The 113,977-nt window shown below is 59.4% G+C and carries 112 protein-coding genes and 6 tRNA genes (2 of these 118 only partly in view); 34 read left to right on the top strand and 84 right to left on the bottom strand.

The features are described from left to right. From FP026_RS27105 to pcsA, 14 genes are all read right to left on the bottom strand, one after another. Positions 1–206 carry the 5' end (the start) of a DUF502 domain-containing protein gene (locus tag FP026_RS27105; RefSeq protein WP_149637665.1) on the bottom strand. 496 nt of this gene lie to the left of the window's left edge, so the window shows 206 of its 702 coding nt (coding positions 1–206); it begins with the start codon at positions 204–206; its stop codon lies beyond the left edge, outside the window. A gap of 176 nt (positions 207–382) precedes the next feature. Continuing rightward, positions 383–2,209: a glutamine--fructose-6-phosphate transaminase (isomerizing) gene (glmS, locus tag FP026_RS27100; protein ID WP_149637664.1), complete on the bottom strand. Its 1,827-nt coding sequence runs from the start codon at positions 2,207–2,209 to the stop codon at positions 383–385. 114 nt (positions 2,210–2,323) lie between these two features. After that, positions 2,324–3,685, bottom strand: a complete 1,362-nt coding sequence (gene glmU, locus FP026_RS27095; RefSeq protein ID WP_149637663.1) for a bifunctional UDP-N-acetylglucosamine diphosphorylase/glucosamine-1-phosphate N-acetyltransferase GlmU — start codon at positions 3,683–3,685, stop codon at positions 2,324–2,326. Positions 3,686–3,788: 103 nt separating this feature from the next. Then, a complete protein-coding gene (locus FP026_RS27090; RefSeq protein ID WP_432444157.1) occupies positions 3,789–4,523 on the bottom strand; it encodes a FadR/GntR family transcriptional regulator in 735 nt (244 codons plus the stop codon). Positions 4,524–4,551: 28 nt separating this feature from the next. Further along, the gene (yjfF, locus tag FP026_RS27085) at positions 4,552–5,520 is read right to left on the bottom strand and encodes a galactofuranose ABC transporter, permease protein YjfF (RefSeq protein ID WP_149637661.1); all 969 of its coding nucleotides are present in this window, start codon (positions 5,518–5,520) and stop codon (positions 4,552–4,554) included. Further along, entirely contained in the window at positions 5,517–6,545 is a 1,029-nt protein-coding gene (locus tag FP026_RS27080) for an ABC transporter permease (RefSeq protein ID WP_149637660.1), read from the bottom strand. Before FP026_RS27080 ends, yjfF begins: the two co-directional genes overlap by 4 nt. Continuing rightward, a complete protein-coding gene (ytfR, locus tag FP026_RS27075; protein WP_149637659.1) occupies positions 6,542–8,065 on the bottom strand; it encodes a galactofuranose ABC transporter, ATP-binding protein YtfR in 1,524 nt (507 codons plus the stop codon). Before ytfR ends, FP026_RS27080 begins: the two co-directional genes overlap by 4 nt. A 131-nt stretch (positions 8,066–8,196) precedes the next feature. Then, entirely contained in the window at positions 8,197–9,159 is a 963-nt protein-coding gene (gene ytfQ, locus FP026_RS27070; protein ID WP_149637658.1) for a galactofuranose ABC transporter, galactofuranose-binding protein YtfQ, read from the bottom strand. Between the two features lie 142 nt (positions 9,160–9,301). Beyond that, positions 9,302–10,378 carry a BMP family ABC transporter substrate-binding protein gene (locus FP026_RS27065; RefSeq protein WP_149637657.1) on the bottom strand — a complete coding sequence of 359 codons (1,077 nt, stop codon included), beginning with the start codon at positions 10,376–10,378 and terminating at the stop codon, positions 9,302–9,304. A 48-nt stretch (positions 10,379–10,426) separates the two neighbouring features. Then, positions 10,427–11,347 carry an ABC transporter permease gene (locus FP026_RS27060; protein ID WP_149637656.1) on the bottom strand — a complete coding sequence of 307 codons (921 nt, stop codon included), beginning with the start codon at positions 11,345–11,347 and terminating at the stop codon, positions 10,427–10,429. Then, positions 11,344–12,429: an ABC transporter permease gene (locus tag FP026_RS27055; protein WP_149637655.1), complete on the bottom strand. Its 1,086-nt coding sequence runs from the start codon at positions 12,427–12,429 to the stop codon at positions 11,344–11,346. Before FP026_RS27055 ends, FP026_RS27060 begins: the two co-directional genes overlap by 4 nt. Further along, on the bottom strand, positions 12,419–13,993 hold the full coding sequence (locus tag FP026_RS27050; RefSeq protein ID WP_149637654.1) for an ABC transporter ATP-binding protein: 1,575 nt from the start codon (positions 13,991–13,993) through the stop codon (positions 12,419–12,421). The genes FP026_RS27055 and FP026_RS27050 overlap by 11 nt, the downstream gene beginning before the upstream one ends. Positions 13,994–14,034: 41 nt before the next feature. Continuing rightward, complete coding sequence (locus FP026_RS27045) at positions 14,035–15,018, bottom strand: quinone oxidoreductase family protein (RefSeq protein WP_149637653.1); 984 nt, start codon at positions 15,016–15,018, stop codon at positions 14,035–14,037. 12 nt (positions 15,019–15,030) lie between these two features. Then, the gene (gene pcsA / locus FP026_RS27040) at positions 15,031–15,756 is read right to left on the bottom strand and encodes a phosphatidylcholine synthase (protein ID WP_149637652.1); all 726 of its coding nucleotides are present in this window, start codon (positions 15,754–15,756) and stop codon (positions 15,031–15,033) included. Positions 15,757–15,968: 212 nt separating this feature from the next. On the opposite strand from pcsA, the gene FP026_RS27035 reads away from it, so the two are divergent. After that, positions 15,969–17,171 (top strand): UbiH/UbiF family hydroxylase, encoded by a 1,203-nt coding sequence (locus FP026_RS27035; protein ID WP_149637651.1) that lies wholly within the window; start codon positions 15,969–15,971, stop codon positions 17,169–17,171. Here the strand turns inward: FP026_RS27035 and FP026_RS27030 are convergent. Together FP026_RS27030 and FP026_RS27025 are read right to left on the bottom strand one after the other, a co-directional pair. After that, the gene (locus FP026_RS27030; RefSeq protein ID WP_149637650.1) at positions 17,148–18,110 is read right to left on the bottom strand and encodes an AEC family transporter; all 963 of its coding nucleotides are present in this window, start codon (positions 18,108–18,110) and stop codon (positions 17,148–17,150) included. The genes FP026_RS27035 and FP026_RS27030 overlap by 24 nt on opposite strands. Before the next feature lie 64 nt (positions 18,111–18,174). Next, positions 18,175–18,927, bottom strand: coding sequence for a cytochrome c biogenesis CcdA family protein (locus FP026_RS27025; protein ID WP_149637649.1), 753 nt, complete (start codon positions 18,925–18,927; stop codon positions 18,175–18,177). Between the two features lie 284 nt (positions 18,928–19,211). Between FP026_RS27025 and FP026_RS27020 the strand changes: the two genes are divergently transcribed. Then, complete coding sequence (locus FP026_RS27020; protein WP_149637648.1) at positions 19,212–19,493, top strand: PsiF family protein; 282 nt, start codon at positions 19,212–19,214, stop codon at positions 19,491–19,493. Positions 19,494–20,048: 555 nt separating this feature from the next. Here the strand turns inward: FP026_RS27020 and FP026_RS27015 are convergent. From FP026_RS27015 to FP026_RS27005, 3 genes are all read right to left on the bottom strand, one after another. Continuing rightward, on the bottom strand, positions 20,049–20,246 hold the full coding sequence (locus FP026_RS27015; protein ID WP_149637647.1) for a hypothetical protein: 198 nt from the start codon (positions 20,244–20,246) through the stop codon (positions 20,049–20,051). A 187-nt stretch (positions 20,247–20,433) separates the two neighbouring features. After that, complete coding sequence (locus FP026_RS27010) at positions 20,434–20,613, bottom strand: hypothetical protein (RefSeq protein WP_149637646.1); 180 nt, start codon at positions 20,611–20,613, stop codon at positions 20,434–20,436. Between the two features lie 51 nt (positions 20,614–20,664). Beyond that, entirely contained in the window at positions 20,665–21,141 is a 477-nt protein-coding gene (locus FP026_RS27005) for a hypothetical protein (protein WP_246665465.1), read from the bottom strand. 281 nt (positions 21,142–21,422) lie between these two features. Between FP026_RS27005 and FP026_RS27000 the strand changes: the two genes are divergently transcribed. The 4 genes from FP026_RS27000 (at position 21,423) to FP026_RS26985 (ending at position 23,340) form a co-directional block, all read left to right on the top strand. Continuing rightward, positions 21,423–21,498, top strand: a tRNA-Lys gene (locus FP026_RS27000). A gap of 332 nt (positions 21,499–21,830) precedes the next feature. Beyond that, positions 21,831–22,088, top strand: a complete 258-nt coding sequence (locus FP026_RS26995; RefSeq protein ID WP_149637645.1) for a GlsB/YeaQ/YmgE family stress response membrane protein — start codon at positions 21,831–21,833, stop codon at positions 22,086–22,088. Positions 22,089–22,326: 238 nt separating this feature from the next. Next, a complete protein-coding gene (locus FP026_RS26990; RefSeq protein WP_149637644.1) occupies positions 22,327–22,533 on the top strand; it encodes a hypothetical protein in 207 nt (68 codons plus the stop codon). A gap of 192 nt (positions 22,534–22,725) precedes the next feature. Then, a complete protein-coding gene (locus FP026_RS26985) occupies positions 22,726–23,340 on the top strand; it encodes a GntR family transcriptional regulator (RefSeq protein WP_149637643.1) in 615 nt (204 codons plus the stop codon). A 54-nt stretch (positions 23,341–23,394) separates the two neighbouring features. On the opposite strand, the gene FP026_RS26980 is transcribed toward FP026_RS26985, so the two are convergent. From FP026_RS26980 to cysG, 5 genes are all read right to left on the bottom strand, one after another. Next, entirely contained in the window at positions 23,395–24,207 is an 813-nt protein-coding gene (locus tag FP026_RS26980; protein WP_149637642.1) for a ferredoxin--NADP reductase, read from the bottom strand. A 231-nt stretch (positions 24,208–24,438) separates the two neighbouring features. Then, complete coding sequence (locus FP026_RS26975; protein ID WP_149637641.1) at positions 24,439–24,951, bottom strand: DUF934 domain-containing protein; 513 nt, start codon at positions 24,949–24,951, stop codon at positions 24,439–24,441. Between the two features lie 11 nt (positions 24,952–24,962). Then, a complete protein-coding gene (locus tag FP026_RS26970; RefSeq protein WP_149637640.1) occupies positions 24,963–26,639 on the bottom strand; it encodes a nitrite/sulfite reductase in 1,677 nt (558 codons plus the stop codon). A gap of 17 nt (positions 26,640–26,656) precedes the next feature. After that, complete coding sequence (locus tag FP026_RS26965) at positions 26,657–26,971, bottom strand: DUF2849 domain-containing protein (RefSeq protein WP_149637639.1); 315 nt, start codon at positions 26,969–26,971, stop codon at positions 26,657–26,659. Between the two features lie 3 nt (positions 26,972–26,974). After that, entirely contained in the window at positions 26,975–28,411 is a 1,437-nt protein-coding gene (cysG, locus tag FP026_RS26960; protein ID WP_149637638.1) for a siroheme synthase CysG, read from the bottom strand. 292 nt (positions 28,412–28,703) lie between these two features. Here cysG and FP026_RS26955 point away from each other — a divergent pair, with 292 nt between their 5' ends. After that, positions 28,704–29,291: a deaminase gene (locus tag FP026_RS26955; RefSeq protein WP_149637637.1), complete on the top strand. Its 588-nt coding sequence runs from the start codon at positions 28,704–28,706 to the stop codon at positions 29,289–29,291. A gap of 20 nt (positions 29,292–29,311) precedes the next feature. Beyond that, entirely contained in the window at positions 29,312–30,160 is an 849-nt protein-coding gene (mazG, locus tag FP026_RS26950; RefSeq protein ID WP_149637636.1) for a nucleoside triphosphate pyrophosphohydrolase, read from the top strand. Positions 30,161–30,167: 7 nt separating this feature from the next. On the opposite strand, the gene hflX is transcribed toward mazG, so the two are convergent. The 8 genes from hflX to dusB all read right to left on the bottom strand — a co-directional run bounded on the left by hflX (position 30,168) and on the right by dusB (position 40,384). Beyond that, positions 30,168–31,502 (bottom strand): GTPase HflX, encoded by a 1,335-nt coding sequence (hflX, locus tag FP026_RS26945; RefSeq protein ID WP_149637635.1) that lies wholly within the window; start codon positions 31,500–31,502, stop codon positions 30,168–30,170. A gap of 78 nt (positions 31,503–31,580) precedes the next feature. After that, entirely contained in the window at positions 31,581–31,823 is a 243-nt protein-coding gene (gene hfq, locus FP026_RS26940; protein ID WP_003539403.1) for an RNA chaperone Hfq, read from the bottom strand. A 107-nt stretch (positions 31,824–31,930) separates the two neighbouring features. Then, the gene (locus FP026_RS26935; protein ID WP_149637634.1) at positions 31,931–32,794 is read right to left on the bottom strand and encodes a D-amino-acid transaminase; all 864 of its coding nucleotides are present in this window, start codon (positions 32,792–32,794) and stop codon (positions 31,931–31,933) included. A gap of 48 nt (positions 32,795–32,842) precedes the next feature. Continuing rightward, positions 32,843–34,207, bottom strand: a complete 1,365-nt coding sequence (locus FP026_RS26930) for a sigma-54-dependent transcriptional regulator (RefSeq protein ID WP_149637633.1) — start codon at positions 34,205–34,207, stop codon at positions 32,843–32,845. After that, positions 34,197–36,470, bottom strand: coding sequence for a sensor histidine kinase NtrY-like (locus FP026_RS26925; RefSeq protein ID WP_149637632.1), 2,274 nt, complete (start codon positions 36,468–36,470; stop codon positions 34,197–34,199). Before FP026_RS26925 ends, FP026_RS26930 begins: the two co-directional genes overlap by 11 nt. A 286-nt stretch (positions 36,471–36,756) precedes the next feature. Further along, positions 36,757–38,208: a nitrogen regulation protein NR(I) gene (gene ntrC / locus FP026_RS26920; RefSeq protein WP_149637631.1), complete on the bottom strand. Its 1,452-nt coding sequence runs from the start codon at positions 38,206–38,208 to the stop codon at positions 36,757–36,759. Further along, positions 38,205–39,362 (bottom strand): two-component system sensor histidine kinase NtrB, encoded by a 1,158-nt coding sequence (locus FP026_RS26915; protein ID WP_149637630.1) that lies wholly within the window; start codon positions 39,360–39,362, stop codon positions 38,205–38,207. The genes ntrC and FP026_RS26915 overlap by 4 nt, the downstream gene beginning before the upstream one ends. Continuing rightward, positions 39,359–40,384, bottom strand: coding sequence for a tRNA dihydrouridine synthase DusB (gene dusB, locus FP026_RS26910; protein WP_188112698.1), 1,026 nt, complete (start codon positions 40,382–40,384; stop codon positions 39,359–39,361). The genes FP026_RS26915 and dusB overlap by 4 nt, the downstream gene beginning before the upstream one ends. Positions 40,385–40,605: 221 nt before the next feature. Here dusB and FP026_RS26905 point away from each other — a divergent pair, with 221 nt between their 5' ends. Both FP026_RS26905 and FP026_RS26900 read left to right on the top strand, forming a co-directional pair. Continuing rightward, entirely contained in the window at positions 40,606–41,826 is a 1,221-nt protein-coding gene (locus FP026_RS26905) for a bifunctional 2-C-methyl-D-erythritol 4-phosphate cytidylyltransferase/2-C-methyl-D-erythritol 2,4-cyclodiphosphate synthase (RefSeq protein WP_149637628.1), read from the top strand. After that, positions 41,823–42,320 carry a CinA family protein gene (locus FP026_RS26900; RefSeq protein ID WP_149637627.1) on the top strand — a complete coding sequence of 166 codons (498 nt, stop codon included), beginning with the start codon at positions 41,823–41,825 and terminating at the stop codon, positions 42,318–42,320. The genes FP026_RS26905 and FP026_RS26900 overlap by 4 nt, the downstream gene beginning before the upstream one ends. A gap of 115 nt (positions 42,321–42,435) precedes the next feature. Here the strand turns inward: FP026_RS26900 and FP026_RS26895 are convergent, their stop codons facing one another. Genes FP026_RS26895 through FP026_RS26885 form a run of 3 tightly spaced genes read right to left on the bottom strand, consistent with a single transcriptional unit; the run spans position 42,436 to position 44,088 of the window. Beyond that, positions 42,436–42,882 carry a type II toxin-antitoxin system RatA family toxin gene (locus tag FP026_RS26895; RefSeq protein ID WP_149637626.1) on the bottom strand — a complete coding sequence of 149 codons (447 nt, stop codon included), beginning with the start codon at positions 42,880–42,882 and terminating at the stop codon, positions 42,436–42,438. A 9-nt stretch (positions 42,883–42,891) separates the two neighbouring features. Further along, a complete protein-coding gene (locus tag FP026_RS26890) occupies positions 42,892–43,485 on the bottom strand; it encodes an AAA family ATPase (protein WP_149637625.1) in 594 nt (197 codons plus the stop codon). A gap of 9 nt (positions 43,486–43,494) precedes the next feature. After that, a complete protein-coding gene (locus FP026_RS26885) occupies positions 43,495–44,088 on the bottom strand; it encodes an AAA family ATPase (protein WP_149637624.1) in 594 nt (197 codons plus the stop codon). Between the two features lie 146 nt (positions 44,089–44,234). Between FP026_RS26885 and FP026_RS26880 the strand changes: the two genes are divergently transcribed. Beyond that, positions 44,235–44,609 carry a VOC family protein gene (locus FP026_RS26880; protein WP_149637623.1) on the top strand — a complete coding sequence of 125 codons (375 nt, stop codon included), beginning with the start codon at positions 44,235–44,237 and terminating at the stop codon, positions 44,607–44,609. Between the two features lie 44 nt (positions 44,610–44,653). On the opposite strand, the gene lipA is transcribed toward FP026_RS26880, so the two are convergent. From lipA to FP026_RS26820, 12 genes are all read right to left on the bottom strand, one after another. After that, the gene (lipA, locus tag FP026_RS26875) at positions 44,654–45,625 is read right to left on the bottom strand and encodes a lipoyl synthase (protein ID WP_149637622.1); all 972 of its coding nucleotides are present in this window, start codon (positions 45,623–45,625) and stop codon (positions 44,654–44,656) included. Positions 45,626–45,661: 36 nt separating this feature from the next. Next, a complete protein-coding gene (locus FP026_RS26870) occupies positions 45,662–45,910 on the bottom strand; it encodes a GlsB/YeaQ/YmgE family stress response membrane protein (RefSeq protein ID WP_092715509.1) in 249 nt (82 codons plus the stop codon). Between the two features lie 34 nt (positions 45,911–45,944). After that, on the bottom strand, positions 45,945–46,199 hold the full coding sequence (locus FP026_RS26865) for a GlsB/YeaQ/YmgE family stress response membrane protein (protein ID WP_015339818.1): 255 nt from the start codon (positions 46,197–46,199) through the stop codon (positions 45,945–45,947). Positions 46,200–46,254: 55 nt separating this feature from the next. Next, positions 46,255–47,718: a dihydrolipoyl dehydrogenase gene (gene lpdA / locus FP026_RS26860; RefSeq protein ID WP_149637621.1), complete on the bottom strand. Its 1,464-nt coding sequence runs from the start codon at positions 47,716–47,718 to the stop codon at positions 46,255–46,257. Positions 47,719–47,770: 52 nt separating this feature from the next. After that, positions 47,771–48,412, bottom strand: a complete 642-nt coding sequence (locus FP026_RS26855; RefSeq protein ID WP_149637620.1) for an SGNH/GDSL hydrolase family protein — start codon at positions 48,410–48,412, stop codon at positions 47,771–47,773. Positions 48,413–48,550: 138 nt separating this feature from the next. Then, positions 48,551–49,915, bottom strand: a complete 1,365-nt coding sequence (locus FP026_RS26850) for a pyruvate dehydrogenase complex dihydrolipoamide acetyltransferase (protein ID WP_149637619.1) — start codon at positions 49,913–49,915, stop codon at positions 48,551–48,553. Positions 49,916–49,930: 15 nt separating this feature from the next. After that, on the bottom strand, positions 49,931–51,313 hold the full coding sequence (locus tag FP026_RS26845; protein ID WP_149637618.1) for a pyruvate dehydrogenase complex E1 component subunit beta: 1,383 nt from the start codon (positions 51,311–51,313) through the stop codon (positions 49,931–49,933). A gap of 18 nt (positions 51,314–51,331) precedes the next feature. Continuing rightward, complete coding sequence (pdhA, locus tag FP026_RS26840; protein WP_149637617.1) at positions 51,332–52,375, bottom strand: pyruvate dehydrogenase (acetyl-transferring) E1 component subunit alpha; 1,044 nt, start codon at positions 52,373–52,375, stop codon at positions 51,332–51,334. A 158-nt stretch (positions 52,376–52,533) separates the two neighbouring features. Further along, on the bottom strand, positions 52,534–52,845 hold the full coding sequence (locus FP026_RS26835; protein WP_149637616.1) for an FtsB family cell division protein: 312 nt from the start codon (positions 52,843–52,845) through the stop codon (positions 52,534–52,536). A 213-nt stretch (positions 52,846–53,058) separates the two neighbouring features. Continuing rightward, positions 53,059–54,333: a phosphopyruvate hydratase gene (eno, locus tag FP026_RS26830; RefSeq protein WP_149637615.1), complete on the bottom strand. Its 1,275-nt coding sequence runs from the start codon at positions 54,331–54,333 to the stop codon at positions 53,059–53,061. Between the two features lie 149 nt (positions 54,334–54,482). Continuing rightward, positions 54,483–55,322 (bottom strand): 3-deoxy-8-phosphooctulonate synthase, encoded by an 840-nt coding sequence (gene kdsA, locus FP026_RS26825; protein ID WP_149637614.1) that lies wholly within the window; start codon positions 55,320–55,322, stop codon positions 54,483–54,485. Further along, positions 55,319–56,206, bottom strand: coding sequence for a VOC family protein (locus FP026_RS26820; protein WP_149637613.1), 888 nt, complete (start codon positions 56,204–56,206; stop codon positions 55,319–55,321). Before FP026_RS26820 ends, kdsA begins: the two co-directional genes overlap by 4 nt. Before the next feature lie 423 nt (positions 56,207–56,629). Between FP026_RS26820 and lexA the strand changes: the two genes are divergently transcribed. After that, entirely contained in the window at positions 56,630–57,352 is a 723-nt protein-coding gene (lexA, locus tag FP026_RS26815) for a transcriptional repressor LexA (RefSeq protein ID WP_149637612.1), read from the top strand. On the opposite strand, the gene FP026_RS26810 is transcribed toward lexA, so the two are convergent. Continuing rightward, the gene (locus FP026_RS26810; RefSeq protein ID WP_149637611.1) at positions 57,333–59,741 is read right to left on the bottom strand and encodes a ComEC/Rec2 family competence protein; all 2,409 of its coding nucleotides are present in this window, start codon (positions 59,739–59,741) and stop codon (positions 57,333–57,335) included. The genes lexA and FP026_RS26810 overlap by 20 nt on opposite strands. A gap of 367 nt (positions 59,742–60,108) precedes the next feature. Between FP026_RS26810 and gltA the strand changes: the two genes are divergently transcribed. Next, entirely contained in the window at positions 60,109–61,398 is a 1,290-nt protein-coding gene (gene gltA / locus FP026_RS26805) for a citrate synthase (RefSeq protein WP_112340833.1), read from the top strand. Positions 61,399–61,425: 27 nt separating this feature from the next. Here the strand turns inward: gltA and lpxB are convergent, their stop codons facing one another. The 18 genes from lpxB to FP026_RS26715 form a co-directional block, all read right to left on the bottom strand. Beyond that, complete coding sequence (lpxB, locus tag FP026_RS26800) at positions 61,426–62,607, bottom strand: lipid-A-disaccharide synthase (RefSeq protein WP_149637610.1); 1,182 nt, start codon at positions 62,605–62,607, stop codon at positions 61,426–61,428. Beyond that, positions 62,604–63,485: an LpxI family protein gene (locus FP026_RS26795; protein ID WP_149637609.1), complete on the bottom strand. Its 882-nt coding sequence runs from the start codon at positions 63,483–63,485 to the stop codon at positions 62,604–62,606. The genes lpxB and FP026_RS26795 overlap by 4 nt, the downstream gene beginning before the upstream one ends. Before the next feature lies 1 nt (position 63,486). Then, entirely contained in the window at positions 63,487–64,302 is an 816-nt protein-coding gene (gene lpxA, locus FP026_RS26790; RefSeq protein ID WP_149637608.1) for an acyl-ACP--UDP-N-acetylglucosamine O-acyltransferase, read from the bottom strand. Beyond that, positions 64,299–64,772 (bottom strand): 3-hydroxyacyl-ACP dehydratase FabZ, encoded by a 474-nt coding sequence (gene fabZ / locus FP026_RS26785; RefSeq protein WP_149637607.1) that lies wholly within the window; start codon positions 64,770–64,772, stop codon positions 64,299–64,301. The genes lpxA and fabZ overlap by 4 nt, the downstream gene beginning before the upstream one ends. Then, a complete protein-coding gene (gene lpxD / locus FP026_RS26780; protein WP_149637606.1) occupies positions 64,765–65,832 on the bottom strand; it encodes a UDP-3-O-(3-hydroxymyristoyl)glucosamine N-acyltransferase in 1,068 nt (355 codons plus the stop codon). Before lpxD ends, fabZ begins: the two co-directional genes overlap by 8 nt. Before the next feature lie 51 nt (positions 65,833–65,883). Next, positions 65,884–68,217: an outer membrane protein assembly factor BamA gene (bamA, locus tag FP026_RS26775; protein ID WP_149637605.1), complete on the bottom strand. Its 2,334-nt coding sequence runs from the start codon at positions 68,215–68,217 to the stop codon at positions 65,884–65,886. A 200-nt stretch (positions 68,218–68,417) separates the two neighbouring features. Beyond that, positions 68,418–70,091, bottom strand: a complete 1,674-nt coding sequence (rseP, locus tag FP026_RS26770; RefSeq protein ID WP_149637604.1) for an RIP metalloprotease RseP — start codon at positions 70,089–70,091, stop codon at positions 68,418–68,420. A gap of 123 nt (positions 70,092–70,214) precedes the next feature. Then, positions 70,215–71,048, bottom strand: a complete 834-nt coding sequence (locus FP026_RS26765) for a phosphatidate cytidylyltransferase (RefSeq protein ID WP_149637603.1) — start codon at positions 71,046–71,048, stop codon at positions 70,215–70,217. Beyond that, positions 71,048–71,821, bottom strand: coding sequence for an isoprenyl transferase (locus FP026_RS26760; RefSeq protein ID WP_281408623.1), 774 nt, complete (start codon positions 71,819–71,821; stop codon positions 71,048–71,050). The genes FP026_RS26765 and FP026_RS26760 overlap by 1 nt, the downstream gene beginning before the upstream one ends. A gap of 82 nt (positions 71,822–71,903) precedes the next feature. Further along, positions 71,904–72,464, bottom strand: a complete 561-nt coding sequence (gene frr / locus FP026_RS26755) for a ribosome recycling factor (protein ID WP_149637601.1) — start codon at positions 72,462–72,464, stop codon at positions 71,904–71,906. Between the two features lie 55 nt (positions 72,465–72,519). Then, a complete protein-coding gene (gene pyrH, locus FP026_RS26750) occupies positions 72,520–73,239 on the bottom strand; it encodes a UMP kinase (RefSeq protein WP_149637600.1) in 720 nt (239 codons plus the stop codon). A 135-nt stretch (positions 73,240–73,374) separates the two neighbouring features. After that, positions 73,375–74,301: a translation elongation factor Ts gene (gene tsf / locus FP026_RS26745; protein WP_149637599.1), complete on the bottom strand. Its 927-nt coding sequence runs from the start codon at positions 74,299–74,301 to the stop codon at positions 73,375–73,377. Between the two features lie 375 nt (positions 74,302–74,676). Continuing rightward, positions 74,677–75,444 carry a 30S ribosomal protein S2 gene (gene rpsB / locus FP026_RS26740; protein ID WP_004118763.1) on the bottom strand — a complete coding sequence of 256 codons (768 nt, stop codon included), beginning with the start codon at positions 75,442–75,444 and terminating at the stop codon, positions 74,677–74,679. Between the two features lie 186 nt (positions 75,445–75,630). Then, complete coding sequence (locus FP026_RS26735; protein WP_149637598.1) at positions 75,631–76,737, bottom strand: substrate-binding domain-containing protein; 1,107 nt, start codon at positions 76,735–76,737, stop codon at positions 75,631–75,633. Next, positions 76,737–77,354, bottom strand: coding sequence for a 5-bromo-4-chloroindolyl phosphate hydrolysis family protein (locus FP026_RS26730; RefSeq protein ID WP_149637708.1), 618 nt, complete (start codon positions 77,352–77,354; stop codon positions 76,737–76,739). The genes FP026_RS26735 and FP026_RS26730 overlap by 1 nt, the downstream gene beginning before the upstream one ends. 109 nt (positions 77,355–77,463) lie before the next feature. Continuing rightward, positions 77,464–79,038: a VWA domain-containing protein gene (locus FP026_RS26725; protein WP_149637597.1), complete on the bottom strand. Its 1,575-nt coding sequence runs from the start codon at positions 79,036–79,038 to the stop codon at positions 77,464–77,466. A gap of 5 nt (positions 79,039–79,043) precedes the next feature. Next, complete coding sequence (locus FP026_RS26720; RefSeq protein WP_149637596.1) at positions 79,044–80,123, bottom strand: toxic anion resistance protein; 1,080 nt, start codon at positions 80,121–80,123, stop codon at positions 79,044–79,046. 220 nt (positions 80,124–80,343) lie between these two features. Beyond that, complete coding sequence (locus FP026_RS26715) at positions 80,344–81,171, bottom strand: cell envelope integrity EipB family protein (protein ID WP_149637595.1); 828 nt, start codon at positions 81,169–81,171, stop codon at positions 80,344–80,346. A 135-nt stretch (positions 81,172–81,306) separates the two neighbouring features. Here FP026_RS26715 and FP026_RS26710 point away from each other — a divergent pair, with 135 nt between their 5' ends. The 4 genes from FP026_RS26710 (at position 81,307) to FP026_RS26695 (ending at position 84,327) form a co-directional block, all read left to right on the top strand. After that, a complete protein-coding gene (locus tag FP026_RS26710; RefSeq protein WP_149637594.1) occupies positions 81,307–81,774 on the top strand; it encodes a RidA family protein in 468 nt (155 codons plus the stop codon). Next, the gene (locus FP026_RS26705) at positions 81,774–82,493 is read left to right on the top strand and encodes a glycerophosphodiester phosphodiesterase (RefSeq protein ID WP_149637593.1); all 720 of its coding nucleotides are present in this window, start codon (positions 81,774–81,776) and stop codon (positions 82,491–82,493) included. Before FP026_RS26710 ends, FP026_RS26705 begins: the two co-directional genes overlap by 1 nt. A gap of 121 nt (positions 82,494–82,614) precedes the next feature. Continuing rightward, positions 82,615–83,802 carry a GNAT family N-acetyltransferase gene (locus FP026_RS26700; protein ID WP_149637592.1) on the top strand — a complete coding sequence of 396 codons (1,188 nt, stop codon included), beginning with the start codon at positions 82,615–82,617 and terminating at the stop codon, positions 83,800–83,802. A gap of 96 nt (positions 83,803–83,898) precedes the next feature. Next, positions 83,899–84,327 carry an HIT family protein gene (locus FP026_RS26695; protein ID WP_149637591.1) on the top strand — a complete coding sequence of 143 codons (429 nt, stop codon included), beginning with the start codon at positions 83,899–83,901 and terminating at the stop codon, positions 84,325–84,327. A gap of 101 nt (positions 84,328–84,428) precedes the next feature. On the opposite strand, the gene clpA is transcribed toward FP026_RS26695, so the two are convergent. From clpA to cysE, 5 genes are all read right to left on the bottom strand, one after another. Further along, positions 84,429–86,960, bottom strand: a complete 2,532-nt coding sequence (gene clpA / locus FP026_RS26690; RefSeq protein ID WP_149637590.1) for an ATP-dependent Clp protease ATP-binding subunit ClpA — start codon at positions 86,958–86,960, stop codon at positions 84,429–84,431. Between the two features lie 10 nt (positions 86,961–86,970). Then, complete coding sequence (gene clpS, locus FP026_RS26685) at positions 86,971–87,324, bottom strand: ATP-dependent Clp protease adapter ClpS (RefSeq protein WP_095434796.1); 354 nt, start codon at positions 87,322–87,324, stop codon at positions 86,971–86,973. A 288-nt stretch (positions 87,325–87,612) separates the two neighbouring features. Continuing rightward, the gene (locus FP026_RS26680) at positions 87,613–87,978 is read right to left on the bottom strand and encodes a phasin family protein (RefSeq protein ID WP_149637589.1); all 366 of its coding nucleotides are present in this window, start codon (positions 87,976–87,978) and stop codon (positions 87,613–87,615) included. 350 nt (positions 87,979–88,328) lie between these two features. Then, positions 88,329–88,532 carry a DUF3126 family protein gene (locus tag FP026_RS26675; protein WP_112340852.1) on the bottom strand — a complete coding sequence of 68 codons (204 nt, stop codon included), beginning with the start codon at positions 88,530–88,532 and terminating at the stop codon, positions 88,329–88,331. Positions 88,533–88,657: 125 nt separating this feature from the next. Next, positions 88,658–89,521 carry a serine O-acetyltransferase gene (gene cysE / locus FP026_RS26670; protein WP_149637588.1) on the bottom strand — a complete coding sequence of 288 codons (864 nt, stop codon included), beginning with the start codon at positions 89,519–89,521 and terminating at the stop codon, positions 88,658–88,660. 76 nt (positions 89,522–89,597) lie between these two features. Here cysE and FP026_RS26665 point away from each other — a divergent pair, with 76 nt between their 5' ends. Then, the gene (locus FP026_RS26665; RefSeq protein ID WP_149637587.1) at positions 89,598–90,398 is read left to right on the top strand and encodes an enoyl-CoA hydratase-related protein; all 801 of its coding nucleotides are present in this window, start codon (positions 89,598–89,600) and stop codon (positions 90,396–90,398) included. Positions 90,399–90,457: 59 nt separating this feature from the next. Here FP026_RS26665 and FP026_RS26660 read toward each other — a convergent pair whose 3' ends face one another. Then, positions 90,458–91,243, bottom strand: a complete 786-nt coding sequence (locus FP026_RS26660) for an alpha/beta fold hydrolase (RefSeq protein WP_149637586.1) — start codon at positions 91,241–91,243, stop codon at positions 90,458–90,460. A gap of 201 nt (positions 91,244–91,444) precedes the next feature. Between FP026_RS26660 and FP026_RS26655 the strand changes: the two genes are divergently transcribed. Then, the gene (locus FP026_RS26655; protein ID WP_149637585.1) at positions 91,445–91,690 is read left to right on the top strand and encodes a zinc-finger domain-containing protein; all 246 of its coding nucleotides are present in this window, start codon (positions 91,445–91,447) and stop codon (positions 91,688–91,690) included. Between the two features lie 28 nt (positions 91,691–91,718). Beyond that, positions 91,719–92,882: an FAD-dependent monooxygenase gene (locus tag FP026_RS26650; protein WP_149637584.1), complete on the top strand. Its 1,164-nt coding sequence runs from the start codon at positions 91,719–91,721 to the stop codon at positions 92,880–92,882. A gap of 103 nt (positions 92,883–92,985) precedes the next feature. On the opposite strand, the gene FP026_RS26645 is transcribed toward FP026_RS26650, so the two are convergent. After that, a complete protein-coding gene (locus FP026_RS26645) occupies positions 92,986–94,173 on the bottom strand; it encodes a cystathionine beta-lyase (RefSeq protein WP_149637583.1) in 1,188 nt (395 codons plus the stop codon). A gap of 38 nt (positions 94,174–94,211) precedes the next feature. On the opposite strand from FP026_RS26645, the gene FP026_RS26640 reads away from it, so the two are divergent. From FP026_RS26640 to FP026_RS26620, 5 genes are all read left to right on the top strand, one after another. Then, positions 94,212–94,484: a hypothetical protein gene (locus FP026_RS26640; RefSeq protein ID WP_149637582.1), complete on the top strand. Its 273-nt coding sequence runs from the start codon at positions 94,212–94,214 to the stop codon at positions 94,482–94,484. A 59-nt stretch (positions 94,485–94,543) separates the two neighbouring features. Beyond that, positions 94,544–95,569 (top strand): amino acid ABC transporter substrate-binding protein, encoded by a 1,026-nt coding sequence (locus FP026_RS26635; RefSeq protein ID WP_149637581.1) that lies wholly within the window; start codon positions 94,544–94,546, stop codon positions 95,567–95,569. 94 nt (positions 95,570–95,663) lie between these two features. Then, on the top strand, positions 95,664–96,857 hold the full coding sequence (locus FP026_RS26630; protein ID WP_149637580.1) for an amino acid ABC transporter permease: 1,194 nt from the start codon (positions 95,664–95,666) through the stop codon (positions 96,855–96,857). Between the two features lies 1 nt (position 96,858). Continuing rightward, a complete protein-coding gene (locus tag FP026_RS26625) occupies positions 96,859–98,013 on the top strand; it encodes an amino acid ABC transporter permease (protein WP_149637579.1) in 1,155 nt (384 codons plus the stop codon). An 18-nt stretch (positions 98,014–98,031) separates the two neighbouring features. Further along, the gene (locus FP026_RS26620) at positions 98,032–98,805 is read left to right on the top strand and encodes an amino acid ABC transporter ATP-binding protein (RefSeq protein WP_149637578.1); all 774 of its coding nucleotides are present in this window, start codon (positions 98,032–98,034) and stop codon (positions 98,803–98,805) included. A 97-nt stretch (positions 98,806–98,902) separates the two neighbouring features. On the opposite strand, the gene FP026_RS26615 is transcribed toward FP026_RS26620, so the two are convergent. Then, positions 98,903–99,364 carry an Lrp/AsnC family transcriptional regulator gene (locus FP026_RS26615; RefSeq protein WP_149637577.1) on the bottom strand — a complete coding sequence of 154 codons (462 nt, stop codon included), beginning with the start codon at positions 99,362–99,364 and terminating at the stop codon, positions 98,903–98,905. Positions 99,365–99,474: 110 nt separating this feature from the next. Here FP026_RS26615 and FP026_RS26610 point away from each other — a divergent pair, with 110 nt between their 5' ends. Further along, a complete protein-coding gene (locus FP026_RS26610) occupies positions 99,475–100,086 on the top strand; it encodes a LysE family translocator (protein WP_149637576.1) in 612 nt (203 codons plus the stop codon). 91 nt (positions 100,087–100,177) lie between these two features. Continuing rightward, positions 100,178–100,339 carry a hypothetical protein gene (locus FP026_RS30375; protein ID WP_188112697.1) on the top strand — a complete coding sequence of 54 codons (162 nt, stop codon included), beginning with the start codon at positions 100,178–100,180 and terminating at the stop codon, positions 100,337–100,339. Positions 100,340–100,930: 591 nt separating this feature from the next. Here the strand turns inward: FP026_RS30375 and FP026_RS26605 are convergent. From FP026_RS26605 to FP026_RS26580, 6 genes are all read right to left on the bottom strand, one after another. Next, positions 100,931–101,794 (bottom strand): hypothetical protein, encoded by an 864-nt coding sequence (locus FP026_RS26605; RefSeq protein ID WP_149637575.1) that lies wholly within the window; start codon positions 101,792–101,794, stop codon positions 100,931–100,933. A 199-nt stretch (positions 101,795–101,993) separates the two neighbouring features. Continuing rightward, positions 101,994–102,070 (bottom strand) — tRNA-Arg (locus tag FP026_RS26600). Between the two features lie 91 nt (positions 102,071–102,161). Beyond that, positions 102,162–102,467: an ETC complex I subunit gene (locus FP026_RS26595; RefSeq protein ID WP_149637574.1), complete on the bottom strand. Its 306-nt coding sequence runs from the start codon at positions 102,465–102,467 to the stop codon at positions 102,162–102,164. A gap of 165 nt (positions 102,468–102,632) precedes the next feature. Continuing rightward, positions 102,633–102,709, bottom strand: a tRNA-Pro gene (locus FP026_RS26590). Between the two features lie 149 nt (positions 102,710–102,858). After that, entirely contained in the window at positions 102,859–103,371 is a 513-nt protein-coding gene (locus FP026_RS26585; protein WP_149637573.1) for a DUF192 domain-containing protein, read from the bottom strand. Position 103,372: 1 nt separating this feature from the next. Beyond that, positions 103,373–103,951 (bottom strand): cold-shock protein, encoded by a 579-nt coding sequence (locus tag FP026_RS26580; protein ID WP_092715668.1) that lies wholly within the window; start codon positions 103,949–103,951, stop codon positions 103,373–103,375. Between the two features lie 197 nt (positions 103,952–104,148). On the opposite strand from FP026_RS26580, the gene FP026_RS26575 reads away from it, so the two are divergent. From FP026_RS26575 to FP026_RS26555, 5 genes are all read left to right on the top strand, one after another. Next, positions 104,149–104,589, top strand: a complete 441-nt coding sequence (locus FP026_RS26575; RefSeq protein ID WP_149637572.1) for a VOC family protein — start codon at positions 104,149–104,151, stop codon at positions 104,587–104,589. A gap of 176 nt (positions 104,590–104,765) precedes the next feature. After that, a complete protein-coding gene (locus FP026_RS26570; RefSeq protein WP_246665464.1) occupies positions 104,766–105,587 on the top strand; it encodes a hypothetical protein in 822 nt (273 codons plus the stop codon). 173 nt (positions 105,588–105,760) lie between these two features. Beyond that, positions 105,761–105,835, top strand: a tRNA-Glu gene (locus tag FP026_RS26565). A gap of 185 nt (positions 105,836–106,020) precedes the next feature. Next, positions 106,021–106,095, top strand: a tRNA-Glu gene (locus tag FP026_RS26560). 130 nt (positions 106,096–106,225) lie between these two features. Further along, positions 106,226–106,300 (top strand) — tRNA-Glu (locus FP026_RS26555). 61 nt (positions 106,301–106,361) lie between these two features. On the opposite strand, the gene recJ is transcribed toward FP026_RS26555, so the two are convergent. From recJ to FP026_RS26535, 4 genes are all read right to left on the bottom strand, one after another. Continuing rightward, positions 106,362–108,167 carry a single-stranded-DNA-specific exonuclease RecJ gene (gene recJ / locus FP026_RS26550; RefSeq protein WP_432444156.1) on the bottom strand — a complete coding sequence of 602 codons (1,806 nt, stop codon included), beginning with the start codon at positions 108,165–108,167 and terminating at the stop codon, positions 106,362–106,364. 53 nt (positions 108,168–108,220) lie between these two features. Continuing rightward, positions 108,221–109,540 carry a homoserine dehydrogenase gene (locus FP026_RS26545; RefSeq protein ID WP_149637570.1) on the bottom strand — a complete coding sequence of 440 codons (1,320 nt, stop codon included), beginning with the start codon at positions 109,538–109,540 and terminating at the stop codon, positions 108,221–108,223. Between the two features lie 57 nt (positions 109,541–109,597). Then, positions 109,598–110,818, bottom strand: a complete 1,221-nt coding sequence (locus FP026_RS26540; protein ID WP_149637569.1) for an LL-diaminopimelate aminotransferase — start codon at positions 110,816–110,818, stop codon at positions 109,598–109,600. A gap of 222 nt (positions 110,819–111,040) precedes the next feature. Next, the gene (locus FP026_RS26535; protein ID WP_149637568.1) at positions 111,041–111,493 is read right to left on the bottom strand and encodes a hypothetical protein; all 453 of its coding nucleotides are present in this window, start codon (positions 111,491–111,493) and stop codon (positions 111,041–111,043) included. Between the two features lie 160 nt (positions 111,494–111,653). On the opposite strand from FP026_RS26535, the gene FP026_RS26530 reads away from it, so the two are divergent. After that, positions 111,654–113,501 carry a PHA/PHB synthase family protein gene (locus tag FP026_RS26530; RefSeq protein WP_149637567.1) on the top strand — a complete coding sequence of 616 codons (1,848 nt, stop codon included), beginning with the start codon at positions 111,654–111,656 and terminating at the stop codon, positions 113,499–113,501. Between the two features lie 14 nt (positions 113,502–113,515). Beyond that, a protein-coding gene (gene sfsA / locus FP026_RS26525; protein WP_149637566.1) for a DNA/RNA nuclease SfsA crosses the window boundary here: on the top strand, positions 113,516–113,977 show its 5' portion. Its footprint extends 288 nt past the window's final position; the window shows 462 of its 750 coding nt (coding positions 1–462); it begins with the start codon at positions 113,516–113,518; its stop codon lies off the right edge, out of view.

Below are 113,977 nucleotides of genomic sequence, written 5' to 3'. Positions count from 1 at the left end.
AGGCCGGTGCCGGGAACAGCAAAATTGAGATAACTTTCAGGGTCGTAGCGCGCGGGAATATAGGGACGGACCCAGCTGTCGGCCCAATGGACGACGGACCAGGTCAGCCAGAGCGTAATGGCAATCGGAGCGCAGATAATCAGGCCGGCCAGGAAGTTGTTTCTGATCCGCGTGGTCACGGACATTTTGATGAGCTTCTCAGTCATTCGCCGCTCGAAAACTCCGTTCGGTCGCCTACCGCCGACCGGCAAATCCTCCCCCACGTCTCCTTTGGAAAGACTGCCAGAAATCGGGTCGGCATACAACCAGCCAGTCACGTCTCCGCGCCGAACAGGTGCCGGCTCACGACGACGTGACCGCGAAGGAAGGCCGGCGGAAAAACCTATTCCACCGTCACCGATTTGGCGAGGTTGCGCGGCTGATCGACATCCGTCCCCATGAAGACGGCGGTATGATAGGCAAGCAGCTGAATCGGCAGCGAGAAGATGATCGGTGCAATGATCTCATCGACGACCGGCAGCGTAATCGTCGCCATTGTCGGCAATGTCGAGGCGGCAGCTCCGGCTTCATCCGTGATGAAGATGATCCGACCGCCACGCGCCGCCACTTCCTGCATGTTGGAAACGGTCTTGTCGAAGAAGCGGTCATGCGGCGCGATGACGATAACGGGCATGTTCTCGTCGATCAGGGCAATAGGACCGTGTTTCAGTTCGCCAGCCGCATATCCCTCGGCGTGGATGTAGGAGATTTCCTTCAGCTTCAGCGCGCCTTCCATGGCGAGCGGGAAGCTGGTGCCGCGACCGAGATAGAGCACATCCTTGAACTTCGATATCTCGCGCGCCAGGCTTTCCATCTGCGGCTGGATGATATTCAGGACATTGGCCATGATGCGCGGCATCTCGACGAGATGCCGCACCATCTCCTGTTCATCGGCAGCGCTGACCGTACCGCGAGCGACACCCGCGCCGATCGCCAGCGAAGCAAGAACCGCAAGCTGGCAGGTGAAGGCTTTCGTCGAGGCAACGCCGATCTCGGGACCGGCCATGATCGGAAACACGGCATCGGACTCGCGCGCAATGGTCGATTCCTTGACGTTGACGACCGCACCGATTTTGAGGCCGTGATCCCGGCAATAGCGCAGCGAGGCCAGCGTATCGGCCGTCTCGCCGGATTGCGAGATGAACAACGCCGCCTGCGATGGCAATAATGGCATTTCGCGATAACGGAATTCGGAGGCGACGTCGATTTCGACCGGCAAGCGCGCATAGCGCTCGAACCAGTATTTGCCGATCAGGCCGGCAAGATAGGCCGTGCCGCAAGCGGAGATCGCCAGGCCGGAGACGCTGCCGAAATCGATTGCCGATGCGCCTGGGCGAACGCGATGGCTGGCAAAATCCACGTAGTGGCTCAGCGCGTGGGAGATGACCTCCGGCTGTTCGTAGATCTCCTTCTCCATGAAGTGACGATGGTTGCCCTTGTCGACCACATAGGCGGTTGCCTGCGAAATCTGCCGCGGCCTGCTCACCTCATTTCCGTTGAAATCGAGAATGGTCGCGCCGGCATGGGTGACGATCGCGCAGTCGCCGTCGACGAGATAACTGATCTCGTTGGTGAAGGGCGCAAGCGCGATTGCATCCGAGCCGAGGAACATCTCGCCCTTGCCGTAACCCACGGCAAGCGGCGGGCCAGAACGCGCCGCTATCAGCGTGTCGGGATCGTTCTCAAACATCACGGCCAATGCATAGGCACCGGTTACGCGGTTCAGCATCTTCAGCATTGCGGCGCGTGGCTCGAGACCTTCGCGGATATGGTTAGCGAGCAGGTGTGCAACCACTTCCGTGTCCGTCTGCGAAGCAAATACCTTGCCTTCGGCCTTCAGCTCCTCGCGCAGTTCGGAGAAGTTTTCGATGATGCCGTTATGGACGACGGCAACGCCTTCCACGAAATGCGGGTGGGCATTGGTCTCGTTCGGAACGCCGTGCGTTGCCCAGCGCGTATGGGCAATGCCTGTCGTACCGGGCAGAGGATCCGTCTCCAGCCGCTTCTCCAGATTGAAGAGCTTTCCTTCCGTGCGGCGGCGATCCATCACGCCGTCATGGATCGTCGCGACGCCGGCTGAATCATAACCGCGGTATTCGAGGCGCCGCAGCGCGTCCACCAAGCGGTCCGCTACAGGCTTCGTTCCGACGATCCCAACAATGCCGCACATACAACTCTCCGTCTGGCCTCAAATATGAGGGCGAGTCCTAATCATTCCTGCAATTTTCTCAATGCCGTAACGGTCACTTTCGATTTCGGACCGTTACGCCCGCGGCCCAAAGATTTAGCGATCGCTCTTCTTCGCTGCCTTGACGGCGAGCGCCCGCTCGCGCAAGGCCTTGGCACGTTCCGGCTTGATTTCCTGGCGTGCACGGCCGAAGGCCAAGGCTTCAGCCGGAACATCATCCGTGATGACGCTGCCGGAAGCAATATAGGCGCCGTCTCCGATGCGAATGGGCGCGACCAGCGCGGAGTTGGACCCGACGAAGGCATTGGCGCCGATATGGGTCTCGTATTTGTTCACCCCGTCATAGTTGCAGGTGATCGTGCCGGCACCAATGTTGCTGGCAGCGCCGATCGTCGCGTCGCCGATATAGGTCAGATGATTGACCTTGGCGCCCTCACCGATCTTGCCGTTCTTGACCTCGCAGAAATTGCCGACCTTTGCGCCGCGAGCGAGGTCCGCACCAGGGCGCAGCCTTGCAAATGGCCCGACGGTAGCACCCGCGCTGACATGCGCGCCCTCTATATGCGAGAAGGCGTGGACGATCGCGCCGCCTTCGATGAACGCACCCGGGCCGAACACGACATTCGGCTCGATCAACGCATCCTGGCCGATAACGGTATCGTAGGCCAAAAACACGGTCTCTGGCGCAATCATGGTGACGCCGGACAGCATCAGCTCATGCCGGCGCCGCTCCTGCCAGAGACGCTCGATGAAGGCGAGTTCGGCGCGGTTGTTGCAGCCTGTCATCTCGACTTCGGGCGCATCGACGGCCACGGCGCGGCCGCCCAGCGAACGGGCGATCTCGACGAGATCGGTGAGGTAGTATTCGCCCTTGGCATTATCGTTGCCGATGCGGTCGAGCAGATCGAGCGCCTTGCGGCCGTTGATCGCCATCAGGCCGCTATTGCACCAGGTCACCGCAAGCTCGGCGTCCGTTGCGTCCTTTGCTTCGCGGATCGCAATCAATTCGCCATCCTTGACCAGCAACCTGCCATAGGCATTCGGATTGTCCGTGTGAAAGCCGATGACGACGACATCATTGCCTTCGGCCAGCCCCTGGCGGGCGGCGCGAAGCGGCGCGTCGGTCAGTAGGGGCACATCGCCGTAGGCAACGAGAATATCGTCGTATCCCCTGGCAATCGCTTCGCGCGCCGCCAGCACGGCGTGACCGGTGCCGAGGCGCTCCTTCTGCAGATAGGATTCGACCGCGATGCCGCCGATTGACGCTGCGGCACTCACCTCATCGGCATTGCGCCCGACAACCAGCGCCGCCGCCGAAATATCCGTCTTGGCGATCGCCTCCATCACGTGCGCGATCATCGGGCGACCGGCAATCGGATGCAGAACCTTCGACATCGACGATTTCATACGGGTACTGTCGCCGGCGGCGAGGATGATGGCGAGGCAGGTACGTTCCATTTCGGGCTCCGAGATATACGATCAGGCGTTGCCCGCAGACGGGCACAGTCCCTCTCATAGCAACTAGTCGAGCGGCGAACTACGGCGAAATTAAAGACAGGCGTCAGGCCTGGGCAAGAGCGGCAAAACCTTCGAGGACGTGCTGACGTCCATCGATGATAACAAACTCCATGGCCTTATGCGCGGCCGGGCCGTTCCGTGCTGCGATGGCATCGACGATCGCCATATGCGTGTCGGCAATGTTGGCGAAGCCATTGCTGGAGGGAGGCGCGCTCATGCGGAACATGCCGACCAATGCCGCCTCGATGAGCCCGCCGAGCGAGCGCATGAACGGGTTCTGCGACGCTTCGGTGATTGCCAGATGGAAATGCAGGTCGGCAACGGCCAGGCTGTCCGACGTATGATGTGGAGCAGCCATGGAGGCTGCGAGCCGACGCAGGAGATCAATGTCCTCGCGGCTGGCCCGCTCCGCTACCAGGCTGGCGGCGAAGGGCTCGAACGCCATGCGTATATCATAGAGGTGGAGAAGGAACTCCTTGTTGACCCCGCTCTCGAAGTGCCAGTTAAGGACTTCATTATCGAACATGTTCCAATGAATTCTCTCGGTGACGCGAGTGCCGACTCGCGCACGGGGCACGACCAGTCCCTTTGCCGCAAGGGTCTTCATGCTCTCGCGCAGAACGGTACGGGATACCTTGAAACGCTGCAGAAGCTCGCCATCGCCAGGAAGAATGCTACCGATCGGAAAAGCGCCTGACACGATCGCCTTGCCAAGATCGTCGACGACCTGGGCATGGCTCGTTCGCGTCTTTCTCTCGGGTTTTCTGGTATCAAGCATTCGGCTGCGCAAGCATTCTGTCCTTCCCTCAGACGTACCGTCGATTGAAACGGGAAAGCAGCAGAAGGCTCTTCTGCATCAGAATAAATGCAAACAGCAATAAGCCGATCAATATCTTCGTCCACCAGCTGGAAAGCGTTCCATCGAAGGTGATGTAGGTCTGAATCAGGCCCTGTATGAGAATTCCGATGAGTGTCCCCCCGACGAACCCCGCTCCTCCCGTCAGCAGTGTTCCGCCTATGACCACGGCAGCGATGGCGTCAAGCTCAACGCCAACTGTGGCAAGCGAATATCCAGCCGATGTATAAATCGAAAAAACGATTCCGGATAGACCAGCGAGAAAGCCCGACAAAGCGTAGATCCGGATCGTCGTACGGCCGACAGGAACGCCCATGAGTTGGGCCGTCGGCACGCCGCCGCCCAAAGCATAGACATTGGCGCCGAAACGGGTGCGGTGAGCCAGGACGACGCCGCCGGCGAAGACGAGCAACATGAGGCCGCCGATCAGCGTCAGCCGGCCGCCACCGGGCATCAGCCAACAGAGATCGTTCAGTTGCGAATAAAAATCGTGTTCGATCGGAATGCTGTCGATGGACAGCACGAAGGCGAAGCCCCGCGCCAGAAACATGCCGGCCAGCGTCACGATGAAAGGCGGCATGCTGAGATAGTGAATGATGGCACCCATGCCGGCGCCAAAAATCGTCGTGATGACAAGAGCAAGAACGAATGCGATCAACGGATGGATCGCCGTATCGCGCAGAATGACGGCCAGGAAAACACCGGTAAAGGCAATGATCGAGCCGATGGACAGATCGATGCCGCCCGAGATGATGACGAAGGTCATGCCTACGGCGGCAATTCCTAAAAATGCGTTATCGGTCAACAGGTTGCCCACCACCCGCGTCGACAGCATATTCGGATACTGCGTCACGCAGGCGATATAGGCCAGAATGAAGATGAGGATCGTCGCAAGCAGCGGAAGATATTTCGAATTCACTTTGCCTGCTCCTTTTGCACCATCTGCCCCTCGTCTCGGCGACGCCAGAAGAATGACGTGGCGGATTGAACCGCCGGAGACTGGATGACCAGAATGACGATAACGATAATCGCCTTGATCACCAGGTTGAATTCCGGCGGAAAGCCGGAGAGCAGGATGCCTGTATTGACCGATTGAATGATCATTGCGCCGATCAGCGAACCGACGATGCTGAAACGACCGCCGAGCAGCGAATTGCCGCCAACCACGACCGCAAGGATCGCATCCAGCTCAAGCCACAGACCGGCATTATTGGCGTCCGCACCCTTGATGTCGGCCGTAACGATGATACCCGCGATGGAGGCACAAAGGCCGCTCAATGCGTAAACCGCAATCAACAGAACCGGGGTCCGGATACCGGACAAGGTGCTTGCCCGGCGATTGATGCCGATGGCTTCGACCAACATTCCGAGAGCCGTCCGCCGGACCAAAGCGATCACCAAAAGAGCAGCGACAAGCCAAATCACCACCGGCATCGGCAGGGCAACGAACGAGCCGCTGCCAAGAAAGATAAGTCCGTCATTGTTGAAGGTGAGGATCGCGCCCTCAGTGATCAATTGCGCGATGCCGCGGCCTGCCACCATCAGCACCAGCGTTGCGATGATCGGCTGGATATCGAGTACGGCGACGAGGAAACCGTTCCAGAGCCCACATGCCAGCCCGACGCCGATCGTCGACATCAGCGTATAGGAAAGCGAGTAGCCGGCAACGATCGAGGATGCCGCAACGGCACCGCAAATCGCAATGACCGCGCCGACGGACAGATCGATGCCTTTCGTGGCGATGACCAGCGTCATGCCGATGGCGAGCAGCGCTACCGGCGCACCACGATTGAGTACGTCTATCAAGCTTCCGTAGAGTCTTCCATTCTGAACTTCCAGATGAAAGAAATGCGGGAACATTATGAAATTCAAGAGAAGAATAACCGCGAGTGCAATGAGCTGAGGCATCAGCCGAAGCAAGGAGGTTTTGATTGGCGAGCTCATGCGTCCTCCCGCGTCTTTTGAGCCGTGGCGATGGCCTCGACGATATTTCCGGCCGTGATCTCACTTCCGGCCAACTCGGCAATATGTTCGCGGTCACGCAGGACGATGACGCGCGAACTATAGGCGACAAGCTCCTCAAGTTCGGATGAAATGACCACCAGGGACATTCCCTGCCGGCAAAGATCCTCGATCAAGCGGATGATTTCCGCATGGGCACCGACATCGATGCCGCGCGTCGGCTCATCCAGGATGAGGAAGCTCGGATTGGTCGCCAGCCATCGCGCAAGGATTGCCTTCTGCTGGTTACCGCCTGAAAGGAGCCTGATCGGCTTTTCGCGGTCGGTCGTGCGGATATCCAGCGCCTTGATGTAGCGATCGGCGATGGCGTTCTGCTCGCTGCGCGGCAAGGGCCTTGCCCAGCCCCGCCTTGCCTGCAGCGCCATGACGATATTTTCGCGTATCGAGAGATCACCGATGATCCCATCGGTCTTGCGGTCTTCCGGGCAAAAGCCGAAGCCACTCTTGATCGCCGCACGCGGACTGGAAAGCGTAATAGTCTTGCCTTCGATCTTCGCCTCGCCGCTGTCGGCGCGCTCGACGCCAAAGAGCACTTCGGCGGTCTCCGTCCGCCCTGAGCCAAGCAGGCCCGCAATGCCCACAACTTCGCCGACGCGCACCTCCATGTCGAAAGGCTTGATCTTGCCGCGCTTGCCGAAATTCGTGAAGTGATATCTGACAGGGCCGCTTTCCGTCTCGCTCTGCTTTATCGTACTTTCCGTCTCGGCGAGTTCGCGGCCAAGCATCATGGCGATCAGAGTCTGCCGCGGAAGACCGTTCGCATCGCGCGTGCCGACCAGCCGGCCGTTGCGGAGAACGGTAATACGATCGCAGATTTCGTAAACCTGCTCTAGGAAATGCGTGATGAAGACAATTCCCAGCCCGCGCTGTTTCAATCGCTTGACGATGCCGAACAGCATCTCGACTTCATGCGTATCCAGGCTCGCAGTGGGCTCATCGAGAATGAGGACCTTGCCGGAAAGATCGACCGCGCGGGCGATGGCGATCACCTGCTGAATGGCGACCGAAAAGCGATCGAGCTGGCGGCTGACATCGATATCCAGGCCATATTGTGACAGCAGATCTCTGGCCATCTTATTCATGACGCGGCCGCTGACCATCCCGAACCGCCGCGGCTGGCGGCCCAGAAACAAGTTTTCCGCGACGCTCAGATTGGGCAGCAGGTTCACTTCCTGGTAGACGGTTCCGATACCGAGCTTCTGAGCGGCAAGCGTATCATGCGGATCGATCTCGGCCCCATCGAGCACCAGAGTACCCGCATCGCGGCGATAGGCGCCGGTCATGCATTTGATCAGGGTCGATTTTCCGGCACCGTTCTCGCCGAGAAGCGCATGGACCTCGCCGCGCATCAATGTGAAATCGACATGATCGAGAGCGGTCGAACCGGGGAAATATTTACAAAAACCTGTCGCCGTCAGAAGTCGCTCTACGTCGTGAGCCATGAAGCGCGAATTTCCTTGGAATGAATCAAATTGCGAAAGCGATAGCCGGCGCATTCCGTGGGTGCGCCGGCATCTTGCACAAGATATCGCACCGGCGCGACATTGCCGATCCGGTGCGATGGGCTTTCGTCTTAGTAGCCGAGGTCCTTCTTCTGCTCGTAGACCTTCTGCGGATCATCCGCCTGGGTATAGAGCTTGGATTCCGTCTGGATCCACTTCGGCGGCTCTTTCTTTGTCTTCAAATAGGCATCGAGCGCGTCGAAGGCAGGACCAGCCATGTTCGGCGTCAGCTCAACGGTTGCGTTCGCCTCACCGGCAGCCATGGCCTTGAAGAGATCCGGAACCGAATCGATCGACACGGTCAGGATGTCCTTGCCCGGCTTCAGGCCAGCTTCCTTGATCGCCTGAATAGCGCCGACGGCCATATCGTCGTTATGGGCGTAAAGCGCGCAGATATCCTTACCGCCGTTTTCAGCCTTCAGGAAGCTTTCCATGACTTCCTTGCCCTTGGCGCGGGTGAAATCGCCGGTCTGGCTGCGAACGATCTTCAGGTTGTCGTGACCCTTGATGCCTTCCTCGAAGCCCTTCTTGCGGGCGATGGCCGGCGAGGAGCCGGTCGTGCCCTGCAACTCGACGATATTGCACTTCTTGTCGCCGACCGTCTTTACGAGCCATTCACCGGCGACCTTGCCTTCATGAACCAGGTCGGACGTGACAGCTGTCAGATAAAGGTCCTTCGGTGCAGCAACCGTGCGGTCAAGCAGAATGACCGGGATCTTGGCTTCCTTGGCTTCCTTCAGGACAGCATCCCAGCCGGTCTCGACGACCGGTGCCAGCAGGATCGCATCGACGCCCTGCGCGATGAAGGACCGGATCGCCTTGATCTGGTTTTCCTGCTTCTGCTGCGCATCGGCGAACTTCAGATCGATGCCGCGCTTCTTGGCTTCCTGCTTCGTCAGGGTCGTTTCGGCCGCACGCCAACCAGACTCCGAACCGATTTGCGAGAATCCGACGACCAGGTCTTTAGCCGATGCCGATGTGAACATGCAGGCAGCGAGAATCGTAGCACTAACGAGTGCGGTCTTAAATTTCATGATTATCTCCCAAAGGCCATCTCCTGAGGCCACGGTCAAAAAATCATATAGTAATACTTTTGTAAATCGACATTCGATGATGCAACGCAACAAAAAAGGGCGCTGGAGACGCCCTTTTTCAACTTTACCTATTTGGTCGCGATTACTTGGAAGCCGGCAGCTTGTCGTCCACGCCTTCAATGTAGAAGTTCATGCCGAGCAGCGTGCCGTCATCGGCCTTTTCGCCGGCCTTCAGCCAGGGCGTACCGTCCTGTTTGTTGATGGGGCCGGTGAAGGGAGCAAGCTCGCCCGACTTGATCTTGGCTTCGGTTTCCTGAGCCATCTTCTTCACGTCGTCAGGCATGTTCGTATAGTCGCCCATCTTCAGGATGCCGTCCTTCAGGCCGTCCCAGCTCTGTTCGGACTTCCACGTGCCATCGAGCAGCGCATGAACGCGCTTGGAGTAGTAGTTGCCCCAGGTGTCGACGATGGCGGTCAACTGCGCCTTCGGGCCAGCCTTGATCATGTCGGAAGCCTGACCGAAAGCATGGATGCCGCGCTCTTCAGCCACCTGCATCGGCGCCGTCGTATCGGTGTGCTGCGTCAGGATATCGACACCTTGGTCGACCATGGCCTTGGCGGCATCGGCTTCCTTGCCCGGGTCGAACCAGGTGTTGACCCATACCACCTTCAGCTTGAAGCTCGGATCGATCGAACGGGCGCCCTGTTCGAAGGAGTTGATACCCATCACCACTTCCGGAATCGGGAAGGAAGCGATGTAGGCGGCACCATGATTCTTCGATGTCTTGGCGGCGATCTGGCCGAGGATATAGCGGCCTTCATAGAAGCGCGAGTTGTAGGTCGCGAGATTCGGGCCACTCTTGAACCCGGTCGCATGCTCGAACTTCACCTTCGGGAACTTGGCGGCAACCTTGACGGTCGCGTCCATGAAGCCGAACGAGGTGGAGAAGATCAGCGAGCAGCCAGAACGGGCAAGACGCTCGATGGCGCGCTCGGCATCCGGGCCTTCCGGCACGTTTTCGAGATAGGGCGTCTCGATCTTGTTGCCGAATTCCTTCTGGATCTGCTGACGGCCGAGATCGTGCGCCTGCGAATAACCGCCATCCGTATGCGAGCCGACATAGACGAAGCAGACCTTGGTCGGCGCCGCTTCAGCAGCGGCCGCAAAGCCGACGATGGCGGCGGCTGTCGTGGCGAGGGCGAGTGCTAGTTTCTTCATGGTTACCCCTGTTGGTTTGACACTATGAAATCCGTCCGGTTCCTGGCTTCAGCGTTCCGGAACGAAGGCCTTGCCGAGCGACGCTGGCGTGTTGATCAAGGTCGCGCGGCGATTTTGAGAGATGATGACGAGAACCACAATAGTCGATGCATAGGGCAGCATCGACAGGAACTGCGAGGGAATGCCGATGCCGAAGCCCTGCGCATGGAACTGCAGGATCGTTACGGCACCGAAGAGATAGCCGCCAGCCATGACGCGCATCGGCCGCCAGGACGCGAAGACCACCAGTGCCAGCGTTACCCAGCCACGGCCGGCAGACATGTTCTCGACCCATTGCGGCGTGTAAACGAGCGACAGCTGCGCACCGGCAAGCCCGGCGCAGGCACCGCCGAACATGACGGCGAGGTAGCGCGTGCGAATGACGTCGATGCCAAGCGCATGAGCCGAGCCATGGCTGTCACCCACGGCGCGCAGCTTGAGGCCGGCACGACTGCGGAACAGGAACCAGTTGACGCCGATCAGCAGCGCAATCGAGAGATAAAAAGTGAGATCCTGCTTGAACAGTACCGAGCCGATCAACGGAATATCCGACAGAAAGGGGAAGATGATTTCGCGCAGCTGCACGCCCGGCACGCTGACATAGCCCTCGCCGATCATGCCGGAAAGGCCGAGGCCGAGAATGGTCAGCGCCAGGCCGGTCGCGACCTGGTTCGTCACCAGCGTCAGGGTAAGGAAGCCGAACAGCAACGAAAACAGCGCGCCCGCGATAATGCCGGTCAGCAAGCCGACATAGGGTGATCCGCTCATCTGCGCCCCGACGAAAGCGGCGACCGCACCGATGATCATCATGCCTTCGACACCAAGGTTGAGCACGCCCGAGCGTTCCACCACCAGCTCGCCGAGGCCGGCGATGACAAGCGGCGTCGATGCGGTGATGATGGTGAGCAGGATGGCTTCAAAGACACTCATGCCGCACCTCCCCGAACCCGCGACCAGACCAGGCGGATCTTGTAGTAGATCAGCGTGTCGCAAGAGAGCACGAAAAATAGCAGCAGGCCCTGGAAGACGCTGGCCGCTTTGGCGGAGATACCCGGCGACAATTGCGCCGCCTCGCCGCCGAGATAGGTCAGCGCCAATACGAGGCCAGAGAGAATGGCTCCGAGCGGATTGAGGCGCGCGAGGAAGGCGACGATGATGGCGGTGAAACCGTAGCCCGGCGAGATCGCCGGCTGCAGATGGCCGATGGAACCGGAAACCTCGGATATGCCGGCCAATCCCGCCAGCGCACCGGAGAAGAGGAAGGCAAACCAGACCATCTTCCTCGAGGAGAAACCGGCAAAGCGCCCTGCCCGCGCCGATTGGCCGAGTACCGTTATCTCAAAGCCCTTCAGCGTATATTTCATCAGGAACCAGGCAAGGATCGCCGCGACCACTGCAAAGACGATGCCCCAATGCGCCCGCCCGGAATCTTCCCATATCGCCGGCAGCACCGCTTCCGGGGCAAAATCGATGCTCTGCGGGAAATTGTGACCTTGGGGATCGCGCCATGGCCCGCGCGACAGCCAATCCAAAAAGAGCTGCGCGATATAGACCAGCATCAGACTTGTCAGGATCTCATTGGTATTGAAATGCGCCTTCAGGAGCGCCGGAATGGCAGCATAGAGCGCGCCGCCGACGGCGCCGGCGAGCAGCATCAGAGGCAGGATCAACGGCGAGTGCCAATCGGTGAAGACGATCGGGATGAAGGATCCAGCGACAGCTCCCATGGTGAACTGGCCTTCCGCGCCGATATTCCAATTGTTGGAGCGGTAGCAGAGGCAAAGGCCGACGGCGATCAGAATCAATGGCCCGGCCTTGATCGCCAGTTCGTGCAGCGACCAGACCTCCAGCAGAGGCTCGACAAAGAAGGCATCGAGCGCCTCGACAGGATCCTTGCCCATGACGGCGAACATGATGGTGCCGGCGATCAGCGCCAGGACGAGGGCTAGCAACGGCGACAGGAAGCCGAACAGCTTCGAGACCTGCTGGCGCTTTTCAAGTTCAATGCGCATGAGCAGGCTCCGAATGCGTCTTGGATTCATGCAGGCCGCCCATCAGCAGGCCGATCTTTTCGCGGGTCAGCTCACCTGCCGGATAGGACGGCGACAGCCGCCCTTCGGAGATCACGGCGATATCGGTCGCGACCTCGAAAATCTCATCCAGGTCCTGGCTGATGACGAGCACGGCCGAACCGTCGCGGGCAAGATCAACGAGTGCCTGGCGGATGCGACTTGCGGCGCCCGCGTCCACGCCCCAGGTCGGCTGATTGACGACGAGAACGCTCGGCTGACGATCCAGCTCGCGGCCGACGATGAACTTCTGCAGATTGCCGCCGGAGAGCGCGCCGGCGGCCGGATCCTCGCCGCTCTTGCGCACATCCATCGCCTCGCAGATCCGCTTCGTCGCCTGCTTGACCGCCCCATGCCTGATGATGTTGAGGAAGCGCCCGCTCAGAAACGCCTTGCGATCCGACTGATTGCGGGCGAGCACGAGATTGTCGGAGAGCTTCAATGCCGACACGGCGGCGTGACCATGGCGCTCTTCCGGCACAAAACCGGCGCCCAGCAGCCGGCGCGCATTGATGCCCTTGGCTCCCACCGCCTTGCCGCGCAACTGGACGAGATTATCCGATGCAACGGTGTATTCACCTGAAATGACATCGAACAGCTCGCCCTGGCCATTTCCGGCGACACCGGCAATCGCCAGCACCTCACCGGCACGCACGCGCAGGGAAACATCCTTCAGCGACATGGCAAAGGGGGTTCGCGCCGGCGCCGAAAGGCCCGCGACTTCCAAGAGGATATCCCCTTTCTTGTCCAGGCCTTCATGATGCACGCTCGCGACATCACTGCCGACCATCATGCGAGCAAGCGAGCCCGTCGTTTCCTGCCGCGGATCGCAGGCGCCTGTCACCTTGCCATGGCGCAGCACGGTGGCGCGCGAACAGATGCGCTGCACTTCCTCCAGCCGATGGCTGATGTAGAGCACCGAGCGCCCCTCGTCTCTCAGCTGGAACAGCGTCTCGAACAGCCGGTCGGCCTCCTGCGGCGTCAAAACGGAGGTTGGCTCATCAAGAATGATCAGCTTCGGATTCTGCAGAAGCGCGCGGACGATCTCGATGCGCTGGCGTTCGCCAACCGAAAGATCGGCGACATGCGCATTCGGATCGAGCGGCAGGCCATAGGCACGCGAAAGCTTTGCGGCTTCCTCGGAAATTTTTGCGAGCGGGATATTGCTGTCGAGCGAAAGGGCAATATTTTCCGCGACGGTCAGCGCCTCGAACAGGGAAAAATGCTGGAACACCATGCCGATGCCGAGCTTGCGCGCTGTGCCGGGCGCATCGATCAAAACTGGCTGTCCCTGCCAGATAATCTGCCCATGCGACGGCTCGAGCACGCCGAACAGCATCTTCACGAGTGTAGACTTGCCTGCGCCGTTCTCGCCGAGGAGAGCGTGAATTTCCCCTAGCTGAATTTCAAGATCGATTTCGTTGCAAGCCGCAAAACTGCCGAACAGTTTCGTCAATTTGCGAACCGACAATAGCGCACCGGTTGCCGGCGCATCAGATGACGACACGTTCCCCTCATTTCCTTCCCACCGACCTGTCCTTTACGGATCTATGGGATCAGTAGTGTAGTTCCACTCGTTTTCCTGGCTTCCAAATCCGCGTGTGCGCGCCCTGCATCAGCAAGCGGATAAGTCTGATGAATATTGATACGCACTTTGCTGCTTTGCACAACAGCAAATAACGCGTTCGCACTGGCTCTCAACTCACCAGGTGTACCGACATAGGCAAAGAGGCTTGGTCGCGTGGCGAAAAGCGAGCCCTTCTGATTGAGGATGGCGAGGTTGAAATTCTCGATCGGGCCGGACGATTGGCCGAAGGTGACCCACATGCCGCGCGGCTTCAGGCAATCGAGCGAATGCGGAAACGTGTCCTTGCCAACCGAGTCGTAGACGACATCAACACCCTTGCCACCGGTGATCTCCCGAACGCGATCGGCGAAATTCTCCCTGCTGTAGTCGATGACGTGGTCGTAGCCATGCGCCAATGCCAGCTCGACCTTTTCCGCGGAACCGGCCGTGCCGATGACGGTGCCGGCTCCGAGAGCCTTGGCCCATTGGCCGGCGATCAAGCCGACGCCGCCGGCAGCGGCGTGAAACAGCAAAGTCGTTCCCGGCCCGACCTTGAAGGTGCGGTTCAGCAGATATTCGGCCGTCATTCCCTTCAGCATCATCGACGCGGCGGTTTCGAGCGGGATATCGTCAGGCACCTTCACCAGATGGCGCGTCTCGATATTGCGCTCGACGCTGTAGGCGCCGTCGCTGCCGACATAGGCGACGCGGTCGCCTACGGCAAAATCGGTCACGCCGGGGCCGACTTCCGTGATCGTGCCAGCGGCTTCCTTGCCGAGCGGCAAAGGAAAATAGGGCGCCTTGTACAGACCGGAGCGGAAATAGACGTCGATAAAGTTAAGGCCGATTGCGGCGTGGCGGATCTGCACCTCACCCGCGCCCGGAGGCGGCAGCTCCACCTCCTCCAGCTTCATGACATCGGGACCGCCATTTTCATGGATGCGGATGACCTTGGTCTTCTTCATGATGCGCAATCCTCAGTGACGTCCGAGGGACGGGAAAAACTGCAGCACGGCTCCGATACAATAAAGATAAATGCCGCTGATGATAAAGAGAAAAACGGCCCATTGCGGCATGACAAAGTGCATCAGCAGCGAATAGACGCCGAGTGCCGACCAGAAAAGAAATATGCCGAGGTTCAGCGGCCGCAACCGCTTGACGCGCACGGGATGCAGGAAATTGATGGGCAGGAAGGTCAAGACGACGGAAACGCCGACGAGGATCATGGCCGTCGTCGCGCTGGCATCGATGACGAAGAGCGTGAAGATCACCATATTCCAGACGACCGGAAAACCGGAGAAGAAATATTCGTCCGTCTTCATGCCGGTATCCGCATAGTAGATGGCGCTGGAGACGACGATCATGCCGGCCGCGACGAATGACCAGGGCTCGCCGATCATGCCGCTTTCATAGAGCGCGAAGGCCGGTAGCAGCACATAGGTCACGTAGTCGATGATGTTGTCGAGCGTATCGCCGGACCAATTGGGAAGGACTTCCTTCACGCGAACCTTGCGCGCGATCGGTCCGTCGATGCCATCGACCAGCAGCGCCAAGCCAAGCCACCAGAACATGTCGACGAAACGATGTTCGGACGCTGCGACGACCCCGAGAAAGGCCAGAAACGATCCGGATGCCGTCAATATATGGACGGAGAAAGCACGCATCTCCGCGTAAGGCACCCGCTTGTAATTGAAGATTTTCATCCGCCCCGTGACTCGCCTGCTTATGCGCCTGCCCCCGGCAGGCGGTTTTTTCGCTAATATGCATCCTTTGGTTTGCACCGCCAGCACAAAAGCGTCGATCCCGGCACGCTAGCGCGACTTACTGTCATTTTCACCCATTGCGATGTTTCATCCCATGGATTTCAACAGGCTAAGCGCTTATTTTCAGGACAAGAGATAATTGAGGCATCGATATGAAGCAGATTGAAGTGGCCGTTATCGGCGGTGGCCTGGCCGGCATGATTACGGCATTCGCGCTCGCGCGCGGCGGAAGATCCGTCGCCCTTGTCGCCGCACCGCATAACAAGGCCGACAAGCGGACGACGGCGCTGATGGATCAATCGATCCGCTTTCTGGAGCGCCTGACGCTATGGGAAAGGATCGCGCCTTCGACCGCGGCGCTGACCACGATGCGCATCGTCGACGGCACTTCGCGGCTGCTGCGTGCGCCCACCGTCTCGTTCCGATCGTCCGAGATCGGACTGGACGCCTTCGGCTACAATATTCCGAATGCCGTCTTGCTCGACAATCTCGGTGAAGCCATCGAAGCGGAAGGCAATATCAGCCGCATCGAAGCCACTGCTTCCGAAATCGCCTTCCGCGATGACGGCGTCACGATCACTCTCGACAACGGCGATTCGATCGAAGCCGCCTTCGTCATCGGCGCCGATGGCCGCAACTCGATGGTGCGCGAAACGTTGGGGATCAAGACCAAGGGCTGGTCCTATCCGCAATCGGCCATGGTGCTGAATTTTGCGCATAGCCTGCCCCATCAAAACATCTCGACGGAATTTCATACGGAAAGCGGTCCCTTTACGCAGGTGCCTCTGCTTGGCCGGCGCTCCAGCCTCGTCTGGGTTCAGAAGCCGGCGGAAGCGGCCGCCAATGCCGAAAAGTCACTCGAGGAGCTTGGCCGATTGGTCGAGGAGCGAATGCAATCGATGCTCGGCCAGGTCACGATCGAGGATAGCGTGCAGGTCTGGCCCCTTTCCGGCATGACCGCCTATCGTTTCGGCAAGGGCCGCGCCGCGCTGATCGGCGAAGCAGCCCACGTCTTTCCGCCGATTGGCGCCCAGGGGCTCAATCTCAGCCTTCGCGATATATTGGCGTTGTCGGACATTCTCTGCTCGCGCGCCGACCAGCCGATCCCGGCGACATCGGGCGATAGTTTCGATCGCAAGAGGCGCGCAGACATCATCAGTCGGACGGCGAGCGTAGATCTCCTCAATCGCTCGCTGCTGTCGGATTTCCTGCCCGTGCAGATGCTGCGGGCCGCCGGACTGCATGTGCTTTCCGCCATTGCTCCGCTCCGCAATATCGTCATGCGCGAGGGCATCGAACCCGGCGGCAGCCTGCGCAATTTTCCGTCGATACTACGGGAAAAGCTGCGCCGGTAAGGCGCCCGACTTTATCAAATAGAGAACGAGGGAAACCGTCACCACGGAACATACCGTGGTGATCAGGATGGTGGCGGATGCCCGCTCCTGCCAGACGCCGTATTGCTGGCCGATGACGAAGACATTCGTTGCCGTCGGCAGTGCAGCCAAAAGGACCGCCGCTTCGATCCAAATAGGATCGAGGCCGCCGACAGCTTGCAGAACGATATAGACCACAAGCGGATGCAGGATGAGCTTCACCGGCACGATATAGCCGATCTCGACCGGAATCCGTTTCAGCGGGCGCAATGCAAGCGTCACGCCCATGGCAAATAGCGCACAAGGCGCAGCCGCTTGCGCGAGATAATTGACAAATCGCTCGAAGGCGATCGGCTGATGCAGCGAAAACGCAGCCACGACGAAACCAAGCGCGGTCGACAGGATGAAAGGGTGCAGCAACACCTTGCCGGCGATATCCGCGGCAAGCCGCCATGGGGAACGCTTGTCGCCACCTTCCAGCGCCATCAGCGCGGGTGCGACGATGAAATGCAGCGCGTTTTCGAAGCAAACGATCAGCGCTACGGGAACGGCCGCCCTTTCGCCGAGGGCCAACAGCGCAAGTCCCGGCCCCATATAGCCGATATTGCCATAGGTGCCGGCGAAAGCCTGGATCGTGCTATCGGCAAGCGAATTGCGGCGCAGGAAGCGACCGACCAAAAACAGCAGCAGGAAAATCAGATAGGTCGCGGCGATATCAGCAGCGATGAAGTCGATCCGCGTCAGCTGTTCAATCGATGTCTGGGACACGAGCTTGAAGAACAGTGCCGGCAATGCGGCATAGATGATGAAGGTATTCAGCCAGCCGAGCGCCTCCGCCGGCTGTTTCGTAACGCGTGCAGCGACGTAACCGATCAGGATCAGTCCGAAGAATGGCAGCAGCAGACCAACAATATCAGCCATGGGGATCAGCCATCGGGCATGCTCCATCTGCCGGGGAAAATGAAGGCGAAAGGTGTCGCCCGACTTAGCCGATTTTCATCAGGATTGGAAAGGTCTGCTGAAACCAGATCGCCATATCGCTGATATAGCCAAAGATGAAGGCGAGACCGGTGAGCACCAGAAGCCCTCCCATGACCTTTTCGACCGTGCCGAGATGGCGGCGAAAGCGCGAGAGAAAGCTCATGAATGCGCCGGAAAAGCCGGCGGCGATCCAGAAGGGAATGGCAAGGCCCAGCGAATAGACCGCCAGGAGACCGGCACCGGCGCCGACCGTCTCACGCGATGCGGCGATGCCGAGGATGGCGCCGAGAACCGGGCCGATGCAGGGTGTCCAGCCGAAGGCGAAGGCAAGCCCCATGATATAGGCGCCCGTCAACGTCGCCGGCTTGCCGCCGCTCTGGAAGCGGGCCTCGCGGGCCAGAAGGCCGATGCGGAAGACGCCGAGGAAATTCAGCCCCATAATGACGATGATGAGACCGCCGATCTTGGCGAGGATATCCAGATGCTGGCGCAGCAGCAGCCCGATGGAAGAGGCGCCGGCTCCGAGCGCAACGAATACCGTGGCAAACCCCAAAGTGAAAAAGAGTGCCGACATCAGCACATTGCCGCGAACGTTCGGCGCCACTGCGACAGCCGCGCCGCCGCCGCGAAACTGCTCGACCGAGATGCCCGCCATATAGCAGAGATAGGGCGGCACAAGCGGCAGCACGCAGGGCGAAAGAAACGAAAGCGCTCCAGCGAGCAATGCACTCAGAAGCGAAATATCGGCAAGCGACACGATGGACTCCGGCTATGTCATTCCGATCCCTTCCTAGCGGCGCGGGTATCGGAAAGCCAATCACCTTTTCGCGCGGGCTCGGCGTCTTGCCTTAAAGTTGACGGAATTGAGAAACGCGCGGCCACCCGTAAAACCTCAGTTTTTCCCGGGTTTTCCGGGCGCGAACAACGGTTGCGACGCTGCCCAATGAACGAATTGCTTTTGCAAAAATATTGGTCCAAGCTGTTGATGTTCGTCGAACAACGTACATTCCACCCCAGCTAGTCAGCGGAGGAAAAGCCCCCATGAGAATTGCTACTATGTTCACGACTGCAGCCTTTGTCGCACTCTTCAGCGTAAGCGCGATGGCACAAACGGCAACGACCCCCAGCACTACGACAACGACCACGCCCAGTGCAACGACGTCGACTCCATCGGCGACCACTACGATGAAGCCGAAGGCAATGAAGCCGGCTCAGACTGCCGTGTCCAAGGCATGTTCGACCCAGGCCGACGCCAAGGGTCTGCATGGAAAAGCGCGCGCCAAATTCCGCAGCGACTGCAAGAAGAACGGCGGTAAGGTCTAAGGCCAAATACGTCCTACGCAACGATCAACTTTGTCGTTGAAATGGCGGTGGAGTTGATCGTTGCGATAGGTTCGTCACCTCGCACCATAAGACGGGCAGACGCGATATAAAAACACCGTACGTCTGAGCGCTGTAGCGGCGGCAATGTTTTGCAACAGATGAGACAAACAGCAGAAACCCGCTGAAATTACAACTTCTTCCTGTCCGATCGAATCAATGGACGGAGCAGGAAATTGAAACCAGCCATAAACCCTCCCCCTTCTGAAGCGATGCCGCATGCCAATTATCTTGCGGCCTGTCTTTTTGCCCTTGAACCCTCCCTCGAAAGCTTGGTGACCGCGGCGGCGAAATCGGGTTGGAAGCGGGCTTATGTTCTCCTCGCAATCATGGCTCTCGTCTTGGATGACGACGACACCACGATGTCACCAGTGCAGCCAATGCATTCGTGATCGGCAGAGTACGAGGTGGCTGCGGAGGCGCCGTCGGCCAATCGAATGCGGCAGAGCCGCCATAGGCAACGCCTTTGCGGCCATCGAAGCAGTGACCCGCAAAGGGTCACTCCTTCTTGGGCTCGAGTTCCCTCGTTGCCGGATCGACCTTGCCGTCGGCGAGCCTGTTGCGAGGATCGGCAACGAGCTTGGCCTTATCCTTCGTTGCGCGAGCTGGATCATGTGCCTTGCTGTGCTGAATCTTCGCCAGCGCCTGCTTATCTTCGTTTCCGTCCCGCGGATCATGCGACCGATCGTTTGCCAAGATATGTCTCCTCTTTGTCGGAAGGGAAACTCGGTCGATTCGATTCCGTTCCAAGGAGGCGGTGGGCGTCACTATCCGGCGATTGTCCAAATCCGCAGCCGGCGCGGCCTTAAGGACGCCGAAACAATAAAGCGCCATACTTTTAGCGACATTAGATATAAGAATACGACAGTCGATACGAAACGAATCATGAATTCCAGCGTTTAAGCGTCACTGCTAGGTGGAGGAACGTGATCATGACGGCGATCGAAAGAAAGAAGTTCGCAAGGCTTGTTATGCTGATATTGCTGCCAATCTTCGGCGGCTTGACGGCGGTTGCGATCGTAGCGCTCTCGGCAATCGCATAGGTGCCTGCCAGTTTGCTCATCTTGAAGAACCCTGCAGAGCCGATCTCAATGCAAGACCGCCTATCCAAGCCTCATGAGCAGTCGTGGCTATCGACCGAAAACGAGTAATCCCTGCCCTTCAGCTGATAGATGTAATTTGCCAGCAAGGCTTCGCCGGAGCTGAATTTCGGCAGGAGGAAGTCGCACAGGTCGGCAAGCTGGGCGGATTTGACGAGAGGGGGATCGAAATTCTCGTCATCATCATCCAGATCATAGAAATAGCTGTAGATCTGGTCTGTAAGATCTATTTTCGTCAGAGTGGTTTTCTGATCGACTTTCCTGGGCAGATCCTTGTTGGCGAAGATCACCGGATAGCGCTCCGCGAGATAGGGAATCACAATATGCTCTGTGACCGACGTCGTGATCGCGACACCGGCCAGCGGCAGCACCCTCGCCGCAATCGCAAACCTCTTTCCCGCAATCAGCCCGAATATAATCCCGAGGGAACCCAGCAGCCCGCAAACGATTGCATAGATTTCCCATAAGGACAGATCTGCAACGAATTCCATCATCCGCTCGTCGTCTTTACCAGCCATCATCTTGATCAGTTTACCTTACTACCCGATCGGCGGTCTTCACCAGCCATTTCGACACAAACGACATCAACAACCTGTGCGTTATGCAATCTCGCAAGAGACGTTTTTCCGGCTCACCGCCCCGTTTCGTCACATGGAGACGAGGAAAAGCATCTTCAGGGCATAACAACTTCTATTTTATGGGTTGACCGCAACAGGGCGTCTGCATATGTTCCGCGCACTTCCAGCCGAGGCAGTATCTGCCTGCGGAGAGGGAGAGCGTAGCTCAGTCGGTAGAGCAACTGACTTTTAATCAGTAGGTCATGGGTTCGAATCCCATCGCTCTCACCAGCGGATTCTTGTCCATACCGGAGACATGGGTAACAGTTTGTCCCTAAGACATGGGTGACAACCTCGTGCCGAACGGATTGTCGATGGTTTGCAAAGTCCTCTGCTCCAAGTCGATATCGCCCAGATCATAGCGCATGAAACTGACAAGCCGAATGCCCTAGGCAAGGCAGCCGATTCTCATCGGCGCAAACAACCGTTACAATTTCCCTTAATAATCAGGGTTGCAAAGATCGATTCCATCGGATCGCCATCGGCAACAGTTGGGGTGCGAATCGTTTTTGGTGTATATCAGTTATTGTTAACAACCTGTCGGGCCCTCAGGAGGTTCTTTTATGGAAGACGCAAACGTAGGTTGGATTGCAGCAATTATCATCGGCGGCTTGGCTGGCTGGTTCGCCGAGATGATCATGAAGAGCAACACCGGCATAGTCATGAACATTATCCTTGGCATCGTTGGCGCGCTCGTCGCCAGCTGGCTGTTCCGTGCCCTCGGCATTGCGCTGCCGTTCCATGTATGGCTGAATTATCTGGTCACCGGCTTCATCGGAGCCTGCATCCTGATCTTCGTCGGCCGACTGATCAGGCGGTAACCACATAGCGGGCTGATACGTCCGAATCGGGAAGAGGAAAAGGGAAGGCGGGATATCCCCGCCTTCCCTTTTTGTTGCATGAACAGCGCCCAGCATGCGCGGCGGTTGCCATGACATGTAAAAATCCGGATATGAGAACCCAAGGAGCCGATCCTCACGATCACAATGCGCTTCGAGGCCTTTCCAACCCCCAGCTTGGCGCTATCTACCAAGATGGAACCGAAAGGAGGTTGGAAACATGACGGAAAACGCCAATCGGACAACCACGCGAAAAGTCATTCGAGGCCGCCCTTACAGCATTGCTGAATTTGCGCGGAAATATCGTCTCGACGACGCGGAAGCAAAGCGCCTCTTCTATAAGTTCGGACCATCATCGACGGAGCTGGATCTGCTCATGGCAGCGAAACGGAAGCCGCCGACCCTTTCCACGGCAATCGGCCCATGATGAGCGGCTCTTTCCGTTAGGCGCGAATTGCCGCTAGACGGTCGACTTTCTCATGGCGGTCCGGATCATCGAAGCACATGCGCGGGTAAGGAAGGCAGACTGAATGCGATACTGATATATCACTATCGGTTGCCTTCGATGACGCCAGGTGACACTCTGCGCCATCCATGCACATGCCGGAAACCGCGCCGAATGCAGAATTCGCTTAGCCACCTCGCCTATCTCGCGCTCGAATACTCGATCGTGACGCTTGAGCTGAGGCCAGGTACCCTCGTTACCGAGAAACAACTGATCGAGATGGCAGGCCACGGGCGAACCCCGGTGCGCGAGGCGATCCAGAAGCTTGCCTGGCAGGGACTGATCCATGTGCGGCCCCGCGTCGGCCTGCAGATTGCGGAGATCCGCCCCGAGGACCATCAATTTGTCATGCAGGTCAGGCGCGAGTTGGAGCCGATCGCGGCGGCGCTCGTTGCCACCCATGCAGGTCCGCAGCAGCGTGAGCAGTTGCGGGAATGCGCGCGTCTGATGACGGAATGTGCGATTACAAACGACCTGCCCGGCTTTTTCGCCGCCGACAAGACGTTCGATGAGATTCTGGAAGCCGCCTGCCCCAACAACTTCATTACGGCAGCGCTCGGACCAGTCCAGACGCATGCGCGCCGGCTCTGGTATTCCACGGGAACGCATGATCGCATGGGCAAGGCGATAACCATGCATGTTCAGGCAATAGACGCGATCCGTAACGGCGATGCCGATCATGCGCGCGCCGCCATGGCCTCACTTATCGATCATCTCAGCAGCCCATGAAAAAGACGGCTTCGTCGCCGAAACCGCCTCTCCTTCTGCATACCGGCAATTCGTCTAGCCGACAAAAGCGCGTTCGATCACGAACTCGGCCGGATTGTTGTTGGCACCTTCATTCAGGCCGGCTTTTTCGAGCAGGATCTTGGTGTCCTTCAGCATGGCGGAGGAACCGCAGATCATGCCGCGATCGATCGCGGGATCAAGCGGAGGCACGCCCAGATCGCTGAAAAGCTTGCCATTCCCGATGAGATCAGTGATGCGGCCCTGGAAGGGGAATTCCTCACGGGTAACAGTCGCATAGTGGCGTAGCTTGTCGCCGACGACTTCACTCAGGATTTCGTCGTTGCGGATTTCCTCGACGAGGTCGAAGCCGTATTTCAGCTCGGCGACATCGCGCGTCGTGTGGGTGAGGATGACTTCCTCATACTTCTCATAGGTTTCCGGATCGCGGATCAGGCTCGCAAACGGCGCGATGCCAGTGCCGGTCGAGAACATGTAGAGCCGGCGGCCGGGCGTCAGAGCGTCCAGAACCAGCGTGCCGGTCGGCTTCTTGCGCATCAGCACTTCGTCGCCGGGCTTGATGTTCTGCAGGTGCGAGGTCAGCGGACCGTCCGGCACCTTGATGGAAAAGAATTCGAGCTCGTCGGCCCAGGCGGGGCTTGCGATCGAATAGGCGCGATAAAGCGGCTTGCCGTCGACCATCAGGCCGATCATGGCAAACTCACCGGAGCGGAAGCGGAAGCCTTGCGGCCGGGTCATAGTGAAGCGAAAGAGCCGGTCGGTATAATGCGTAACGCTCAGCACCTTCTCGGCGAAGACGCCGGCGGGGATTGCTGAAGCAAATTCATCTGATTTGGCGGGGGCGTTCATTCTATCTCGGATCCCGTATCTGTCTTACGCGTTTTTTCCTGGCAGGCTCATTTGGCGACGCTGATATTATAATATAGCCGGTATTGAAAGGCATTCCATTCCATCAGGCAGCATGGGACTGAAATATGTCTATTTCAGTCAGGATTCCAACTCACCGACATTACACATGCTGATAGACTTAAATACGGCAATCCGACACCGTCAAATTGCCGCAACAGCGAGCCAGCGATTTCAGGCCGACTTAGCCGGTAATCGCCGCCAGCTATAGGCCTGCCCGCCTTCTGCGCGGCGCGCGGTCGGCTGATAGTAGTGCGGAATGGCCGGCAGTCGGTTCTCCGACAGGCGCTTCAGCGCCGTCTCATTGGTCACGGCGAAACTATCGATGCCGACACGCAGCATCAGAGGTACCTGGTCGATCAATACGTCGCCGACGGCCCGCAGCTCATTGGCATAGCCGAGACGCTGGCGCAGCAGCGAGGCATGACTGAAGGCGCGGCCATCGCTGAAGGCCGGAAAGGCGACGGCGACAATGTCGAGCCGATCGAGATAGGGCTGCAGCCGGGTCACATCGTCAGCCGGTCTGATGACGACGCCGAGGCCCGCCTCATTGCTTTCTTCCGCCTTTGCGATCAGCGCATCGAGGCCGAGCAGCGGCTTCTGCATCTCGGTCGCCTTGACCTCGTCGGTCTCGATCACCCACGGATCGTTTTCCACGAAGCCGGTTTCTCGCCAGATCTTGGTCATAATCGATCTCCTTAGGCTGCTTCGGCTGACGAGGACGCGCCGTAGAGCGCGGTCTTGAACGGCTGCGGCCCGACGCGGCGGTAGGCGGCGAGGAAGGTTTCGGAAGGATCAAGCCGAAGGCCGAGATAGGTATCGACAATGGTCTCGATGGCATCGGTCACCTTGTCGGGCTCGAAGCCGCGGCCGATGATCTCGCCAATGGAGGTGTTCTCGTCGCCGGAGCCGCCGAGCGTGATCTGATAGAGTTCCGCGCCCTTCTTCTCGACCCCAAGCAGACCGATGTGACCGACATGATGGTGGCCGCAGGCATTGATGCAGCCGGAAATCTTGATCTTCAGCTCACCGATCTCAGCTTGGCGCTCGGCCGAGCCGAAGCGCCTGGAAATCTCCTGCGCGACCGGAATGGAACGCGCATTGGCAAGCGCGCAATAATCGAGACCGGGACAGGCGATGATGTCCGTGATCAGGCCGGCATTCGCCGTCTCCAGGCCGATGGCGACAAGGCCACGATAGACGGCTTCGAGATCGGCCAGTGCAACGTGCGGCAGGATGAGGTTCTGCTCATGGCTGACGCGGATTTCGTCGAAGGCATATTCTTCGGCAAGATCAGCCACGGCTTCCATCTGCGCATCCGAGGCGTCGCCCGGAATACCGCCGATCGGCTTCAGCGAGATCGTCACCATGCCGTAATCAGGGTTCTTATGCGGCTGCACATTCTGCTGCACCCAGCGGGCAAATGCCGGATCGGCCTTCTTCCAGCGCGCCAGGCTTTCCCAGCCTTCAGCGCGCTCAGGCAGCGCCGGCGGTGCGAAATAGGCGGAGATCGCCTGGACATCGGCTTCCGGCAGCTTCAGTTCGGTATCCTTGAGCTTGTCGAACTCGACTTCGACCTGACGTGCCAGTTCCTCTGCACCGGTTTCATGCACGAGGATCTTGATGCGCGCCTTGTACTTGTTGTCGCGGCGGCCATGCAGATTGTAAACGCGCATGATCGCCGTCGTGTAGGACAGGAGATCCTCTTCCGGCAGGAAGTCGCGGATGAGCTTGGCAACGAGCGGCGTGCGGCCCTGCCCGCCCCCGACATAGACTGCAAAGCCGATCTCACCCTTATCGTTCTTTTTCAGATGCAGGCCAATATCATGCACCTGAATGGCCGCGCGATCGCGCTCGGCACCGGTGACGGCGATCTTGAACTTGCGTGGCAGGAACGAGAATTCCGGGTGAACGGACGACCATTGCCGCAGGATTTCGGCATAGGGCCTGGGATCGGCGACTTCGTCGGCCGCAGCGCCGGCGAAATGGTCGGCGGTTACGTTACGAATGCAATTGCCCGAGGTCTGGATGGCGTGCATCTCGACGGAAGCGAGATCGGCCAGCGCGTCCGGCATTTCGGACAGTTTCGGCCAGTTGAACTGCAGATTCTGGCGCGTGGTGAAGTGGCCATAGCCACGGTCATAGGTGCGGGCGACATGGGCGAGCATGCGCATCTGGCGCGAACTCAGCGTGCCATAGGGAATGGCGATGCGCAGCATATAGGCATGCAGCTGCAGATAGACGCCATTCATCAGGCGCAGCGGCTTGAAAGCATCTTCGGAAAGCTCACCCGAGAGGCGTCGTTCCACCTGATCGCGGAACTGGGCAACCCGTTCCGCAACAAAGGCGTGGTCGAATTCATCGTAACGATACATGACTTCCTCGGGACTTCTCAGACTGCAATGAAATCGGGATCGGCCGCGGCATAGCCCGGCGCATATTCCATGGTGGGGCCTTCGGCGCGGATGCGCTCGCGCAGGCGCAGCGGCCAGAGCTTGCCGCCGGTTTCCTGAACGTCGACCAGATTGACGTCGACGACCTTGTTGTCGGCATAGGCCTGCTTGCCGATCGCTTCCAATGCGGCTTCCGCTTCGGCGTGACGAGCGACCAGCGCCTCCTGCAGCGATGTCACCCACTCACCATTTGCGTTCAGCCAAACGGCGACGCCATCGGTGAGCCGGTTTGCGGTCAGAACCTTGTCGACCATCAATCAGCTCCTTGCATAGTCTTGAGCAACGGTCTCGCGGCGGACCAGCGGCTCGGATTGTTCAAAATTCGCACCGGCGACGGCATCGCCGATAATGACCATGACCGGCCCGTTCAACTCGTCGCGGTGCTCGAGACCGGGCAGATCCCGCAGGATGCCGTGCATCAGGCGACGATCGCGGCGGCTCGCATTCTCGATGATGGCAACGGTCGTCTCCGGCGGCAGTCCAGCCTGCATCAGGCGACCGGCGACGGAAGCGGCAACCGTGCGTCCCATATACACGGCAATCGTGGCACCGGATACGGCCAGGCTCGCCCAATCGGGCAGCACATCGCCTGTGAGATCATGACCCGTTGTGAAGACCAGCGACGAGGCGACGCCGCGCAGCGTCAATGGCAGTTCGAAATCTGCGGCGGCCGCAAAGGCCGAGGTGATGCCGGGAACGATCTCATAGCCGATACCAGCGGCCCGCAGAGCCGCCATTTCCTCGCCCGCGCGGCCATAAACCAGCGGATCGCCCGACTTCAGCCGCACGACGCGCTTGCCTTCACGGCCAAGCTGCACCAGCAGATCGTTGATCTCTTCCTGCGACTTGCTGTGGCATCCCTTGCGCTTGCCGACGGACAGGCGCTCGGCATCGCGACGTCCCATATCGACAATCGCCTGCGGCACCAGCGCATCATAGACGATGACGTCCGCTTCCATCATCACGCGTTGCGCCCGAAGCGTCAGCAGATCTTCCGCGCCAGGGCCGGCGCCGACCAACCAGATGCGGCCCTCGACTTCGCGCGACGACTGCAGCAACTCATCGGCTGCCTGCTCGGCCTGCAAGAGATGGCCGGCATTGACGGCATCAGCGACGGATCCGGAGAAGAACCGCCGCCAGAAGACGCGACGCGCAACGCCGCGCGCTACAAGGCGCTCGACCGGCTTGCGGTAGCGCGTCGCAAGGTCGGCAAGCTTGCCGAGCGACGGCGACAACATCTGGTCGATCTGGGCGCGGACCATCTGCGCCAGCACCGGACCGGCACCTTCCGTGCCGATGGCAACAGCCACAGGAGCGCGATTGACCAGCGCCGGCGTATAGAAATCGCAATAATCGGGCTGATCGACGGCATTCGCGGGAATTCGCTCAGCGCGGGCAGCATCGACGATCGTGCGATCCGCCTCGGCGTCGCCGGTGGCGGCAAAGACGAGAGTCGCGCCCTTGACCTGATCGGGTGAAAAACTGCCGCGTACGGTTTCGATGCGGTTGGCAATCAGGAAGGCGTGATAATCAGCCTCTGGCGCCGGCGCATAGACGACGATCTTGGCTTGCGTGTTCATGAGCAGCCGCACCTTGGCGAAAGCTTCATCACCATTGCCGAAGACAGCCGTCACCCTTCCTTCCACGCGGAAGAAGGCGGGAAACACCGAAAGCTGTTCAGTCCTGGGAGGCATCATGGTTCCACTTCGAGATTTGGCGACTATCGCCCTTGCTGCCAAGAGATTGAAGAAACAGAAATTCTAATGCCCACGCATGCGCGTATTCTTTTGCTCGACATGCCAAGGATTTGAGCAAAACTCACCAGACGAGCAGATCGAGATAAATATAGGAAATCTATAGACTTTTATGATTGACTGCCGCCTACGGCGATTTTATTGCCTGTGACAAACTTGGTCCATACGTCATTTGCGCATTCCGCCGCTTGCGCAATGCCGATAGACTGGCCCAAAACTCTGGAGCAGATCCTTGTCCGACAACAGCATCGCAGCCCGCCTTCTCGACGTCGTGGAGCACGACATCCTGCCCCTGACCCGCAAGGGCGTGGCCGCCGGCAACAAGGTCTTCGGCGCCGCTATCCTGCGCAAATCCGACCTTTCGCTCGTCATCGCCGAAACCAACAACGAATTGGAGAACCCGCTGTGGCACGGCGAGGTTCATGCCCTCAAGCGCTTCTACGAACTCGGCGAAAAGCCGGCGACCAAGGATTTGATCTTCCTGTCCACCCACGAGCCCTGCACCATGTGCATGTCGGCGATCACCTGGGCCGGCTTCGACAATTTCTATTATTTCTTCAGCCATGAGGATTCCCGGGATGCCTTCGCGATCCCGCACGATCTCAGGATCCTGAAGGAAGTCTTCGGCCTGGAGCCGGGCGGTTATCGCCGTCAAAACGCATTCTGGAACAGCTTTGCCATCTCCGACCTTGTGGAAACGGAAGCGGATCCGCGCAAAGGTGAGCTGAAGGAACAAACGGCGCGCATTAAACAGGCCTATGCCGATCTCTCGGACAACTACCAGGCGTCGAAGAGCGGCAACGACATCCCTTTGAATTGATAGCTAGATCCGAGGCAATGATGGAAGCATCGCGAGACATAAACGGCCTGATCGACATCATGGCAGCGCTGCGAAATCCCGAGAGCGGCTGCCCCTGGGACATCGTTCAGACCTTCGAAACCATCAAGCCCTACACGATCGAAGAGGCCTATGAGGTCGCAGATGCGATCGAGCGCAAAGATACGGACGATCTCTGCGACGAGCTCGGCGATCTGCTGCTGCAGGTCGTTTTCCATTCCCGGATCGCCGAGGAGTCAGGCGCATTTTCGTTCGGCGATGTCGTCCATGCCATCTCCCGCAAGATGATCCGCCGCCATCCGCATGTCTTTGCCGTTTCCGATGCTAAGACCGAAGATGCGGTGACGCTGCAATGGGATCGGATCAAGGCCGAAGAGAAGCGCGAACGGGCGGAGCGTCGTGCCAAAAGCGGCGTTACCGAAGATTTCAAGGCCGGCTTCCTGGGCTCGGTGCAACGCACCTTCCCTGCCCTGACGGAAGCCTTGAAACTACAGGAACGGGCCGCCAAAGTCGGCTTCGACTGGTCGGCGCCGGAGCCTATTCTCGACAAGATCGAGGAGGAGATCGACGAATTGCGGGCAGCGCTTGCGAGCGGCGACAAGGCCAAGGTCAGCGACGAGCTCGGCGACCTGATCTTCGCCGTCGTCAATATCGGCCGGCACGTGAAAGCCGATCCGGAACAGGCTTTGCGCGGCACGAACACGAAATTCCGCCGCCGTTTCCATCATATCGAGACAACGCTCGAGGCAGAAGGCGAAACGCTGGAAGGCGCCTCGCTGGAGCGGATGGAAGAGATCTGGCAGTCGGCAAAAGCCATCGAGCGGCAGCTCAGCGAGGCGAAAACGGCTTAGACGCAGCCTATTCCCAGTCCTCGCGCTGCGGCTTCGGGCCATTGCCCATGCGCCGCTCCAGCTCGGCCGCCTCGGTCTCGGTCAGGCGGACGTCGAGCGTCACCGTACCGTCCTCATTGTCCTCGCGGTTGTCGACAATGGCGTGGTTGTAGAGCCAGGGTAGCAGTGCCAGTTTTTCGACCGGCAGCGTGATCGACGTTTCCGTCAGCACACCGGAGAGACGCCGGCTGATTTCGTCCATCAGACGATCGACGCCCTCGCCTGATATCGCCGAGACGGCAATGACGTTTTCGGCGGTCGAAGCCTTTTGGACGATGGCATCGTGAGCTTCCGGTTCCAGGCGGTCAATCTTGTTCCAGACCTCGAGGATGCGCTCCGCACCTTCCGCCTCGCCAATGCCGAGATCACCGAGAATGCGCATCACGTCAGCGCTCTGCGCCTGATTGTCGTCATCCGAGAGATCGCGCACATGCAGGATCAGGTCGGCCTCCAGCACCTCTTCCAGCGTCGCGCGGAATGCGGCCACCAGATGGGTCGGCAGGTCGGAAATGAAACCGACGGTATCGGAGAGGATGACGGTGCGGCCATGCGGCAGCTTCATACGGCGCAGCGTCGGGTCCAGCGTCGCAAACAGCATGTCTTCCGCCAGAACACCGGCGCCGGTGATGCGGTTGAACAACGTCGATTTGCCGGCATTGGTATAGCCGACCAGAGCCACGATCGGATGCGGCACCTTCCGGCGCTTGGCGCGATGAAGCTGGCGGGTGCGAACCACCTGCTCCAGCTCGCGCTCCAGCCGAATGATCCGTTCCTGCAGCATCCGCCGGTCGGCTTCGATCTGGGTTTCACCGGGGCCGCCCATGAAGCCGGCACCGCCGCGCTGGCGTTCAAGGTGGGTCCAGCTTCGAACTAGCCGGCCTTTCTGATAGTTCAGATGCGCGAGCTCGACCTGCAGCGTGCCTTCCTTGGTGGAGGCGCGGCGGCCGAAGATTTCGAGGATGAGGCCGGTGCGGTCGATGACCTTGGCGTTCCACGCCTTCTCGAGATTGCGCTGCTGCACCGGCGTCAACGGATGATCGACGATAACGAGGCCGGCGTTGAACTCATCGAGCAGCGCCAGGATTTCCTCGATCTTGCCGGTTCCGAGCAGCGTTGCCGGCCGTGGATCGTTGATCGGCACGATGGAACCGTTGACCACGTCGAGATCGATCGCCAAGGCGAGGCCTTTGGCCTCTTCCAGTCGGCTCTCCGGCGGGCGCGAGGCGGAATTGGCGCTATCGGCTTGAGCGGAACGCGCCGCGCGCGCCTGTTTCAACACAGGCACGACGACGACAGCGCGCATATCATCCCGGTGCTTTGCGGACTCCGGGATGAGAGAATCGTTTTTGGTATCGCGTGTCGTGATAGTAGAAAGTCCTGGTTAGGATGCGGCTTCTTCGCTCTCGAACATCTGCATCGGCTGACCCGGCATGATCGTCGAGATCGCATGCTTGTAGACGAGCTGCGAATGGCCATCGCGGCGGAGCAGGACGCAGAAATTGTCGAACGAGGTTACGACACCTGTGAGCTTCACGCCGTTAATCAAGAAAATTGTCAGTGAAATCTTTTGCTTGCGAACAGTATTGAGAAACAAGTCCTGCAAGTTTTGAGAACGTTCCGCCATCGCGCCGCTTCTTTCTTTTTTGCCGACCCAGGTCGGTTAAATGTCATGATATACAGAGGTCCCGGACAAGAGATACCCTCATTCTCTCCCTCCAGCGAATGTTGGTATCAAATCGCAGTCTTTTCCGCAACGTCGAAAAAGGCTTCACGAATTTTCTGTGACATGCTGCCCGGATGACCATTGGCAATGGTCTCGCCATCGATAGAAACGACCGGAAAACATATACTTGTCGCCGCGGTGATGAAGACTTCGCGGGCCTTCATCATCTCCTCGACCGAGAAGAATCGCTCGACAATCGTCACGTCGAGCTTGGCTGCGACGTCCATCAGGGTCGTACGGGTGATGCCACGCAGGATGCCATGCTCGGCCGGGCGAGTGACGAGATTGCCGTCATGATCGACGATCCAGACGTTGGTCGCGGCCCCTTCCTTCACCATGCCGTTGTGGTCGATATAGATCGCCTCCTGGGCGCCGGCCTCCTTGGCCTGCTGGCGGGCCATGGCATTCGGAAGCAGGCCCACCGACTTGATATCGACCCGGTCCCAGCGATTGTCGCGGACGGTAATCGCCTTGATGCCATCGGCGTTCTTTTTGGCGATCCCGGATTGATCGGTGCTCTTGGCGGTGACGACGATCGAGGATGGCGTGCCGGCGGGCGGGAAGACGTGGTCTCGCCGGGCAACGCCGCGTGTCACCTGCAGATAGAACAGGCCATTGCGGACATGATTGCGGCGCAAGGTCTCGCGAATCACCAGTACCAATGCCTGGCGCGTCATCGGCCAGGCGATCCGCAGCTCGCCCAGCGAACGGTTGAGACGATCGAGATGGCGCGTCAGGTCGACGATCACGCCATGACGAACCTCGCAAACCTCGTAGACACCATCTGCAAACTGGTAGCCGCGGTCCTCGATATGCACCATGGCATCGCTGTGCTTGACGTAGCGGCCGTTGACATAAGCTATTCTCGGCATGGAAGCCCCTGATCAGAAGTCTACGATGTTGACGGACGAAGCGGCCGATCAGACGCCCAGCGACTTCAGCTTACGGTGCAGCGCCGAACGTTCCATGCCGACAAATTCCGCGGTGCGCGAGATATTGCCGCCGAAGCGGTTGATCTGAGCGATGAGGTAATCGCGCTCGAACATCTCGCGCGCTTCACGCAGCGGCAGCGTCATGATGTGATAATCATTCTTGGCGGACACCTTCGGCAGCATGTCGCCGAGGTCGGTCGGCAGCATTTCCGCCGTGATCGGCGTTTCCGCGCCATCCGAGCGTGCGAGGATCATCAGCCGCTCGATATTGTTGCGCAGCTGGCGGATGTTGCCCGGCCAGTCATGCGCCTGCAGCACGGCCATGGCGTCGTCGCCGATCCGGCGGGGGCGAATGCCGGCCTGCTCGGAAATCTGGCGCATCAGCTGGTCGACGAGGAATGGAACGTCCTCGCGGCGTTCGGCAAGGGCAGGCACGCGCACGGGCACGACGGCTAGACGGTGATAGAGATCCTCACGGAACAGCCCTTCGGCGATGCGGCTCTCGAGATTATAGGCCGTGGACGAGATGATCCGGACGTCCACCTTGACGCGCTTGGAGCCGCCGACGCGCTCGAACTGTTGATCGACGAGCACGCGCAGGATCTTGTTCTGCGTCTCGCGCGGCATTTCACCGACTTCATCGAGATAGAGGATGCCGCGATGGGCCTCTTCCAGGGCGCCGATCTTGCGCGCCTGCCCCGGCGAGCCTTCAGTGCCGAAGAGAGCGATTTCCATGCGCTCTGGTGTGATCGTCGCGGCATTCAGCGCCACAAAGGGACCATTCGCGCGGGTCGACTTCTTGTGTATCATCCGCGCGACGAGCTCCTTGCCGGAGCCCGACGGGCCGAAGATCATGACGCGGCTGTTGGTGGGCGATACCTTGTCGATCGTCTGGCGCAGCTGCGAAACGGCTACCGACGTACCAATCAGCTCCACGGCATCGCCGGTGCGGCGCTTCAGCTCGGAGACTTCGCGCTTCAGCTTGGAATTTTCCAGGGCGCGCTCAGCAATCAGGATCAGACGATCGGCCTTGAACGGCTTTTCGATAAAGTCGAAGGCGCCGCGCTTGATGGCGGAGACGGCCGTCTCGATATTGCCGTGACCGGAGATCATGACGATGGGCAGTTCCGGATGGCGCGCCTTGATTTCGTCCAGCAGCGCAAGACCATCGAGCTTGCTGCCCTGCATCCAGATATCGAGGAAGATCAGCCGCGGCGCGCGATCGGAAATCGCGGCAAGCGCGCTGTCGCTGTCGTGTGCCGTGCGGGTTTCGTGCCCTTCGTCCGAGAGAATTCCCGAAACGATTTCGCGAATGTCTTCCTCGTCATCCACTACGAGAATGTCAGATGCCATAGACGCTTTCCTTGTCACTTGCTGTCTGGGCGACGACGGCCTGCTCACGGCGTGGCAGATGCACGCGGATCATGGCCCCCCTGCCCTGGTCGAAATCGGCCGGCGCGTCGTGGAGTTCGATCTGCCCGCCATGGTCTTCAATGATCTTCTTGACGATGGCGAGGCCAAGGCCCGTGCCCTTCTCGCGCATCGTCATATAGGGTTCGAGAATACTGTGCCGGTTCTCGACCGGCAGGCCGCGGCCATTGTCGATGACGTCGACAGTGAAACGATCCCGCTCGGGATCGAGCGACGAGCGCACCAGGATCTTCGGCTCCTCGCGGGCCTGGTCGCTTGGCACGCCTTCGATCGCCTCGACGGCATTCTTGATGAGATTGCCGAAGGCCTGGCCGAGCATTCGCGCATCGAACATACCCTCCAGCCGTTCGTCGCCCAGCTCACGCTCGAATTTGACGTGAGTGTTGCCCATTTCGCGCAGGAAGACGGCATCGCGCAGAATATCGCGCAGATCGGTCGGCTCCATGGTCGGCTTCGGCATGCGGGCGAAGGAGGAGAACTCGTCGACCATGCGGCCGATATCGCCCACCTGGCGGATGATCGTATCCGTGCATTGATCGAAAACCGCACGATCGGCTTCGGCGATGTTCTTGCCGAAGCGGCGGCGGATACGCTCGGCCGATAGCTGGATCGGCGTCAGCGGGTTCTTGATCTCATGCGCAATGCGACGCGCGACATCGGCCCAGGCGGTCGAACGCTGCGCGATCACCAGATCGGTGATGTCGTCGAGCGTGATGACATAGGATTCGTTGGCATCGCGCGATTCCTCGCGCGTTACCTGGACACTGAGCGTGCGCACCGTCCCGCCACGAACAAGGCTGATCTGCTTGCGGAAATCGCTGCGATGGCGCATCGTCGCCTCGGTCACGACTTGGTCGACCTCGGGGGCGATTTCCGACAGGTTCTTGCCGATGAGCTCGTCGCTCTTGAGCGTCAGCAGATCTTCGGCCGAAGTATTGGCGATCGTGATGCGCCGGTCATGCTCGACACCGATCACAGCCGCCGTCACGCCCGACAGAACGGCCTCGATGAAGCGGCGACGGTCGTCGACCTCGTCCTTCGCCTCAAGGATTTCATCGCGCTGGGTGCGAATTTCCGAGATCATCTTGTTGAAGGTGCGCGACAAGCTGCCGACGTCGCCATCGGCCGAGCGCACGGGCACCAGCACGTTCATATTGCCCGAGGCGACATTGTCCGCAGCGCTGATGAGGAGGCGGATCGGCCTGACGATACGGTCGGCGATCGCGATCGCGGTCCATATCGCGGCCAGCAGCACGATGAGCGCGAAGCCGATGTAAAGAACGGCGAAGGCGATCTGGAGCGACATGCGCCCTGCTTCCATCGCCTTGTATTCGACGGTGTTATCCTCAACCATGCGCATGGCGTTCATGACGCGCGGGTCGACGGCACGCACAGTGTAGAGAAACGAGCCGGGGATCTCATCGAGCTTGATGACCGCGCCGACAAGGTTGGTCACCCCCGGCGGAATGAGCGTCGGCTGCCCGTTGGCCGAGGAATCGAGCGCATCCTTCGGAATGGCCGGCAGCGGCCGTTCGGTCTTGATCTCGGCCTGGACGATGGCGCTGCCATCACGGCGCACGAGAAAGGCCCCCAGCAAGCCGCGCCCGCGCGCTTGACGGGTCATCAAATCGGTAAAACCGGTGCGATCGAGATTGAAGAGCGAGCGATTGCGCTCCAGATCGTTCGCCATCGACACTGTCTGCCCCTGCAGATAGCTCGCATTCTCCATCAGATAGGCTTGCGCGACGTTCTGCGAGGAACTGATGATCTGCTGCGTACGTACGCCGAACCAGCGGTCGAGGCCGACATTGAGAGTCAGGCTGGCAACGATAGCGACAAGAATGGCCGGCGTGATCGCCACGATCGAGAAAAGAACGACGATGCGGATATGAAGCCGAGCCGCGGCGCGGCCACGGCTGCGCGCCTTCATCAACCGCGCGACTTCGCGGGCGATCAGAGCAATCAGTCCCAGCACGAACAGGCCGTTGATCACGACCGAGGTGAAGACGACGGAGGACGTCGGGGCGATCGGCGTGAGCCCCAGGAGCATCAGCAAGGTCGCGATGGCGCACAGGAGCGCGCCGCCGGCCAGGATCAGACCCGGCAGGGCGAAGGAAGCACGACGGTCCGTCACCTTGACAACCGCCTCGTCGCTCGCCGCCGGCGACACCGCGTCCTGCATCATTCCCATCAATCTCCACGCACGAGCGACGGTCGGCGCCCTGGTCAAAATCGCACCGCCACTATTTGGCATTCGTGTGCGCGACAGGCAGAGGCGGGAACTGTCGTTCGGTTTCGCATAAGAGCGAAACCTTTACTTCACGTCATCCTTGCAACAGGCTGAAAAATCTGACGAACTCTCCTTTTCCAGAGAGCAGGTCAAATGAATCGCCACTGCAAAGACGACGAATCAACTGCGTGACCTTTAAGCAACGCATTGTGGCGAAAATGCAACGCATCGGATCGCGTTGTCAAGCCGTTCGGGAGCTTCTGTAAACCGAAACTCCCAGTTCCCTGATCTTTTTACGCAACGTATTGCGGTTGAGGCCCAAAAGATCGGCGGCCTTGATCTGATTACCCCGCGTCGCGGTCAATGCCGCGAGAATCAAGGGATATTCCATTTCCGTCAGCACGCGGTCGTAAAGGCCAGGCGGCGGCAGATTATCGCCGAAACCGGCGAAATAGGTCCGCATGTTTTCCTCTACCGCCTGGGCGATGGTCATGGAGCCGGTGCGGACCGGACCCTTTTCGATCGGACTGTCGGGCACGTCAGCCCGCAGTTCCGCGTCGATAATTTCCTTGGTGATGACATCCTGCGGATAGAGCGCCATCAGCCGGCGAATGAGATTTTCCAGCTCGCGGACGTTGCCGGGCCAGGGATAGGCCTTCATCAGTTCGAGCGCTTCCTGGTCGAAACGCTTGGAACCCAGCCCTTCCTTTTCGGTCTGCTGCACGAAATGGCGCACGAGATCCGGGATATCCTCGGCGCGGTCGCGCAGCGGCGGCAGGCGCAGCGGCACGACGTTGAGACGATAATAGAGGTCCTCGCGGAACAGGCCCTGATTGATCGCCTGCTTCAGGTCCTTGTTGGTGGCGGCGACGATGCGGACATCGGTGCGGATCGGCGTGCGGCCGCCCACGGTCGTATATTCGCCCTGCTGCAGCACGCGAAGCAGGCGCGTCTGCGCATCCATCGGCATATCGCCAATCTCGTCGAGAAACAGCGTACCACCTTCCGCCTGCTCGAAACGGCCGGTCGAGCGCGTCTGTGCGCCAGTGAAAGCGCCCTTCTCATGGCCGAACAGTTCGGATTCGATCAGATCGCGCGGGATCGCGGCCATGTTGATGGCAACGAAAGGCCCATTGCGGCGCTTGCCGTAATCGTGCAGGGCGCGCGCCACCAGCTCCTTGCCGGTACCGGATTCGCCGGTGATCATCAGCGTGAGGTCGGTCTGCATCAGGCGGGCGAGCACACGGTAGATTTCCTGCATCGCGGCCGAACGCCCCACAAGCGGCATGCCGTCCTGCATGTCATCGTCGAGCTTTGCCGGCTTGCGCTTCGGTTCGGACAGGGCACGGCCGACGATCGCGATCAGCTCCGTCAGGTCGAACGGCTTCGGAAGGTAATCGTAAGCACCCTTCTCCGACGCCTTGATTGCAGTCATGAAGGTGTTCTGCGCGCTCATGACGAGCACGGGCAGATCCGGCCTTGCCTTCTTGATCCGCGGCAATAGATCGAATGCGTTTTCGTCAGGCATGACGACGTCGGTTACGACGAGGTCGCCTTCGCCGGCCGAGACCCAACGCCAGAGCGTCGCGGCGTTGGATGTAATGCGCACATCGTAACCCGCGCGGCTCAGAGCTTGGTTGAGCACGGTGCGGATGGCCGCATCGTCATCGGCGACAAGGATCGTGGCTGTCATCGAGTAGTCCCTGTAGAGTTCGGAAGGGGGGCATCTTCTGAGGTGATGCCCTTGGAGGCGGGCATCAAAACACGGAAAGTGGTGCGGTGGTTCTGGCTGTCGCATTCGACAATGCCGCCGTGGTCGCCAATGATTTTGGCGACCAGCGCAAGGCCGAGGCCGGTTCCGTTCGTCTTCGTGGTGATGAACGGATCGAAGAGATGCGGCACGAGGTCGGATGGAACGCCGGGACCATTGTCGATGACGCAGAATTCCAGCGGCAGCGAAATCTTCTCGCGCGTGCCGGCGACCGAAAGCCGGATGCCGGGGCGATAGGCCGTCGTCAGCATGATCTCGCCATCCTGACGATCGCCGACCGCCTCGGCGGCATTCTTCACCAGATTGAGGAAGACCTGCACGAGCTGGTCCCGGTTTGCAAAGACCGCCGGCAGCGAAGGGTCGTAGTTCTCGGAAATCTTGATGTTGCGGGCGAAGCCGGCCTTGGCGACGGCCTTCACGTGATCGAGCACGGAGTGGATGTTGACGGGCACGCGATCGACCGGCCGCTCGTCGGAGAAAACCTCCATGCGGTCGACCAGCGAGACGATACGGTCCGTCTCGTCGCAGATGAGGCGCGTCAGAGCGCGATCGTCGTCCTCGACGGACTGCTCCAGCAGCTGAGCGGCGCCGCGAATACCTGACAGCGGGTTCTTGATCTCATGCGCCAGCATGGAGGCAAGACCGGTGACCGAACGGGCGGCGGCGCGGTGCGTCAGCTGCCGGTCGATCTTGTCCGCCATGGAGCGTTCCTGGAATACGACGACCACTGAGCCGGGGTCGCTGGAAACCGGCGCGACGTAAATATCCACCAACTTGTCCTGCCCAAGACGCGGAGAGCTGAGGTCGACGCGATACTCGTTGACGGGCGCGCGGCGCTCGCGCACCTGGTCGATCAGCGCCAGCAACGGGCTGCCGAACGGGATAAAGGTCGAAATCTTATAGCGTGAGAGATGCGAGGCGCTGGCGCCGAAGAAGGCCTCCGCCTCCCAGTTGGCAAAGGCAATCAAACCGGCCTCGTCGACCATGACGACGGGGTTCTGGATCGCGTTGAGAACGGCCATGGCGAGGGAATTGGCCAAGATGTCGCCGGCGCCGGAGCTGGATTTCGAAGTCATGCAGCCTCCTGGACGCAGTGAGCGAGATCGGCGCCTGCCTGCAGCGCGGCATGGAAGGATGCAGCCACCTCGCCGCTCTCTTTCGACGTCATGATTTTCGCCTTGTCGACATCTGTCGTCGCCGGCGCGTACCGATCGAGATACCAGGCCAGATGCTTGCGGGCATGGCGTATACCGACCGCTTCGCCGTAAAACTCCATCATCATCCGGTAATGTTCGAGCGCGATCTCGACGATCTCCTGGCGGCTCGGTTCGCGGTAGCCGGCCAGTATGCCTGCATGCCACGGGCGGCCCTGGCAGCCACGGCCGATCATGACGGCATCGGCACCGGAGCGGCGCAGGATTTCCCGCGCGTCTTCCGCCGTTTCGACATCGCCATTGGCGACAAGCGGGATGGAGACGGCATCGCGCACGGCGCGGATCGCATCCCAATCCGCCCTGCCCTCATAGAACTGCATGCGCGTGCGGCCGTGAATGGTGACGAGCTGAATGCCGGCTTCCTCGGCACGGCGCGCAATATCCGGCGCGTTGATGGAGTTTTCATCCCAGCCAAGCCGCATCTTCAGCGTCACGGGGATGTTCACGGCGCGGACCGTCGCCTCGATCAATGTTAGCGCGTGATCCGGGTCGCGCATCAGCGCCGAGCCGGAATAGCCGCCGATCACCTTCTTGGCGGGGCACCCCATATTGATATCGATGATATCGGCGCCATTGTCGGCGGCAATCTTCGCCGCCTCGGCCATCCAATGTGCCTCGCGGCCAGCCAGCTGCACCATATGCGGCTTCAATCCCGCGCTTTTCAAACGCGCCCAGGATTCGGCCGTATCCTGCACGAGCTCACGGCTGGCGACCATTTCGGTGACGACCAGGCCGGCGCCGTAACGTAATGCGAGCTGCCGGAAAGGCAGATCGGTCACGCCCGACATCGGTGCCAGAATCACGCGATTTCGGATGGATACGGAACCGATGGAAAATGGAGCTGCAAGCTGGGAAGAAAGCAAATGATTATCTTTCGGGCACACTATACATCTGCACTATTTTTAGACACGCTTTGAAAGTTTGCCAAGGGGGTTTAGAGAATCCCGATATTTTTTGGGCAGATGCTGGAAAATACTCGGTCGAGGCGATAGACCCTGCTGAAGCAGGATCCCGTTTGGCGATCTATTTAGCATGTGCTTGTCCAAAAGAAAGCTCCACGCTTTTCAAAGCCATGCCGGAGACGAGCCTTTATTTTTCGGGGGTTATGACGCAAATGCATTCAACGCAACCGCTATCGGTGGGAATCGTGATCGTTGCCGCCGGACGCGGCGAACGGGCGGGCTCTCCGGAAGAAGGCCCCAAGCAATATCGCCCGATCGGCGGCAGAGCGGTTATTGCGCACACGCTTGAAAGATTCGTGACATGGCCGCAGACAGCGAAGATCGTCATCGTCATTCATCGCGACGATGAAAACCTGCTCCGCTCGGCGCTGCAGCAGGTTGCCGGATTGCCTGATGTCGATATCGCTTTCGGCGGCGCCACGCGCCAGCAATCCGTGCTTGCCGGACTTCGCCAGTTGAAGGGAAGCGGCGTGACGCATGTCATGATCCATGATGCCGTGCGCCCCTTCTTCGACCACGATCTGCTGGATCGCGTCGCCACGGCGCTTGCAGACGGCGCACCAGCAGTGCTGCCGGCCATGCCTGTAACCGACACGCTAAAGCGCGGCAACGCGGAAGGGCTCGTCGTCGACACCGTGACTCGCGCCGGGCTTCACGCCGCGCAGACGCCGCAATCCTTTCGCTTTGCCGATATTCTTGCCGCACACGAAAAAGCAGTAGCCGACGGCAAAAGCGATTTCACCGACGACGCCGCGATCGCGGAATGGTGCAGCCTGCCGGTGACATTGGTAACCGGCAGCGCCGACAATGTGAAACTGACGATTAGGAGGGATATTGCCATGGCCGATGAAAAGCTGAGCGCCGGCCTGCTGCCCGACGTACGTACCGGCAATGGTTATGACGTGCACCAGCTGGAGCCCGGCGACGGCGTAACCCTTTGCGGCGTCTTCATTCCTCACGATCAAAAGCTGAAGGGGCATTCGGACGCCGATGTCGCCTTGCACGCTCTCACGGATGCCTTGCTCGCCACCTGCGGCGCCGGCGATATCGGCGACCATTTCCCGCCCTCCGATCCGCAGTGGAAAGGCGCCCCTTCCCGCATCTTCATCGAACATGCGGCCAAAATCGTGCGCGAACACGGCGGCACCATCATGAATGCGGATGTCTCGCTGATCGCCGAAGCACCGAAAGTCGGGCCGCATCGCGACGTGATGCGCGCCAGGCTTTCGGAGTTTCTGGGCATCAGCATCGATCGCTGCTCGGTCAAGGCGACGACGAACGAGAAGATCGGCTTCGTCGGCCGCCGCGAAGGCATCGCCGCCATCGCGACGGCAACCGTCGTCTATCGCGGAGGCAAGACATGACGCATTTCCCCGATGAGATTCTCGCGCTCGCACGAAAGATCGTCACGGATTTCACGGTAAAAGGCTGGATGGTCGCCACGGCCGAATCCTGCACTGGCGGGCTGATCGCCGGAGCGTTGACGGAAATCCCCGGCTCCTCGGCGGTGGTCGATCGCGGCTTCGTGACCTATACCAATACCGCGAAAATGGAGATGCTCGGCGTTCAGGAACAGACTCTTGCGCAGTTCGGCGCGGTTTCAAAGGAAACGGCGCTCCAGATGGTGCATGGCGCCCTCTTCCGCTCCCGGGCCGATTTTGCCGTAGCGGTGACCGGTATTGCCGGCCCTGGCGGCGGCTCCGCGGAAAAGCCCGTCGGGCTCGTCCACCTCACCGCCAAAGCGCGCAGCGGTGCACTGATCCATCGAGAAATGCGTTATGGCGATATCAGCCGCGACAAGGTCCGGCTCGCCACTTTGAACACGGCGCTGGAGATGCTTGTCGCGCTCAGCCAATAACCAAAGCGCAGCGCGATCTTTCAGATTCGCTCGGTGCGCTTTAACTTCTTGATTTTTCGCATGTCGTTATCGCAAAACCGTAGTACACTTTTGCGCGACATGCTTAGGCGCGGCTTCAAGTATATATTTTGCTCGCGCGCGTCTCGAAGGCATCCGTGAACATGCGGAAAGCCCGATCGAACATCGATCCCATCAGGGCGCCGAGGATGCGGCTCTTGAATTCATAGTCGATGAAAAAATCAATGCTGCAGCCGCCATTTTCCAACGGCGTAAAGCGCCAGCGATTGTCGAGATATTTGAAAGGCCCATCGATATATTTCACATCGATCGCGCGCTCCGCCTTGTTCAACAGCACCTGCGTCGTGAAGGTCTCACGGATCGCCTTGTAGCCTACGGTCATATCGGCAATCAGCAGGATCTTACCGTCGCGCTCCTTGCGGTTGCGGACCGTGAGCGCCTCGCAAAGCGGCAGGAATTCGGGATAGCGCTCCACGTCGGCGACGAGGTCGAACATCTGGTCGGGCGAATGCGGAACGGGGCGATGAGTTTCGAATTGAGGCATGAGCCGCAATTAAGCAGGACGGCCAAGAAGATCAAGAAGCTGACGCATTTCGCCGCGGGATTTCAGCTGCAAAACGGGGACATCGGGGCCGTATTCGGCAAGGCCGGCAAGAACCCGCGGCGTGAATTTTTCCTCAAATGTCCAGATGAAGCGCAAGAATTCCCAATCGACTTTCTCGATGCAGCCCGGTGCCATTTCCGGGCGCGTGCGACCCATCCACTTGATCCAGCGAGAGACGGCGCCCCAGATGCACAGCAGGCGCGGCATCCGCACCCATATGACGAAATCGGTACGCGGCAGGCGGATGTCGAATGTCGAGGGATTGGTCCCGTCCATGATCCATCGCTCGCCCTGCACCTTGGCAAGGATGATGGCGCGCTGCTCGTCCCTATCGCGCTGAACCCAGCCCGGCAGCCACAAAACGTCGCGATCGATCGAGACATAAGCAAGGCCGACGTGTGCGGCGATCTTCTGCGACAGGGTCGACTTGCCGCCGCCGGAGCAGCCCATAACCATGATACGATTCGCGCGGCGGATATGCTCAGCGGCTACATCAAGGTCTCGTATCTCGCTGCGCAATGTCGGCATCGCGATTTGATCCATGACAGCCTCTCAGCTCTTGCCTCGGAGACGGGACAGCAGGTCTTCGCCTTCGCGGTAGGATTTCAGCGTCACGACCGGCACATTACGGCCGTGTTGTTCGAGCATCTCCTGAAACTGCGGCGCTTCGTCACGCTCGAAAGTCCAGATGTAGCGCAGGAATTTCCAGTCCAGCCGCTCGGGGCATCCCGGCGCCATCTCAGGCCGCGACCGGCCGCGGTAGCGCAGCCAGCGTGAAATGACGCCGCGCAATGCCACGTGCCGCGGCGGGCGTCGCCATATGACGAGTTCGGCGCGCGGCAGCCGCAAGGGCAAGGTTCCTGGGCTGTTGCCGTCCATGATCCAGCGCGGCCCGGCGACCGCCTGCTCGATCAGCGCGATCGCTTCTGGGCGCGGGCGCAATTTCCAGCCGGGTAGCCAGAAGATGTCGCGATCCATTGAAACATAGGCCAACCCACGCAGCGACGCGATGGCCTGCGCGAGCGTGCTCTTGCCTGTACCGGAGCAGCCCATGATGAGAATACGGTCTGCCTTTTCGAGGATGCGAGCCGCCTGATCTATATCGACGGCATGGGAAAGCGCCTGCAGCGCGACGATCTGCTCCACGATACGGCTCCATATTCGATCTCGACAGGCGCCGGTACCGGCAGCAAACGGCTGGCATGCTTCCTAAATCAAGCGAATGACGATCCTATGGCAGAGCACGCGAAAACCGTGGTAAGGATCCCTGGGCCAGATCGAGGAGCAGCGCAATGGCGATAGTGCGGTACCTAGTCGAGGATGTGGAAGCGGCAGCGGCATTCTATCTGAAGCATTTCGGCTTTACGCTAAAACAACAGTTCGGACCGGCAATGGCGATTCTGAAGCGGGACGACCTCACATTGTGGCTTGCAGGCCCAATGGCGTCGGCTTCCCGGCCAATGCCGGATGGCCGCAAACCTGAACCGGGCGGCTGGAACCGGTTCGTGCTTGAGATTCAGGAAGAATTGCCCACACTCGTTTCCACTCTGCGCGAACATGGTGTTCATTTCCGCAACGACATCATAGAGGGACCAGGCGGACGACAAATCCTGTGCGAGGATCCGTCCGGGAACGCGATCGAATTATTCGAACCAAAAAGCTCCTGAAATCTCCGCGTCGCCGCTCCTGAGGACAAAGAGACTACTTTTTCCTATTCCGCTGCCAGCAGCAGCTTCTTTTCGCGGGCAGCGCGCAGACGCTCGAAATCATCGCCGGCGTGATGCGACGAGCGCGTCAGCGGGCTGGAAGCGACCATCAGGAAGCCCTTGGTGTAAGCCACGGTCTCGTAGGACTTGAACTCTTCCGGCGTGACGAAGCTCATCACCTGATGATGCTTGCGCGTCGGCTGCAGATATTGGCCAATCGTCAGGAAGTCGACATCGGCGGTGCGCAGGTCGTCCATCAGCTGCAGCACTTCGTTGCGCTCTTCGCCGAGGCCGACCATGATGCCCGACTTGGTGAACATGGTCGGGTCCAGTTCCTTGACCCGCTGCAGCAGGCGGACGGAGTGGAAGTAGCGCGCGCCGGGACGAACCGTCAGATAATTGCCGGGCACAGTTTCCAGATTGTGGTTGAAGACGTCGGGCTTGGCGGCGACGACGCGCTCCAGCGCACCCGGCTTCTTCAGGAAGTCCGGCGTCAGGATCTCGATCGTGGTCGTCGGCGAAGCGGCCCGGATCGCCCAGATCACCTTCTCGAAATGCTCGGCACCGCCGTCGGCGAGATCATCACGGTCCACCGAGGTGATAACGACGTGGCTGAGGCCCATCTCCTTGACGGCCTTGGCGACGTTTTCCGGCTCGGCCATATCGAGCGCGTTCGGCTTGCCGGTCGCGACGTTGCAGAAGGCACAGGCGCGGGTACAGATTTCGCCCATGATCATGAAGGTGGCGTGCTTCTTGTCCCAGCACTCGCCGATATTCGGGCAACCGGCTTCTTCGCAGACCGTGACGAGCTTATGCTCCTTCACGATCGAGCGGGTTTCGGCATAACCCTTCGATGTCGGTGCCTTCACGCGGATCCAGTCCGGCTTGCGCAGGACTTCCGTATCCGGCCGATGCGCCTTCTCCGGGTGTCGTACGCGCTTGGCGTCCGGGTTGATCGTGTCGAGAATGGTGACCATGAAACGTCTACTTTCCGCCGCCTGAAATGCGGCCCTTCATCGCCGAGCGAATTTGGCGAGGAATATCAGAATGCATGCACCGATGAAACCGGTGATGAAAAAGCCGAGCCTGCCGCCCGGTACGCCGACATGCAGGGCTACCAGAAGCCCCGCAGCGACCACCGAGCCGGCGATGCCGAGGATGATGTTCAGGATGATGCCGTAGCGCGCATCCATCAGCTTGCCCGCAAGCCAGCCCGCGAGACCGCCGATGATGATCAAACCCAGCCAACCGACACTTTCCATCAAACCCTCGTTCCAAGCCTACTGCCAAGATGCTCTAGACGATCAGCCTCGCCAATAGCACCACGATGATCGCGCCGACCGTGGCATGAATGATCTCCACGACAAGCGCATTTTCAATGCCGAGCGATATCCCGAAATAACGGAACAGGAAACCGCCCACGAAAGCCCCGATCACGCCACTCACCAGGCAACCGATGAGCCCACCGCCTCCGACGATCAGGCTCGCGAGGAAACCCGCGACCAGCCCGATGAGAAGAAAGACGATCCAACCTTCCGCCGTGATAGACATGTTGATTTCCTTTCCTGATTTCCACCCTTTGGATAAAGGGCATGGCAGGAAATTATCAAGCGTTCAGCACCCGCCCGTAGGCGTCCAGCACGGCTTCCTTCATCGTTTCCGAAACGGTCGGATGCGGGAAGATCGTGTGCATCAGTTCCTCTTCCGTCGTCTCCAGGTTCATGGCAACAACGAAACCCTGGATGAGTTCGGTCACTTCGGCGCCGACCATATGCGCGCCGAGCAGTTCGCCGGTCTTCTTATCGAAGATCACCTTGCAGAGCCCCTGGTCTTCGCCAAGCGCGATCGCCTTGCCGTTGGCGACGAAGGAGAAGCGGCCGACGCGGATATCGCGGCCGAGTTCCTTGGCCTTGGCTTCCGTGAGGCCGACGGAAGCAACCTGCGGCTGGCAATAGGTGCAGCCCGGCACCTTGCTCTTGTCGGTCGGGTGAACATTCGGCAGGCCGGCGATCTTCTCGATGCAGACGACGCCCTCATGCTCGGCCTTGTGCGCCAGCATCGGGGGACCGGCAACGTCGCCGATCGCATAGATGCTCGGCACGTTGGTCTTGCCGTAGCCATCGATGACGACGCAGCCGCGGTCGGTCTTCACGCCGAGCGCCTCGAGGCCGAGGTTCTCGATATTGCCCTGGACACCGACGGCCGAGATCATGCGGTCGGCAACGATCTGCTGAACCTTGCCGTCTTCGGTTTCGACATGGGCGGTGATGCTGTTGGCAGCCTTATCGACCTTCGTGACCTTCGCCTTGGTGAAGATCTTCAGGCCGCGCTTTTCGAGCTGCTTGCGGGCAATGCCGGAGATTTCGGCGTCTTCGACCGGCATGATCGTCGGCATGACTTCGACGACGGTGACGTCGACGCCCATCGAGCGATAGAAGCTCGCGAATTCGATGCCGATCGCGCCCGAGCCCATGACGAGCAGCGACTTCGGCAGGAAATCCGGCTTCAGCGCTTCGAAATAGGTCCAGATCAGCTTGCCATCCGGCTCGATGCCAGGCAGAGCGCGCGGACGGGCGCCGGTCGCGACGATGATGTGCTTGGCAGTGTAGGTGCCCTCGCCCTTGACGTTCTTCGGCACCGGATGCTGCGGCTCGACGACCGGCTTGGCCGACTTGCCGACGACGATTTCGCCCGGCTGAGCACCGGTCGAAGCCTTGGTGATCTTGGCTTCGCCCCAGATGACGTCGATCTTGTTCTTCTTCATCAGGAAGCCGACGCCTTGGTTGAGGCGGGCGGAAACGCCGCGCGAGCGGGCAACGACGGCCTTCACATCCGCGCTGACCTTGCCTTCGAGAACGAGGCCGTAATCCTTCAGATGGTTGGAATGATCGAGAATTTCGGCCGAGCGAAGCAGCGCCTTTGTGGGTATGCAGCCCCAGTTGAGGCAGATGCCGCCCAGGTGCTCGCGCTCGACGATCGCGGTCTTCAGGCCAAGCTGGCCGGCGCGCACGGCGGCGACATAACCGCCCGGACCGGAGCCGATGATAATGACGTCGTAATTCTCAGCCATGTGTTTCCTGCCTTATTGGTGGCGGCGGATCGGAGCCGGCGCCTTGAATGTGTCAGAGACCGAGCATCATCCGCACGATCGGCTCGAGGCCGCGACCGAGCGCCCGGGTGTTTTCCGCATCGAGATGAACGCCATCCAGCGGCGTGGTGACGGCAACCGTATTGGCGTCGAAGAAGCCGCAGCCGAGCTCGTCGGCCAGATCGCTGTAGAGCGTCGGCAGCTTGCTCGATTCCTTGACCGCGCCGAGATAGCTTGCCGCAAAGGCCGGATTGGCCGTCTCGGAGATTGCCGGCGGGGCAACGATGAGGATATCGGGCACCTCGTAGTCGAACCCCCAGGCATGATTGCGCACCAGCTGGACCAGCCGGCTAATGCCCTGCAAAGCGGCGAAGGCCGAGCCGGCAACGACCGGCTTCATGTCGTTGGTGCCAAGCAGAATGATCACCAGATCGAGTGGATTATGAGACTGCAGGATCGTCGGCAGGATCCGCGCACCGTTGCGGTCGCAATCGGCGAGATGATCGTCGAACGCCGTGGTGCGGCCGTTCAATCCTTCCGGGATCACGCGCACCTGGTTGCCGAGCGCCTTTTGCAGCACGCTCGGCCACCGATCTTCATAGGCATGACGGCCAACCGTTTCGGCACTGTAGCCCCATGTCAGCGAGTCGCCGTAACACAGAACAGTCTTGGTCATTCATGCCTCCGTGTTACAACCAGAGCGTGATGCCGAAAAGTGTAAGCGGTTTTCGGGAGACATCACGCTCTACCTATTTGTTTCTAGAGCGGATTCAGATTTTAGGTCGATCCGACCTAAAATCATCCGGCTCTAAGCTCAGACGAGCATCCCCATCGGGTTTTCGATGTAGCCCTTGAAGGCTGCCAGGAGTTCGGCGCCGAGCGCACCGTCGACAGCGCGGTGGTCGGTCGACAACGTGACGGTCATCACGTTGGCAATCACCATTTCGCCCTTCTTGACGATGACGCGCTGCTCGCCCGCGCCGACGGCCAGGATGGTCGCATGCGGCGGGTTGACGACGGCGGCGAAATTCTTGACGCCCATCATGCCCATGTTGGACACGGCCGTCGTTCCACCCTGATACTCCTCGGGCTTCAGCTTGCGTTCCTTGGCGCGCTTGACGTAGTCCTTCATCTCGTTGGAGATGGTCGAGAGGGTCTTCTGCTCGGCGCTGCGGATGATCGGCGTGATCAGGCCACCCGGGATGGAGACGGCAACGCCGACATCGGCATGCTTGTGCTTGACCATGGCGCTGTCGGTCCAGGAGACGTTGGCATCTGGAACATCGCGCAATGCCAGCGCCAGGGCCTTGATGACCATGTCGTTGACCGAGAGCTTGTAGGCCGGCACGCCATCCTTCGACTTCGGCGCGGAATCGTTGAGCTGCGTGCGGAGCGCCAGCAGCGCGTCGAGTTCGCAATCGACCGAAACGTAGAAGTGCGGGATCGTCTGCTTGGATTCCTGCAGGCGCTTGGCGATCGTCTTGCGCATGCCGTCATGCGGCACGAGCTCGTAGGAGCCCTGCTCGAACAGCTTGAGGACAGCATCATCGGATATGCCTTTAGGCGCGGCCGGAGCAGCAGCCGCCGACTGTGCGGCCGGTGCTGCTGCAGGAGCAGCCTTGGCGGTGCCGCCCGAAACCGCAGCTTCGATATCCTTCTTGACCACGCGGCCATGCGGGCCGCTACCGGAGACAGCAGCGACATCGATGCCAGCTTCCTTGGCCAGGCGGCGTGCGAGCGGCGAAGCGAAGGTGCGATGACCGTCGTTTGCTGCCGAAGCCGATGCAGCGGGAGCCGGGGTGGGCGCGGCAGGAGCCGAAACGCTTGCCGGAGCCGGGGCGGCGGCAAGTGCCGCTTCCGCCTTCGGAGCTTCCTTGGCAGCCGGAGCCGGAGCAGCACCGGCGCCAGCGCCGGAAGCTGCAGCGGCAACATCTTCGCCATCGGCAGCGATCACGGCGATCAGGGCATTAACCTTCACGCCTTCGGTGCCGGCAGGAACGACGATCTTGGCGACGGTGCCCTCATCGACAGCCTCGACTTCCATCGTTGCCTTGTCGGTCTCGATCTCGGCGATGACATCGCCGGACTTGATCTTGTCGCCCTCCTTGACCAGCCACTTGGCGAGGTTACCCTCTTCCATCGTCGGCGAGAGGGCAGGCATGGTGATGTTGATAGGCATCGATGAGCCCTCCCCTTATTTGTAGCAAACGGCTTTCACCGCCTCGACCACTTCACCGACATTCGGAAGCGCCAGCTTTTCGAGGTTGGCGGCGTATGGCATGGGCACGTCCTTGCCGGCGATCGTCAGGATCGGCGCATCGAGATAGTCGAAGGCCTGCTGCATGACGCGGGTGGCGATTTCCGTGCCGACGGAGGACTGCGGATAGCCTTCCTCGACGGTGACCAGGCGACCGGTCTTCTTGACCGATTCGATGATCGTCGGAAGATCCATCGGGCGGATGGTGCGCAGGTCGATGAGTTCGACATCGATGCCCTGAGCTTCCAGCTCGGCGACGGCCTTGGTGGCATAAGTCATGCCGATACCGAAGGAGACGACCGTGACATCCTTGCCCGGGCGATGGATGCGGGCCTTGCCGATCGGCAGAACGAAATCATCGAGCTTCGGTACATCGAAATGCTGACCGTAGAGAATTTCGTTTTCAAGGAAGATGACCGGGTTCGGATCGCGGATCGCAGCCTTGAGCAGGCCCTTGGCGTCGGCAGCCGTGTAGGGCATGACGACCTTGAGGCCCGGAATGTGGCTATACCAGGCCGCATAGTCCTGGCTGTGCTGGGCGCCGACGCGCGCTGCCGCGCCGTTCGGGCCGCGGAAGACGATCGGAGCGCCCATCTGGCCACCGGACATATACAGCGTCTTGGCGGCGGAGTTGATGATCTGGTCGATCGCCTGCATGGCGAAGTTGAAGGTCATGAACTCGACGATCGGGCGGAGGCCGGCCATCGCAGCACCGACGCCGATACCGGCAAAGCCATGCTCGGTGATTGGGGTGTCGATCACGCGGCGGGCACCGAATTCCTGCAGCAGGCCCTGGGTTACCTTATAGGCACCCTGGTATTCGGCGACTTCTTCACCCATGACGAAAACGTCCTGGTTGGCACGCATTTCTTCGGCCATGGCGTCGCGAAGCGCTTCACGCACTGTCATCGACACCATTTCGGTGCCGGCCGGAACTTCCGGATCGGCTGCAGCGGCAACCTTCGGCTGGGCCGGAACCGGTGCAGCAGCAGGTGCCGGAGCAGCGGCGGGGGCCTCGGTCTTTGCCGGCTCAGCGGCAGGTGCAGCCTTTGCGGACGAAATGGCGTCGGCGGATTCGCCGTCCTGCAACAGGATGGCGATCTTGGTGTTGACCTTGACGCCTTCGGTGCCGGCGTCGATCAGCAGTTTGCCGATCGTGCCTTCGTCGACGGCTTCCACTTCCATGGTGGCCTTGTCGGTTTCGATTTCGGCAATGACGTCACCGGAAACGACCTTGTCGCCTTCCTTCTTGAGCCATTTCGAAAGGGTACCCTCTTCCATTGTCGGAGAAAGGGCGGGCATGAGAATGTCGATGGGCATGGATCGTCCCTCCCCGATTTAGAGCAGAATGTCGGTGTAAAGCTCGGATGCATCCGGCTCCGGATCGTTCTGGGCGAAATCGGCGCTGTCTGCGACGATGTCGCGGACATCCTTGTCGATATCCTTCAGATCGTCTTCGGTCGCCCAGCCCTTTTCGAGCAGGCGAACACGGACCTGCTCGATCGGGTCGTGCTCGGAGCGCATCTTCTGCACTTCGTCCTTGGAACGGTACTTGGCCGGGTCGGACATGGAGTGACCGCGATAGCGATAGGTCAGCATTTCCAGGATGATCGGGCCGTTGCCGGAGCGGCAATGCGCGACGGCTTCGTCAGCCGCAGCCTTGACGGCGCGTACGTCCATGCCGTCCACCTGGATGCCGGGAATGCCGAAGGATGCACCGCGCTTGGAGAAATCTGCCTGAGCAGTGGCGCGCGCCGTCGACGTGCCCATGGCGTAACGGTTGTTCTCGATCACGAAAATCACCGGCAGCTTCCAGAGCTGCGCCATGTTGAAGCTTTCGTAGACCTGGCCCTGGTTGGCGGCACCATCGCCGAAATAGGCAACGCTGACATTATCATTGCCGCGATACCAGTTGGCAAAGCCGAGGCCGGTGCCGAGCGAAACCTGGGCGCCGACGATGCCGTGGCCGCCGTAGAAATTCTTTTCCTTGGAGAACATGTGCATGGAGCCGCCCTTCCCTCGGGAATAGCCGCCCTGGCGTCCGGTAAGCTCGGCCATGACGCCGCGCGCGCTCATGCCGGTTGCCAGCATATGGCCGTGGTCGCGATAGCCGGTAATAACCTGGTCGCCATCCTTCAGAGCCAGCTGCATACCGACGACGACAGCCTCCTGGCCGATATAAAGGTGACAGAAGCCGCCGATGAAGCCCATGCCGTAAAGCTGGCCGGCCTTTTCTTCGAAGCGGCGGATCAGGAGCATCTCACGATAAGCCTTGAGCTCCGCATCACGATCGAAATCTGCGATCGGACCGCCATTGGTTTCTTTGGCAGGCCTTGATGCTGTCTTACGGCTGGAAACGGTCGCGTTTTTTCGCGGCGCCATTCAACCCTCCCTGTGTGAGTAGCCTCGATTTTATGGTGAGGCGTAACATAGGGAAGATTGTTCGCCACAGCAATGCTATAATTGCATGGCTCGTATTCTACGCAAGTTATTGATATAACCCGCAAAAAGTCGATTAACTGGAATTCAGTTAATTGCGGCTATTTGTTGAAGATGACGATCTCGTTCGCCTTGGAATAGGTCAGCTGATAGCGCGCATATTGATCGAGCATGTCCTTGTCCAAGGAACCGTCGCTCAAGAGAGTGACCTCCTTTTCGAGGTGCTCGCGCTTGGCGACCAGATCCGCCAATTCCTTGGCGCGGTCGACGCGGCGCTCCTCGAATATCTCGGTCGCCTTCAGGCCGTAGTCGCCATGAATACAATGATAACCGAAATAGCTCACAAAGGCGACGGTGATGGCGGGAAGGATGAAGCGCCCGAACTTTCTCTTCTTATGATACTTTGTCCACATACTCGCTCGAAACGCTCTGGCTTTAAGTGATCCCGCTCCAAAACCAATGTTGCTTCGGACAAGATCACATCAAATCAAACACCTAGAGCGAATGTAACCGGCAGAGATTAACCGTCCGTTGACTCTAACTACGCGGTCCAACAAAAAAACCGCGCCCGAAGGCGCGGTTCGATTTCAGCGAATAATCTCGTCGCGGATCCCGCGGATCAGGCATCAGCCGCGCAGGATGGAACGGCCGGCATATTTTGCCTGCGGGCCGAGCGCTTCCTCGATGCGGATGAGCTGGTTGTACTTGGCGAGACGGTCGGAGCGCGACAGCGAGCCGGTCTTGATCTGGCCGCAGTTGGTGGCAACCGCGAGATCGGCGATCGTGGAATCTTCCGTTTCGCCCGAGCGGTGTGACATGACGGCCGTGTAATTGGCCTTATGCGCGGTCTCGACAGCATCGAGGGTCTCGGTCAGCGAGCCGATCTGATTGACCTTGACGAGGATCGAGTTGGCAACGCCCATGCGGATACCGTCGCGCAGGCGGGCGGAATTAGTGACGAACAGGTCGTCGCCGACGAGCTGGGTCTTCTTGCCAATCAGGTCGGTCAGTGTCTTCCAGCCTTCCCAGTCATCTTCAGCCATGCCGTCTTCGATCGAAACGATCGGGTATTTGGCGGCAAGTTCCGCCAGGTATTCGGCCATGGCGCCGGATTCCAGCGTGCGGCCTTCGCCTTCGAGCACGTACTTGCCGTCCTTGAAGAATTCGGTCGAGGCGCAATCGAGGCCGAGAGCGATTTCTTCGCCGGGCTTGTAGCCGGCCTTTTCGATGGACTTCATGATGAAGTCGAGAGCTGCTGGAGCACTGGAGAGGCCCGGTGCAAACCCGCCTTCGTCACCGACGTTGGTGTTGTGGCCCTGCGATGCCAGTTCCTTCCTGAGGACGTGGAAGATTTCCGAGCCCATGCGCACGGCATCGCGGATGGATTCCGCGCCGACCGGCAGGATCATGAATTCCTGGAAATCGATCGGGTTATCGGCATGGGCGCCGCCGTTGATGATGTTCATCATCGGGACCGGCAGGAGGCGGGCGTGAGCGCCGCCGACATAGCGGTAGAGCGGCAGGTTGGCGCTCTGGGCCGCAGCCTTGGCAACGGCGAGCGAGACGCCGAGGATGGCGTTGGCGCCGAGGCGCGACTTGTTCGGCGTGCCGTCGAGTTCGATCATGATGTTGTCGAGCTGGATCTGGTTTTCGGCATCCATGCCGCCGATGGCGTCGAAGATTTCCGAATTGACCGCTTCGACGGCCTTTTCGACGCCCTTGCCATGGTAGCGCTTGCCGCCATCGCGAAGCTCGACGGCTTCATGCGCGCCGGTCGACGCGCCCGACGGAACCGCCGCGCGGCCCATGCTGCCGTCTTCGAGGTAGACATCGACTTCGACAGTCGGATTGCCACGGCTGTCGAGAATCTCGCGGGCGATAATGTCGGTGATTGCGGTCATGATAGCTTCCTGCTCGCTGGTTTATAAATCGATTTAAATCGTCTTAATCGAAGGCACGGAAATTTCAATGCCGATCCGCGCCCCGATTTGGCACTCCTGCAGGCCGCGTAAAGCAAATTCATGTCAGCCTGTTGAATGCCTGATATTTCTTAAGCCTTGGCCACGGCATCAAAGGCCAGCAGCTTCTCCAGAAGCCGCGGCATATCCTTCAGATAGACCATATTCGGGCCGTCCGAGGGGGCGTTGTCCGGGTCCTCATGCGTCTCGACAAAAACACCTGCAACGCCGACAGCTACAGCGGCGCGCGCCAGCGTCTCGACGAATCGGCGGTCACCGCCGGTGGAGCCGCCCTGCCCGCCGGGCTGCTGTACGGAATGGGTCGCATCGAAAATGACAGGAGCGCCCATCGCGGCCATGATTGGCAGCGAGCGCATATCCGAAACCAGCGTGTTGTAGCCAAAGGACGCGCCGCGCTCGCACAGAAGAATGTTCGGATTGCCGCTCTCATTGAGCTTGGCAAGCACGTTCTTCATATCCCAGGGCGCGAGGAACTGACCCTTCTTGACGTTGACAACGCGGCCGGTCTTGGCGGCGGCAACAAGAAGATCGGTCTGGCGCGACAGGAAGGCCGGGATCTGCAGGATATCGACCGTCTTGGAAACGATAGCGCACTGCTCTTCCGTGTGGATATCGGTCAAAACCGGAAAGCCATATTCCTTCTTGAGATCGGCAAAGACCTCCAGCGCCTTCTCCAGGCCGATGCCGCGCTTGCCAGACAGTGAAGTACGGTTGGCCTTGTCGAAGGACGACTTGTAGACAAGGCCGATGCCGAGCTTGCCGCAAAGCTCCTTCAGGACTCCGGCGACCATGAAAGCATGGTCGCGGCTCTCCATCTGACAGGGACCGGCAATCAGCGACAGCTTGGCGCTGTTGGAAAAGAGGACCTTGGAGGCACCCTCGCCGATGGTGACTTCGGAATTCGTGCTCATGCTATCTCCTCGAAGGCGAACAATGCGCCCTGTCCGGGCGCCAGCCTCGCCAGTATACGATTGTTCTTACGCGTGTAGGTGACGCCGTTAGCAGCGAAATGCGACGATGTCACGGAAAGATCACGCGTTTTGAAAAGGATTGCGCGTGCCCTCACCCCCGGATCATTGGTGTGAACCGGCAAATCGTAGAATGCTTCCATTCCTTCCGGCGTCAAAACTTCGACATCGACATTGCCCGCCTTGATCGTCAAGCCGAAGGAGTGCTCCGAGACTCGCGGACCGCCAACGATCTCTTCGAAAAAGGCGCGATACGCCGCTGGTTTCAGCGCGGAAAGCGCCACCCGCGCGATGCCGGTCACGCCGTTTTCGTGACGCTCGAGCACGCTGCGATCGGCCGGCAGCGGATTGATGCGCTGGCAGCAGAAGGCCAGGAAATCCGGCGCGCGCAGATCCGCCGCAAATGCGAGGCGAAAACCGGCCGTGGTTTCCGTTCCATCCGGCATCTTCATCGGCCGGGAGAAATCCAGCATGCGTCCAGCCGAGATCGCGGCCGCCTTGAAACGCTCGTCATCGCCGACGGCATCGTCCGTGCCGAAAACCAGGGCCGAAAACCCATCCTCGGCGACGCGGAAGCGATAGGCCTGGTCGCGCGCAACGAAGACATTGCCATCGGCAATACTCGTCTCGCATTGCTCCTGCGATGCCACGCCCAAAGGTTCGAGATAGGTCTTGTCGGCAAGGAAGACACAGGCATTTTCAGTGCCGAAAGGGTGGCGGGCATCCGGAGCAACCGTGAAGCCCAGCTTGCCCAGGCGCTCACGCGCCAGAGCGATGTTGACGGTCGGCAGCACGAGATGATCCAGCGGATGCGGCGACAAAGTCATGGTCCTCCCCTGTTTGCCTGCAAGAGCAGATTTGCGCTCATACAATGCTCAATTCAAGATGAAAGCCAAGCCGTAACAGCGCAGGAGAACGCAGGTCGGACGAAACCCTGGCAACACGAGCGCACTGATTCTCGATTGTGGCCGGCTTATGCGATAGTCGCGTCTTCATCCGCACACGAGCCGAGCGGGATTGAGGTGAAGCGTCCATAAGGCGAACAAAGCGGCATTTCTCATATTTATCGATGAATTAGCGCGGATATAATTCCCGAGGAATTTCAAGCGATCCATTCGATAGCGGCAATTATTTGATAGACCCTGCCAAGCTTTACTGAAATTTAAGCACTTGCAGAACACATATGGAACATATAGTGTCCGTTCTGGATTTGTTTCACGACGATTTTCTTGATTTGGGGTTCCAAGACGATGTTGACGCGCAAGCAGCAGGAACTGCTTCTCTTCATTCACGAACGAATGAAGGAATCTGGTGTCCCGCCATCTTTCGACGAAATGAAGGACGCACTGGATCTGGCATCCAAATCCGGCATTCACCGTCTGATCACCGCGCTCGAGGAGCGCGGCTTCATTCGCCGCCTGCCGAACAGGGCGCGGGCGCTCGAAGTCATCAAGCTGCCGGAGGCCTATAATTCAAGCCTTCAGCCGCGCCGCGGCTTTTCACCGAGCATTATCGAGGGCAGCCTCGGCAAACCTCAGCCGGTCGCTCCTCCCGCCCCGGCAAAGGTTGCCAACGACGACCACAATAGTTCCGTATCGGTACCGGTCATGGGGCGCATCGCCGCCGGCGTTCCGATTTCCGCCATTCAGAACAATACGCATGACATTACCGTTCCCGCCGACATGCTCGGCTCCGGCGAGCATTATGCGCTGGAGGTCAGGGGCGATTCGATGATCGACGCCGGAATTTTCGATGGCGACACGGTCATCATCCGCAATTCGACGACGGCCAATCCCGGCGATATCGTCGTTGCGCTCGTCGACGATGAAGAGGCAACGCTGAAGCGTTTCCGCCGCAAGGGCGCCTCCATCGCGCTGGAAGCCGCCAATCCGGCCTATGAAACCCGCATTTTCGGACCGGATCGCGTCAAGGTCCAGGGCAAGCTGGTGGGGCTTATTCGTCGTTATCACTAGCAGGTAGGTTATCACTAACGGTTGAACTATCATTGACAGGTGATACTTGCGCAGGTGGTGTAGCGAATTTGCCGGTGCGCCAATCATAAGTTCGGTGCCTCGTCCACGGTCGCTGCGGGTTTTCGAATGCGGCAGAGATAATGGGCTTATCGGCGGTAAGCATCATTTCGATGGATCCGGTTTTGCGCAATGTCGCACCGGTTATGAGCATTGCGCCGGAGCGACAATGGTCCAGCCGCAGCCGGATCGGCGTCACGACGATATTTGCGGTGTCACAGGCTGACGGCAGATAGGCAGCATTTTCGATGGTGATCAATATGGCGCCGTTATCAAGCATCGCTACGCACCATGCACCCTTCTGGCAGGCGAAACTTCCCTGCATCGTACTGTCCAGCGCTTCCTCCATTGCCTTGCGGACTGCCTTCTGTTCTTCGCTGCCCAATCGCTTGTGGCGATCCGTCTTGCTGATCTGCGGAAGCCGGCTATCGGCCGGGAGCATGGTCGGCGGCTGATGTTCGGTTGCAACCAAAGCCTTTTGCCATTGTTCGAAAATGAAGGCCTGCGGCCTTTCGCGATTTGTGGCAAGTATATCGTCCTGTCGCAATGCAACCAGGACACCATCCTCGGAAATCATCAGGTCCGGCTTCGGCACGCCGGAGCCGAACGCTGCCGCGCCGACAGACGTGAGCAGCACCAATAGGCCCAGATGGCGAAGCCGGGTCCGCAGCACGGTCATGATCAGGAAGCCGGCAATGAAGGTCGGCATCAGCCAGCCGGGTTGGCGGCCGAAGGTGATGTCGCCTCCCCAACCGGCCACGGTTTTGGCGATCAGGATGACGAGCTCCAGTCCCTCGCCGGTGACCTTCCAAAACGGCCCGTCCAGGCCGAACGGCATCAGCAGCATTGCCGCCATGCCGAACGGCATGACAATGAAGGAGACGATCGGCATGGCCGCAAGGTTGGCGGCGAGACCATATGTCGCCAGCCGGTGAAAATGCTCGATCGAGAAGATGGCCGTCGATGCGCCGCCGATGAATGAGGTCGACAACACGCCGCCGAAGAAGCGCGAGACGAAAAGCAGCGGACTTAGCAGACGGATCCGCGAGAGGATGGTTTCGCGGTGCCGCCGTCGTTTCCATAGCGAATAGCCCGACACCAGCGCCAGCGTCGCGGCATAGGACATCTGGAAGCTTGGGCCTAGCACCTGCGACGGCGACAGAACGAGGATGACGATGGCGGATAGCGCGACATTGCGAAGGCTGAGCGACGGCCGGTCGAAAAGCACGGCCACCAGCATGATCGCCATCATGATGAAAGCGCGCTCGGCGGATACGCCGAAGCCGGAAATGAGATAATAGGCCGTTACCGTCAAAAGCGCGCCGAAAGCCGCGAACTTCTTGGTCGGCCAAGCCTGCGCAACTCCCGGAAACAAGCTGAACAGGTAGCGCAGGCCGATATAGAAGATGCCGGCCGACAGCGCCATATTCAGCCCCGAAATTGCAATGATGTGAGTGAGACCGGCAATTCGCAGCGACTCGGTCGTATCCTTGGAGATTGCACGTCTCTCATCGGTGACGAGCGCCGCAGCAAAGGCGCCGGTATCTCCCGGCAAGGTTTCCCGGATTCTGTCGCCAATGCCGTTGCGCAGGCCGGCGAGCCAGATATCGGCCTTATCCAGCAGCGAATTTGCAACGTTATCACCGGATGGAGACAGCAAGGTTGGGCTGCCATAGGCGAAACCGTTCGCACCGATACCATTGAAATAGGAACTGAAGGCGAAATCGTTGAGGTCAGGCAGAGCCGGCCCGGACGGCGGTGTCAGACGCGCCTTGCCCTGGATGCGATCGCCGAGGTCGAACGGCTTCACCTGCTTGCGTATAAAGATCGTGACCCGTTCCGGCGAACGGCGGATAGTAGGCTTTTCCGTCGCCTCCACCCGGACGACATAGCGCCAGCCTCCATTGTCATAGGATTCACGCCGCTCGACCCTCCCCGTGACGGTCGTCGTCACGGCCGAATCGAGCATGACAGTGGAGGCCCGCCAGCTTTCCCATTGCGCAAGCGCCATGCCGAGGCAAATCAGCATGCCGGCGAAAAGCAGATGGTGCAGCAACCTCCCCGCTTCCCGCCGGAGCGCGAAGCTGGCAGCAAAGACAAGCAGGCCCGCCAGCACGGCTTGCGGAGGCGGATCGCTGCCGGCCTCGAACCAGAAGATCGCACCGAGACCCATATAGATCGGCGCGAAAAGGATGGCGCGGCCATGCGCAGCCTCCTCTTCGACCAGGCGGGCAATGCTGGCTCGAATACGGCCTGCGACCAGAAGGAGACGCGAAGCCAGCGGCGCATGATCCTGCGTCCGCTCTCCTTGCGGCGCTTTGGCGCGAAGCATAATCGTCGCAACAGCAGGGCGAAGCTGCGAAGGCGCAGCGACATCCCGGCTATCTTCCCGCTGCTCCGTTGCCTCCAAATTAGGCACTCGCCGCCGCCCCCACGCAAAACTACAGCTTTGGCGCGATTTTTGCCGTCACCATGCAGTGATTTCAACCGAAATCGGCATGAGAGAGACAAAATCGAGCCGGTTTCCCGGCGCAGCCTCGTCATGATGCTACCGCAGTGCCCAAAAGTTGATACCGCAATGCACAATTCGGCAATGGGATAACTTGGCATTAGGCTTTGGATCATATAGCTAGTCGGTAGTCGCTTAACCTTTTGGCGCTTTTTATGGCGTCAATCCCGCCAAATCTTGGAGGATCAGCATGACGGAACAAAGCGCGAAACTAACTTGGGGTGAAAAGACGGTGGACTTGCCGGTGAAGACCGGAACCATCGGCCCAAGTGTCATTGATATTGGTGCCCTTTATAAGAACACCTCCACTTTCACTTACGATCCTGGTTTCACCTCGACCGCATCGTGCGAGTCCAGCATCACCTATATCGATGGCGACGAAGGCGTTCTGCTGCATCGCGGCTATCCAATCGATCAGCTGGCCGAACACGGCGATTTCCTCGAAGTATGCTATCTTCTTCTTTACGGCGAACTGCCGACGACGGCGCAGAAGAAGGATTTCGACTATCGCGTGACCCACCACACGATGGTGCACGAGCAGATGTCGCGCTTCTTCACCGGCTTCCGCCGCGACGCCCATCCGATGGCTGTCATGTGCGGCTGCGTCGGCGCTCTCTCGGCCTTCTATCACGACTCGACCGACATCACCGATCCGCATCAGCGCATGGTCGCAAGCCTGCGCATGATCGCCAAGATGCCGACACTCGCCGCCATGGCCTACAAGTACCATATCGGCCAGCCCTTCGTTTATCCGAAGAACGATCTCGACTATGCGTCCAACTTCCTGCGCATGTGCTTTGCTGTTCCGTGCGAAGACTATGTCGTCAATCCGGTGCTCGCCCGCGCCATGGACCGCATCTTCATCCTGCATGCCGACCATGAGCAGAACGCGTCGACCTCGACGGTTCGCCTGGCAGGCTCTTCCGGCGCCAACCCGTTCGCCTGTATTGCAGCAGGCATTGCCTGCCTCTGGGGCCCGGCTCACGGCGGCGCCAACGAAGCGGCGCTGAACATGCTGAATGAGATCGGCACCGTCGACCGCATCCCGGAATTCATCGCTCGCGCCAAGGACAAGAACGATCCGTTCCGCCTGATGGGCTTCGGTCATCGTGTCTACAAGAACTACGACCCGCGCGCCAAGATCATGCAGAAGACGGCGCATGAGGTTCTGGGCGAACTCGGCATCAAGGACGACCCGCTGCTCGACATCGCGATCGAGCTCGAACGCATCGCTCTGACGGATGAGTATTTCATCGAGAAAAAACTCTATCCGAACGTCGACTTCTACTCCGGCATCACGCTGAAGGCTCTCGGCTTCCCCACCACCATGTTCACCGTTCTGTTCGCTCTTGCCCGCACCGTCGGCTGGATCGCTCAGTGGAACGAAATGATCGAGGATCCGCATCAGCGCATCGGCCGTCCGCGCCAGCTCTACACCGGCGCTCCGCTGCGCGAATATGTGCCTGTTTCCAAGCGCTAAGCTTCGGTACTGAAACAAAAAAACCGGTCAGAGATGACCGGTTTTTTTATTGTAGAGAACGTCCAGAACAATCTGTGCCGCCTTATCGCCGGGCGGCTCCTGCGTCTGCATCCGCTCCCAGACGAGATCGTAACCCGCCAACATTGCGGCGCGCTCCGGCGTCTCGCTCGACAGACGCTCCATGTAGCGGGCCAGCAGTCCCGGCCGCAGGACATCGTTGATGAGTTCCGGCACAACGGCATAGTCGGCAATCAGGTTCGGCAGGGCCGCCGACCACACCTTGATGCGCGACATCACGAACCTGGCCAGCCATTCAGTCTTATAGGTTGAAACCACCGGTACGCTGGCTAAGCCCAGTTCAAGGATCACGGTGCCCGATGCGGCCATGGCAGCATCAGCCTGCGCAAAAGCCTGCCACTTTGCATCTTGGCCGACGAGGATTTGGGGCTTGACGTTCCAGTTTTCGAGAAGCGAGCGCACAAGGGCTTCCTGCTTCGGCACGGTCGGCAGCAGATAGCGAACCCTATCATTTCTCCGGCTAAGCTCTTCGGTAGCCCGCTCAAAGACTGGAAGGAGCTGACGGATTTCCGAAGCACGCGATCCTGGGAGAAGAAGCACCGTCATCTGGGAGGCGGCGGCATTGACGCTGCGCAAGGCACGCTGTCGGCGCGTCTCCACCAGGTTGGCATCCACGGTCAGGCGATGACCGACATAGGTCGTTGCCGGACCGCCCAGGCGCTCCATGGCAGCAGGCTCGAAGGGCAAGACGGCCAGCACATGGTCGACATAGGCGAGCATCTTCTGCGCACGATATTCCTTCCACGCCCAGACGCTGGGGCAGACGTAATTGATAACAGGCAGATCGGGCAAAGCCTTGCGCATCCGCTTGGCGACACGGTGGGTGAAATCGGGGCTATCGATGATGAGGAGCACATCGGGCTTTGCGGCAATGATGGCTTCGGCTGTTTGCTGGATGCGGGCAATCAGCTTCGGCAGACGCTTGATGACCTGAATGAACCCCATGATCGAGAGTTCGGAATAGTCGAAGAGCGAGCGCAGGCCTTGCGCTTCCAACGCCTCGCCGCCGACGCCAATCAGCTCGACCGGGCCATCGTAACGCCGCTTCAGGGCCGCGACGAGATCGCCCCCCAGCAGATCGCCGGAGACCTCGCCGGCAACCACGGCAAGCTTCAAAGGCGCGCCGCTCACATGAAGCCCTCCGCGCTCAGACCCCGATCGATGCCGCAGACGAAAATGCCGGCTTCGTCGGCGGCGGCGATGACAGCCTGCCGGTCGAGGATCAGCGCTCTGCCGGCCTCGATGGCAACGCCGGCAAGACCGGCCTTCTTGGCGTTCGACACCGTCGATACACCGATGGACGGCAGGTCGGCCCGGACATCCTGCTGTGGCTTGCAGAGCTTGACGAGCACGCCGCGCCGACGCGTCGAAATGCGCCCCGCCGCGCGCAGCTCGGCAACCCGCTCGATCATCTTGTCCGTGCCTTCGGCACCCTCGAGTGCAACGACGCGGCCGCCGACGCTGACGGCACCCTGACCGACATCCAGTAACCCCAGCACATCGGCGGCCTTCGCACCTTGCGCGATATCGCGCAAATCCTCTGCGGACGGCGAGTGCCGGCCGAGCGGTCCGGTGGTCGCCAGCAGATCGGGCGCGATCTCATGCGCTCCAACGACTTGAACGCCGCCGGCTTCGATCAAGCGGATGACCATTTGCAGCACGGCATTGTCGCCGCCGGAAAGAAGCGTCCGGATAGTCAGAGGCAATTCTTTGATCACGCGCCAGGTCGGATGGATCTCGCGCCAGGGCGGACGGCGCGCGACGCCGCCGGACATGACGACGCGGTCCACGCCATGACGGCGGAACATGGCCTCCAGGCCCGCGAAATTGCCGACACCGAGATTGGCATGGTCAAAGGCGGACCAATCCCGATCCGCCTCGTCCGTCAATGCAATAATGACGGGATTTTCACCGGCCTGGCGAGCGGCGTCGGCGACGTAAACCGGCAAAAGCCCGCTGCCTGCGATAATCGCCAGCCTGCCTTTGCCGTTTTGGCCGGCCGAAACCACGTCAGCTCTTGCCGCGATTGGGCGACGACAGAGCGCGGTCGCTATCGGCTGCGATGAAATCGAGGATTTCAACCACTTCCTTGCAGTCGGCATATTCGTCGCGGATCGCAGCCGCGTTGTCGCGGATCGAGCCTTCATTCTCGAAGATGGTCTTGTAGGCGCGCCGAACCCTGTGAATGACCGCGCGCTCTATGCCCGCGCGCGACATGCCAACAATATTAAGGCCCGAGAGAACGCCCGGATTGCCATTCAGCATGCCGTAGGGAATGACGTCGTAGCTCGCGGCCGAAAGCCCCCCGATAAAGGCCTGCCGGCCGATGCGAGTGAACTGATGGACGGCACAGCCGCCACCCAGGATGGCGCGATCCTCGACGGTCACATGCCCCGCCAACATGACATTATTCGACATGATGACATTGTTGCCGACGCGGCAATCATGCGCGACATGGGAATTGGCAAGGAACAGATTGTTATTGCCGACGATCGTCTTGCCGCCGTAATCGGCCGTGCCGGTATTGATCGTGACGCCCTCGCGGATCGTGCAATTCTCGCCGACATCGAGCGTTGTTTCTTCGCCGCCGTGATGGACGCTTTGCGGATCCCCGCCAACAACGGCCATCGGAAATATTTTCGTTCCCTTGCCGATCGTCGTGCGGCCGGTCACGACCGCATTGTTGAGCAAGTGAATATTATCATGGAGTACGACTTTCGGACCGACATAGCAGAGCGGACCGACCACTACATTCTCGCCGATGACTGCACCATCTTCGACGACCGCCTGCTTGTGAATGCGAGCGCTTTTAGCGATGCTGCTCATGCCTCGTCCTGATCCTTCCTCACAATCATCGCGCCGATATCGGCTTCGGCGACCAGAGAGCCATCGACCTTGGCGTCGCAATGGAATTTCCAGATGGTGCCGCGCTGCTTCTGCTTCACGACGTGGAACTCGACGCGGTCGCCAGGAACGACCGGCTTGCGGAAGCGAGCATTGTCGATCGTCATGAAGTAGACGAGATTGCCACCGATGCCATCCTTGCGAGCGCAGATCGCGCCGGCGGTCTGGGCCATCCCTTCGATGAGCAGCACCCCCGGCATGATCGGCGATCCAGGAAAATGCCCGGTGAATTGCGGCTCATTGGCCGTCACGTTCTTGATGCCGATCGCGGAATTGTCGCTATCGATCTCGATGATCTTATCGACCATCAGGAAGGGATAACGATGCGGCAACAGCTTCATAATTTCCAGAACGTCGGCCGACGACAACGACGCCTTGGCTTCCTCAGTCATGCTCCGCACTCCCGTCTTTCTTTTCCCTGGCTCCTGACCGCTTTGCGATCTCCGCCGATTCCCTTAGAAAATCCCATAGAGGCCGCGCTGGAAGGCCCGCATAACGCTCTCCCGCCGGAATACTGTTCATCACGCCGCTCTTGGCACCGATCTGCACGCCATCGCCGATGTGGATGTGGCCGTTGAGGCCTGCCTGGCCGCCGATCTGGACACCATCTCCGATCACCGTGCTGCCGGCGATACCCACCTGGCTGACGATAGCACAATGCCGACCGATGCGGACGTTATGTCCAATCTGAACCTGGTTGTCGATCTTGGTGCCTTCGCCGATCACGGTGTCATCCATGGTGCCGCGATCGATCGTCGTATTGGCGCCGATCTCGACATTGTCCTGGATGATGACGCGGCCGATCTGAACGATCTTGACCATGCCGCGAGGCCCTGGTGCATAACCGAAACCGTCTTGGCCGATGCGCGTACCATTATGGACGATGACGCCATTGCCGAGGTAGGCGCAAAGCACGCTCGCGCCGCCGCCAACGCTACAATTGCGTCCGATTTTCACGCCTGGTCCGATAAGAGCATTGGCGCCGATATAGGTGCCCTCACCGATCTCGGCGCCAGCGCCGATGACAGCACCCGGCTCGACGCCGATATTGGCCTCCAGCTTCGCTGTCGGGTCGATAATGGCGGCCGGCGAAATCGTTCCCGGGTTCGCCGTGAATGTAACCGGCCGCATGGCTTCCGGATGCAGCAGACCGCCGACGATCGCAAAATCCGTGTGCGGTTTCTTCGACAGAAGCACCGGAATATGATCGGGAACGAAAGATTTCAGCGCCGGCAAGCAAATGATGGCGGAAGCCTTACAGGTCTCCAGCTCAGCGCGATTCTTTCGAGAAAGGAGATAGCAAATATCGCCCTCGCCTGCCCGATAGACGGGGGCGATCGATCTGATGGCGACCTCCGAAGAGGCCGCATCAGCAAGTTCCGCCCCAAGATGCTCAGCCAGTTGCCTTAAGCTGATGCCGCCATGGGGCGGGAAAAAACCAGTATGTTCCATAAGCACCAGCTCCAGAACGGTGTTCAAGCCCGAAGTTCTGGACTGCCGATATCAGAACTGGTTGGCGATGCCAAACCGGAAATTCTCAGTCTTATCGTAATCTTCCTTGAGAACCGGTACGGCATAGTCGACGCGGATGACACCAAACGGCGACGACCAGATCAAACCGGCACCGAGCGATGCGCGGATCGAGCTATCGTTGTGAAGCGTATCGCCGAAGAGATTCGCCTTGTTGCCGTAGAGGGAACCTGCATCGGCAAAGGCCGCAATGCGCAGACCGATATCCTGCGGCACACCCGGCATCGGCATGCTGGCTTCAGCCGAAGCCGTGAAGTAGGTCGTACCACCGAGCGGATCGCCATGCGACGAACGCGGGCCTATACCGGCATTCTCGAAGCCGCGGATTTCACGGCCACCGAGCGTGAACTGATCGAAGACGTTCAGTTTGCCGTCCGTCGGCATCACGTAACCGGCACCGACGGTCAGCGAGCCGATGATATCGGCTTCGTCGCTGATCATCTTGTAGTAACGAGCCTTACCACTCAACTTGTAGAAGTCGGAGTCGCCGCCGAGACCAGCATATTCATGCGTGAACTTGGCGATGATGCCTTCGCGCGGCAGGTTCTGGTCATCGAGCGTGTTGTAGGTGAAGGTCTGTGAAATAGTCGACTGCGTCCAAGGGCCGTTCTCGACGAGGTTGAGATATGGAGCAGAAAGATTGTTCTGCCAATCACTCGTGCCGTCGTAGGTCAGGCGCTTGTAGTTATAGCGCAGGGTCGTCGCGAAGTTCTCGGTGATCGGCGCGGTGACGCGCAGCGAGAAGCCTTCTTCCGAGTAGTCGTAGAAATCGTCGCTCGACGTCTGGTTCTTGAAGATATCGAAACCAGCAGCAAGGCGATAACCGAGGAAATAGGGCTCGGTAAACGAGATGTTGTAGGTACGGTTACCTTCCGTGCCGGCACCAGCGGCGATACGGATGTACTGGCCGCGACCAAGGAAGTTCTTTTCTTCGACCGAAGCTTCGAGCAGCAGGCCGCCGTTGTTGCCGACAGCGTAACCGGCGCCGATACCGAAGGAGCCGGTCGGCTGGTCTTCGACGTTGACGATCACGACCACGCGGTCCGCGGCACTGCCCTGTGCTGTCGAGATATCGACCTTGGTGAAATAACCCAGCGCATCGAGGCGGCGCTTGGCGCGCGTGATCATTTCCTGGTTGAAGGCATCGCCTTCATTGAGATCGAACTCGCGGCGGATGACGTAATCGCGCGTGCGGGTGTTACCGCGGATCTCGATCCGCTCGACATAGGCGCGCTCGCCTTGATCGACCAGGTATTCGATACCGATGGTGTGACCGGACAGATCGCGGTTGCCACGCGGCGTGATGCGGGCGAACGGATAGCCAGCGGAGGCCACGCGCTTGGAAATGTTCTCGATCGAGGTCTGGATATCCTTGGCGCTGTAGACATCGCCCTTATGGGTGATGATGAGACCCTTCAGCTCGTCGGCATTGACGCCCTCGACCGTCGAGACCACGTTGATGTCGCCATAGGTGTAACGCGGACCTTCGTCCACGTTGAAGTTCAGCGTGTATTCGTTGTTCTGCTCGTTCAGCGTCGCGTCGGCGCTGACGATGCGGAAATCGGCGTAGCCGTGATTGTAGTAGAACTGGCGCAGCGCATCCTGGTCGGCCTGCTGGCGCTCAGGGCTGTAGACGTCCTTACGGGTCAGGAACGACAGGAAGTTGCTTTTCTTGGTGCTGATCACCGAAGCCAAGCGGCCACTGCCATAGGCCTGATTGCCCGAGAAATTGATCTTGTCGATCTTGGTGCGATCACCTTCGTTGATGACGAAGGCGACGTTGAGGCGGCCCGGCGACACTTCTGCGGTCTGCGTCGTCACCTCGACATCGTTACGACCGATCGAAGCGTAGGCGTCCTTGATGGTCTTGATGTCAGCCTGAACGCTAGCCTCGTTGTACGGGCCAGCCGAATGGGTCTGAATGATGCCCTGAAGCTTATCGTCCTTGATCTTGCGGTTGCCGTTGAAGACCACGGCGTTGATGAGCTTATTTTCCTGGACCGTTACGACCAGGGTGCCGCCCGAAACCGTAATGTGGACATCAGAAAAATATCCGGTGGCATAAAGCTGCTTCACCGAAGCGTCGATGTCGCCGGGGGAGAAGTTCTTTCCGGGCTTGATCGTGATATTGTCGCGAACTGCCGTCGCGCCGACACGTTCCGCACCGCGAACGTCAACACGCTGAATGACAGCTGCTTCCGCAACCGAGGCAGAGGCAAGGGTGAGAACACCAGCGCCAGACGCAACAACACCAGCAGACAGCGCTACCGCCGACACTGCGTTCAAAAATTTTGAACCAGCCTTCATTTTCACTTCTTACCTTTTTTCAATCGTCCCCAGCCCCGAGCGAACCCGATTCCGGCCACGTGTGTCGTTTTACCCGCTTTTGACATACAAGCAAGGGAGCACGTTAATTTCTGTTTACTTCATTTCAAAGCGTGGCTCATTCGCCACTACAGCTTTGAAACATCGTAAATAAATCGTAATTTCCTCTCGTCGTAGCCCCACTAGCCTATTCTGGAACTGATGTCGTTCCAGGTCGCAAACACCATGAGTGAGAGCACCATCGCAAATCCGATCCGGAAAGCGATATCCTGCGCCCGTGCACCCAGAGGTTTTCCCCTTACGGCTTCAATCGCATAGAACATCAGATGGCCGCCATCAAGTACCGGTACAGGCATCAAATTTAATAACCCTATTGAAACAGAAAGTATGGCGGCGAATTGGAGCACCGCAGCAAAACCCAAGGTTGCCATTTGCCCTGAAAGTTGTGCAACCCTGATCGGACCTCCCAGCTGATCGGCCTTCATATAGCCGCCGATGACATTCCCGATATATTCGAAAGTGCCGGAAACGATGCTGCCGGTCTGCTTCACACCCTCGGCAAGCGCCTTGAGCGGCCCATAGGCCTCATAGCGCAGCTTGATCGGCTTCTGGCCGTCGGTGATGCCGATGGTGGCGATCTCCGTCTGGGCGCCGAAGGCATCGGTCTCCGCCGACTTCCTGGGCGTCACCGTCAGATCGTGCGTCTGGCCGTCGCGCTTGACCGTCAGTGCCATGGGCTTGTCGGCGTGAGCCGCCGCGTAACGCTGCACTTCGCCGATGGAGCCGATGTCTCGTCCATCCACAGAAAGAATGCGATCGCCAAGCTCCAGGCCGGCCGTCTGGGCGGGACTGTCGGAACCGATCGAGGCAATGACCGGATCGATCGGTGCTATTCCGATGCTGCCGATATCCTTCTTGTTGCCGGACGCATCGGTATCGACAAGCGTCTCGGGCATGATCGGGACATCGCGAATCGTACCGTTTCGCTGCGTGGTCAGCACGATGCTCTTGCCGGGTCGGTCGGCCACGTAGCGACCGATATCGTAATAGGTCGCGACATTATTGCCGTCGACCGCAATCAGCCGGTCGCCCGCCTGCAAGCCAGCCTTGGCGGCCGGACCTGCCGGCTCAACCGCCGTCACCACCGGATCGACGAGCGCTATGCCGATACGGCCCATTTCCATCTTGTTGCCGAACTGATCGGTATCTTCGACGAGCTTCGGCACGATCTGGAAATCGCGATTCTGGCCGTCGCGCTCGACCGTCAAAACGATGGTACGGCCTGGGCGAAGACCGACATAGCGTTGCACTTCATCGAACGTCGCCACTTTATTGCCGTCGATGGCAACAAGACGGTCGCCCGGCTCGATGCCGGCCTCGGCGGCGGCACCGTCACGCGTCACCATGGCGACGACGGGATCGGCGACCGTGCGACCATAGATACTGAAAAGGACGGCGAAGATCGCGATCGCGAGAAGGAAATTGGCAATCGGGCCGGCCGCAACCGTGGCAGCCCGCTTCCAGAGCTTGGCACCGGCAAAGGACTGCGCCCGCTCTTCCTCCGTCATAGCTGAAAGCTGATCCACATCGGTCTTGCTGGAGGCATCCTCGTCACCGAAGAAGCGCACATAGCCGCCGAGCGGGATGAGCGAAAGCTTCCAGCGCGTGCCGTGCCGATCGGTAAATCCGGCGATCTCCGGGCCGAAACCAATCGAGAAGGCCATAACACGGATACCGGACCAGCGGCCGATCAGATAGTGACCCATCTCATGCACGAAAACGAGCAGCGACAGGACGAAGACAAACGTGATGACGTTGTTCGTCAAGAAACTGATGAAGCTAGCCGCGCTACCCATGCAACGATCCTGTTCGTGTTAGAGCGGTTCAGCTTTCACGGAAGCTCCGAACCGCTCCATCTTTCTGTTTTCTCGCAATTCCAGGAAAATCGCTACGCACCTTTCCTGGAATTGCTCTAGTATTCAGACGCCGAGCAGAACGCCGCCCAACGAAAAGGTCTCGCCGCTCATTGTCAGCGACATTACGATAGCCAACAAAAACGCTGCAAAACAAGCAAAAATTAGTCCATCGACCCGATCCATGACGCCACCATGGCCGGGAATCAGATGGCTGGAGTCTTTCACGCCAAACTTGCGCTTGATGAACGACTCGAACAAATCGCCGATCTGGCTGCAGATGGAAAGCACCAGGGCAAGGACGGGAATCCGCAGCTCATCGGCGGAAAAGAAGCTCCAGACGACCGCGGTTCCCGCGACGACGGCAGCGATGGCACCGCCGATCGCGCCGGACCATGTCTTGCCCGGCGATATACGCGGAGCGAGCTTTGGCCCCCCGATGGCGCGCCCGACGAAATAGGCGAGGATATCCGTTGCCCACACGGTGGCGAAAACGAACAGCATCAGGACGAAGCCGCGCAGATCGTCATCGCGAATCTCCGAAAGCGCAATCGTCGTCAGTCCGGAATAGAAGATGCCGGCCGGCAGCCACCAGCTTCTGGCGCCAATCCCGACCATGATCGCCGTGACAACGACGAAGACCGCCAGAATTTCGATGGAATAAACGGATTCGCCCAGGATCGTCGCCCCGGCAATAAGTACGAGACCAAGCCAGCCGAGCGCATTCCCCTGGGGATCGCGGCCATGCAAATCCGTTATCGTCGACCATTCATAGTAGACGAGCAGACCGATCGCAGCCGCCAGGAGACGGAAGCTCAAGCCGCCATACCAAGTGGCGACAAGGACGACGACGGCGAGAATGATGCCGGAAATGATACGCAGCCTGAGTTCGCGGCTCATCAGGACCCCACGGCGGCCGCCTGCTTGGCGGAAAGGCCGCCAAAGCGCCGGTCGCGCGCTGCATATTTTTCCAGCGCGGAGAAGAACAGATCGCGGCTGAAATCAGGCCAATAGTCTGGCACGAACATGAATTCGGAATAAGCGGCCTGCCACAACAGGAAATTCGAAAGCCTCTCCTCGCCGCTCGTGCGGATAATGAGGTCGGGATCAGGAATTCCGGCAGTGTCGAGACGGGCATCGACCAGTTCCGCACTGATGTCCTGCGGCCGCAGCCGCCCGGCTTCGACATCTTTTGCAAGGCTCGCGAAGGCGCGCGTGATCTCATCGCGCGAGCCGTAATTGAAGGCGATCACCAGCGTCAGGGCCGTATTGTTCCTGGTGGTTTCCTCCGCCTCGATCAATAGGGGCAGAATGTCGCCGCGCAGGTTGCTACGGTCGCCGATGACGCGAATCCGGACGTTCTGCCGATGAAGCTCGGCCAGGTCCCTCCGGATGAAGGCCTTGAGCAGGCCCAGCAAATCGCTGACCTCAGTCTCGGGGCGACGCCAATTTTCCGAGGAAAAGGCAAACAGCGTCAGGTATTTGATGCCGATATCGCCAGCGGCCCGAACCGTTTCCCTGACCGCCTCCACGCCCTTGCGGTGGCCCATGGTGCGCGGCAGACCGCGCGCATTGGCCCAGCGACCGTTGCCATCCATGATAATGGCAACGTGTTCGGGTACGACAGAGAACGTGGGAGCTGACATATGGGTCCGGTTTCGTTCGGCGGAAATACGCTCTGGTCTCGTAATCTAGGGCGCAGCCACCGCTTTCAATATTGCCAAATCAAAAGCGCGACATCTCCCCAGCGTGTGATCAGACCTGCATGATTTCCTTTTCTTTGTCGGCTAGCAAGCGGTCGATTTCCGAAATCGTCTCATCCGTCATCTTCTGCACACGTTCCGAGAGAGAGCGGCTTTCGTCCTGACCAATTACACCATCTTTTTCGGCCTTTTTTAGACCATCCATGCCGTCGCGGCGGACGTGGCGAATCGCCACCTTCGCCTTTTCCGCGTATTCATGGGCGACCTTCACCAGCGAACGACGGCGCTCCTCGTTGAGCTCCGGCAACGGGATACGCAGGTTCTGGCCGTCGACGATAGGATTGAGGCCAAGATTGGATTCACGGATGGCGCGCTCAACGGCACTGACCATCGACTTGTCCCACACCGAAACCGTCAGCATGCGTGGTTCCGGCACGGTGATGTTGGCGACCTGGTTCAGCGGCATGCGCGAACCATAGGCTTCGATCACGACCGGATCCAGGATGTTGGCGGATGCGCGTCCGGTGCGCAGAGAGGCGATATCGCTCTTGAATGCCGCGATGGCGCCGTCCATGCGGCGCTTCAATTCCTTGAGGTCGGTGCCTTCACTCATGCTCATACTCCCGTCGAATAAGGCGACACCGGGCATGCCCGGCGCCACAGGAACGTCAATTGTCTGATACGATGGTCTTGCGGCCGCCGCCGGTCAAGATTTCAGCGAAACCGCCCTTCTCGTGAATCGAGAAGACGACGATCGGAATGGAGTTTTCGCGCGCAAGCGCCACGGCGGCCACATCCATGACGGCCAGTCCCTTTTCGAGCACCTGGCTATGCGTCAGATGGTCGAAGCGCTCGGCATCGGGGAATTTCTTCGGATCGGCGGAGTAGATGCCGTCGACCTGCGTTCCCTTGAAGATGGCCTGCGCGCCCATTTCGGCAGCGCGCAGCGCGGCGGCCGAATCGGTGGTGAAGAACGGGTTGCCTGTGCCGCCCGCAAAGATCACCACGCGGCCAAGCGAGAGATGATAGAGCGTGGCACGCTGCGAGAAGCTCTCGCAGATTTCCGGCATGGAGATGGCCGAGAGCACGACGGTCTCGATGTCGAGCTTGCGCAGCGAGGTCGCCAGCGCCAGCGCGTTGATGACGGTGCCGAGCATTCCCATGTGGTCGCCAGTCACGCGGTCGCCACCCTTGGACGCTACGGCGACACCACGGAAGATATTGCCGCCGCCGACTACGACGCCGACTTCGACGCCCATGGAGCGCGCTTCGGCGATATCGGAAGCAATCCGGTCAGCGACGGTCACGTCGATGCCGAATCCCTGGCTACCCATGAGCGCTTCACCGGAGGCCTTGAGCAACACGCGCTTGTAGATCGGCTGGGACATCGTAGCTCCTTGAAGTGATCACCGGGGGAATGATTGTGAATGCCGGATACACGAAGGGCACCGCGTTGTCACGCGATGCCCATACGTTTTCCCTGATATGGTTTCACCAAACCGGGATATGTCTCGTTTCGGCGATCAGCCCTTGGCGACAGCCGCAACTTCGGCAGCGAAGTCGGTCTCTTCCTTCTCAACGCCTTCGCCGAGGAGCAGACGGGCCATGCCGACGACTTCGATCGGGGCACCGGCGGCCTTTTCGGCTTCCTTGATGGCAGCAGCGACCGTCAAGTCCGGGTTGATGACGAAAGCCTGCGAGAGAAGAGCGACTTCCTCGAAGAACTTGCGCATGCGGCCTTCCACCATCTTTTCGATGATGGCTTCCGGCTTGCCGGATTCGCGGGACTGCTCGATGAAGACGTTGCGTTCGCGCTCGGCGACTGCGGCATCGACTTCTTCGGCGCGGATAGCCAGCGGGTTGGTAGCAGCAATGTGCATGGCAACCTGGCGGCCGATCGACGTCAGAACGGCCTTGTCACCGACCGACTTCAGGGCGACCAGAACGCCGAGCTTGCCGATACCGTCGCCGGCAGCGTTATGGATGTAGGTCGCCACGACGCCGTGTTCGACTTCCAGCTTGGCGGCACGACGAAGCGTCATGTTCTCGCCGATGGTTGCGATCGCATCCTTGATGGTGTCGGCGACCGGCTTGCCGGATGCGGGATAGGTCGCAGCCGAAATGGCTTCGACCGTGCCGTTGGTGGACAGTGCAACTTCGGCGATGCCGCGAGCGAGGTCCTGGAAGGCGTCGTTACGGGCAACGAAGTCGGTTTCGGAGTTGAGCTCGACGACAACGGCCTTGTGGCCAGCGCCGGCAATGGCGATCAGGCCTTCAGCGGCGGTGCGGCCGGACTTCTTGTCTGCCTTGGAGATGCCCTTGGCGCGCAGCCAGTCGATCGCGGCTTCGATATCGCCGTTCGTCTCGGTCAGCGCCTTTTTGCAGTCCATCATGCCTGCGCCAGACTTTTCGCGCAGTTCCTTCACCAGTGCAGCCGTAATCTCGGTCATAAGCTTCCTCTTGTCGGTTCATACGGTGCGGCAAACGGCGTTAAACCGAAACGGCACCGATTTGAGGGACGAAATGTACCCGTAAGTATGACAGCGTTATGAAGCAGCGTCATACTGTGGAATTCTGTTTGGAACACGCCTGAATTTTCCGCCTACAGCGCCACGCGTCACAGGTGACGCGCAAAGGTTGCTGTAGCACTTTAAATCTTCTGCATAATTTACCCTCAAATCGATTCCGATCTAAGGAATTATGCAGTGGGCGAGGCGTTACCAAAAACGCGATAAGGCCGCTCGAACTTGTTGAAGTCGCAAACGGCCTTATCCCGGATGTCAATGCGCATGGGCGGACAATTTTCTGCCCGCCTCTGGGCGCTATCAGGCTTCGGTGCCGTCCGCCAGGGTCGGCTCGATCGGTGCTTCCTCGGAAGCGCCGAGGTCACGGCCGGATGCACCCTGCTGACGCGCGATGCCGTCGATGGCAGCGCGCGAGATCAGGTCGCAGTAAAGAGCGATGGCGCGCGAAGCGTCGTCGTTGCCCGGGATCGGATAGTCGATCAGGTCCGGATCGCAGTTCGAGTCGATGATGGCGACGACGGGGATGCCGAGGCGCTTGGCTTCGTCGATCGCGATCTTTTCCTTGTTGGTGTCGATGATGAACATCAGGTCCGGCGTGCCGCCCATGTCCTTGATACCGCCGAGGGCCTTGTCGAGCTTTTCGCGTTCGCGCTCGAGGTTCAGACGCTCCTTCTTGGTGAAGCCCTGGGCTTCGCCGGAGAGGATTTCGTCGAGCTTGCGCAGACGCTGGATCGAGTTGGAGATCGTCTTCCAGTTGGTCATCATGCCGCCGAGCCAGCGGGCGTTGACGTAGTACTGAGCCGAACGCTTTGCGCTGTCGGCGATCAGTTCGGACGCCTGACGCTTGGTGCCGACGAACAGGACGCGGCCGCCGCGAGCAACGGTGTCGCTGACAACCTGCAGGGCGCGGCTCAGCATCGGAACCGTCTGGGCGAGGTCGATGATGTGGATGTTGTTACGATCGCCGAAAATGTACGGCTTCATCTTCGGGTTCCAGCGGTGCGTCTGGTGGCCGAAGTGAACACCAGCTTCCAGAAGCTGGCGCATAGAAAAATCAGGCAATGCCATGCCTTTGACTCCTTTTCCGGTTGAACCTCCGCAAGGCGAACAGCATCCTCTTCGAGAATGCCACCGGGCGGAACAATCCGGATTTCTCCCGGACAATCCCATGCCTTACGTGTGGAATGCGGGTGCCCATACATTCGATTCACTTGGAATGCAAGGCTTTGGGTCGAAAAATAACCCGCCCTGCCCTCAAGCGGCCAGTTTATCGAGCAGCGCCAGCATGACATTGGCATCCGGCATCGGCAATACGGCATCGATTTCAGCCGGCAGCAGGCCGGCAATCGCACTATCGGCATCGCCCGTCACTGCTCCCAGCGGCCCGCGGAAACCGTGCTTGGTCCAGGCAAGCTCCTGCAGCCGCGGGCTGACCAGGGCCTCGATCATGCGATCGACCTGTTCGTCGACGGCGATCAGCGGGTGCGCGGAATAGACGGTCGGATGCGGATAGAGCACCACGGGCTTGGCGCCGTTGCCTGACTGGATCCGCTTCCAGCGCTGCGGATCGGCGATGATCCATTCCACCAGCTGATTCTCGTAACCGACGATCATCGGCTCGCCGCCGATGCCGCCGGCGAGATATTGTTCGAACAGCTTGCCCGACGACGACGACTTGAAACCCATGTTGCGGAAGATCGCCTGTGCCTTGTCTCCGAACTGCGCGAGGCTTTCGGCGCTTGCGACATTGCCGCTCAGGAGGCTGAGCACGAGGCCGGAGAACATGAAGCCGGAATTGGACCGGTTGGGATCGGTCGAGACGATCCGGGCCTGGCCATAGAGCGAGTTGACGCCGAGCTGCGACCAATTCGTTCCCGCAAGCATTGCGTCCAGCAATGCCTTGAGATCAAGCTGATGCTGCCCCTCCGGTGTCGTGGTGACCAGCCCCGCCTTCGTCAATCCGTCGACGACGGGCTGCCAGGAATAGATGACGACGGGCGTATTGAGGATGACGCGATCGTTGCGGATCTTGACGCCGCCCTGCCGGGCGATATCGACCATGATCGACGAGGACGGCCACAGGAATGCGGGGTTCTGCGACAGAAGCGCCTGCTCGCGCACCATCTCCACCGAGCCCGCCACATGGCTGTTGATCTCCAGTCCGTAGCCGTGGAGTGCCGAAATCACGTCCCTATCGGCGAGAAACGCTTCCTTTTCGCCGCCAATGAAGCCGAAGAGCTTGGTGCGGTTGCCGAGCAGTCCCTGCAACTCCGGCCGGTCCTTGACGGCGAAATAGCCTCCGGTCCCCGCGACACCGGCGGCAAGAAGCCCTACTCCAAAAGCGCGGCGGGAAATGGCCATCAGCGTCCTATGTCCTCTTTGAGCGAAGCCTGTATCAGGCGCAGCTCCGTATCAAGCGTATCGAGCCTGTCTTCGACCAGGCTGTCGGAATAGTGTACGAAAGCGTCTTCCAGTTTGGTCAGAACGAGGCCGACCTCCTGCAGGCGCTCGGCATCCGGCTGACGTTTCGCCTCGATCACGGCAAATCCTTCCGCCACCTCCGCCGCCCGCGGCAGGTAATAGCTAAGAAAGCGCCGGACGGTGCTGGCGCTTTCAGGATTGGCCTCCACCTTGGCGAAGACGTCGGCGGCAATTTCCGCCAGATGCCGCACCCGTTTTGCCGTTTCCTTGCTGGCGATCTGATCTGCCGATGCCTCCAGCCTTTGCGCGGCGGGTGCTGCCGCGCTCAACAGGTCGCGGGCAAAGTCCAGGCGTCCCCTGCCGATCGCCTTCGCATCCACCCCCTCGAACAGGCGTTTGGGCGCGAGCACGAATATCAGACCGACGAAGACCAAAAGGCCGATGATCGCCGCGATCCATATCGGCATGCCGGCAAGGAAGCTGAGCCCAGGAACGACGATCGCGGCGGCAAGACCCGCCACGATCCAATTCCAGTCATTGCCGAACCAATTGCGCATTATCGTCCTAAGAGCAATTCCAGCGAAAGTGCGAAGCGGCTTTGCGTCCGGAATTGCTTGAAAACAAAGAGATAGAGCATTTCCGTGACTCCGTTTAAACAGAAATGCTCTAGTTATAGCCGCGCACCGCCCGGAACGCGCTGACCAGATCGCCGCGACCGTCGAAGACACGCGCCGAGGTCTCCTTTGCAAGAGCATCGAGCTGCCGCTTGTCCGCATCGCCGAAGGTGATACCGAACACCGGCACATGCGGGTTCACCGATGCCCAGCGGCTCATGAAATCACCATTGGCATCATCGGACCTCCCATCGGTCATGATGACGATCGCCGGCAGATAGGATGACAGATCCCGCGTCGCACTTATCCAGTCAAGCGCTTTGCTTGCGCAGGCATACATATCCGTGCCGCCGTCGGCGCGCTGACGCGAAACCTTGTCGACAAGCATCTTCTGCTGAGCCGGATCTCCCGTGCCCTCGAAAGTCGTGCGCACATCGGCGTCGAACGGAATGACCATGATGCGATCGGCCGGCGTCCATTGCGCCAGCACCTTGCCTGTCTCGTCGGGATTGAACAGGAAGCGCATGGCCGCCTGGAGCTGCTCCTCACCCTTGCCTCCCATCGAGCCTGAAAAATCGAGGCATAGCGCCGTCAGCGACGGCTTGCGCAGCGCCACCTGGTAGAGATCGAGCCCCTGGCGGATCACGGCGGGCTCCGGCATGCGGATCGCGGTCACGAGCCGGGTCGGATCGAAATTCCACGACGGATCCGGCTTTGCAACAACATCCGCGAGAGGGATGCGGCGGCCCGTATCGGCGATGCGCTTCTGCACCGGGGCAGAGCGCAGATAGTCGACGAGCTGATTGAAGAAGGTCTCGACCTCCTGCCCTCGCCCGTGATCGACGAAGCCGATAGGAGAATCGGCAACGACCACGCCGTCGGCGGGATAGATGGCGTAAAGCGGTTCCTTGCCCATGCCCGCGAGCTTGTCGTTTGTCTCCTTCAGCACCGCCTCATAGTTCCACATGGCGTCGTAGAGCACGCCCTTTGTGGCCGAGCCGGTATAGAGATCCGCAAGCCAGCCAGACGAACCCGAAGAGCGCTCGACACCGGCAAGCAGCGAGCGGACCGCGCCCTGAACCTCCGGCTTGTCGAGATCGCCCGGCTCGATGACGGGCTTGTTGCCGAGCGCGCTCGACAGCATGGCGAGATAGGCGCTGGCGCCGGAATTGGATTGCGTCGCCGATGTCATGAGAAATTTCAGGGAGCCGTTCTTCACCGCCGCCAGAATGTCCTTCATATAGACCGGCTTGCCGACCCAGCCGAGCGCCTCAGCCTTGGATTTGCGCACGCCGAGAATGACGGGCATCTGCGCGACCGATGTCAGCGACTTTACCCGGCGCTTGGCATCGAACATGTCGACCCAGACGCTGGAGGCCGGCCAGACGGCGTCCTGCTCGACACCCTGCTCGCTCTGCAGGGTAAGGCCGATATCCAGCGTGCCTTCATAGGAGAAGGTACAGGCCGCCTTCTTCTCCTTGCAGAATTCCTCGACGATCGGCTGCAGAACCGTATTTTCCGAGCCGGAAACGATCGAGAATTTCGGGCCTTGCCCGCCGACGTTGCAGCCGCTCAGCGCAAGAGCTGACGCGAGCGTCAGGCCGGTAACAAATGTGCGGATTGTCATGCGAATTACCGCGCCTCGATCATTGCTTTCTTAAGCTCTATGGTCATTTTCTGCATCCGCTGCTCGGCCTCCGCGCGCTTGGCGCGGCCATCCTCCTGCACCTTCAGGACGCCGCCGATCGTATCGATCAGGTCGCGGTTGGCAGCGGCAAGCGTGTCGATATCGACGATACCGCGCTGCGATTGCTGTTCTATGGCGATCGCCTGATCCTTCATCATTTTCGATGCCTGGCGGATCATGTCGTTGGTGGCGTCGGTAACAGTCTTTTGCAGATCGAGCGCGGATTTCTGCTGCGTCAGGCCGAGCAGGATCACCATCTTCTGCTTCCAGGCCGGCACCGTCAGCGCGGACGTCGCCTGCAGATTTTCGATCAGCGTCTCATCGCCCGACTGGACGATACGGATCTGCGGCAATTGCTGGATGCCGAGCTGGCGGGCCTGCTGCAGGTAGAAAACACGTTTTTCCAGCCGATCGAGGGCCTGAAGGCTATCCTGGTAGATCTGCGCCTCCAGCATGCCGCCGCCGGGATTGGCGGAAGCCGCATCGGCGGCGCTCTTCAGTCGGGGAAGTTCGGTCGACCGAAAACGCTCGGCAAAATCCTTGCCGGCCTGCACATAGGCATCGAGCTGCACGATCGATTGCTTGGTCTCCTCGTGCAGATCGTCCAAAAGGGCGATGTCCCGGCGCAGGATATCCTTGTGCCGATCGAGCTCGAGACCGATGCGATCGATCTGGCCGGCGACATCCTCGAATTGTTCCTTGAAACGCTCGAGCCTCGCCCTGAACGAGGAAAACATCCGCGAGAGGAAACCCTCGTCCTTCAAGGAGGCGGGATCCAGCTTCTTCGATTTGACGATGATATCGGTCAGCAGCTTGCCGACCTCGCCAAGATCGCGATTGCGAACTTCGCGCAGGATACGATCGGAATAATCAGACACGGCTTGCTGCGCGCGATCGCCATAGACGGAGATGCCGGCTCGATCGGTCAGATCGATGCCGTCGCCGATGCGGGCGATTTCCGCCGGATCGGCGGCGACAACCGGCAGACTATTGGTGGAACCGGTGGAGATATCGGTATTGCTCATAGGTCGTGCTTTCTCGTCCATAAACACGGAGCCGACCGCAAAAACTTCCAATCGCCCCAAAAGGCGATCATTCCCCCGCGCGCCCCACTGCAATTCCAGATCGGCGCGAGCGAAAGACGGACTCACCCACACGTGCCAATCGTTTCACACCATAGTGAAGCTTGGATCACAGTTTTATGACGATGAACTATGTTCGGCTAACCCAACGCGGCGCGCTGGACTACTGGCACGCCTTGGTATCGAGAACCTCGAGCTTGGTGAGCTTGCCGGTCAATACGAAGTCGCCGTAATCCATGGTGAGATCACGCGTTATGCCGTTCTCGTAGAGTTTGAAGGACATGCGGTAGACGGGCGTGGCATCGCCAGCGGACTTCTCGTTGAAATAGGCCACGGTCACCGGCCAGAAGGACGTCTTGGCAAAGGCGCCGGCCTTGTCAGCATCGGGATCATCCGTGGCCGGAGGCTGCGCCTTGCCCACGACCGTGGTGGCGATGAGCGGCTTGTCGCCATCGTCGGACCCGTCGAAGACCTGCGCCTCGAAGAAATTCCTGCCGAGCTTGGCGTTGTGGATGATGTCGAGCATATGCTCCGTCGGGAAGCGGCTCTGGATGAGTTCGACCTGCTTGCTGTGCGGCTGCGTCAGATCGACCTTGATGCCCCTCTGATCGTCGCTTGCGGCTCCCCGCACGTCCTTGTCGAGCTGGTTATCGGTAAAGGACTTTGTCTCGAAGCGGAACAGGCGCTTACCGAGATCCTCGAATGTCGTCGTCTGCTGGTCGCTGACGCGGGTGGAATCTCCCGTGTCGATCTTTGTCACGAAGCGGAAATTGGTGGTGAACCCGGTGCAATCGGAGCCTTCGAACTCATAGACCATGCGGCCGACCATGCCGGAAATGCCGGAGCGATCGGAGGCATCCTTCAGCTCGAGATCATAGACGGCGCGATGCGCGATCAGCCCGCTCGGGCCTGCTGCATAGGCTGCAGAAGTCCCCAGTGACAGAATGCCCAGCCCCGAAACGACGGCGGCAGCAAGACTCGAGCGGAACATTCATTATCTCCTGTTGGACTCGCATGCGATGTTATAAGAACGCTTTCGGCTGAAACGAGGCTGCCGATCCTAAGTGACGGAATTTAGTCTTGATGCCGGATTTTTGAAGTTTTTACAACAAAACGGGAGATGAAAATGTCCGACGCCATCGAGGGTCGCCTGAAGGAACTCGGCATCGTTCTGCCGCAGGCCGCGGCACCGGCCGCCAACTATGTTCCCTATATCATCAGCGGCAATCTTCTTTATCTATCGGGGCAGCTGCCGATGGAAAACGGCAAGATCGGCGTGACTGGCCATCTCGGCAAGGACGTCGATGTCGCCGGCGGCCAGCGTGCGGCCGAACTCTGCGCCATCAATATTCTCGCCCAGGCAAAGGCAGCCCTCGGCGGCGATCTCGGCCGGATCAAGCGGCTGATCAAGCTGAACGGCTTCGTTGCCTCGACGCCTGATTTCGTCGAACAACATCTTGTGATCAACGGCGCCTCCAATCTTCTGGCAAATATATTGGGCGAAGCCGGCAAGCACGCCCGCGCCGCCGTCGGTATGGCAGCCCTGCCGCTGAATGCCGCCGTTGAAATCGATGCCATTCTGGAAATTGCATAATGAGCAAGCTTGCCTGGTTGATCGAGCGCCCCGTCGCCCATCGCGGCTATCATGACATGAACGGCCAAGTCTGGGAGAACACGCTCTCGGCCTTCAGCCGCGCCATCGAGGCGGGTTTCGCCATCGAGTGCGACCTGCACTACGCCTCCGACGGCGTTCCGGTCGTCTTCCATGACGACGATCTGCAGCGGGTTTGCAATCTTCCCGGTGAGGTACGCGAGCGCACCTCGGCCGAACTCGGGCTGCTCTCGATCGGCGGCACCAAGGACAAGATCCCGACGCTGAAGCAGCTTCTGCAGCTTTGCGGCGGCAAGGTGCCGCTCGTGCTGGAACTCAAGGGACGCGAAGGTGACGACGAAGGCTTTGCGGAATCCGTTCTCGAAGTGCTCGAAGGCTACGACGGCCATGTGGCCCTGATGAGCTTCGATCATTGGCTGCTCAAGGACCTTAAAGGCCTGGAAGCACCCTACCCGGTCGGGCTTACGGCTGAAGGAAACAAGCCTGAAACGTTTTTTCAGCATGACGAAGCCATGCATCTTGGGCTAGACTTCATTTCGTACTTCTACGGCCACCTGCCGAACCCCTTTGTCACGGCGCAGCGCCAGCGCGGCATTCCGGTCATCACCTGGACCGTGCGCGACGAAGCGGCCCGCAAACATACATTTGCCAATGCAGACCAGATGACCTTCGAAGGTTTTGACCCGCGCCTGGCCTCGTAAATCGGGATCGATTGAAGGAGAGGCCTTGCGCAAACCCAAATTATCGCTGCGCCTACGACGTATCCTCCCGGTGAAGGCGCAGCGGTGAGAGCCCTCCCATCCTTCCTAGCGCAAGAACTTGATGACAGACGAATTATCCATTCGAGTCGAACGATCCTTCAAGAACATCGCCCCGGAGAGCTGGTCCAAGCTGGCCGGAGCGTCCAGGGCCGGCAGTATCCTGCCATACAACCCCTTCGTCTCGCACGCTTTCCTGTCGTCGCTCGAGGAGTCCGGCTCCGCGACAGACAAGACGGGATGGCTCGGCAATCACCTGTTGCTCGAAACCGACGGCGGCGAATTACTTGGTGCTATCGCGGGCTACCTGAAAAGCCATAGCCAGGGCGAATATGTTTTCGACCATGGCTGGGCCGATGCTTTCGAACGCGCCGGCGGCCGCTATTATCCAAAGCTGCAATGCTCCATTCCCTTCACGCCCGCTACCGGGCCGCGGCTGCTCGTCGCCGAGGGACAGGATCGGAACTCGCTGCAGCCGGCGCTCGCCGAAAGCCTCAAGGAAGTCACCAGGCAACTCGGTGTGTCCTCGGCGCACATCACCTTCCTGCCGGAAGAAGAGGCGTCCGTCTTCGAGGGCGACGGCTATCTGCACCGCACCGACCAGCAGTTCCATTTCATCAATGAAGGCTATGCCGATCACGACGCTTTTCTGGAGACGCTAGCGTCTCGTAAGCGCAAGGCGCTGAAGAAGGAGCGGCGGGCGGCAGTCGAGCACGGCATCACCATCGATTGGCTGACCGGCCGCGATCTCACCGAAGCCATATGGGACCAGTTCTTCGCCTTCTATATGGATACCGGCAGCCGAAAATGGGGCCGTCCCTATCTCACCCGAAAATTCTATTCGCTGATCGGCGAGCGCATGCCCGATGACATCCTGCTCGTCATGGCCAAGCGCGAGGGGCGCTATATTGCCGGCGCCATCAACTTCATCGGCGGCGAGACGCTGTACGGCCGCCACTGGGGCTGCATCGAGGATCATCCCTTCCTGCATTTCGAAGTCTGCTATCATCAAGCGATCGATTTCGCGCTTGAGAAGGGGCTGAAGCGGGTGGAAGCCGGCGCGCAGGGTGAGCACAAGCTGGCGCGCGGCTATCTTCCGGTCATCACGCATTCGGCGCACTATATCGGTCATCATGGCCTGCGGCGCGCCATTGCCGACTACCTGGAGCACGAGCGGGAACAAGTGGAGGAGATGAGCGAAATCCTCACCGAACACAGCCCCTTCCGCAAAGGCGAACGGCAGGATATTTAGCGGTTCGGGATAACTAGAGCACTTCCAGGAAAAGTGCGTATCGGTTTTCCGTAGAAAAGCGGAAAAGCTCTATAACGGAAGAAGAGGAGACCCTGGATGACCAGTCCCGCCTATGACGACAACAATATCTTCGCGAAGATCCTGAGGGGCGATATCCCGTCCTATCGCGTCTATGAGGATGAGCACACGATCGCCTTCATGGACGTGATGCCGCAGTCGCCCGGCCATACGCTGGTTATGCCGAAGTCACCGTCCCGCAACATTCTCGATGCCGATCCGGCCGCGTTGCAGCACGCCATCACTGTCGTCCAGAAGGTCGCCATTGCGGTTCAGGAAGCCTTCGACGCCGACGGCGTCTATATCGCCCAGTTCAACGAACCGGCGGCCGGCCAGACCGTGTTCCATCTGCATTTCCACATCATCCCGCGCCTCGAAGGCGTCGCGCTGAAGCCGCACTCGGGCAAGATGGAGGATGGCTCTGTGCTGGAGGAAAACGCCAGGAAGATCATCGAAGCGTTGGCCTGACGCACTAAGCCTCTCAAGTCATGTCTGAGCTTTTCTTCATAAAACGGCTGCATTATATCTAATGCAGCCGTTTCGTTTCTTCTCAAGCAGCCGATCGGCGGTTACTTGCGCGGCACCTTCGGCACTGCGCCGCCACCCTTGCGGGGCGACTTGCCTTCCGGCTCATCGCTTTCGCTCGATGTCGAAGCCTTCGCGGAACGACGGGCATCGGTTGTCGTTCCGGCCTTGCCGACGCGGCTCCGGGTCTTGACGGTATCGCCGTCATCCTCCTCCACCTCGACCGGCACATCGCCGACTTCGGCTTCCGGCTTCGGCCGGATCGGAGCGGTGTCCGCGATCGCATCGAGCAGGATACCGGTCGAGCCGTCTTCCTTCTTGCCGACCGTGACGTTGACGACGCCGCCCTTCTTCAGCTTGCCGAAGAGGATTTCGTTCGCCAGCGGCTTCTTGATATTTTCCTGGATGACGCGCGCCAGCGGACGGGCGCCCATCTTGTCGTCGTAGCCCTTCTCGGACAGCCAGGCGATGGCGTCCTCGTGCAGGTCGAAGGTAACGTTCCGTTCGGAAAGCTGCGCTTCCAGCTGCATGATGAACTTCTGCACGACCTTGTGGATGACCGTCGTCGGCAGTGATGCGAAGGGAATGACCGCATCCAGACGGTTGCGGAATTCCGGCGTGAACATCCGGTTCAGAGCCTCTTCGTCCTCGCCCGTACGCTTGGACGAACCGAAGCCGATGGCGGCCTTGGCCATTTCCGAAGCGCCCGCATTGGTCGTCATGATCAGGATGACGTTGCGGAAGTCGATCTTCTTGCCGTTGTGGTCGGTCAGCGCGCCATGATCCATGACCTGCAGCAGGATATTGAAGATATCCGGATGCGCCTTCTCGATTTCGTCGAGGAGGACGACGCTGTGCGGATGCTGATCGACACCATCGGTCAAGAGGCCGCCCTGATCGAAGCCGACATAGCCGGGAGGTGCACCAAGCAGACGGGAAACCGTATGACGCTCCATGTATTCCGACATGTCGAAGCGCAGCAGTTCGACGCCGAGCGACGAGGCAAGCTGCTTGGCGACTTCCGTCTTGCCGACGCCCGTGGGGCCGGAGAAGACGTAGCAGCCGATCGGCTTGTTCGGTTCGCGCAGGCCCGCGCGGGCCAGCTTGATCGAGGTCGAGAGCGCTTCGATCGCCGTATCCTGGCCGTAGACGACCGAACGCAGTTCCTGTTCGAGATTGGCGAGAACCATCTCGTCATCCTTGGAAACCGTCTTCGGCGGGATGCGAGCCATGGTGGCGATCGTCACCTCAATCTCGCGCTCGGTGATCAGCTTGCGGCGCTTCGAGGGCGGCAGCAGCATTTGCGCGGCGCCGGTTTCATCGATGACGTCGATCGCCTTGTCCGGCAGCTTGCGGTCGGAGATATAGCGAGCCGACAGTTCGACCGCCGACTTGATGGCGTCGTTGGAGTAGCGCAGGTGATGATACTCTTCGAAATAGGGCTTCAGGCCCTTCATGATTTCGATGGCATCTTCAATGCTCGGCTCGTTGACGTCGATCTTCTGGAAACGACGGACGAGTGCCCGGTCCTTTTCGAAGAACTGGCGGTATTCCTTGTAGGTGGTAGAGCCGATGCAACGGATCGCACCCGAGGAAAGCGCCGGCTTCAGCAGGTTCGAAGCATCCATCGCGCCACCGGACGTGGCCCCCGCACCGATAACGGTGTGGATTTCATCGATGAACAGCACCGCGCCCGGATACTCTTCGAGTTCCTTGACCACCTGCTTCAGGCGTTCTTCGAAATCGCCGCGATAACGGGTACCGGCCAACAGCGTGCCCATATCGAGCGAAAAGATCGTTGCGTCTGCCAGAGCCTCGGGAACCTTGCCCTCGACGATGCGCTTGGCAAGACCTTCGGCGATCGCCGTCTTGCCGACGCCGGGATCGCCGACATAGAGCGGATTGTTCTTCGAGCGGCGGCACAGCACCTGGATGGTACGATTGACTTCAGAATGGCGGCCGATCAAAGGATCGATCTTTCCGTTCTTGGCCTTCTCGTTGAGGTTGACGCAATAGGCTTTCAGCGCATCCTGCTGCTTTTTGCCGTTGCCTTCCTCCTGCTCGCCGCGGGAGGTCGGCTTGCTTTCGGACTCACTCTCTTCGGCGCCGCGCGGTGTGCGCGTCTGGGTCGACCCCGGACGTTTGCCGATACCGTGCGAGATATAGTTGACGGCGTCGTAGCGGGTCATTTCCTGCTCCTGCAGGAAGAATGCGGCATGGCTTTCCCGCTCCGCGAAAATCGCGACGAGAACGTTTGCGCCCGTCACTTCCTCGCGGCCGGAAGATTGCACATGGATCACGGCGCGCTGGATGACGCGCTGGAAGCCGGAGGTCGGCTTCGAGTCCTCGTCATAGCCCGTAACCAGGTTGGAAAGTTCATTATCGACGTATTCAGTCAGAGTCTTACGGAGCGCGTCGAGATCAACATTGCACGCGCCCATGACAGCTGCGGCATCGGCGTCGTCTACCAGCGCCAAAAGCAGATGTTCCAGCGTGGCATACTCGTGATGCCGCTCGTTCGCGTAGGTCAGTGCCTGATGCAGCGCCTTCTCAAGACTAGGCGAAAATGTTGGCACGTTCAGATCCTCACTTCTTTTCCATAACACATTGCAGCGGATGCTGGTGCTGCCGGGCAAAATCCATCACCTGGCTCACCTTCGTTTCGGCTACTTCATATGTATATATCCCGCACTCGCCCACGCCGTGGTTATGGACATGAAGCATGATGCGGGTGGCACTCTCAAGATCCTTTTGAAAGAAACGCTCCAGGATATGGATCACGAAGTCCATGGGCGTATAGTCATCATTCAGAAGCAGCACGCGGTATAGATTGGGTTTCTTGGTTTTGGGCTTGGTGCGCGTAATCACCGAGGTCCCGCGATTTCCGTTGTCCCCGTTCCTTTCGCTGTCGTTTTGCATCCGGATCGGCTCAGCGATCATTTCATTCATTCCTCAAATCATCCGGCAGAAGCTATCGCATTCCGACTTGGCAACTGGGGTTGGTTTCTTCATTTGGTCGGGCCGGATATCCGAACCTCTAACTTAGTTCATATTGGCGTGATTTTAAGCCCCTTGCTGGACACTGCAATCACAATTCGCTGACAAAACGGGCTGCGACCAAAAAAGTCGCTGCATATCCTCAACTCCGGTTCGACGTGCCAAACGCAAAAGACCGGCCACGCATCGCGTAGCCGGTCTTTCCGGAAATTTTGCTTTTCGGCGAAAGTTTTAAGCGGCGGTTGCCGTTGCCGCTGCCTTGCTGGCAGCCTTCGTCGCAGCCGCGACGGGCGCTTCGTAAGGCTTATAGGCGGTCTTGGCGATATCGGCATACATTTCGCCGAGCTTGGTGGCTTCGGCGACGAAGTTTTCATAGGAGGACTTCACATAGCTGCTCTGCAATTCGAAGGCAGCTTCGAAGCTCTTGACGCCGGCGAGCGTTTCGAAGTGTGACACGCCATCCTGGAAAGACTTCTTGGAATATTCGGCGGCTTCGGCAGCAATCGCCTGAAAGCCCTTGGTGACATCGGAATAGCTCTTCAGCGCCGTGTCCATGGCTTCCTTGCCCTTCTTGTTCGCTTCATCGAAATTGAACATGCTTCTCCGTCCCTTGTTGGCCGGCCGGCGGCCGGTTTACAGGGTAAAGCTTAAATGCGGCGCACAATTAGTCAAGTAGTCTTGTGCGACGCAATATCACCTTTTGGTTGTATTTCCGGTAACAATACGATGTCAGCCAGCGTTGGGTGCGCCGCATCGTTCTGTTTTTTCTAATATATATCATTGACCTTGCAACCGCAGGCTTTGGCCAAAATATTAGCAATTGGGCAGGAAAAGCTGCAGGACTCAAAACGGCTACGGAATGATTAAATCGGCAATTGCCAAAGAAAAAGGCCGCATTTCAATGAAATACGGCCCGAATATTCAATCACTATACGAGATCGACGAACTTAGAGATCGACGTCCAGGATCGCCATCGAGAAATTATAGGAGCGATCGCCATCTTCATCATCGATATAGACGACGCCCAGAAACTCTTCGCCGAGATAGACTTCCGCAGAATCGTTCTTGCGCGGACGGGCCTTCACCACCATCTGCGGGTTGAACGTGCGCTTGAAATAGGCGTCGAGCTTCTTGATTTCTTCAGGCTTCACAATGCTTCTCCGTGAGGATCTCGGTTGGCCGCTTCTTGCATAGGAAAAGCGGCGGTGTAAAGACCGGAGGCGCGCATACCTGTCCGGCGACAGCGCAAGCCTCCGAAAGTCAGGCTGAATTTTTCCTAGATCCCAGCGCCCATGATCTGGTCGACGACCATGCGTTCGGCGAGCAACTGGTCCATGGAGCGCGATGGCTCGGAACAGCCGGCCTCGCCGACCACCTTGGCCGGAACGCCGGCAACCGTCGTCTTCGGCGGCACTTCCTTCAGCACCACCGAGCCCGCGGCTATGCGCGAGCAATGGCCGATCTGGATATTGCCGAGAATCTTGGCGCCGGCACCGATCAATACGCCATGAGCGATTTTCGGATGACGGTCGCTACCCTCTTTGCCGGTTCCGCCGAGCGTGACCCCGTGCAGGATCGAGACGTTGTCGCCGATCACGGCGGTTTCACCCACCACGAGGCCGGTGGCGTGATCGAGGAAGATGCCCTTGCCGATGCGCGCCGCCGGATTGATATCGGTCTGGAAGACGCTGGAGGAACGGCTCTGCAGATAGAGCGCGAAATCGCGGCGGCCGTGATTGTAGAGCCAGTGCGCGAGGCGATGCGTCTGCAGCGCGTGGAACCCCTTGAAATAGAGTACGGGCTCGAGGAAACGCAGGCAGGCGGGATCACGGTCGTAGACGGCCTGAATGTCGACGCGGAGGATCGATCCCCATTCCGGCCAGTCGACCAGCATCTCTTCGAACGTCTGCCGCAGGAGGACGGCCTGCATGTCCGGATGGTCGAGTCGCTCGCAAATGCGATAGATGACGCATTCCTCCAGCGAACGGTGGTTGATGATCGTCGAATAGAGGAAGGCGGCAAGCAACGGATCCCGCTCGGCAGCGGCGCGAGCTTCCTCGCGCATGCTGTCCCATATAGGATCCATGACCTTAACCGCGCCCAAGCCCTCTACCGGGCGAATGTCCGTTGCTGCGACCATTGGCGGTCTCCCGATTTTCTGTCAGGGATACATTATATAGAATAAATGCCACACAAGACAAATGGGTTGGTCACGTATGAATTTCGAGCATGATTTTGCCGGCGGTCTCATCCGCGCAACGTGCGGCGATGCCATCGGCACCATCACCATCAGCAACCCCGATCGGAAGAATGCGGTGACCGCCGCCATGTGGCGTGCCATCCCGCAAGCCGTGCGCATCCTGACCGACGAGGCGCACGCGCATGTGGTCGTCCTTCGCGGCGGCGGCGCGGACTTTTCCGCCGGCGCCGATATCAGCGAATTCGACAGCCTGCGCAAGAACTCCGAGACAGCGGTCGCTTACGAGGCGTTGAACAGCCAGGCTTTCGAGGCGATCCGGCATTGCCGCGTGCCGACGATCGCTGCAATCCGCGGCATCTGCTATGGCGGCGGCTTCGGGCTGGCGGCGGCCTGCGATTTGCGGATCGCCGAACGAGGCGCCCGGTTTTCCGTCCCTGCCGTTCGCCTCGGTATCGCCTATCCCGCCGATGCCGTGCAGGACATCGTCAATGCCCTTGGGGCGCAGATGGCCAAGGTCACGCTGTTCACGGGCGCGCCAATGTCGAGCGAGAAGATGGTTGCTGCCGGCTTTCTTCTGGAGGAAATCGAGGCAAACGCTTTCGACAGTGAAGTCTCCGCCCTCGCTCACGCGATCGCCGCCAATGCGCCGATCGCGCTCCATGCCTCGAAACTCGCGATCCGCGCCGCCATCGAGCAGAATCCCGACCTGCTGCGCGAAGCGGAAGTGATCGGCGCCGAGACCTTCGACAGCGCCGATTATACGGAAGGCCGCGCCGCCTTTGCCGAGCGGCGCAAGCCGCATTTCACCGGCAAGTGACCTGGAGAATTTCCGCTTTTCTTCGAAACGCGCAGCGCGCTTTTCCTGGAAACGGCTCTCTAGCGCTTGTCCAGGCGCTGATAAAATTCAAGAACCGCAGCCTTGAAGATCTTGTCTCCGACAGCAAGCATATGATCGCGGTTCGGTATATCGATGGCCTCAGCATTCGGCATCAGTGCCGCCAGTTCATGGCCGGAGCCTGCTATATCGTCCCTGGTGCCGACGGCAATCAAAGCCGGCGCTTCGATCCTCGCCACGTCTTCCCTCGCCGCCAGATCGCGCGAGCCCTGGATACAGGCGGCCAGCGCCTGCCGGTCGCTTTTCGTCTGCTCGGCAAAGGCACGGAACATACGCCCGCGCGCATGCGTGACGTCATCGAGCGACGGCGCAACCAGAGCGTCCGCGATCGGATCCCAATCACCGACTCCTTCGACCATGCCGATGCCGAGGCCACCCAGCACCAGCGAGCGGACACGATCGGGATGCGCGATCGCCATGAAAGTGGCAACGCGCGCGCCCATGGAATAACCCATGACATGGGCCTCCGGGATACCGAGGTGGTCTAGCAGTGCCACGGCATCCTCGGCCATGATCCAGGGGTGATAGACATCGGCGTCATAAAGCTTGTCGCTCAAGCCGTGGCCGCGATTGTCGATGGCGATCACACGGTAACCCGCTTCGCCCAGCGTCTTGAGCCAGCCCGGATTGACCCAGTTCGCAATCGCCGTCGAGGCAAAACCGTGAATCAGCAGTACCGGCACGCCGCTGGGATCGCCTTCATCGAAAAAGGCGAGCTTCAATCCATCTCTGACAAAATTAGACATCTGGGGAGCATTCAAATTCATGGCTTCGTCTTCGCAAGCTAGGGTCTGTTGACGCCGGACCATATTTTATCGGCTGTATCAAATGAACCCTGCGCCTGCGAAAATCTCTGCATCAAGCCGGACTTTCGCACTACACAATCAGCAAGAAGGATTATAAAGAGGGGCTACCAAGTCTGGCGCAACATTCATGCCGCTCACGGCACGACGCATTCGGAGATCATCATGGCCGGCCACAATATTCCCCATTTCCAGAACGACGGCGGACATCGCGTCATCGAAATCGGCGTGAAGGAATTCATGTGCACCGGCGCCTCGATCCCCTATGATCACCCGCACATCTTTATCGATCTCGGCGACGAGACGGAGAAGGTCTGCTCCTACTGCTCGACGCTCTATCGCTACAATCCGTCGCTGAAGGCGGATCAGACCAACCCTCCCGGCTGCGTCTTCCATTTCAAGGCGGCGTAATCCCGTCGATTCCGATCGGACATAATCGATGCCGATCAAAAGAGCGGCCATCATCGGCGCTGGAATAGCGGGATTGACGGCAGCGCTGGCGCTGGCGAGACACGGTATGGAATCGGATATTTTCGAACAGGCCGAAGCGCTGACCGAAGTCGGCGCCGGCTTGCAGATCTCCCCGAACGCTTCCCGCATCCTCGATACGCTTGGCGTGCTCGATGCGCTTCGGTCCGTCTGGCTGGAACCTGAAGAGGTTCAGCTGGTATCCGGCGCCTCGCTGCGGCAAATCGCATCCGTCCCATGCGGAAATTTTGCGAGACAGCGGTGGGGGGCACCCTACGGGACGGCACATCGCGCCACGTTGCAAAAGGCGCTTCTCGAAGCCGTTGCCGCTAATGCGCTGTGCACGCTGCATCTTGGCCGACGCATCGATCTCGAAAACCGAACGATGGTGGATGGGATCGCTGGCCGCGACTTTGATCTCGCCATCGGCGCCGATGGCGTCTGGTCGAAGACGCGCTCACTCGTGCCCGGCGCCCCCTCGCCGCTTTTTTCGGGAAACATCGCGTGGCGTTTCACGATTCCGGAAGCATCCGCGCCGGCGATCCTGAACCGCAGCAGCGTCACGGCCTTTCTTGGCCGCTCCAGCCATCTCGTTTGCTACCCGATCCGGGAAAATGCTGCATTCAATATGGTCGCAATCGTTTCCGGCAGCAGTGCCAGCCATGACTGGGACGCCACCGGCAGCAAGGCTCAGAGAGAGAATATGCTGCGTGGCTTCTCCGGCTGGAACGACGCGATCCTGCACATGCTGGAAAGACAGGAACAGGCGAGCTTCTGGCCGCTCTACGAGATGGGTGCCGGCCGCTGGCATAACGGCAACGACGCGATCCTGATCGGCGATGCCGCGCATGCGATGATGCCGTTTGCGGCTCAGGGCGCGGCCATGGCGATCGAGGATGCCTTCGAGCTGGCGGGCATGGTGGCGACACGCCCCCTGCCGGAAGCTTTCGATCTCTACGAGAAACATAGAGCGCCGCGCATCGCCCGCCTGCGCCAGCGCGCCGCCTTCAATCAATTTGCCTATCACGCCCGCGGGCCGATCCGGATGGCGCGCGACCTCGTTCTCTCGCTTCGTCCGCCGCAAAGCCTCGCGGCGGACATGGACTGGATCTACGGCTATCGCGCCATCGGCTGATCAAGCCTCCCCACAGCGCCGCGCGTCACATGTGACGCGCGGCGCTGTAACACCTTAAACCTGCTGCATAATTTTATCCTTAAATCGATCCCGATTTAAGGAATTATGCAGTAGCTGCGGCGAAGCCCTTCTCAATGTCCGCCTTGATATCGGCGACGTCTTCCAGGCCGATCTGCAGGCGGATGACCGGACCTTCCGTCGGAGCCTTGGTGACGCGCCGGTCGTTGAGATTGACCTGCAAAGCGAGGCTTTCGAAACCGCCCCAGGAATAGCCGAGACCGAAAATGCGCAAGGCATCGAGGAAGGCATGCGCCTTCGCCTTGAATTTCCGCGCATCGTCGACTGCGAGGACGAATGAGAAGATCCCGCTTGCACCCTTGAAGTCGCGCTTCCACAATTCATGACCGGGGAAGCTCGGCAGCGCCGGATGCAGTACGCGCGCGACCTCTTCCCTGCCTTCGAGCCACTGAGCGATCGCAAGCGCGCTCTCCTGATGCCGCTCCAGGCGCACGCCCATGGTGCGCAAGCCACGCAGCACCTGATAGGCATCGTCAGGCGCGCCGCAGAGGCCGAGCTGGCCATGCGCATCCAGCAACTGCTTCCAATGCGCAGCATTGGCGGAAACGGTTCCCATCAGGATATCGGAATGACCGGCCGGATATTTCGTGACCGCGTGAATGGAAACGTCGACGCCGTGATCGAGCGGCTTGAAATAGAGCGGCGTCGCCCAGGTATTGTCCATGGTGACGACGCAGCCATGCCGGTGAGCCGCCGCCGAGATCGCGGGAACATCCTGCATTTCGAAAGTATTGGAACCCGGTGCCTCGGTGTGAACCAGCTTGGTGCTCGGTCTGATCAATTGTTCGATGCCGGCTCCGATCATGGGATCGTAGTACTCGATCTCGATGCCGAGGCGCTTCAGCATGGTATCGCAGAAGAAGCGTGTCGGACCATAGACTGAATCAACGATCAGGGCGTGATCGCCGGCAGACAAATAAGCGAGAAACGGCACGGTGACAGCCGCGAGCCCGGACGGTACGAGGATCGTTCCAGCCGACCCTTCCAACGCGTCGATCGCCTCGCACAGCGCATCCGTCGTCGGCGTGCCGCGCGTTCCATAGGTATATTTTTGATTGTGTGTCTCCATGACGCGCGCATTGGGGAACAGCACCGTGGAAGCATGCACGACAGGCGGATTGACGAATCCGTGGAACTCGAAGGGCGAATTGCCGATGTGGGATAAACGCGTATTGATGCCGGCGTTCTGCAGGAATGTGTCTTTGTCTTTCATGTCCGGATATGCCTTTGGCGCTGTAGGAAACCGGATTTGTGGCGGGCAAGTCCGGTGGGGTCAACCCCGATCCTTTCCTCAGCGCTTTTTATTCGAAGGCTAAAATAACGAAACTATTGAAAAAACTCCAATTTCGCGCAGTTTTTTGGCAGAATGCCGCCCATTTTGGCGCCAAACGCCAATTTTTCAGCCGCGAAGGGCAAAAATGCCGAATAAATCCGCAATTATTGAGACGATCTCTTGACCGCTACACCATTTGCGACTGTGATAGGATCACTCGCACCGAGAAGGGAAGGAACGTGGTTCTCTAGGAACCTGCTTCGGAAGCGATACAGTTTAACTATAAAACAAATAGACAAAGGTTGGGAAAATGAAAAAGTTTGCTCTCTCCGCATTCCTCGGAGTCGCAGCATTGGCCTACACCGCGTCGGGTGCTTCGGCCTCGACGCTGGGCGACGTAAAGGCCAAGGGCTTCGTTCAATGCGGCGTGAATACCGGCCTTCTCGGCTTTGCGCAGCCCGATGCATCCGGCAACTGGGCAGGTTTCGACATCGACTTCTGCCGTGCGGTTGCTTCGGCTGTCTTCGGCGATCCGACCAAGGTCAAATATACGCCCCTCAGCGCCAAAGACCGCTTCACGGCCCTGCAGTCGGGCGAAATCGACGTGCTGTCGCGCAACACGACCTGGACCATCAACCGCGACACCGCACTTGGCCTCAAGTTCCGCCCCGTCACCTATTACGACGGCCAGGGCTTCATGGTTCGCAAGGAGCTGAACGTAAAGTCGGCGCTCGAGCTTTCGGGTGCGGCCGTCTGCGTTCAATCCGGCACGACGACCGAACTCAACCTTGCCGACTACTTCAAGACCAACAACCTGCAGTACAACCCGGTGGTCTTCGACAAGCTCGAAGAAGTCAACACCGCTTATGACTCCGGGCGTTGCGACGTCTACACGACAGACCAATCCGGCCTCTATTCGCTGCGACTGACGCTGAAGAACCCGGACGACAACGTCGTTCTGCCCGAAATCATCTCCAAGGAGCCGCTTGGCCCGGCCGTTCGCCAGGGTGACGACCAGTGGTTCAATATCGTCAGCTGGACGGCCTATGCGCTTGTTAATGCCGAAGAATTTGGCATCACGCAGAAAAACGTCGACGAGATGAAGGGTTCGGCCAACCCGGACATCAAGCGCTTCCTCGGCGCCGAGCAGGGCTCCAAGATCGGCACGGACCTGGGTCTCACCAACGACTGGGCCTACAATGTGATCAAGGGCGTCGGTAACTACGGCGAAATCTTCGACCGCAACATCGGTGCAGGCAGCCCGCTGAAGATTGCCCGCGGCCTCAACGCCCTGTGGAACAAGGGCGGCATCCAGTACGCGCCCCCAGTCCGCTAAGCGAAATAGCCCAACTATCGGAGAAAGGCGGCAAACCGCCTTTCTCACCTCAAGAAAACAAGCCTGAAACGGGCAAATTGGGGAAAAAATCTGCATGGCAATTACAGCAAATTCGCCTGAAGGCGAGCGCTCCCCCCTATCGGCGGCGCTATACGACCCTAAAGTCAGGGGTGCATTTTATCAGGCCATCACGATTATCATTCTGGCCGGCCTCTGCTGGTTCATCGTCACGAATACGATCGACAATCTTCACTCATTGAACCGCTCCTTCGGTTTTGACTTTCTCGAAGGCCGTGCAGGCTTCAATCTGGGACAGGCTCTCATCCCCTATTCCAGCGACTCCACCAACCTCACCGCCATCATCGTCGGCGTGCTCAACACGCTTCTGATATCGTTTGTGGGTATCATCGCCGCGACCATCGTCGGCTTCATCATCGGCATCGGCAGGCTTTCGAATAACTGGCTGATTGCGAAGCTTTCCCAAGCCTATGTCGAAATCTTCCGCAACATCCCGCCGCTGCTCGTCATCTTCTTCTGGTACAGCGGTGTTCTGGTGTTGCTGCCACAGGCCCGCGATGCCGTACATCTGCCGTTCTCCAGCTATCTCAGCAATCGCGGCCTCGCCTTTCCGAGCCCGATATTCGCCGCCGGCATGTGGGCTGTCGGCGTTGCGCTCCTCGTCGCCATAGCAGCCGTATTTTTCGTGGCGCGCTGGGCACATAAACGTCAGGCGGCAACCGGGCAGCAATTCCACACCATCTGGGTGTCGCTCAGCATCTTGATCGGCCTGCCGCTGCTCGTCTTCCTGGCGGCAGGCATGCCGCTTTCCTTCGACTATCCCGTTGCCGGCAAATTCAATCTCACCGGCGGAACGGTCGTGGGACCGGAATTCATCGCGCTTCTGCTTGCGCTTTCGCTCTATACCGCATCCTATATTGCCGAGATCGTACGCGCCGGCATTCGCGGCGTGCCGAAGGGCCAGTCGGAAGCGGCGGGCGCACTCGGGCTTCGCGCAACCGCCGTTACCCGGCTTGTCGTCATTCCTCAGGCGTTGCGCATCATCATTCCACCGCTGACGAGCCAATATCTCAATCTCATCAAGAACTCGTCTCTCGCCATCGCCATCGGCTATGCCGATCTCGTCGCCGTCGGCGGCGTGATCCTCAACCAGTCCGGCCGAGCGGTCGAAGTCGTCATCATCTGGATGGTCATCTATCTCGTCTTGAGCATCGTAACGTCGCTGTTCATGAACTGGTTCAACGCCAAGATGGCCCTGGTGGAGAGATAAGATGTCGAGCGTAGATCAACACTTCGTCAGCAAGACACTGCTCGTGGCACAGCCCGCACCCGCCGGGGAAAGAGGCGCATGGCACTGGTTGAAAAAGAACCTCTTCGCCACGCCGAAGGACATCGTTCTGACCGTGCTTGCCATCGCCTTCCTTGCCTGGGCGATCCCGCATCTAGTCAATTGGCTGTTCATACAGGCAGTTTGGAACGGGACCGACCGCACATTCTGTGCCACCACGGTTCAAGGCGGAACGCAGCCGGACGGCTGGAATGCCGCCTGCTGGGCCTTCGTCCGTTCGAAGTTCGTCATCTTCATGTTTGGTCTCTATCCGCCGGACGAGCGCTGGCGGCCGGTTCTCGTCATTATCCTGGCGATCATTGCCTTCGTGCCGCTCCTGATGCCGTCGGTTCCCAGGAAAGGATTGAATGCAATCCTGGCATTCTTCGTGCTGCCGGTTATCTCGTTCTTCCTGCTGCATGGCGGCTTCGGCCTTGAGACCGTGGAAACAGAGAGATGGGGCGGTCTGCTCGTGACGCTGGTGATCGCCTTCGTCGCAATCGCGGTATCATTTCCATTCGGCATCCTGCTTGCGCTGGGACGCCGGTCGAAACTGCCCATCCTTCGCATGCTGTGCGTGGCCTTCATCGAAATCATCCGCGGCGTGCCGCTGATCACGGTGCTGTTCATGGCGAGCTATATGCTGCCGCTCTTCATGCCGCAAGGCTGGACTGTCGATAAGCTGCTGCGCGCCGTGGTCGGCGTTGCGATCTTCACCTCGGCTTATATGGCGGAGGTCATTCGCGGCGGCCTGCAGGCGATACCGAAGGGTCAGTTCGAAGGAGCCGACTCGCTCGGCCTTGGCTATTGGCAGAAGATGCGGCTGATCATCTTGCCGCAGGCGATCAAGCTGGTCATTCCCGGCATCGTCAACACCTATATCGGCATGTTCAAGGACACGTCGCTCGTTGCGATCATCGGCATGTTCGACCTGCTCGGCATCGTCCGTCAGAACTTCGCGGATGCCACCTGGGCGACTGCGGTGACCCCCGTCACGGGTCTTGTTTTCGCCGGCTTCGTTTTTTGGCTGTTCTGCTTCGGCATGTCACGCTATTCAGGGTTCGTGGAACGCCATCTCGACACCGGCCACAAGCGATAAAATTGAGGGAAATATAAAATGGCTGAAGCCCAATCGAAAAAAATGACCGTTTCCGAGACCGAGGTCGCGGTCGATATGATCAACTTGAACAAGTGGTATGGCGACTTCCACGTGCTGCGCGATATCAACCTGAAAGTCATGCGCGGCGAGCGCATCGTCATCGCCGGCCCATCAGGCTCGGGCAAGTCGACGATGATCCGCTGCATCAACCGCCTGGAAGAGCACCAGAAGGGCCAGATCATCGTCGATGGCGTCGAGCTCACCAACGATCTGAAGAAAATCGACGAAGTGCGCCGCGAAGTCGGCATGGTTTTTCAGCACTTCAATCTGTTCCCACACCTGACCATTCTGGAAAACTGCACGCTGGCGCCGATCTGGGTGCGCAAGATGCCAAAGAAGCAGGCGGAAGAAGTCGCCATGCACTTCCTCAAGCGCGTCAAGATTCCCGAACAGGCAAAGAAATATCCCGGCCAGCTTTCCGGCGGCCAGCAGCAGCGCGTGGCGATCGCCCGCTCGCTCTGCATGAACCCGAAGATCATGCTGTTCGACGAGCCGACCTCGGCGCTCGATCCGGAAATGATCAAGGAAGTGCTCGACACGATGGTCGGCCTTGCCGAAGAAGGTATGACCATGCTCTGCGTGACCCATGAAATGGGCTTTGCCCGCCAGGTCGCCAATCGCGTCATCTTCATGGACCAGGGCCAGATCGTCGAACAGAATTCGCCGAAGGAATTCTTCGACAACCCGCAGCATGAACGCACCAAGCTATTCCTGAGCCAGATTCTGCACTAATCGAGCAAACTGTTCGACAAGGGAGAACCCGCCGCTGCATTGCAGCTGGCGGGTTTTTCTTATGTAGGGATTGCGATACGGCTGCGAAACAAACCTATCAGCGCAGGGGCAAAGCGTAGGTCTGTTTGACAATCTGGCTCGGCACGTCGGTCTTGACGTTCTGGATACCGTTGACCTTCGTCAGATGTGTGGACTGAAAGCGCCTGTAGTCATCGAGATCCGAAACGGCGACGCGCAGCAGCGCATCGCTTTCGCCAAGCATGATGTAGCATTCCATCACCTCGGGCAGTTTTTTCATGGCGCTGATAAAATGATCGATCGTTTCCGCATCCTGCGCCGTCAGCCAGACTCGGGCGAACATCGAAAGCGGCAGGCCCGCCTTGACCGGATTCACGACCGCCACATAGCGATCGATGATGCCGGCATCCTCTAGGAGCTTCACACGCCTCAGGCAAGGCGATGGCGAAAGCCCGACTTCTTTTGCCAGCTCCACATTCTGCATCCGCCCGTCGCGCTGCAGCGCACGCAAGATACGCTTGTCGATCTCATCCAGCCGCATTGGCATTCCCTACCGATAAAATAGCTTTCTTGGATTCGGATACCAATTATCAGATAGAAATTGGCATATTTGCAAGCCGATTGCGCCAGAAAGCCTCTAGGCTTCCATCCATGGAAAACGCCAATCTTCTTCTTTTTGCAGCCACCGTCCTGCCTCTCATCTGCACGCCGGGGCCGGATATGCTGTTCGTGGCATCACAGACGATCTCCGATGGCGCTATCGCCGGACTGCGTTCGACGGCCGGCATCTGCATCGGCTACATCGCCCATTCCACGCTGGCTGCCCTCGGCGTGGCAGCCATCATCGCGGCCTCGCCCCTCTTGTTTGCGGCGCTGCGCTGGCTGGGAATCGCCTATCTGAGCTACCTCGCCTTCCGGCTCATCGCGTCATCCATGAAACACAGCCGTATTCCGCCGCCGTCTTCAAAAGCCGCGACCAACAGGTTTCGCCGTGGCTTCCTGACGGCCGTTCTCAATCCCAAGGGCATGATGATCTATTTCGCCATCCTGCCGCAGTTCATGAGCCATGATCAGAGCATCATGCTGCAGGCCTGCCTTCTCTCCGCTGTCTTCATCGGCCTATGCGGCATCGTCTATGCCGTGCTCAGCCTCGCCATCGCGGCTGTCGGCTCCCGCGGAAGGTTCAGCGATCGCCGGCGGAGATGGATCGAAGGCATTGCCGGCGGCCTGCTGCTCATCGCAGCCGGGCGATTGGCGGCGTGAGCGCACCCCTGTAGCGCTTCGCACAAAACGCGATATAGTCTTTGCCGCCGCGAATAACGCGGCATTCACGAGACGTCGGGGGAAGCGGGCCGTGAAGAAAGGCGACAGAATCATCGGCGGGCTTGCACTTTTAAGCGCAGCCATCATCGCCATCAAACTGGCCGGATCGATGTTCGGCTACGACCTCATCCAGATGATGGTCGACGTGACAAGACCTGCGGATACCGGCGGCTGGCCGACGGCGGCGAACTGAACAGGAATGGCACTGACGTCGCTTGGCTAGCGGTACGCGATTACGCGGTCTTGGTTTGTCCATATTGCATGATGCGCATTGAAATCATTATATGATTTTCGGGGCTTCTAAACTGCCATTTTCATCCCGCGGCATTTGATTTGGGCACTTTCAGGAGGTAGGCGCAAAAAACCCGCCGGAGCGGGCTTTCGAGATGGATGGGCGGGTTTCGTCAGATCTTGTATCCGGCTCGGGCCAAGTCCGACCTTTTGTAAAAGCGGGCGATGAACCCCTAGACTTGAGGAATGCGGCGAGAGCTGCCAGTGGGAAGAAGGCTTCCCTAATGGTTCCGAGGATTATGCGCCTTGGCCGTCCTTGCCGACGAAAGTCCGGTTCGCCAGCCACTTGCTGCTTGTCACCACATGGGTCTGGCCATCGGTTCCGATGAGAAGCGGATAGGAAACCATCGCGTTCTCCGCCTCGGAAATGGCGGACTGCCAAGACTGACTGGCCAGAGTTCTTGCCATAGGCGGCCCGGCTGGGCCGACCGCACCTGACGGCAGCCTGCTCGTTCGAATCTCGGAACTTTCGTTAGCGCGATCACCAACGAACTCACATTTTTATCGCGCCCCTCACGCGTGTCGACGGCACGTCGCGATAATTCGCGGCCACTTCTTCATGTAGAGTGACAACGTCACCGACTGCGACGTCCGTAAGCCTGCATTGGGTTTTGACTTCGAAGAGGAATGGCTCTCGGCGGCCTGCCGTTGGCGGGTAATATCGCTCGTATATGACTTCAACATAGGGTTCGTTGGTCTGAGAGCGCAGGCCCAGTACCAAATGCGACCGCCCCTCCCGGACATCCGAAGACGTGCTTTTGAAAGCTCCGACCCAAGACTCGCTACCTGAGGCTTGCGCTTCGGGTAGCAAGAGGCGGCAGGCGTCATAAACAGTCATGCCTTGCCAAGGCTTGCTGCTGCGGGCCTCCATTTGTGCGCGGTCTCCATCCAGTAAACGTGCGCGTATGGCGTCGGTCTCAAAGTTGCGTTCGGCTCGGACTTCTAATGGAGCAGTACCGAAACGCAGAAGTCCCTTATTATTTTTCTGAAATGCGCCGGCTAGATAATAGAGGTACTCCCCCCATGGTTCGACTTCCCAGAAAACTCCGTCATAGGTGGGGGGCTTGCTGTGATGTGCCGGAAAATCAAACCAAATGGGGAGCGTCACCGGACCTTCTGTAATGGCTTTTGGTTTAAGATGGACCTGAGCGTGCGCAGCTAGATTAGCTTCCGCATCACCAGGTAATTCAACGAACTTTGCTTTCGATGACGGGCCACGCAACAACCTCTCTAGCCAACCGAGCATCCCATTCCCCACAAAAAAGAGTTCAATTGCACTACTCCACACGATATTGCCGCAGAGCAAATTCGGATAAGGAATTGTTTCAGCGGTGATGCAACCACGATTCGATCCCAAATCCACATACCACCGTCAAGAGTTCGGCTGACGTCTACTGAGGCTCAACGAAAATTCCTAGATTTTACCTTCAGCGGGAAGAAGCCGGGCGGGTGGGCTTCCTCGAAAAAGGGGACATATCAAATGCCGCGAAATGCCCCGATCAGTCAGCGCAGGGACAAACTGTTACCTATGTCTTCGGTATGGACAATCGGGAAAATGGCGACCCCTGCAGGATTCGAACCTGCGACCACATGCTTAGAAGGCAAGTGCTCTATCCAGCTGAGCTAAGGGGCCGTAAGGCCTAGCCGCACCTAGCGTGCGGCGGGCAACACATGCCTGAAACCGCCGTCAAACTCAATGGCCGACGTTCAATAAGTGCTTGGCTTCAGTGAGTCCAGGGCTGGATGCGGTTGAAGCGGAAGTTGTCGGAATAGGACACGGTCTGCCGGATCGGATCCTTCGGCGCGATGACGCGATAGTCGATGCCGTTGCGCTTGGCATAGTCTTCCGCCTGCTCCTGCGTCTCGAACGTCAGCTTGAGCTGCTGGCGCGTATCGCCCGATGATGTATAGCCCATAATCGGATCGATCTTTCGCGGAGTTTCCTGATCGAATTCCAGAACCCAGAGATTGGTCTTGGCCTTGCCGGACTGCATGGCGGTCTTTGCGGGACGATAAATCTTGGCAGGCATTGCTGCAGCGCCTCCGAATCAAGCGGGAATGATCCGCTTTTTGCTTCTCTTGTCTTGGCGCAGCCCCTTACGGGCCACGCGAATACGACTTTGCTTAGCCGCGAATCCCTTTGTTTTCAAGCAAAAAGGCAGCCACCATCAGCGATATCAATAAGGGGGTTTAAATGGTCGGAGTGGAGAGATTCGAACTCCCGACCCTCTGGTCCCAAACCAGATGCGCTACCAGACTGCGCTACACTCCGTACCGTCAGCACGATCAGCCCACACAGGCAATCGGATCTGATTTTTGTACCGCCGGATACCCGTTTGCGGAACGAGTGGGGAGATACACGGTTCGCCTGCCCGCTGCAACAGGTAAAATCACGCCGGGCAGATCTTCCCAGACGAAAAACTACTTGCCGAGCTTTGCCGAGATCGTGGCACTCGTCACCTTGTCGCCAACGGCGAGGCCAAGCTTCCTCACTATCCCGCTATTCAGTTCGATCACATAGGCGATCGGTCCGCCGGAATTGATGATCGATTCGGAATAGGGGACGGCGTCTTCCTGGATATGGGTAATGATACCGTTCTGGTCCAGAAAGAGCATGTCAAGCGACAGCTTGGTGTTCTTCATCCACATCATGACCGGCCGCGGCGCGCCGAAATCGAACAGCATGCCATGGTCGGCCGGCAGCTTGTCGCGATACATCAGACCATATTCAAGCTGTGCCGGCGTCAGCGCCAGCTCCACGGTGAATTTATGGGTTTGCCCCTTGGCCGATACGATCGTCAGAGGCTCCGAGTTGAAAGCCATCAGCTGCTGTTCCGCGGTTTGTGCCGCGAAGGAAGATGGCGCGATGGCCCCAACGAGAAAAAGCGCCAAAACGGCGCTTTTCAGAACTCCAGGAAATATGTCTCTATTCATATCAGTGCGGCCGCGTCACCGGGCTCGGCGCATCCGGATGGATTTCCGCCGCCATCAGGCCCTTTTCGCCCGGCCCGAAGCGGACCAGCACCACCTGCCCCGGCCGCAGCTCGGCCAGACCGAAACGGCGCAGCGTTTCCATGTGCACGAAAATATCCTCGGTGCCCTCGCCGCGCGTCAGGAAGCCGAAGCCCTTGGTGCGGTTGAACCACTTCACCAGCGCGCGCTCCAGACCGCTCGTCGCCGTCACCTGCACATGCGTGCGCACCGGCGGCATCTGCGAAGGATGAACGGCGGTCGACTGATCCATGGAGAGGATCTTGAAGGCCTGATAGCCACGCTCCCTGCGTTGGATCAGCGCAACGATGCGGGTTCCTTCAAGGATCGTCTGATAACCATCACGGCGCAGACACGTCACATGCAGCAATACATCCTGCATGCCGTTGTCGGGCACGATAAAACCGAATCCCTTGGCGACATCGAACCACTTGACGACGCCTGAGATTTCGATGAGCTCGACGGTATCGCCCGACATCTCCTCGAAGTCGTCAACTCCCTTCGATGAAATTCTGTCACCCATCCTAGCCAGCCCTCGATTACGCGTCACACTGTTACGGTTAACTGATTCCCTGATATCAAGATTAACATCTTGGTAACGGAAAAGCGCAAGTCCTAGTTTTCGTTTATTCCCACCCTAAGATTATTGCTCCAAGACTTGCGCGAAGCTGGTGCCTCGATCGAAGATCGGGCCAGCGCAACATTAAGAGAGGAAATAGAATGCGTTATCTCCATACGATGGTCCGTGTCACCGATCTCGACGCCTCGTTGCATTTTTATAGCACCTTGTTCGGCCTTACAGAAACTCGCCGCTATGAGAACGAGAAAGGCCGCTTCACACTCGTATTCCTTGCAGCAAGCGAGGATGCCGAATCGTCTCGCAGCAATGGCGCCCCCAGCCTGGAACTGACCTACAACTGGGACCCGGAGGAATATAGCGGAGGACGCAATTTCGGCCACCTCGCCTATGAGGTCGACGACATCTACGCGACCTGCCAGAAGCTCATGGACAACGGCATCACGATCAATCGCCCGCCGCGCGACGGTCACATGGCCTTCGTGCGCTCTCCGGACGGCATTTCCATCGAAATTCTCCAGAAGGGCGACAATCTTCCGTCTGCCGAACCTTGGGCCTCGATGCCCAATACCGGCTCCTGGTAGAAGCCAAGCTTTCGCGAGGCTTACGGCACGCGCGGAGCCATCCGTTTCGCGCTTGCCGCCCATGCCTATCCTCCGGCATGCTTGGACGACTCGAAGCATCATGCATCGGATATCGCGCGGTCATCGTTCCCAGTCGGCGCGTGCGGTATCATCGTCCCTCGCAGGAGGCCGTTCCGATGCAGACTTTTTTGCAGGGAACGTCCATGTGCGATCAACAGATTTTATACGGCGGGAAGAAGCTAGCAAGCACTATTGCCGTCATCGCCTCATTTGTGATGATCGCCGGCTGCGCGACCACGGCCAAGAAGCCGACGGAGACATCGGAAGTCGTGCCCGCCGCGCAGCTTACAGCGGCAGAGCAGCTCGCGGCCGACATGAACAACAAGGCCGACGCCCGGCGCAAAGCCGACGGCAGCTATCGCGATCCACTCGTGCACAGCGTCAACGGCACGCGCCAGCAGATCATCGCCCAGCAGAATCAGGCGCTCTATCCGGCCCCGACGGCAGCTCCCGCGGATGGACAGACTGGCATTGCCGGCCTGGTCACACAGCCGACAGGCGTCAATGCCAACAGAAGCAGCATCTTTTCAGCTCCGCCGCCGATCGCCGTCAACCCGGACGGGACGCTTGCAAAGACCCAGCCCGATGGCGGCACGCAAGCCATCACGCCAATGATGCGCAGCGTCTACAGCACGCCGCCGACAGCGATGCGGACCACGGCGCCGCAGTCGATGGATGACGCAGGCGCGCCGAACGGCCGCACCTCGGCCGATATGCTGCCGCCGCCCGTCATCCGCAATGCAACCTCGCCGGCTGCGGGTTCGCCGCGGCCGATTGCCCAGGTGACGGCGTCGGGAGTTGCGGCGACGCCGAACCCGAACGTCCGCGAATTGAACGGCAGACAGGCGGCCGCCCTGGCGCAGTTCATCGCGTCGAAGAACCAGCCCCAGAACGGCAAGCTGCTGGTGCAACCGGTGCAGGCTGCGAGCGGCCAGTAAAGAGCCCGCGTTTCCAGGGAATCTCTGATATAGCCGGCAAGAGCCTGTTAAATCTCACTTATTCATTGCCGGCGGCAGCTTCACCCATCTGTCATTTTTTCCACAAAAAAGCAAAATTGCCGCTTGCAGGAATGAAATCACCCCGCTATAAGCGCGCCACACAACAGCTGAACGCGCCCTTCGTCTATCGGTTAGGACGACAGATTTTCATTCTGTAAAGAGGGGTTCGACTCCCCTAGGGCGTGCCACTGTTGTTCTTTTCCCCATTTTGAATTCAATGAGCTACCGCTTGCGGACGCAATAGGCTATTCCTATTTAGAACATGTCGCGCAAAAGTGTGCAGCGGTTTTGCGATAACGACATGCGCGCAATCAAAGACCGAAAGCGAGAAGCGAATCTGAAAGATCGCGATACGCTTTAGGTCTTGCAGCATGCGCCCTTCGTCTATCGGTTAGGACGACAGATTCTCATTCTGTAAAGAGGGGTTCGACTCCCCTAGGGCGTACCAGATCGCGATGGTTCCAAGTTTTCCACAATCGCCTTGAAAAATCTTCGACTAGTCATGGTTTTTTCTGGGATTTTTCTCGTTTTTCCGCTTGCGGGAATGAAGGGTGCTGACTATAAGGGCGCCACAGCACGCGCCCTTCGTCTATCGGTTAGGACGACAGATTTTCATTCTGTAAAGAGGGGTTCGACTCCCCTAGGGCGTGCCACTGTCCCTTCCTTCGAAATCATTGATTTTGTTTCTTAAAACGACGCTGTGAATGATTTATTTCACGGAGCCTTGGCGGCGTCCGTGACGCGAAGCTGCACGCGTCGGCTTCCCTGCCAGTGATCGGCGCCGAGCGTACCTGCCACATGGATCTGCGCGCCGCGCGACGACATCAGCAGCTCGCCCAAAGGCGTCTCCGCCGCGCGGAAGGCGATGCCATCCACCCGGCCGCCATCCTGGGCCTCCAGTGTGATCTTGATGTGCGACTGGCCGACAAGGCGGGAATCGCGCAGCCTGTGGCTCGGAAGCGCGAAGACGGGCTGTGGATGGCCCGAGCCATAAGGGCCAGCCGTCTCGAGCCTGTCGATGAGCTCGACGGTCGCGCCGCTTGCGCCGAGCGCGCCGTCGATCTTCAGCGTTTCGTTGGCCACCAGCCCGGCCACCTGCTTCTCCGCCTTTTCGGTAAAGAAGGCCCGCAGCTTTCCGAGATTGCTTCGTTCCACCGTCAGGCCTGCCGCCATGGCATGGCCGCCACCCTTGACCAGCAGGCCGGCATCGACGGCCGCACGCACCATGCGGCCCATGTCGAAGCCATTGATGGAGCGGCCGGAACCGGTCCCCTTCCCCATCGGATCGAAGGCGATGGCGAAGGCCGGCCTGCGGAACTTGTCCTTGAGGCGCGATGCGATGAGGCCGACGATTCCCGGATGCCAGTTCTCGCGCGCCGTGATGATGACGGCGGCGCCATCGCCATTGCCATATTCCGCCAGCGCCTCGCCCTCTGCTTCCTGCAGCATGGCGGCTTCCATGGCCTGCCGCTCACGATTGAGCTCGTCGAGCTTTGCGGCGATCGTTTCCGCCTCGCCGGTATCCTCCAGTGTCAGCAGGCGGGCGCCGAGTGCTGCATCGCCGATGCGGCCGCCGGCATTGATACGCGGACCGATGAGGAAGCCGAAATGATAGGGTGAGACAGGACCGTTGAGACCCGCCTTGCGAAACAGCGCGGCAAGCCCGAGATTGCCCTGATGACGAGCAGCGATCAGCCCCTTGACTACATAGGCGCGGTTGAGGCCCTTCAGCGGCACGACATCGCAAACGGTTGCGAGCGCAACGATATCGAGCCAGGCCAGCAGATCGATCGAACGCACGCGGGAATCACCGGCCTCGCGCAAGAGCCGCAAAGCTGCGACCAAAACCATGAAGACGACGCCGGCGGCACAGAGATGCCCCTGCCCCGACAGATCATCCTCACGGTTCGGATTGACCAGGGCATGACAACGCGGCAGCTCGTGTGCCACCTGATGGTGATCGATGACGACGACATCGATATTGCGCGCCCTCGCCGCGTCAAGCGATTCGAAGCTGGTGGAGCCGCAGTCGACCGTCACGATCAGCGTCGCGCCATTGTCGATGAGCTGATTGATGGCTGTGGGATTGGGGCCGTAACCCTCAAAGATGCGATCGGGAATGTAGATGCTCGCCGGAACGCCGAAATGCGTCAGGAAGCGATAGACGAGCGCCGAGGAGGCAGCGCCATCGACATCGTAGTCGCCGAAGATCGCGACCGTCTCGCCCTTCCTGATCGCCTGCAGGAGGCGCTGTGCGGCCTTTTCGCAATCGGTCAGCAGATATGGGTCCGGCATCAGGCCACGGATCGTCGGATCGAGGAAAGCCATGGCTTCGTCTTGCCCGACACCGCGGCCGGCAAGCACGCGGGCGATCAGCTCCGGCAAGCCATGCGTCTGCGCAATGGCGAGAGCCCTGTTCTGGCCGGCCTGATCCAGCCGGGAAACCCAGCGATTGCCTGACACCGAGCGCTCGACACCCAGAAATGCCCGCTGAACTGGATCGACCGGTTGCTCCACCATCTCTCCCGGAAATTGAGGGCGGCGTCTTTATGAGAAACGCCGCCGCTGTCGGCCTATTCTTTCGGCCGCTCGATACGGATGACCTGCGGCTCGCCGACGAGATAGCCTTCGTTCTTGATGGAGGCAACCGCCTTGCGCACCGAATCCTCTGTCGTCGCATGGGTGACGAGGACGATCGTCTGGTGATCGGACGGCGCCAGATGCTGCTTGGAGCGCTGCACGATCGATTCGAGCGAAATATGGTTTTCCGCCATGCGGGTCGCGACGCTCGCGAAGACGCCGGTGCGGTCGAGCACGGTAAGGCGGATGAAATAACCGCCTTCATGGCTCTGCATCTGCGCCTTGCGATAGGGTTCCAGCGCCTTAGCAGGATGGCCGAGCACAGGCACGCGCTGCTCGCCCGGGCGGCTTTTGGCGATATCGGCGATGTCGCCGAGGACGGACGAGGCCGTCGCATTGCCGCCGGCGCCAGGGCCGACCATCAGCAATTCGCCGAGGATATCGGATTCAATCGCCACGGCATTGGTGACGCCATCGACCTGCGCAATAACCGAATCGAGCGGCACCATGGTCGGATGCACACGCTGTTCGATGCCGCTTTCAGTGCGCTGGGCGACGCCCAGCAGCTTGATGCGGTAGCCGAGATCGGCAGCAGCGCGGATATCCTCGATGGAGACGTTGGTGATGCCCTCGAGATAGATATCGTCGGCCGCGATGCGATTGCCGAAGGCGAGCGTCGTCAGGATAGCAAGCTTGTGCGCGGTATCATTGCCTTCGATATCGAAGGCCGGGTCGGCCTCGGCATAGCCGAGACGCTGCGCTTCCTTCAGGCAATCGGCGAAGGACAGACCTTCCTTCTCCATCCGGGTGAGGATGTAATTGCAGGTGCCGTTCATGATGCCGTAGACACGGGAAATCGTATTGCCCGTCAGCGATTCGCGCAGCGCCTTAATGACCGGAATGCCACCGGCAACGGCCGCTTCGAAATTGAGCAGGGCGCCCTTCTCTTCCGCGATCTGCGCAAGCTCGACGCCGTGATAGGCAAGCAGCGCCTTGTTCGCGGTGACGACATGCAGACCACGGGCAAGAGCCGCACGAACCGCGGCATTGGCAGCACCCTCGGAACCACCGATCAGCTCCACGAAGACGTCGATATCGGCCTTCTGCGCGAGATCGACCGGACCGCCAAACCATTCGATTCCTGTCAGATCGATGCCGCGATCCCGCGTGCGATCGCGCGCCGTGACGGCGACGATCTTGACGGGACGACCGCAGGTAACGGCAAGCTCGTTAGCGCGGCTCTGGATGATGCGGACAAGCGAGGCACCAACGGTGCCCAAGCCCGCAATGCCGATTTTGAGGGCATCTGCCATGGAAAATTCCTGATCAGTATTGGGAACGGCAGCCGCGAGAACGGCTGCCGCGCGATATTATGAACGATGAGCGTTCAGCGAAATAACATTATGCATCGTCTCGTCCGCGGAGGAGAGGAAACGCTTCAGATTGCGCGCAGCCTGCCTGATGCGGTGCTCGTTTTCAACAAGCGCGATGCGAACATAATCATCGCCCTGCTCGCCGAAGCCGATGCCGGGAGCGACCGCGATGTCGGCCTTCTCGACCAGAAGCTTGGAGAACTCGAGCGAGCCGAGATGACGGAACTTTTCCGGGATCTTCGCCCAGGCAAACATGGTCGCAGCCGGCGGCGGCACGTCGAAGCCGGCTTTGCCGAAGCTGTCGACTAGGACGTCGCGACGACGCTTGTAGATGCTGCGCACTTCCGCGATGTCGGAGCCGTCGCCGTTCAGTGCGTGCGTCGCCGCCACCTGGATCGGCGTGAAGGCGCCGTAATCGAGATAGGATTTTACCCGCGTCAGCGCCGCGATCAGGCGCTCGTTGCCGACGGCAAAGCCCATGCGCCAGCCGGGCATGGAAAAGGTCTTCGACATCGAAGTGAATTCGACCGTCACATCCATCGCGCCCGGAACCTCCAGCACCGACGGCGGCGGCGCGTCGTCGAAGTAGATTTCCGAATAAGCGAGGTCCGAGAGCACGATGATGTCGTGCTTCTTCGCAAAAGCGACGACTTCCTTATAGAAATCGAGCGTCGCTACATAGGCCGTCGGGTTCGACGGATAGTTCAGGATCAGGGCCAGCGGCTTCGGGATCGAGTGGCGCACCGCACGCTCCAACGGCGGGAAGAAGCTGTCATCCGGCTCGACCGACATCGAACGGATCACGCCGCCGGCCATCAGGAAGCCGAAAGCATGGATCGGATAGGTCGGGTTCGGGCAGAGAATGACGTCGCCGGGCGCCGTGATCGCCTGCGCCATATTGGCGAAGCCTTCCTTGGAGCCGAGGGTGGCGACAACCTGCGTATCCGGGTTGAGCTTCACACCGAAACGGCGCGCATAGTACGCCGCCTGGGCACGACGAAGACCTGGAATGCCTTTGGAGGAGGAATAGCGATGTGTGCGCGGATCCTGGACCACTTCGCACAGCTTGTCGACAATCGCCTTGGGGGTTGGAAGATCGGGATTGCCCATGCCGAGGTCGATAATGTCCGCCCCGCCCGCTCGCGCGCTCGCTTTCAAACGATTGACCTGTTCGAAAACGTAGGGCGGCAAACGCCGGACTTTATGAAACTCTTCCATTTCTTTCCCCATGGGACAGCGGCCCTCAAAACCGCGCTGAAGTTCGTCGATCTCCCGGCCAGCCGCGATACGAACTTGGGACTCGCGGCGCCGTAGTCATGCTATCTCGAAAGATAAGGTGAATCTTGGGCGGCTATGCACCCAAAGTGCAATTCGCCGGTCAGACACATCCAAATTCGGCCCATCGGAACGCTTTGCGTCCAAATTGCCTGAAACGCAAGGTTAATTCTGCGTCTGGCCTGGTTGGGCGCTGCCCTCTTTCTGAATTTCCTGCAGCGTATCCTGACCGTGTTCGGCGGCAAGCTTGCGCATCTCGGCAACGCGCTTCTGGTACTCGGCCTCCGATATGGTGCCGGCCTTGCGCTGGGCGCCGAGCGCCGTCAGCTGCTTGACCATGTCGCCCGCCTGCTGATCGTTGATCTGCACGTTTGCGGCCGTCGGCGGTGCGTTGAAGGAAGGATAGCCGTCCTTGTAAAATTGCTGCGTGCTGGTTTCCACGACCGGCGTGCCCTTGGCGGGTTTTACGATCACGGCTTCCGGCGGCTGCTTGCGCTTGGCATAGGCCGCCTTTTCTTCGGGTGTCGAGCAGCCCGCCAGCGTCAATGCGAGAATCCCGCACATTGCACCGCAGAGTACGGAATACCGGTTCAGTCTTGCCACCATGCCGCCGCCCATAATTGTCTTCCTGCGCTATTCCTTGCTGTGGGTTGCGACTGTTAAATTTGTCGCAGCTGCAAAGCAAGAGCAGGGTTGCGTTTCATTCGACTTGTATTCCTTTTCCCGCAAGATGTACAAATGGAAAACAAGACACGAGCTGCCGCCGGGAGGATGATGCGTGACCGACAGCAAGCGGGATAAGAATGAAGGTAATGGCGGCTTTCCCGGCTTTGATCCAAAGTCAGTCGAGCCTTACATCGTCAGGGATCCTGAAGCGATGGCCGTCAACTTTGCCCGTGCGCTGGAAAATCTCGGCAAGGCAGCCTCGGCCTGGCTTGCACCGCGCGAACGCGGTGAAAAGGTCGATACGGTTGCCGATCCTTTCACCGACATGGTCAAGACGCTGTCCAAGGTCGGCGAATACTGGCTTTCCGATCCCCGCAGGACGCTGGAGGCGCAGACGCATCTCCTGTCTGGCTATTTCGGCCTGTGGACAAAAACCATGCAGCGTCTCAGCGGCGATTCGTCCGCCGAGGCCGAAGCCGAACCGGTCAGGGACAAGCGTTTCGCCGATGAAGACTGGCAGAAGAACCCCTTCTTCGATTTCCTGAAGCAGACCTATCTTCTGACGTCGAATTGGGCGGAGAAGCTGGTTGGCGAAGCAGAAGGGCTGGACGAGCATACGCGTCACAAAGCTGCGTTCTACACGAAACAGATCACCGCCGCCTTTTCGCCCACCAATTTCATCGCGACCAATCCGCAGGTCTACCGCGAAACCATCGCCTCCAACGCCGAGAACCTGGTGCGCGGCATGAAGATGCTGGCGGAGGATATCAACCTCGGCCACGGCGAGCTGCGGCTGCGGCAGACCGACATGACGAAATTCGCCGTAGGCCGCGACATGGCGCTGACCCCCGGCAAGGTCATCGCACAAAGCGATGTCTGCCAGGTCATCCAATACGCGCCGGCGACGGAGAAGGTGCTGAAGCGGCCTTTGCTGATCTGCCCGCCCTGGATCAACAAATTCTACATTCTCGACCTCAACCCACAGAAATCCTTCATAAAATGGTGCGTGGAGCAGGGTCACACCGTCTTCGTCATTTCCTGGGTAAACCCCGATCAGCGCCATGCGGCGAAGGACTGGACGTCCTATGCCCGTGAAGGCATCGATTTCGCTTTGGAGACGATCGAAAAGGCAACCGGCGAGCAGGAGGTCAATGCCGTGGGCTATTGCGTCGGCGGCACGCTGCTGGCGGCCACGCTCGCGCTCCATGCCAAGGAAAAGAACAAGCGCATCCGCACGGTGACCTTCCTGACGACGCAGGTCGATTTCACCTTCGCGGGCGACCTGAAGGTTTTCGTCGACGAAGAGCAGATTGCGGCACTCGAAGAGCAGATGAATGTGCTCGGCTATCTCGAAGGCTCGAAGATGGCAACAGCCTTCAATATGCTGCGCGCCTCCGAACTGATCTGGCCCTATTTCGTCAACAGCTATCTGAAGGGGCAGGAGCCCCTGCCCTTCGATCTCCTGTTCTGGAACGCCGATTCCACGCGCATGGCGGCCGCCAACCATTCCTTCTACCTGCGCAACTGCTATCTCAACAATGCATTGAGCCAGGGCAGGATGGTGCTCGACGGCAAGGCGCTGTCACTGAAGGATGTGCGTATCCCGGTCTACAACCTGGCAACGCGCGAGGATCATATCGCGCCGGCCAAGTCCGTCTTCATCGGCAACCAGTATTTCGGCGGCCCGGTGGAGTTCGTCGTAACGGGCTCCGGCCACATCGCCGGCGTCGTCAACCCGCCCGACAAGCATAAATACCAATTCTGGACGGGCGGCCCGACCGGTGGCGACTACGAAAATTGGCTGGCCGAAGCGAAGGAGACGCCTGGCTCCTGGTGGCCGCATTGGCACGCCTGGATACTCGCGAAGGACCATCGCATGACGGCAGCCCGTCCACCCGGTGGCAAGGCGCTCAACGCGCTGGAAGAGGCACCCGGCAGCTTCGTCATGGAACGGGCGTAGACGATCGCCAGACCATGCTCTTCCATTCGCCCCTCGTCCCTGCCCGCCTGATGGCGCGCTACAAGCGCTTCCTCTTCGATGCGGAGCTGGAGGACGGAACCTTCATCACCGGTTCCTGCCCGAATACTGGCTCGATGCTTGGGCTGACGGCGCCGGGCTCGCGCATCTGGCTTTCCGAGCATGAGGGCGCGAAGCGAAAATACCGCCATGTCTTCGAACTGATCGAGGCGGACGGCACGACCGTCGGCGTCAATACAGCCATGCCGAACCGGATCGCGGCAGAAGCGATTGCGCTTGGTCAGGTTTCCGATCTCGGAGACTATACGACGGTCAAGCGCGAACAGAATTACGGCCGCAATTCCCGCATCGACCTGCTCTTGACCGACCCTTTGCGGACAACCACCTATGTCGAGGTGAAGAATGTCCATTTCATGCGAAGGCCGGGCCTTGCGGAATTTCCCGATACGGCGACGGCC

It is taken from the genome of Martinezella tropici, assembly GCF_008370325.1.
GTDB classification, from domain to species: Bacteria; Pseudomonadota; Alphaproteobacteria; order Rhizobiales; family Rhizobiaceae; genus Rhizobium; species Rhizobium tropici_B.
Note: the sequence above shows the minus strand (reverse complement) of the source record. Positions and strands in the feature narration are given on the sequence as shown.

What these genes read in the sequence shown, in the direction of transcription:
- glmS (WP_149637664.1), bottom strand. Translation starts at nt 2,209, where the DNA reads ATGTGCGGCATTGTTGGGATCGTCGGAACGAAGCCTGTAGCGGACCGC.
- glmU (WP_149637663.1), bottom strand. Translation starts at nt 3,685, where the DNA reads ATGGAACGTACCTGCCTCGCCATCATCCTCGCCGCCGGCGACAGTACC.
- FP026_RS27090 (WP_432444157.1), bottom strand. Translation starts at nt 4,523, where the DNA reads ATGCTTGATACCAGAAAACCCGAGAGAAAGACGCGAACGAGCCATGCC.
- FP026_RS27080 (WP_149637660.1), bottom strand. Translation starts at nt 6,545, where the DNA reads ATGAGCTCGCCAATCAAAACCTCCTTGCTTCGGCTGATGCCTCAGCTC.
- ytfR (WP_149637659.1), bottom strand. Translation starts at nt 8,065, where the DNA reads ATGGCTCACGACGTAGAGCGACTTCTGACGGCGACAGGTTTTTGTAAA.
- ytfQ (WP_149637658.1), bottom strand. Translation starts at nt 9,159, where the DNA reads ATGAAATTTAAGACCGCACTCGTTAGTGCTACGATTCTCGCTGCCTGC.
- FP026_RS27065 (WP_149637657.1), bottom strand. Translation starts at nt 10,378, where the DNA reads ATGAAGAAACTAGCACTCGCCCTCGCCACGACAGCCGCCGCCATCGTC.
- FP026_RS27060 (WP_149637656.1), bottom strand. Translation starts at nt 11,347, where the DNA reads ATGAGTGTCTTTGAAGCCATCCTGCTCACCATCATCACCGCATCGACG.
- FP026_RS27055 (WP_149637655.1), bottom strand. Translation starts at nt 12,429, where the DNA reads ATGCGCATTGAACTTGAAAAGCGCCAGCAGGTCTCGAAGCTGTTCGGC.
- FP026_RS27045 (WP_149637653.1), bottom strand. Translation starts at nt 15,018, where the DNA reads ATGAAGAAGACCAAGGTCATCCGCATCCATGAAAATGGCGGTCCCGAT.
- pcsA (WP_149637652.1), bottom strand. Translation starts at nt 15,756, where the DNA reads ATGAAAATCTTCAATTACAAGCGGGTGCCTTACGCGGAGATGCGTGCT.
- FP026_RS27035 (WP_149637651.1), top strand. Translation starts at nt 15,969, where the DNA reads ATGAAGCAGATTGAAGTGGCCGTTATCGGCGGTGGCCTGGCCGGCATG.
- FP026_RS27030 (WP_149637650.1), bottom strand. Translation starts at nt 18,110, where the DNA reads ATGGCTGATATTGTTGGTCTGCTGCTGCCATTCTTCGGACTGATCCTG.
- FP026_RS27020 (WP_149637648.1), top strand. Translation starts at nt 19,212, where the DNA reads ATGAGAATTGCTACTATGTTCACGACTGCAGCCTTTGTCGCACTCTTC.
- FP026_RS27010 (WP_149637646.1), bottom strand. Translation starts at nt 20,613, where the DNA reads ATGAGCAAACTGGCAGGCACCTATGCGATTGCCGAGAGCGCTACGATC.
- FP026_RS27005 (WP_246665465.1), bottom strand. Translation starts at nt 21,141, where the DNA reads ATGGAATTCGTTGCAGATCTGTCCTTATGGGAAATCTATGCAATCGTT.
- FP026_RS26995 (WP_149637645.1), top strand. Translation starts at nt 21,831, where the DNA reads ATGGAAGACGCAAACGTAGGTTGGATTGCAGCAATTATCATCGGCGGC.
- FP026_RS26990 (WP_149637644.1), top strand. Translation starts at nt 22,327, where the DNA reads ATGACGGAAAACGCCAATCGGACAACCACGCGAAAAGTCATTCGAGGC.
- FP026_RS26985 (WP_149637643.1), top strand. Translation starts at nt 22,726, where the DNA reads ATGCAGAATTCGCTTAGCCACCTCGCCTATCTCGCGCTCGAATACTCG.
- FP026_RS26980 (WP_149637642.1), bottom strand. Translation starts at nt 24,207, where the DNA reads ATGAACGCCCCCGCCAAATCAGATGAATTTGCTTCAGCAATCCCCGCC.
- FP026_RS26975 (WP_149637641.1), bottom strand. Translation starts at nt 24,951, where the DNA reads ATGACCAAGATCTGGCGAGAAACCGGCTTCGTGGAAAACGATCCGTGG.
- FP026_RS26970 (WP_149637640.1), bottom strand. Translation starts at nt 26,639, where the DNA reads ATGTATCGTTACGATGAATTCGACCACGCCTTTGTTGCGGAACGGGTT.
- FP026_RS26965 (WP_149637639.1), bottom strand. Translation starts at nt 26,971, where the DNA reads ATGGTCGACAAGGTTCTGACCGCAAACCGGCTCACCGATGGCGTCGCC.
- cysG (WP_149637638.1), bottom strand. Translation starts at nt 28,411, where the DNA reads ATGCCTCCCAGGACTGAACAGCTTTCGGTGTTTCCCGCCTTCTTCCGC.
- mazG (WP_149637636.1), top strand. Translation starts at nt 29,312, where the DNA reads ATGGAAGCATCGCGAGACATAAACGGCCTGATCGACATCATGGCAGCG.
- hflX (WP_149637635.1), bottom strand. Translation starts at nt 31,502, where the DNA reads ATGCGCGCTGTCGTCGTCGTGCCTGTGTTGAAACAGGCGCGCGCGGCG.
- hfq (WP_003539403.1), bottom strand. Translation starts at nt 31,823, where the DNA reads ATGGCGGAACGTTCTCAAAACTTGCAGGACTTGTTTCTCAATACTGTT.
- FP026_RS26935 (WP_149637634.1), bottom strand. Translation starts at nt 32,794, where the DNA reads ATGCCGAGAATAGCTTATGTCAACGGCCGCTACGTCAAGCACAGCGAT.
- FP026_RS26930 (WP_149637633.1), bottom strand. Translation starts at nt 34,207, where the DNA reads ATGGCATCTGACATTCTCGTAGTGGATGACGAGGAAGACATTCGCGAA.
- FP026_RS26925 (WP_149637632.1), bottom strand. Translation starts at nt 36,470, where the DNA reads ATGATGCAGGACGCGGTGTCGCCGGCGGCGAGCGACGAGGCGGTTGTC.
- ntrC (WP_149637631.1), bottom strand. Translation starts at nt 38,208, where the DNA reads ATGACAGCCACGATCCTTGTCGCCGATGACGATGCGGCCATCCGCACC.
- FP026_RS26915 (WP_149637630.1), bottom strand. Translation starts at nt 39,362, where the DNA reads ATGACTTCGAAATCCAGCTCCGGCGCCGGCGACATCTTGGCCAATTCC.
- FP026_RS26905 (WP_149637628.1), top strand. Translation starts at nt 40,606, where the DNA reads ATGACGCAAATGCATTCAACGCAACCGCTATCGGTGGGAATCGTGATC.
- FP026_RS26900 (WP_149637627.1), top strand. Translation starts at nt 41,823, where the DNA reads ATGACGCATTTCCCCGATGAGATTCTCGCGCTCGCACGAAAGATCGTC.
- FP026_RS26895 (WP_149637626.1), bottom strand. Translation starts at nt 42,882, where the DNA reads ATGCCTCAATTCGAAACTCATCGCCCCGTTCCGCATTCGCCCGACCAG.
- FP026_RS26890 (WP_149637625.1), bottom strand. Translation starts at nt 43,485, where the DNA reads ATGGATCAAATCGCGATGCCGACATTGCGCAGCGAGATACGAGACCTT.
- FP026_RS26880 (WP_149637623.1), top strand. Translation starts at nt 44,235, where the DNA reads ATGGCGATAGTGCGGTACCTAGTCGAGGATGTGGAAGCGGCAGCGGCA.
- lipA (WP_149637622.1), bottom strand. Translation starts at nt 45,625, where the DNA reads ATGGTCACCATTCTCGACACGATCAACCCGGACGCCAAGCGCGTACGA.
- FP026_RS26870 (WP_092715509.1), bottom strand. Translation starts at nt 45,910, where the DNA reads ATGGAAAGTGTCGGTTGGCTGGGTTTGATCATCATCGGCGGTCTCGCG.
- FP026_RS26865 (WP_015339818.1), bottom strand. Translation starts at nt 46,199, where the DNA reads ATGTCTATCACGGCGGAAGGTTGGATCGTCTTTCTTCTCATCGGGCTG.
- lpdA (WP_149637621.1), bottom strand. Translation starts at nt 47,718, where the DNA reads ATGGCTGAGAATTACGACGTCATTATCATCGGCTCCGGTCCGGGCGGT.
- FP026_RS26855 (WP_149637620.1), bottom strand. Translation starts at nt 48,412, where the DNA reads ATGACCAAGACTGTTCTGTGTTACGGCGACTCGCTGACATGGGGCTAC.
- FP026_RS26850 (WP_149637619.1), bottom strand. Translation starts at nt 49,915, where the DNA reads ATGCCTATCAACATCACCATGCCTGCCCTCTCGCCGACGATGGAAGAG.
- FP026_RS26845 (WP_149637618.1), bottom strand. Translation starts at nt 51,313, where the DNA reads ATGCCCATCGACATTCTCATGCCCGCCCTTTCTCCGACAATGGAAGAG.
- pdhA (WP_149637617.1), bottom strand. Translation starts at nt 52,375, where the DNA reads ATGGCGCCGCGAAAAAACGCGACCGTTTCCAGCCGTAAGACAGCATCA.
- FP026_RS26835 (WP_149637616.1), bottom strand. Translation starts at nt 52,845, where the DNA reads ATGTGGACAAAGTATCATAAGAAGAGAAAGTTCGGGCGCTTCATCCTT.
- eno (WP_149637615.1), bottom strand. Translation starts at nt 54,333, where the DNA reads ATGACCGCAATCACCGACATTATCGCCCGCGAGATTCTCGACAGCCGT.
- kdsA (WP_149637614.1), bottom strand. Translation starts at nt 55,322, where the DNA reads ATGAGCACGAATTCCGAAGTCACCATCGGCGAGGGTGCCTCCAAGGTC.
- FP026_RS26820 (WP_149637613.1), bottom strand. Translation starts at nt 56,206, where the DNA reads ATGACTTTGTCGCCGCATCCGCTGGATCATCTCGTGCTGCCGACCGTC.
- lexA (WP_149637612.1), top strand. Translation starts at nt 56,630, where the DNA reads ATGTTGACGCGCAAGCAGCAGGAACTGCTTCTCTTCATTCACGAACGA.
- FP026_RS26810 (WP_149637611.1), bottom strand. Translation starts at nt 59,741, where the DNA reads ATGCTTCGCGCCAAAGCGCCGCAAGGAGAGCGGACGCAGGATCATGCG.
- gltA (WP_112340833.1), top strand. Translation starts at nt 60,109, where the DNA reads ATGACGGAACAAAGCGCGAAACTAACTTGGGGTGAAAAGACGGTGGAC.
- lpxA (WP_149637608.1), bottom strand. Translation starts at nt 64,302, where the DNA reads ATGAGCAGCATCGCTAAAAGCGCTCGCATTCACAAGCAGGCGGTCGTC.
- fabZ (WP_149637607.1), bottom strand. Translation starts at nt 64,772, where the DNA reads ATGACTGAGGAAGCCAAGGCGTCGTTGTCGTCGGCCGACGTTCTGGAA.
- lpxD (WP_149637606.1), bottom strand. Translation starts at nt 65,832, where the DNA reads ATGGAACATACTGGTTTTTTCCCGCCCCATGGCGGCATCAGCTTAAGG.
- bamA (WP_149637605.1), bottom strand. Translation starts at nt 68,217, where the DNA reads ATGAAGGCTGGTTCAAAATTTTTGAACGCAGTGTCGGCGGTAGCGCTG.
- rseP (WP_149637604.1), bottom strand. Translation starts at nt 70,091, where the DNA reads ATGGGTAGCGCGGCTAGCTTCATCAGTTTCTTGACGAACAACGTCATC.
- FP026_RS26765 (WP_149637603.1), bottom strand. Translation starts at nt 71,048, where the DNA reads ATGAGCCGCGAACTCAGGCTGCGTATCATTTCCGGCATCATTCTCGCC.
- frr (WP_149637601.1), bottom strand. Translation starts at nt 72,464, where the DNA reads ATGAGTGAAGGCACCGACCTCAAGGAATTGAAGCGCCGCATGGACGGC.
- pyrH (WP_149637600.1), bottom strand. Translation starts at nt 73,239, where the DNA reads ATGTCCCAGCCGATCTACAAGCGCGTGTTGCTCAAGGCCTCCGGTGAA.
- tsf (WP_149637599.1), bottom strand. Translation starts at nt 74,301, where the DNA reads ATGACCGAGATTACGGCTGCACTGGTGAAGGAACTGCGCGAAAAGTCT.
- rpsB (WP_004118763.1), bottom strand. Translation starts at nt 75,444, where the DNA reads ATGGCATTGCCTGATTTTTCTATGCGCCAGCTTCTGGAAGCTGGTGTT.
- FP026_RS26735 (WP_149637598.1), bottom strand. Translation starts at nt 76,737, where the DNA reads ATGGCCATTTCCCGCCGCGCTTTTGGAGTAGGGCTTCTTGCCGCCGGT.
- FP026_RS26730 (WP_149637708.1), bottom strand. Translation starts at nt 77,354, where the DNA reads ATGCGCAATTGGTTCGGCAATGACTGGAATTGGATCGTGGCGGGTCTT.
- FP026_RS26725 (WP_149637597.1), bottom strand. Translation starts at nt 79,038, where the DNA reads ATGACAATCCGCACATTTGTTACCGGCCTGACGCTCGCGTCAGCTCTT.
- FP026_RS26720 (WP_149637596.1), bottom strand. Translation starts at nt 80,123, where the DNA reads ATGAGCAATACCGATATCTCCACCGGTTCCACCAATAGTCTGCCGGTT.
- FP026_RS26715 (WP_149637595.1), bottom strand. Translation starts at nt 81,171, where the DNA reads ATGTTCCGCTCGAGTCTTGCTGCCGCCGTCGTTTCGGGGCTGGGCATT.
- FP026_RS26710 (WP_149637594.1), top strand. Translation starts at nt 81,307, where the DNA reads ATGTCCGACGCCATCGAGGGTCGCCTGAAGGAACTCGGCATCGTTCTG.
- FP026_RS26705 (WP_149637593.1), top strand. Translation starts at nt 81,774, where the DNA reads ATGAGCAAGCTTGCCTGGTTGATCGAGCGCCCCGTCGCCCATCGCGGC.
- FP026_RS26700 (WP_149637592.1), top strand. Translation starts at nt 82,615, where the DNA reads ATGACAGACGAATTATCCATTCGAGTCGAACGATCCTTCAAGAACATC.
- FP026_RS26695 (WP_149637591.1), top strand. Translation starts at nt 83,899, where the DNA reads ATGACCAGTCCCGCCTATGACGACAACAATATCTTCGCGAAGATCCTG.
- clpS (WP_095434796.1), bottom strand. Translation starts at nt 87,324, where the DNA reads ATGATCGCTGAGCCGATCCGGATGCAAAACGACAGCGAAAGGAACGGG.
- FP026_RS26680 (WP_149637589.1), bottom strand. Translation starts at nt 87,978, where the DNA reads ATGTTCAATTTCGATGAAGCGAACAAGAAGGGCAAGGAAGCCATGGAC.
- cysE (WP_149637588.1), bottom strand. Translation starts at nt 89,521, where the DNA reads ATGGTCGCAGCAACGGACATTCGCCCGGTAGAGGGCTTGGGCGCGGTT.
- FP026_RS26665 (WP_149637587.1), top strand. Translation starts at nt 89,598, where the DNA reads ATGAATTTCGAGCATGATTTTGCCGGCGGTCTCATCCGCGCAACGTGC.
- FP026_RS26660 (WP_149637586.1), bottom strand. Translation starts at nt 91,243, where the DNA reads ATGAATTTGAATGCTCCCCAGATGTCTAATTTTGTCAGAGATGGATTG.
- FP026_RS26655 (WP_149637585.1), top strand. Translation starts at nt 91,445, where the DNA reads ATGGCCGGCCACAATATTCCCCATTTCCAGAACGACGGCGGACATCGC.
- FP026_RS26650 (WP_149637584.1), top strand. Translation starts at nt 91,719, where the DNA reads ATGCCGATCAAAAGAGCGGCCATCATCGGCGCTGGAATAGCGGGATTG.
- FP026_RS26645 (WP_149637583.1), bottom strand. Translation starts at nt 94,173, where the DNA reads ATGAAAGACAAAGACACATTCCTGCAGAACGCCGGCATCAATACGCGT.
- FP026_RS26635 (WP_149637581.1), top strand. Translation starts at nt 94,544, where the DNA reads ATGAAAAAGTTTGCTCTCTCCGCATTCCTCGGAGTCGCAGCATTGGCC.
- FP026_RS26630 (WP_149637580.1), top strand. Translation starts at nt 95,664, where the DNA reads ATGGCAATTACAGCAAATTCGCCTGAAGGCGAGCGCTCCCCCCTATCG.
- FP026_RS26625 (WP_149637579.1), top strand. Translation starts at nt 96,859, where the DNA reads ATGTCGAGCGTAGATCAACACTTCGTCAGCAAGACACTGCTCGTGGCA.
- FP026_RS26620 (WP_149637578.1), top strand. Translation starts at nt 98,032, where the DNA reads ATGGCTGAAGCCCAATCGAAAAAAATGACCGTTTCCGAGACCGAGGTC.
- FP026_RS26615 (WP_149637577.1), bottom strand. Translation starts at nt 99,364, where the DNA reads ATGCGGCTGGATGAGATCGACAAGCGTATCTTGCGTGCGCTGCAGCGC.
- FP026_RS26610 (WP_149637576.1), top strand. Translation starts at nt 99,475, where the DNA reads ATGGAAAACGCCAATCTTCTTCTTTTTGCAGCCACCGTCCTGCCTCTC.
- FP026_RS26595 (WP_149637574.1), bottom strand. Translation starts at nt 102,467, where the DNA reads ATGCCTGCCAAGATTTATCGTCCCGCAAAGACCGCCATGCAGTCCGGC.
- FP026_RS26585 (WP_149637573.1), bottom strand. Translation starts at nt 103,371, where the DNA reads ATGAATAGAGACATATTTCCTGGAGTTCTGAAAAGCGCCGTTTTGGCG.
- FP026_RS26580 (WP_092715668.1), bottom strand. Translation starts at nt 103,951, where the DNA reads ATGGGTGACAGAATTTCATCGAAGGGAGTTGACGACTTCGAGGAGATG.
- FP026_RS26575 (WP_149637572.1), top strand. Translation starts at nt 104,149, where the DNA reads ATGCGTTATCTCCATACGATGGTCCGTGTCACCGATCTCGACGCCTCG.
- FP026_RS26570 (WP_246665464.1), top strand. Translation starts at nt 104,766, where the DNA reads ATGCAGACTTTTTTGCAGGGAACGTCCATGTGCGATCAACAGATTTTA.
- recJ (WP_432444156.1), bottom strand. Translation starts at nt 108,167, where the DNA reads ATGGTGGAGCAACCGGTCGATCCAGTTCAGCGGGCATTTCTGGGTGTC.
- FP026_RS26545 (WP_149637570.1), bottom strand. Translation starts at nt 109,540, where the DNA reads ATGGCAGATGCCCTCAAAATCGGCATTGCGGGCTTGGGCACCGTTGGT.
- FP026_RS26540 (WP_149637569.1), bottom strand. Translation starts at nt 110,818, where the DNA reads ATGGAAGAGTTTCATAAAGTCCGGCGTTTGCCGCCCTACGTTTTCGAA.
- FP026_RS26535 (WP_149637568.1), bottom strand. Translation starts at nt 111,493, where the DNA reads ATGGGCGGCGGCATGGTGGCAAGACTGAACCGGTATTCCGTACTCTGC.